We start from the raw sequence: 111612 nt of genomic DNA on the forward strand, positions 1-111612 counted from the left end.
GGCCGAACAGGTGGGCTGATAGCGGCAGCCATGGCCGACCCAAGGCGAAAGCAGCAGCCGATAGGCACGCACGGGCAGCGAGACGACAAAGGCGAGCGGGCTCATTTGCCCCGTCTCCGCCCCTTCGGCACCTCGCCCAGCGGGCGGGGCTTCAGGCTGCGCCCGGCGTGGAGGTCGGCGATGGCGCGGGCAAGATCGGCCTGAAGGGCCGCGAAGTCACGGGCGGCGGTGGCCTCTGGGCGGCCGACAAGGACATAGTCCCAGCCCGGCAGGCCAAGGCTCGGCAGGCCCAGCCGCGCCACTTCGCGCAGCCGCCGCTTCGCGCGATTGCGCGCGACGGCATTGCCGAGTTTCTTCGAACAGGTGAAACCGACGCGGATCACGTCGGCGGGCGCGCCGTCACTGTCGCCGCGCTTGCGCGCCTGCACCAGAAAGCCGGGCGCGCTCATCCGCTGCGCCGAGGCGGCGCGCAGGAAATCGGCGCGTTTGCGCAGGACCGTGATGACAGGTTTGGCGACGCCGGGCGCCGGACAAACGGAAACCGCCGGGGCAGTTCCCGGGTCCCGACCCTCTGGGCCAGTCGCGGGAGCCTCCGGCGGTGTCATGCGGTCTGGCCGTCAGCCTTACGCCGACAGAACCTTGCGGCCGCGGGCGCGACGAGCATTGAGGACCTTGCGGCCGCCTTTGGTCGCCATGCGGGCGCGGAAGCCGTGACGGCGGGCGCGAACGAGGTTCGACGGCTGGAAAGTGCGTTTCATCGCGGATACTCCGGTTGTCTTGTCGGGGGGGCAGCTGGATTCCTGCCGGATTCGGCCGCCCTGCAATTGAAGCCCGGTCTTTAGGGGCATCCTTTGCACAAGTCAATTCACCCGTGCGGGTTTTTTGCGCATCCACCCCCGGCGCGGCGTTTGCGCCCTTCCGCTACCGCCAACAGCCCCCTATGTAGGTGCAAAAGGCTTTGGTATTCCATAAAAATGCTGAAGACATGAGGAGGGGGTGAAAGGACCCCCGGGCGGATCGACGCCGATCGGGACAGGATGAAGGTCAACACGCTTTCCGGGCGGTTTCTTGTGCTCACGACGGTCTTCGTCGTGTTGGCTGAAGTGCTGATCCTGTTGCCGGGCCTTGCCAACTTCCGCGAAGATTATCTGCAGACCCGGCTCGAGCGCGCCCAGATCGCCTCGCTGGCGCTTCTGACCACCGATACGATGATCGAACCCGACCTCGAGCAGGAACTGCTCGACAATGCCGGGGTTTACAACGTCGTTCTGCGCCGCGATGCGGTGCGCCAACTGGTGCTGTCCTCGCCGATCCCGCAGCCGATCTCGGCCACCTATGACCTGCGCGAGGAACCCTTTCTCAATCTCGTCCGCGATGCGCTGGCGGTTCTGGCCGATCCCGAGAATCACGTGATCCGGGTCATCGGCGATCCGGTGCAAAAGGGCGGTCTGGTGATCGAGGTGACGCTGGCCACCCAGCCGATGCGGCTCGCGATGATCGAATCGGGTCTGCGGCTTCTGTCGCTCTCGGCGGTGGTCTCGGTGGTGACGGCGTTCTTGCTGTTCTTCCTTGTGCGACGCCTGATGGTGGTGCCGATCAAGCGCGTCGTCGCGCATATGGCCGCCTATGCCGCCGCGCCCGAGGATGCCCGCACGATCATCCGGCCCGAGGCCCGGATCGAGGAGCTGCGGGTGGCCGAGGATGCGCTGGCCTCGATGCAGCATCAGCTGACGGCGGCGTTGCGGCAAAAGGAGCGGCTGGCGCAGCTTGGTCAGGCGGTGGCGAAGATCAGCCACGATCTGCGCAACATCCTGACCACGGCGCAGCTTTTCGCCGACCGGATGGAGGGATCGGACGATCCGGCGGTGCAGCGGGCGGCGCCGAAGCTGATGGGCTCGATCGGCCGCGCGATCAATCTGTGCGAGACGACGCTCGCCTTTGGCCGCGCCGAGGAGCCGCCGCCGAAGCTCGAACCCTTCGATCTGGCCGGTCTGGTGACCGAGGTGATCGAGGGCGAAGAGGGCCTGACCGCCGAAGTCGAATTCCTGTCCGACGTGCAGCCCGGCTTTGAAATCCATGCCGACCGCGAGCAGCTTTACCGGGTTCTGTCGAACCTCGCCCGCAATGCGCGGCAGGCGATCGAGGCGACGGGCAAGCCCGGCACGATCGAGATCGGCGCGGGCGACGAGCCCGAGGGTTGGTGGATCCGCGTGCAGGACACCGGGCCGGGCCTGCCCCTGAAAGCGCGCGAGCGGCTGTTCCAGCCGTTCTCGGGCGGGGTGAAGAAGGGCGGCACCGGGCTTGGCTTGGCGATTTCGGCCGAACTCGTGCGCGGTCACGGCGGGCGGCTCGACCTGTTGCGCACCGACGAGACCGGCACCGAATTCCGCCTGCATCTGCCGCGTCCGCTGCTTCTGGCGGGCGACGAGACCGCCGTCTGAGCGGCGCCCCTGAAATCCGGGCAAAATCCGGGGGCGAAAAGAAATCTTTCGATCTCCTCGTTTTCGGGCTTGCAAAGGTTTTCCTGCGGGGCTACATCGCCCCCCACGACGGACCCGTAGCTCAGCTGGATAGAGCATCAGACTACGAATCTGAGGGTCGGGCGTTCGAATCGCTCCGGGTCCGCCACTTCCTCAAAAACTTTCTGATTTGTCAGCCGCTTGCGAGGCGGTTTGTCAAACTTGTCAGCCGAGTTTGACAGTTTCAGTTGCGCTTGTGTTCTTGTCGAGAGCGAGAATTGCCCGCTCTGCGAGGTTTTTTCGGCTGGCCGCGACAGTGTAGCGTGTCACTTCGGCCAGCGACTTGTGACCAGAGATAGCCATGATCTCGTGGGCGGTGCAGCCTGCTTCCGCAAGACGGCGGCACGTCGCCTTCCGCAGCCCGTGGGGTGAAAGACTGTCAGGCAGTTTAGCTTCCCGCACCATCGCGCGAAACCAGTTGGTGAAGCCCGCCGGGGTGAAGGGCTTCCCTTGCGCCGTCACAAGGAAGGCAAGGTTATTGAGCGGCAGTCGATCGAGGGTCGCCTTAAGCTCAGGGTGCAAGGGGATATGCACGTCCTGCCCGGTCTTCTGTTGGACGATCGACAGAACCCCGTTGCGGACATGCTGCCGCCCCATCCTCACCACGTCCGAACGCCGCTGGCCCGTATATAGCAAGAGCGACAAGGCAAGATGCGCGCGGGTGCCGGGTTTGTGCTGCGCGATGAAGGCTTCGATATGCTCTTCTTCCCAGGTCAGGAAGCCGCCCGTTTTTTCTTTGGCCTTGCGCACATCGCGAGTCGGATCGTCGCCCCGCCAGCCAAGTTCCACCGCATGTCGCATCAGAAGGTGAATCATGCGCAGCATATTATTGGCAGCCGATGGCGTCTCGGTTTTGGCGGCAACGATGCTCTGCACATGCCGCCTTTCCATGTGCGCAACGCGCTTGTCACCATGTTCGGCGCGGAAGCGTTCGATGATCCCGCGATAGGTGGCCTTCGTGGAGTCGCTCAGGCCCTTGAAGTCTGAGGTGCGATAGTAGCTCGCCACCAGTGCAGAGACGGTGCCCGGTTTGCTGCGGTCCTTGCCTATTTCGACACGTTCGCCGACCGACGCCTTTTCATAGGCTGCCATGAACTCGGGCGACCACGGCAGGCCGGGCAAGGCGAGACGCGGAAAGCCGGGGCGGCGGTAATACCAGCGCACCTTGCCGTGTCGGTCCTCGAAGCCTTGGCAGTATTTGGGAGGTTTTCGAAGTTGTTTCATGTTTCAGTCCCAATCGTTCGTTTCGGGGGCTGAATCTTCACCCGGAAGGGCGTCAAACGCCAAGTCCAAAGCGCGACAGTCCCAGATTCGCCGGGTTCCGATGCGCTTGGGGCTGGGCATTTCGCCAGCGGCAACCAGCTTGTCAAAGGTTGTGGGGCTTACACCGATGTAGCCCGCCGCCTCGACACGCGACAGCCCGCGCCGAGTCGGCGGGGCAATCGGGGAAGAGGGGCGGGCTTGAGTCTGCATCTGCGGGCGAGCCTCAGAACCCCGACAGACGCACGCGCACGGATGCCGTGTCGGCGGGGGCGGCTTCGACAGCAACGCCCAGTTTCGTGTTGCCGCTGGCCGTGGAGGTGGCGAGCTTCGACGTTGCGTTCCAATACACGACAGCGCCCAGCGTGAAGGCATTGGCCGCGACTTTCGGCAGATCAAAGACGCCCGTAACCACTACGTCCACCAGATCGCCCGCACCCGCGCCACCCGCCGCAATGCCGACGATATTACCCGCGATCACCACTTCATCAGACGAGACAGCGGCGGGGGCGGGAATTGTCAGGTTCGAGCCTGCTTGCATGAAGGATTTCATCTTAGAGTCCTTTCGAGGTTTGAAGTCGGACAAGCGCCAGCCGCCCGCGTTGAAGCCGCGCGATTTCCGAGTCGAGCGCGGCGATTGCCCGTTCGATCTCGCCTTGCGAGCGGTAAGTGATTTCCTCGCCGTTTTGGTCGCGCAGGGTGCGGAGGCCCGAAAACCGGGCTTCCTGCAGTTTGTCGCGATATTCGCGGAGGGTTTCGACGGTCGCCACGATCAAGCTCCCGTGCCGTGATAGGCGCCGCGCCAATCGAGCCAACCGCAACCGAAGTCGAGCCAAGCACGGTATTTGAGTCCCAGCGTGTCCCAAGCCTCTTGGCGCTGGATCTGCACACCCTGCGCGCTGGCAAGATAACCGTATTGGAGCGAAGGCACCGAAGCCGGATCGGCCAGCACATACCAGCCGAGTCCGGTGATGCGCGGTTCGACAACAATTTCGAGCTTCCCGGCCATCGGGTTCACGTCGCCCGAAGTCGCGGCATAGATCGCCGTAAGCGCGCGTTCCGCACCCGCTTCAAGTTCCGGCCCCACAACAAGGTATTTCGGCTTCACGGCCAGAATGGTCTTGCCGTCCAGCCCTTTGACGGTGCGCATGGCCTGCCGCGCCGCAAGAAGAGCGGAAATCGCGGCGTCAATGTCGCGAAGGTCCGTATTCGAACCCGTCACGAGGTTGCCCCGCGTGGCATGGAAGACCGCTTTGGCATCGCTCAGTTTCGGATTGCCGGTAAGCAACTTCACCAGTTCTTCGGCTTCCGTCTGGGCGGCGGCTTGCCCCATTGCGGCGGTCATGTCCCCCAAGAGCCCCAGATCGTCGTCGATCAACAGCTTCCGCGAAACATTGATCGCCCGCCCGAAGGTCTTCAGGCTCATGCTTTCGCCCGCTTCGGCGCGGCTCGTGTGCTTGAACTCGCCGTGTTCGGTCATTTCTTCAAGTCGCCCCATCTCGCCAAGACGAATGGCCGTCGACTCTTTGAAGTTCGGAAGCACCCGTTGCCGCGCGAGCGCCTTCAGCGGCGACTCCGCGGCTTGATATGCCTGCGCCGCAACCTTGTTCATGGCATTCGAGACGAGAGAGGGGAAATCACTCGTCCCCATCGCGCTACGTTGCAGGATTTCATCTTGCGTCATGCCGCGCACCGACACGCCAGCCCGCGCAAGGGCTTCCCGCGCGTGATCAAGAAGCGACATGCCGACAAACTCACGCGCGGCGGCGGGCAGTTCGCCCCCGGCCATGCGGAATGCCAGCGCATCGGCGGCGCGGGTCTGCACTTGCGCCGGGTCGTCGTGCGAACGGGTGACACGGATTCGCGGGGCCTGGCGCTTCAGCAACTCTTCGCGCGCAGCGGCGCGAATGGCGTCTTCATCCAGATCGGTTGCGGCCATGCCTTCGGCCCATTCTTCGGTAAGGCCGCACGCGGAGCGGATCGCTTCCACGAAATCGGGCCGGGTTTCGGTATCGAGGGGCATCGTTGCGCTTCTCCTTTGAATAATGGCGCGATGATCGGCGGGGATGGGAGTCAGGCTGACTTCGAGAAGCCGCCACCTTGTTGCGGTCTTGGTGCGTTGCCGCGTGTCGGGGTCGAAGGACTCGGCCCATTCGAGAACCTGATAGCCCGCGCTCACATGGCGCAGCACGCCATCCCGCACGCGCTCGAAAAGCGGTTCAATGTCGGTTGCCATGCCCAGCCGCAGCGATGCCGTCACGGCGCTGCCATCGACGGCGATTCCGAAAGCGCGCCCGACAGTTTCCCGCGCGCTGGCCCGGTGATCGGTCAGAAGCGGCAGATCGGTTGCGGCGTCGAATTGCAGCCCTGCGGGGTCAAGCACTTCGAGAAACGGCCCTTTGGAGTCCTTGCGGGTGACGGGCGTGTTGGTGGCGATCACGGCGCGAAAGGTGCGATCCTCTTCCATGTCACCGACACGCGGCGCAGTGCGGGTCAGAAAGTCCCCGGACGTGGCATCAGCGGGGGCAAGGCGGGGGTTCGGGGTGATCTTGGAAGCCCGCGCAGGGTTTCCGGTGAGTCGAATGTTCATGCTTTGATGCCCTTTTGTTCAACTGAATGTTGAGTAAGGTTGAGCCCCAGAGCGGACTCGCGCGCCCGATCGGCCGCAATATCGGCGTCGATCGCGGCAACGTCATAACCAAGCTGCGCAACGGCCATGCGGCGGCTGATGAGCCCCATATTAAGCATTTCCCGCGTTGCCTTGGCGTCAGACTCCGGGTCCACCCATTGCGGCTTCGGAAAATGCCACTCGGCCCCGCAGGTTGTTTCGGTTGCGCCCCGAAGGGTTTCGAGGGCTTGCCAGCGCGCCCAGATCCGGTTGAGAGCGGGGACAAGAAGCGTGTGCTGAATGGCTTCGATACGGGCGCGGAACTGCACCAGTGCGGTTCGGGCGCTCGAATAGTTCACACCCCGCATGTCGCCAGAAAGCAGGAACTCGGGGATTTGCAGCCCCGCCGCGATCTGCCGCAAGCTGACAGCCACCAGTTCAACGGCCTGCGCCATCTGCTGCGGTGTCGAGAACCGCACGTCATAGCCCGCAGGCAGGAAGCGCATCACGCCCGGCTCAAGGCTCACGTCCAGCGGGTCGTTGCTGTCGAACGGCGCAGCGCCGCCCGTGCCGTTTTGGTCAATGACGAAGCCGCAGAGCATAGACTGAATCTTCGCATTCACCTGCAGCGCGTCAATGAGCTGACAAAGCTCGTTCAGCGGCAGGATCACGGGCGCGAACCACGACAAACCGCGAGTCTGCCCCGCGCCAAGGCGGCGGAAGAGGTGAATAAGGTCTGCAGCTTCCACGCGGACGGGCGCGCGAAACCCGGTAAAGGCATCGGTCGGACGGCTGGGGCGGAAGTGGTAAGCAACAGGCTCGTCTTCGGCGGAATATTCGATCCCTGCCGCAATATAGCGCCCGTCATGCAGTTCTACGCTATAGGACTCGTCCAACTGTTCGGCGGGAACATGCTGCAACCGCAATGTACCGTCTTCGTTGGCTCGCATGACCAGCAGGGCTTCGCCATCCGTCACAAGCGCATCGGCAACTTCGGTCAGAAGCGCCGCGAAATCGACGCGCGCCGCCCAATCGGCAAAGGCGGCATCACAGGCGGCACGGCTGGCCTCGTCTTCGCTCGTGCTGGCCGCGGTGACGCCATAGCCCACCAGCGCGGTTTTAAGGATCTCAGCAGCATTCCCGGCAGTCGGATCGTTGAAGCGCAAGTGACGCGCGCGGCCCCGAACCTGCGAAGCCCCTGCCAGCACCTCCGCCCCGGTCGTGCCGAAGGCGGGCGTGTTATTCCAGCGTTTGCCCGAAGCCCCTTCGAGCATCCGAAGGGCGGGTGCAACGGGCTTTTCGCGGGTGAAGAGACGAGGCCAGCGCAAAGCGTTCACTCCTGCCCGAAGAGGGCCGAGAAGATCGGCTGCACAAGGGTCGTGACGGGGAACAAGTTTGTCTGAGTGATAACAAACAGGTTGTTTTCCGCGTCGAAAGTGGCGAACTGCGGGTTGATATTCAGATCAACCCATTTACCCATTTTTGCGCAGGTCTGTTCCCAAGGGTGGGAAAGAATGTCGAAGCGGATAAATACGCCTTCCCCCGCCATAATGGCATTGAGGTGTGCTTCAAACGCCGGATAGCCTTGAGTTTTACTGAATCCAATCCCAATGTCCCGCAAGTCTCGGTTGATCGCCTCAATCTGCCCGGTGGAGCCGCCATTAAGGCTAATCGTAATGGCAACAACTGCCGCAGCGATGTCCGCGGCGGAATACTGGATTTCTCGGCCTTGCGAACGATGAGAGGCGGTAAGGATCAACCCACGGTCGCGCATGGTGCGCGCTCGGGAATAGAGCCGGTCGCGTTCTTCGTCGTCCTTCCCTCGGAGGGTGGCGATGGCATCCGTGATCTGGCGCAATGTGGCGGTGTGGTCGGTCATCGAAGGTTGTCCCAGGGTGATGATTTCGAATGACTGGAAGGTAGCACCTGCGTCGAGAGGACGCAAGAAGAACTTGCTTCCGTTTGACGCAGGTGCTACCTTCCAGTCACCAAAGTTCACTTGTCATCGTTGGGGGCGAGCAATCGCCCCGATCAAAGAACACGGGGAAGACAGGCCCCGCCCCGATTGGGGGAAGCCCCGGCTGCGTCCTCCACCGCTGCCGGGGCTTTTGTTTTAGGAGTCATCGCGTGCCGACAGAAATCATCATCGAACCGCATTTTAGATGGAACACGCGCCGCTTGCCCCCACCGCCGCCCGGCCTTGAGGGCCGCAAGCTGGCCGAATGGGCGCGCGGCTGGCGCAGCCTGCACAAATGGTTCCGATACCAAGTATCAGAGGACGAACGCTACTGGCTGTCTGTCTGCGAGGTTATCGGGCTGGCTGCCACGGAAGCCTTGCTTGGCGAGAGGGATGAGTTCAGAATCGACTCGCTTGGCAACTGGCCCGATCTGTGAGATAATCAACAGGACTTATTTATATTCACTGTGAGCAATAAGCCGTCAATAGGTGCCGAATGATCGAGCCGAAAATAACCTATCGAGTCGATGGACACGAATATGTGGTCGTGGAACAGGAAAGAGGAAATTATCTCTGCCGCAAGGTTGGGGAAGAGGGTGGAAAGGTGTATTATTTCAATAGTTCCACTCACGAAGGGCCCTTTGACGATCCGCCCGTTAATATCGGTGATTGGCTTTAGTCTAATAGTTATTGCTTAATAATTGAGAAAATTGAAGGCGTGTGGAGGGAAATGGACGAATCAGACTATAGCAATGCAGCAGATAGATTGCTTGGGGAAACGCAAGCTCGAATGGATTTCGAAGAGTTCATACGGCATGTCCGTTTGACCACTGATGATGAGGTTAGCCTTTCTGGACGACTTCTTGACATGATCGGTGATGCATTTTATCGACCCCCATATGAAAATTACACGAATGAGTTTTTGCGTCAAATTGCTCTTGCTGTCGTGCGCGCTAATGTCAGATAAATTACCCACCCAACCACTTTGATTTAACCACGGTCGGCGCCTTTCGGGGCGCCGCTGCACTTGCAAGCTCTGCCGCCCGCAGGTCTTCACGTTGCCCGATGATCTGTCGCACGGCGAGCGCGTAAACGGTGGCGTCGAGCGTTTCGGCGCGCTTGCCTTTGATACGCTCGAACCGGGCTTCGGGCTTGCCGCGAACATAACGCACAACGCGCCGCTCCGAGGTCAGTTGCTCGAAATAGATCGGTTGCAGGGCTTCTCCGAACCGAATCCCCTGCGTTCTTGCGAGCCGCGCAAACAGAGCGGATTTCGCGGCGTCGACTCCCACAAGCCAAAGGTGTTGCCCCTTGGTTCCCGAACGCTGGAAGACCGGGCGCGAGAAGCCCGGAACGCCCTTGATCGGCACGACACGGCGCCCGAAGCGGGGTTTGCAATATGCCATGACGTGTTGCAGGTGCCCGCCGTCCGAGGAGTCGACGGCGCAAGCGTCAATGCGGATCGTGCCGCCGTTCGGGTGCTGCCAGCTTTCCTTCAGCAGCGAGTCGAGGTCCTGCCAGACGCTTTCGCCGTCGATCGGCCCCCAGAAGACTCGATGATCGAGCACCAGCCAATCGGAATCGGTGTGCCCAGCCAGCACAACTTCAAGCCGATCGTCCTGGCAATCGACGCCCGCCGTGATCCAAAGCACGTCGGGCGGCAGGCTGTCGAGGTGGAAGGGCTCGCGCCGCGCGAATAGCTCGTGCTCGTCCAGATCCTCGCCTTCGGACTTCCAAGCCTGACCCAGAATGGTGTTGGTGAACACCTGCAGCGTTTCGGGCGCACGTTTGGCCGAAAGGAACTCGGCTGCCAGTTTCCCCCAGCGCGCGTTGTGGTGCGGGCTGACAAGGCAGTTGATCCGAAACCCGGCATGGCCCGTAACCTCTGGCGCTGTCACCCGCCAGCGGCCTTGCGCGACCATCTGTGGCTTGAACCGTTCGTCGATCAGGCAACCGCATTGCGGGCAGGCCCAAGCCGCCTTGTCGAGCTGGCCTTCCGGCCATGTGATCTGTGCCCACTCAATTTCTGAGAAGCCGCCGCACTCCGGGCATAGGCATTCGTAAATGCGGCGATCGGACTCGGCATATAGGCGTGTGATCGGGCCGAAATCAAAGATTGGCGTCGATCCGGCCAGAATCTTGCGGTCTCGAAAGGTCATGGTGCGCATTTCGGCCAGCTTGATCGGGTCGCCCTCTTGCGAAACCTCGTAACCGTCGGTTTCGTCCATCGCGAGAAACCGGGTTGTGTGTCGGCGCAGGTTGCGGGGCGATTTCGCCGCAAGGAATTTTAGGCTGCCACCCGGAAAGCGGCGGGCAAGCATGGTGCTGCGCCCGGATTCGTCCGCATCGTCGGACAGAAGCCCGCGCAGGGTGGGGGATGCCTCGAAAAGCGATTCAAGCTCAACGCTGAAGTCGCGCGCATCGTCGGCGGTTGGTTGCAATGCGATGATCGGGGCGGGGGCATTGGCGACGAAATGCGCGAGCGTTGCAGAAAGCCATTGCGTGTAACCGATTCGCGCGCCTTTTAGAATCGTGACGCGCTCGATTTCCGGGGATTCGAGGGCTTCGCACCAGCCGCGTTGAAACGGCCAGAGGTGCATCAGGCCCGGCAATGCGCTGGCACTTGCTGGAATGTGGACGCTCGACTCGATCCAATCTGCCAGCGGGACGTTCGGCGGCGGCAAAAGCGATTGCAGGGCTTTGCGGCGAATGGCTTCAATGGTCATGGGCAAGGCCCTCCAAGGCGGTGCGGATCTCGCGTTCCAGCGTGGCAATGTCGGTTGCGGTGAGGTGGGGCAGCGCCGCGCCGCAGCGCGAAGGAACGGCCAGCAAAGCGTTGCGCAGATCGCGCAGGATCGAAGCCCATTCGCGGGTCACGGCATCGGCTTCGACAAGCTCGCCCCGTGCGGCGGCATTGGCGATTGCCAGCTTGTCGGCTTGCTCGCGCGCCAGCCGTAGCTTTTCGGCTTTCAGATCGTTCGAGGGCGCATCGCGATTGGCGGCGATCTTGCGCAGGTGCTCGATATACCGCCCGACACTTTCGGCCACATCATAGCGGGCACGGGCGCTGCGCAGAAAGATTCCTTCTCGGGCTTTGGTTCTAACCTGCGAGAGCGACAACCGCGTGAGGGCGGCAAGCTCGCGTTCGTCCATTTGCGCGGGCAGCGTGGAGAAGCCGGATTCAGCGCCGCTGGCAGGCGACTCTTTCGGCAGGGCTGCAGGGTCAGGCAAAGCCGGACTCTGGGCTCCCTGCGCGCTCTGCGGGGCGTGAGTTGCGTTTTGCGCCGACCCGCTTGCCGCAGCTTTAACCGATTTCGGGCTGACGCTGTGCGGGCAGGGCTGGATATTTTCACCCATCAGGTCGCCAAAGATGTCTTCATCTCTCAACCGCATTTTCAGGATTCCCTGTTCCGAAAAAAATTTGGGAAGTGCGAAGACTCGCGGCTCAGGGTGCCCCGCGTGGCACGTGCCGGGGGAAGGACCCAAAGCCGCGATCTCACAACCGCCTTCGATCTCACAACCGCGATAAGCGGCGGCGCGGCGGTTCGCTTGTTCATTACTTCTGTCTTCATCTGCTTATTCCTTGGTTGCTGCATCGGTTCGGAAATTCGGAAACCCCTAAAGGGGGTTTTCCGGATTTTCCGAGTTCCCGCCGCTTTGCCGCCCGGAAATTTCCGGAAACTTTCCGCCTTTTTCCGGATTTTCCGACAGGTCGTCGAAGTCGCTCAAATCGTCGAAGCTGTCAGGATCGGGCAGCGCGTAGCACCCGCCGCGATAGTCCAGAGCCCCTTTGTCAAGCAACCCTCGCAACGCATTGTCCAATGTGCGCCTGCGACTGTCGGGATTATCTGCGGAAGAAACCTGACGCCCTTCGATGCAGGCTTGCCGCAAGGCGCGCTCTTCAACGTCACAACCGTCTTTCGCGATTTCATGAAAATGCGCCATGACAGCTTTTTCGCTTCGGTTAAGACGAACCTGCGGCGCGGCTTCACCGTTCGCCAGTTCCGCGCAGCGCGGCAAGGTGATTGCATCGCCGTCTTCGTCCTTGCCGCCGTCTTCGGTCGCAATGCGGAACGCAATATCGCGCTCGCAGGTGCCATTGCGGTTTTTGGTGAGTTTGCCGCGGATCACGCCCGCCTCCTCTCGCTTCACATGCAGCGCCACATCAAGCGCGCCATTCAGGATAGAATGCCCGCGCGGGAGTCCTTGCTGCCCGTCCTTCGTATCGTGATGCACCAGCACCACGGCGGCGCCCCATTTGGTGAGCGATCGGGCGACCGACACGACGCGCCCCATAGCTTCCGCGCTGTTCTCTTCGAGGCCGGGAAAAGCCATCGCCAGCGTATCGATGATCACGAGTTGCGGGCGTTGATCTTTCACGGCGCGCTTCAACGCCACCAGATCGGGCGAGTCCTTTGCCAGAAGATCCGAGACGCCTTCCACAAGGACGAAGCCCGACGCGTCACCGTGCGCCATGCGCAACGCTTTCACTCGCCCGCGCATCCCGTGAGGGTCTTCCGCCGCAACGTAAAATGCCTTTCCAGCCTTGCAGCGCATCCCGAAGGCGTTTCGCCCCTGTGCAACGGCATAGGCAAGGAAGGGGGCCAGCAAGGATTTCCCCGCGCCCGGCGCCCCGACGATGCACCCCACATCGCGTTCAGCGATCAGCCCTTTGATCAGGTAGCTGCGCGCTGGCGCAGCTTCGCAATCGGCGGGCGAAAGAAAGGACAGGCGCGCGGGCGTGTCGGTCTTCGGGGCTTGTGCTTCCGGCTCGTCGCCCAGGTCCTCGAACTCGTCGTCGGGAATCGGCTCACTCCAACCGTGTTCGCTGGCCTGCTTGAACAAGAGCCCGCCGCCAATGTTCCCCGCTTGCCCCGCGCGCAGGCTGCGCCAGATCGTCTGGCATTCCCGCAAGCTGAAGCTGGGATTCTGCGCTGCCCATTTCACCAGAGCTTCGAACCCTTCGGGCGAGCCGTTCGACTCCTCATGCACGGCCATGACGATTTCGCAAAAGCGCGGCCAGTTCGGGGCACCGTCATTGGGAATCGCCATCAGCGCCGAAACCACGGTGGCCCAAGGCTTCCCGCACTTGCCTTGCCCCTTCCGTTCGGTGCCGCCCATCAGATCGCCGAACACGTCATCCGCTTTTGGGCGGGCATAGATCGGGCGCAGGTTGGGCACCGTGTCGAGGGCCGCACCGTCAACAAGCAACGTCTGCAACGGGTGAGCCTTGCCGCCGCCTTTCTTTGCATCGCGCATCGCGGCTTCGCCGAAGTAATAAGACTGCGAGGGCTTGAAGGACTCTTCGCTCAGGGTGCCACCCAAGGCACCATTGAGCCGGGCGCAAAGGGCTTCGCGCTCTTGCCGTGTGACTTCGCGTTGCAGGGGACAAATAACGCGCCAGCGGGGGGCGTCGGGCGCGTGGTGCGTCGAGGTGTAGAAGAGCGCCGCAACCCCCGCCGCGCGCAGCATATCGGCGGCGCGTTCCATCGGCACTTCCCCGGCGTCATAATCGCCTTCGATGCCAGAGACGGATTGCAGGTTATCATCCCAGCGCAGGCAGAACCCCGGCTTGCCGTCTTTCGAGGGTTTGGCCCGATCACCGAAGCGCGCCAGCTTCAAGAGCGGCAAGCCGTCCTTGCGCTCTGCCTTGGCGGCTTTGATCCTCCCTTCCAACTCGCGCAGGGTCAACCGCTCGCGGCGCAGGCTCGAAGCCTTCACATCGGGGAAGAACGTCACGGGAAGGGCCAGATCAAGCACCGAAACCCCCGCTTGCGATGCGGGCAAGGTCGGTGTATCTTTCTTGAAAGGGATTATTTCCTTGGAGTTTTTGGAGCCGTTGCGGGTGCGAGCCGCAGCGGCTTCTTCCTTTTCAGGCGGTCCCCAGAGATCCCCGAAAACGTCTGGTGCAGATTGAATGCCCATAGTTGGCTCCGTGGTTGGAGCCTCGCAGGCGGTTTGACAGCACCAGAAAAAAGCCTTTGAAACCAGTGACGGGTTGCGGGCGGGTTTGACAATGGAAGCTGTTATTTGCGTTCGCTTGTCTCATTTGCTCCGGGTCCGCCACTTCCTCTTCGACTGTGAAAGCCACGCCTTCGGGCGTGTTTTTTATTGCCCGGCCGGGCCCTTCGCCCTATGGCGCAGATCAGGCGCGGCTTTGGGAGAGAGCGATGACCCTTCTTCTGATCCATACCGGCGGCACGATCGGCATGGCCCCGGGGCCGCTGGGTCTGGCGCCGAAGCCCGGTCTGGTCGAGGCGGCGCTGGCCGAGCGTCTGCCCGTTGGCGCCGTTCTGCACACCCATGTCTTTCGGCCGCTGCGCGACAGTGCCGATATCGGTCCCGCCGACTGGAACGCGATTCTCGACGCGCTTGATGCCCATCCCGGCGTGCCTGCGCTGGTGATGCATGGCACCGACACGATGGCCTTCACCGGGGCGGCGCTGGCGCAGGCGCTGGCCGGGACCGAGCGTCGGGTGATTCTGTGCGGCTCGATGCTGCCGCTCGGGCAGGGGGGCGATGCCGAGCGCAATCTCGATCTGGCGCTCGCGGCCGCGCATGCACCCGGGATGGGGGTCGATTTGGCCTTCGACGGGCGGCTGATGGCGGCGGCGGGGCTGGTGAAGCACGACAGCCATGCCCGCGATGCCTTTCGCAGCCAGCCGCAGGATCACGCGCCCGCGCCGAAAACCCGCCGCTTCGATCCGGCGCGGCGGTTGGCGGTGCTGACGCTGTCCCCCGGTTTGCCGGGGGCGGCGCTGGCGGCGATGCTCGCGGCGCTCGATGGCGCGGTGCTGCGGGTCTTTGGCGCGGGGACGGTGATGAACGATCCCGCGATCCTCGAGGCCCTGCGCGGCGCCGTGGCGGCGGGCAAGCGGCTGCGCGCGGTCAGCCAATGCGAGGCGGGCGGGCTGGCGCCCGGCGCCTATGCGGCGGGGGCGGGCCTCTGGGCCGCGGGGGTCGAGAATGGCGGCAAGGAAACGCCCGAGGCGGCGCTGATCCGGCTTTGGCTTTCCTGATGCGTCAGGGGCCCCGAAGGGCCCCTGACGCAGGGTCGAACCGCGTTATTGCGCGGCGGCAGGGGCGGTCGCGGTCAAGAGCGCCTCGGCCACGGCTTCGGTCGATTGCGCCGAGGCGGTGCCGACAGCGGCCAGCGTTTCCTCCGGCCCGGTCACTGTCAGCCCGGCCTCGGTCAATTTCGCGGCCAGCGTCGCGCCATCGGTGCCAAAGACCGGCGCCACATCGGCGATCTTCGCGTTCATCACCTGCATCGCCAGCGCGAATTGCGGCGGGCCCGAGCGGCCCTCGCCCGAGGGGATCGCGAAGGGGATCGAGATCACCAGCGACACGACCAGCGCGATCCACATTGGCGCGCGTTTCACGTAATTCGTCACCGAGCGCCAGTTCTTCCAGACGTGCAGCACGAAGGGCAGGATCAGCACCATCGACAGGATTTCATGCATCTCGCGGAAGGTCGCCTGCCCGACATGGAAGAAAAGGGCGACGCCCGAAACAAGCGAGATCAGGAACAGCCCGGTGATGAAGGGCGTGGCGTATTTGTTGAAAAGATCGTTCATCTGACTGTCTTTCTGTGGGACCGGAGCCTGCCCCGGGTGCCTTGGGAGGTTTCAGATTTCAAACGCGAACGGCCGCAACTTCCGTCGCGGCCGTGGAAAAATCCGTGATGTCGAGGCTGCGGCAGGCTGTCACACCGCCTTGGCCGCCATCTGCACCAGCCGCAGGCAGACCTGCGTCGCCTTCTCCATGTCCTGCACCGAGACCCATTCCAAAGGCCCGTGGATGTCCTGCATGCCGGTGAAGATATTCGGGCAGGGCACGCCCATTTCGGTCAGCCGCGAGCCATCGGTGCCACCGCGGATTGGCACGGACAGCGGTTCGATGCCCTCGGCGCGGCAGGCGTCCCGAGCCAGATCGACCGGGGTCATGTCCTTTTCCAGCCAATAGCGCATGTTGCGATACTGCGGGCGGATCGTGCAGGTGATCTCGGCCCGCGGTTCGGTGGCGGCGACAGCGGCGCAGACTTGCTGCAAAAGCGCCCCGCGGGCGGCCAATCCGTCGAGTTCGAAATCGCGCAGGATGATCGAAAACTCCACCTCGGCCGCCGTGCCCGCCATGTTGGTGATGTGCCAGAAGCCCTCGCGGCCGTCGACCACCTCGGGGGTTTGCGTCGCCTGCGGCAGCATCTCGATGATCTTCGCCGCCAGATGCAGCGCGTTCACCATCTTGCCCTTGGCGGTGCCGGGGTGGGTGGACACGCCCTTCACCTTCACCTTGGCGCCATCGGCAGAGAAGCTTTCATATTCGATCTCGCCCACAGCGCCGCCATCGAGCGTATAGGCGAAATCGGCGCCCAAGTCCGCAGGCAGCCGGGCATCGACGCCGCGGCCGATCTCCTCGTCGGGGGTGAAGGCGATGCGCAGCTTGCCATGCGGGATCTGCGGGTTGGCGATCAGATGCTCGGCCATCGTCATCAGGATCGCGACGCCCGCCTTGTCATCGGCACCCAGAAGCGTCAGCCCCGAAGCGGTGATCAGATCATGCCCGACCTTCTCGCCCAGATAAGGGTTGGCAGCGGGCGAATTCACCAGACCGGGCGCATCCGGATAGGTGATCTCGCCGCCATTGTAGCCGCGAATGACCCGCGGTTTCACGCCTTCCGCATGATAGGCGGGGGCGGTGTCCATATGGGCGAGCATCCCGATCACCGGGCCTTCCGCCGTCGCGGGCACCGTGGCCAGAACGGCGCCATAGTCGGTCACTGTCACCTCGGCGGCGCCGATCCGGGTCAGTTCCTCGGCCAGCATCCGGGCCAGGTTCAGCTGAATCGCGGTCGAGGGGGACGACGGGCTTTCCTCGTCGCTTTGCGTATCGACGGCGGCGTAACGGCACAGGCGCTCTTCGAGGCTGGGGCAAAATTCGGTCATGTCGGACTCCTTTGGTGCAATGGGACGCGGCCGGGCGGAAGTGTCAAGACTTGCCCCGTGACGGCGGCGCGGCTACATCACCCTTCCGGTCGAACGGAGGACCCCATGGACACCGCCACCCGCATTGCCCGCACCATTGCCGAGGAAATCGCCGCCACCCCCGCCCAGGTCACCGCCGCGGTGGGGCTGCTGGACGAAGGCGCGACCGTGCCCTTTGTCGCGCGCTACCGCAAGGAAGTGACCGGCGGGCTGGATGATACGCAGCTGCGCAAGCTGGCGGAACGGCTCGATTATCTGCGCGAACGCGAGGCGCGGCGGGCGGCGATTGTCGCCTCGATCACCGAACAGGGCAAGATGACCGACGAGCTGGCGCTGTCGCTCGCCCGGGCCGAGACCAAGGCGGAACTGGAAGACCTGTATCTGCCCTACAAGCCGAAGCGTCGCACGAAGGCGATGATCGCGCGTGAAAACGGCCTTGGCCCGCTGGTCGAGGCGATTCTGGCCGATCGCAAGGCGGTGCCGGAAAAGCTGGCCGAGGGCTACCTTTCTGAAGCCGTCGCGACGGTGAAGGATGCGCTGACCGGCGCGCGGGAAATCGTCGCCGAAGGGCTTGTCGAAAACGCGGCGCTTCTGGGCAGCCTGCGCGAGTTTCTGGCGCGCGAGGCCTACATCACTGCGAAGCTGGTGGACGGTCAGGCCGAGAAGGGCGCGAAGTTTTCCGATTATTTCGATCACCGCGAACGCTGGGCCGATGTGCCCTCGCACCGGGCGCTCGCCATGCTGCGCGGCTCGAATGAAGGCGTGCTGACGCTCGACATTGCCCCCGACGAAGACGGCGTCGCCCGGGCCGAGGCGATGGTGGCGGCGGCGCTTGAGGCGAAGACCCAGGCGCCGGGGGATGTCTGGTTGCGCTCTGTCGCGGGCTGGACCTGGCGGGTGAAGCTGAGCCTGTCGATGATGCTCGATCTGCTGTCCGAAATGCGCGGCCGCGCGCAGGACGAGGCGATCAAGGTCTTTTCGCGCAACCTCAAGGATCTGCTGTTGGCCGCGCCCGCGGGCGCCAAGGCGACGCTGGGGCTGGACCCGGGCATCCGCACCGGCTGCAAGATCGCGGTCGTCGATGCGACGGGCAAGGTGCTGGCGACCGAGACGGTCTATCCCTTCCCGCCGAAATCCGATCTGCGCGGCACGCAGGCGACGCTGATCCGGCTGATCACGGCGCATAAAGTCGATCTGATTGCCATCGGCAACGGCACGGCCAGCCGCGAATCCGAGCGGCTGGTGGCGGAAACGCTGAAGCTTCTGCCCGCTTCGGTGAAGGCGCCGACCAAGGTTGTCGTGTCCGAGGCCGGGGCCTCGGTCTATTCGGCCTCGGAACTCGCGGCGAAGGAATTCCCCGATCTCGACGTGTCCTTGCGGGGCGCGGTCTCGATTGCGCGGCGGCTGCAGGACCCCTTGGCGGAACTCGTGAAGATCGAGCCGAAGTCGATCGGCGTCGGGCAATATCAGCATGACGTCGATCAGTCGAAGCTGGGCCGGGCGCTGGAAGGTGTCGTCGAAGACGCGGTGAACGCGGTCGGCGTCGATCTGAACACCGCCTCGGCGCCGCTGCTCGCCCATATCTCGGGCCTCGGGCCGGGGTTGGCCGAGGCGATCGTGGCGCATCGCGATGCGAATGGCGCCTTCAAGAGCCGCAAGGAACTCCTCAAGGTCAGCCGCCTTGGGCCGCGGGCTTTCGAACAATGCGCGGGCTTCCTGCGCATCACCGCGGGGACCGAGCCACTGGATGCCTCGTCGGTCCACCCCGAGGCCTATGATGTCGCCCGCGCCATCGTGAAGGCCTGCGGGCGGGACATTCGCGCGCTGATGGGCGACACGGGGGCGCTTTCGAAGCTGCGCCCGCAGGAGTTCGTGACCGAGAAATTCGGCCTGCCGACCGTGCGGGACATTCTGGCGGAGCTGGAAAAACCCGGGCGCGACCCGCGGCCGTCCTTCGTCACCGCGACTTTCGCCGAGGGGGTCGAGGACATCAAGGACCTGAAACCCGGGATGCAGCTCGAAGGCACGGTGACCAACGTCGCGGCCTTTGGCGCCTTTGTCGATATCGGCGTGCATCAGGATGGGCTGGTGCATATCTCCCAACTCGCCGACCGCTTCGTCAAAGACCCGCATGAGGTGGTGAAGGCGGGCGATGTGGTGAAGGTGCGGGTGACCGAGGTCGATGTTCCGCGCAAGCGCATCGCGCTCACCATGCGCAAGGATGGGGGCACCTCGGCCCGCGAGGACCGCGCCGCCCGTGGCCCCGAGGCGCCAAAAGGGCCGAAGGGCAAACAGCCGATGTCGGCCAGCCCGAAGACCAGCCAGGCGACCGGCGGCTTTGGCGCGGCGCTGCTGGATGCGATGAAGAAACGCTGAGGGCCCCCGCCCTCAGCTGCCCCCTCAGCTGACCGCCGCGCGGCCGTGGCCGATCGCGGATTGCATCGTGCGCACCACCACGAAAGCATCGCGCAGGTGCGAGCGTTCCAGATCGCTCAGGTCCGAGGGGGCGAGGAAATTGTCCGCCGGCCGCCCGGATTTGATCAAGAGCGCCTGATTTTCCAGCCGCATCGTCGCGATCAGGTCATAGGCCTCGATCAGATCGCGCGCGCCAGCGGCCGAGACCACCCCGGCTTCCTCGGCCGCCTTCAGCCGGGCGCGGGTGTTCGAAGGCACCAGCCGCCCCTGCAGCGCATAGATCCGGGCAAGGTCCACCACCGGCACCACCCCGTTCATCTTCATGTCGATGTGGTTCCTGTGCTCGCCCGAGCGGATCGTGGCGAAGCTGCGAATGAGCCCGAGCGGCGGCGCATGCTTCAGCGCAGCCGCGGTCATGTGCATGACAAAGACCGAATTCTGCGCCGCCATCGCCAGGGTTTCGGCGCGCAGATCCTCGAACATCGCGATGCCGCCGCCGCCGATCGGGCGCAGGTCGAACATGACCGAGGCCAGCATCTGCGCCTCGGGATCGGGTCGCGAAATCCAGCCCGCGAAATAGTCGCGCCAGACCCGCAGCGGCTGACACCAGCGCGGATTGGTCGCCATCATCTCGCCCGGGCAATGCGCATAGCCGCAGGCATGCAGCCCGTCGCAGACGATCTTCGCCAAGGCGCGGAAATAGTCCATGTCCGCGGTCGTCGCGCGATCATCAAGGATCAGGCAGTTGTCCTGATCGGAGACGCTGCTTTGCTCCTGCCGCCCCTGCGAGCCGCAGGCGAGCCACAGATAGGGCACCGGCGGCGCCCCCAGCGTGCGTTCCGCCATCACCAGCAGCCGCCGCGTCACCGCATCGGCAATGTCGGTGATCAGCCGCGTCACCACATCGGGGCCGTGATGGCTGCCGATGAGCTGCACCAGCAACTGCGGGATGCGCGCGGTCACCGCGGTCATCTCGGCCAGCGTCTCGGCCGAGACCACGTCGCGGATCAGCATCGCCGAGGACACGGCCTGAAACCGCGTCAGGTCGGTTTGCGTGATCATGCCGACAAACTTGCCGTTCTCGGTGATCGGCAGATGGCCGATGCGGCGCTCGAGCATGATATGCAGGATGTCGGACCCCAGCGCCGTGGGCGGCAGGCTGACCGGGTTCGATGTCATCACCCGCGCCACCGGAAGATCGAGCGGCTGCGCCTCGGCGAGGATCTTGTTCGACAGATCACGCTGCGTGACGATGCCGAGCAGTTTCTCGCCCGGCTCGACGACGCCCAGCGAAGACACATGCGCATCGCGCATCATCCGCGCGGCGTCCAGAACCGTCGTCTCGGGCGTGCAGGCGAGCGGCTTGCGCGCCACCAGATCGGCCACCTTCTGCGTCGCGATATCGGTCGAGACCTTCTCGCCGCGCTTCCTGTTGAAAAACCGCTCGAACGCCGGATAGGTCTCGATCAGCCGCTTGAAGGTCGGCGTGGGCAGCACCAGACAGATCGTCTGCTCGCTGGCCTTCGCCTGCGTCGCAGCCAGCCCGTCGCGCAGGATGCCGCGTTCGCCGAACGAATTGCGCGGACCCAGCAGCGAGACCAGCCCGCCATTGCCATCGGTGATTTCCACGGCACCCTGTTTCACCAGATAGAGCCCGCCGATCGGGGTCTGATAGACATAGATCAGCGAGCCCGGGCGGAACTCCATCCGGCGAAAGGCGGCGGCAACGGTTTCGAGTTCCTCGCGCGGCAGGGTGTCGTAGGGGTGGACCGTCTCCAGAAAGGCGATATGTGCCTCGCGATCGGTTTCCATGACGTCTTCCTTGACTGAGAGACAGCCTTTGCGGAACGGCGGGTGAGGGGCGGCCGTCCCCGGCGCAGCGGCACCTGCCGCCACGTCATCCATCCTGCGCAAAGATCCCGCCCTTCGCCAGAGCGATTCCGGGGCCGGGCCAATTCGCCGCGTCTTCTCAGTCCCTTGCGAGCGCCTCGACAGGGTCGAGCCGGGCTGCCGCGCGGGCGGGCAGGAAGCCGAAGCTGACCCCGATCAGCGAGGAGCAGAGGAACGCCAGCGCCGCCACCGGGGCCGAGAATGAGAGTTTCATCGCGGTCTGGAAGGCGTTGAAGGTCGAGCCTGCTACCAGTGCAAGGGCAACGCCCAGCAGCCCGCCCAGAAGGCAGATCAGCACCGCCTCGATCAGGAATTGCGCGACGATATCGGACCGCCTTGCGCCGACCGCGACCCGCACGCCGATTTCCGCCGTGCGTTCGGTGACCGAAACCAGCATGATGTTCATCACCCCGATGCCGCCGACCACGAGGGAAATCAGTGCGATGGCGGCGACAAGGATCGTCATCGTCTGCGTCGTCTGGGTGATCGTGTTGCGGATCGTGTCGGCGTTTTGCAGGAAGAAATCCTTCTTGCCGTGGCGTTGCTGGATCAGCGCCGAAATCTGTCCCTCGGCATCGGCCATCGTCGCGGTATCGGCCACTTTCACCGCGATCGAGTTGATCGTGTTCGAGCCGGTGATCCGAACCGCCGCCGTGCTGAAGGGGGTGAAGACGCGCACCTGCGTCGGCCCGAAACCGGAGCTTGTCGCCTCGACCCGGCCGATGATGCGCAATGGCACCTTGCCGATCAGGATCGTTTTGCCCAGCACCGGGCCGCCTTGCGGGAAGAAGGCTTTATATGCCTCGGCATCGAGCACGGCGACCTGGGCGCGGGCGTCGATCATCGCCTGATCGATCAGCATGCCCTCGCGCAGGGTCAGACCGCCGACGTCGAAATAGCCCGCCGAAACCCCGCGCAGCGAGACCGAGGTGGTGGTCGCGCCCAAGGTGGCGGATTTTTGCGTGCTGATCTCGGGCGAGACCGAGGCGGCAAAGGGTTGCGCCGCCAAGGCCACCGCATCGGCCACGACCAGCGTGCGGATGCGGCTGGCCATGCGGTCGCCAAAGCCGGTGCCGGGGCGGATGGTGATGGTGTTGGTGCCAAGCGCGGAAATGCCCGAGAGCACCTTTTCCTGGCTGCCCTTGCCAAGCGCCACCACCGAGACGACCGAGGCGATGCCGATGATGATGCCGAGCATGGTCAGGAAGCTGCGCAGCCGGTGCGCGGCCAAGGCCCGCACCGCCATCCGCGCGGCCTCGACGATGCGCCCGGCGAAGGCGGCGCTGCCGCCGCGGGCGGTCTCGGGGCGCTCAAGGGCCGCGGTCGGGGTCTCGGGCGGGCCGGGGCGGCTGTCCGACAGGATCGCGCCGTCACGGATCTGGATGATCCGACTGGCGCGGGCCGCGACATCTGGATCGTGGGTGATCACCACGATCGTATGGCCGCGCGCATGCAGGTCGTCGAAAAGATGCAGCAGTTCCGTGCCCGACACGCTGTCGAGCGCGCCGGTGGGCTCGTCGGCGAGGATCACCTCGCCACCGTTCATCAGCGCGCGCGCGACCGAGACCCGCTGCTGCTGCCCGCCCGACAGCTGCGAGGGGCGATTGTGCAGCCGGTTGCCAAGGCCGAGCCGGGTCAGCAGCGCCTCGGCCCGGGTGGCGCGGCGCTCGCCCTCGGTGCCGGCATAGATCGCCGGGATTTCCACGTTGCCGAGGGCCGAAAGCGAGCCCAGCAGTTGATAGCGCTGGAAGATGAAGCCGAAATGCTCGCGCCGGAGCTTGGCGAGCGCGTCACCGTCGAGCCCGCTCACGTCCTGCCCGTCGTAGGCGTAAGTCCCGCGGGTCGGATGGTCGAGACAGCCGATCAGGTTCATCAGCGTCGACTTGCCCGAGCCCGAGGCGCCGACGATGGCGACGTAATCGCCGCGCCAGATATCCAGATCGATGCCCTTGAGCACCGAGACCGCCTCGTCGCCGATCACGTAATCCTTGCCGATGCCGCGCAGGCGGATGATCGGCTCGCCGCGCGCGCCCATCTCAGAACCCCATCATCGGCGGCCGATTGCGGCGGCCCGTGTCGGAATTCGCCGCCGAGATCGAGGGCAGCACGACCTCGTCCCCCTCGTTCAACCCGGTCACCTCGGCCAGCGTGTCGGTCATCATGCCAACGCCGATCTTGCGCGTCTCGCTGCGCCCGGTCGCGGGATCGTAGACCTCCACCTCGGCCTTGCCGCCCGCGACGCGCGGGATCGTCGTCACCGGCACCGTCAGCACGTTCTTGCGCGCATCAAGGGTGATCGTCACCTCGGCCGACATGCCGATGCGCAGGATGCCCTCGGGGTTATCCACGTCCAGAAGCGCGTTGTAATAGATCGCCTCGTCGGTATCGATCGTGTCCGAGGTCTCGATGCTGGCGGGCGCGGGTTCCAGCGCCCGGAGCCGCGCCTCGAACGGCTGGGTGAGCGACGAGTTCAGGGTGAATGCCGCCGCCTGACCCGGTTTCACCGCCACCACATCGGCCTCGGAAATCTCGGCCTTCACCACCATCCGGTCGAGCTGCGCCAGCTTCACGATCGTCGGGCTGGAGGTGTTGGCGTTCAGCGTCGTGCCTTCCTCGGAGACGATCGCCACCACCGTCCCCGAAATCGGCGCCGCAATCCGCGTCCGTTCCAGTTCCGTCTCGGCCGAGCTCAGCGTCACCTGCGCCTCGTCGAGCTGCGCCCGAAGCCCCTCGAGCTCGGCCTTGGCGACATCCAGCGTCGCCTCGGCGGTCTCGCGGGTCTCGTCCGAGCTCAGCGCCTTCGAGTTCAGCGTCTTCTGCCGCGTCAGCGACAGTTCCGCCACCCGGATCGAGGCTTCCTTGGCCTTGATCTGCGCCTGCAACTGCTTCAGCGCCGCTTCTGCCCGGGCGACATCGGCGCGCTGATCGGAGCTGTCGATCTCGGCGATCAGATCACCCTTTTGCACCCGGTCGCCCAGCGCCACGGCCAGTGTCCGCAACTGCCCCGAGACCTGCGCGCCGACCGAAACGAGCTGCGCCGCCTCGATCGTGCCGCTGGCCAGAACCGTTTTCGACAGATCCGCGCGCGTCACCGTGGCGGTCGAAGGCGCCTGCGGTTCCTCGGCCGAGCCAAGCTTCCAGGCCGTGCCCCCTGCCGCCGCCAGCAGCACCACGAGGGAAAGGGCAATCAGGTTTTTCTTTCGCATCGGTCCCGGTCCAATCGACGCCATCGCGGCAGTCCTGTGTTCCTTACGCACGAGATAGGGGTTTCCGGCGTTTGTCATCGCCCCGAAAGCACTGCCGGATCCCCGATCACGGGATCGTGTGCCATCAAGCTGACGCGAAGGGCCGCGCTCTCTCCCTTCTTGAGTCACGCTTTGGCCGCAAAGCGGGAGCAGATCGGGCAGACAAACGGACTGGAGACCAAAATGGCACGCAAGCTCATGGCCCTGATCGCGAAACTGCGCGGTTCCGAAGATACGGTGTTCGCGCATCGTGTGTCGATGCTGGCCGAAGCCGTCACGCCCGGCCGCCTGCACGGTCCGCTTTCGCCGTTCCGCTTCGTGGCGCAGCGTCGCGCAGTCTGATCAGAAATCCACCGTCACGCCGGGCAGGTTGAGGTCGCGCACCAGATCGCGCAGCTCCTGCCGGGCGGCGATGTTCGAGATGTTCAGGTTCTCGACGCCGAGATCGCGCAGATCGAGCAGCGTCATGCCGCGCGGGAACAGCTCGCGGAAGATCACCCGCTCCGAAAACCCGGGCGCGACGCGAAAGCCGATGCGCTTCGACAGCTGTTCCAGCGCTTCCCCCACCTTGCGCTTGTTGTGCGCCTGCTGCGAGCTCATCCGGTTGCGCAGCACCAGCCAGTCGATCGGCTTCAACCCCGCGCGGGCGCGCAGCTGCCGTGCCGACCAGACCATTTCCGAATAGATCGACGGCCCGGTGACCTTGGAGGTCTCGGGATCGATCCGGGCGAGCAGGTCGAAGTCGATGAAGCTGTCGTTGAGCGGCGTGATCAGCGTGTCGGCCAGAGAATGCGCCACCTGGCTGAGACGCGTATGCGAGCCGGGGCAGTCGATCACCACGAAATCGCAGATCGGGTCCAGCTCGGCCACGACCGAGGATAGCCGGTGGTCATAGGGGTTCTCGCCGGGGGCGAGCGTCGCCGCATCGGCCTCGGGCAGTTCTCGGTATTCGGGCGAGGGCAGATCGAGCCCTTCGCGCGCCATGTAGGCCAGGCGATTCTCGACATAGCGGCCGAAGGAGCGTTGTCGCAGGTCAAGGTCGAGCGCGCCGACCTTCTTGCCCATGCGCGCCAGCGCGGTCGCCACATGCATGCAGGTGGTGGATTTGCCCGAGCCGCCCTTTTCATTGCCGACAACGATGATATGCGCCACGTCAACACCCCGTTCAGCGGCCCTGTCTCGGGGCCTTCGCGTTTATAGGACGCTCCGGCTACCGAAGGAAGCGCGCAGGCGCAAGGGGGGAGGCGCAAAGGGTTTGAACGGTCGTGGGTGTGTTTCGCCTCGGCTGGCGCCGAGGCGACCCGCGGGGGGCTGCGCCCCCCGCACCCCCGCGCGTATTTTGCCAAGGAAAACCGGGGCTCTTGGCACGGCCCCGGCGGGGGATGCAGGCGAAAAGCAAAAGGGCGCCCGAGGGCGCCCTTTCGGAACGATCACGCGGCAGCTCAGAAGCCGAGGCCAGCGTATTTGTTCTTGAACTTCGACACGCGGCCGCCGGTGTCCATCAGCTTGGCCGAGCCACCGGTCCAGGCCGGGTGCGCCAGCGGATCGATGTCGAGCGCCATCGTATCGCCTTCCTTGCCCCAGGTGGACTTGGTCAGATACTCGGAGCCGTCGGTCATCTTGACGGTGATGAAGTGGTAATTCGGGTGGGTATCGGCTTTCATCGTCCCGCTCCTTATTCGGCTTTGGCTTTGTAGTTGGTGACTTCGGCGATACGAGCCGATTTGCCGCGACGCGAACGCAGGTAGTAGAGTTTCGCACGACGGACGCGACCGCGACGCACCACTTCGATGCTGTCGATGTTGGTCGAGTAGAGCGGGAACACGCGTTCCACGCCTTCGCCGAACGAGATCTTGCGCACGGTGAACGAGGCCGCGATGGTGGCGCCGCCCTTGCGAGCGATGCAGACGCCTTCGTACATCTGCACGCGCGAGCGGGTGCCTTCGGTCACTTTGTAGCCGACGCGCACGGTGTCACCGGCCTTGAAGTCGGGGATGGTCTTGCCGAGGGCGGCGATCTGTTCCGCCTCGAGTTGTGCGATCAGGTTCATCGCAAATCCTTTCGTTGCTTGCGGTTATGTCCGCAAAGGTGTCGCCGCCCGAGAGCTCCGGTCTTCGCTCGGGTCCGCGCCTGCTCTCGCAGGGGCGCCCGCCGGAGGATCGTTCGTCCTGTTCAAGCCCCGTCCTGAACCCCATGCTGCAACCGAAGCAGGCCGCCGCAGGCAAAGGAAAAGGGTCCGAGAGCCGATTCCGGTCCGGACCCGCGCGGCATACGGGGAAAAGGGCAAGGGATCAAGGGGGAAGTGGGGGGGGCCCGCCTCAGCCTTGCAGCGCGAGGAAAAGATGGCGTTGCGGATCGAAAATCGCGACATGCGCCGCGTGGTCAAAGGCATTCATCAGCTTTGCGCGCTCAAGATAGCTGAAAGGATCGGGGGCCCGCGTCGCCGCCTTGATCTCGTCGCCCCAGCATTCCATCGCATTGGACAGCACGCGTCCTTCGATCGCCATTTCATCCACCCGCTGCTCGATCTGGGTCCGGCTCCACGGTTCGAAGTGGGCCAGCAGGGTCGGAGGTTCAAGGCCGGGCCTGGTTTGATAGACCGTCACGACGCAGACGGCAAATTCCCTACCGCTTGCCAACATCGTCATCTCATGCGCATCGCGCCCCGAGACGAACTGCGGGGCAATATCCTTTCGCAAGCACTCGGACAGCAGAAGCAGCGACAAAGTCGCCAGACATCGCAAAATCACCGTGCCCCTTTCATCTTGCCCAAAATACCTCGGGGTGAGATGGGGTCGCGCCACCTTCCGGTGGAAGGTGGCCCCATCGAACGGGCTGCCCGTGGCAGCCCTGGGGGGCAGCGCCCCCGGCGGGTCGCCTCGGCGAAGCCGAGGCGAAATCACTTGCCGAACTTCTCCCACAAATCCGGCCGTCGTTCCCGTGTCAGGGCCTCACTCATCTCCCGGCGCCAGTCGGCGATCTTCTTGTGGTTGCCCGACATCAGCACCTCGGGAATCGCGCGGCCCCGCCATTCTGCGGGGCGCGTATATTGCGGATGCTCCAGAAGCCCGTTCGAATGGCTTTCCTCGGTCGCGCTCTCAGAGTTGCCCAGCACCCCCTCGCGCAGCCGCACCGTGGCGTCGATCACCACCTGCGCCGCGATCTCGCCGCCCGTCAGCACGAAATCCCCGATCGAGACCTCTTCGACGCCATAGGCTTCCAGAACCCGCTCATCGACGCCTTCGAACCGCCCGCAGAGAATCGTCACGCCCTGTGCCGCGGCCAGACGCCGCGCGTGGCCTTGCGTGAAGGGCTTGCCGCGGGGCGACATGTAGATCACCGGCCAGTCGGCGCGATCGGCGGGCGTGCCCGCCGCGGCATGGTCAAGCGCCGCCGCCACCACATCGGCGCGCAGCACCATCCCGGCGCCGCCGCCCGCGGGCGTGTCGTCGACGTTGCGGTGCTTGCCAAGACCGAAGGGCCGCAGGTCGATGGTTTCCAGCCGCCACAGCCCGGCGTCATGGGCCTTGCCGGTCAGGCTCAGCCCCAGAACGCCCGGAAAGGCCTCGGGGAAGAGCGTCACGATCTTCGCCGTCCAGACGCCCGCGACGGTCTCGACCTCGGCCATCAGATCGCGCGGCGTCACCTTGCCCGACAGCGAGGTCACCACCGCCCGCCGCCCATGCGAGCGCGCAGGCGCGACCTCGGGCGTTTCCGCCTCGACCAGTTCCGCCGTCGTCAGCTTCATCGCGCCCTTGCGCGGCGGCGGCGGGGTGTCGTCGGTGTCACTCATGCCTCGTCCTCTTCGCTCATCGTCTCGGCGCCCGCCTCGGCCAGAAGCGCCCGTTTCGCCGCGGCCAGCTCCGCCTCGCCCAGGCCCTGACGGTTCAGGGCCAGAAGCGCCTCGGTCACCGCGCGGGGGGGCGAGACATTGCGGCGAAAGACCGGTTGAAACGCCGCGCGCTGCTCGGGTGTCAGCGCCAGAAAGTCGAGAAACGGCTGCCCGGCGCCAAAGGGCAAGCCGTCAAAGCCCGACAGGTCCTGCGTCACCAGCTTCACCCCCGCCAGATTGCGGCGCAGGATGTCGAGCTGTTCCCCCTGCGAGACCCGGTTCATCCGCGCCCGGAAACTCTCCAGATCCTCGGTGAAAGGGATGGGCTGATCCTTGCGGACCTGATGCGCCCAAAGGCTGTCGACCCAGGGCCCCTGCGCCCGGGTGGAGAGATAGAGCGTCACCTGCACCGGCCAGTCGAAATGGGCAAACCCGGCAATCAGCGCACGCAGGATCGCCGCCGCATCGGGGTAGGGGGCGGGGGTCACGCCGCGCGGCATCGGGCCGAGCAGGTTCTCGGACGAGATCAGGATCCGCCGATTCGGCCCCAAAGTCATCGTGCCGAGAAACGCCCGCATCGCGGCGGTGATCGCCGCAAGCGACGTGGCATCGCGGTCATAGTGATGCGCGAAGACCGCATGGGCGACCTCGCGGATGCGGCCCGGAAGCACCAGCGCCGCCCGCGGCCAGATCAGTTCGCGGTTTTCGTGCAGGAACATCTGGGCCGAGGAGGTCCCGGTCTTGTGAAACCCCAGATGCAGGAAGACCTGCATCACTCGAGGTCCTCGGGCGGGTCGGCGATGATGCGCCCCGCGGTCAGATCGACGGTGGGCACGACGGCGCGGGTAAAGGGCAGCATCAGCGTCGTCTTGCGCCCCGGCGCGTGGATTTCCAGAATGTCGCCCGCGCCGAAATCGAGCACGGCGCGGACCGTGCCGATCAGCGCCCCGCCGGTGTCATGGACCGGCAGGCCGATCAGATCGGCGTGGTAAAACTCGTCATCGGGCAGATGCGGCAGGCGCGCGCGATCGGCCCAGAGCGTCGCGCCTTTCAGCGCGTCGGCCTCTTCCTTGGTGGCGATGCCTGACAGCCGCGCCCCCAGACCGCCGGTGACCGGACGGGTCAGCTTGACGGTGAAGCTGCGGGCACCGTCTTCGGAATAAAGCGGCCCATAGGCGGCGATGTCCTCGGGCGTCGCGCAGAAGCTTTTCAGCCGCACCTCGCCCTTGACGCCAAAGCCCCCGGCGATGGCACCGACGCAGACACGATCCGTTTTCGACATGATCCCCCTCCAGACGACGGCAGGCCGGACATCGCTGCCCGGCCCGCATGAGAGCCCGAACCCGGGACTCCGAAGATTATTCTTCGGTTTTGGCGGCTTTGGCAGCCTTTTCTTCAGCGCGTTTCTTCGCTTTCGCGCCCGGCTCGGCTTTCTTCATGTTGGCGCGCTCGGCTTTCGGCATCGCGCCGGCGGCTTCGAGGAAGCGGGCCACGCGGTCGGTCGGCTGCGCGCCCTGGGCGAGCCAGTATTGCACGCGCTCCATGTTCATCTTGACGCGGTCTTCGCTGTCCTTGGCGAGCAGCGGGTTGTAGGTGCCCAGCTTTTCAAGGAAGCGGCCGTCGCGCGGCATGCGCGAGTCCGAGGCAACGATCGCATAGTGCGGGCGCTTTTTCGAACCACCACGGGCGAGACGGATTTTCATGGCCATGCTATTTCTCCTTCAGATGGCTGTGAGCGGGCCTTGCGGGCCCATCATTTCTGGAACGACGTGTGATGCCGGATCACTTCCGAGATCACGAAAGACAGGAATTTGCGGGCGAATTCGGGGTCGAGATCGGCCTCTTTCGCCAGTTGTTGCAGACGTTCGATCTGCTGGGCCTCCCGCGCGGGGTCCGAGGGCGGCAGGTCGTGTTCGGCCTTGAGCTTGCCCACCGCCTGCGTGCGCTTGAAGCGCTCGGCCAGCGTGAAGACGATGATCGCGTCCAGCCGATCGATCGAGGCGCGATGTTCGCGCAGCAGTTCCGCGGCGCGGGCGGTTGCATCGCTCATGCCAGATCCTCCGGTTTGCGGTGACGGTAGACCAGCACCGGCTTGTCCTCGACGCGGCGGGCCTCGGGGTCGAGTTCGGCGCCCAGACGTTCGGCGAGCCGGATCGACCGGGCGTTTTGCGGGTCGATATAGCTGACCGCGGTCGACCATTTCAGGGTGCGGAAGGCGTGATCGAGCGTGGCTTTCGCCGCCTCGGTCATCAGGCCCTTGCCCTCGTGCTCGTCCGACCAGAGCGTCCAGCCGATTTCATATTCCGGCCAGTTGATCGGCGCCCAGGGGCCGGTCATGCCGATGGCGGCGTCGCTGTCATGGGTGGTGACGACGAAGCTGCCCCAGCCGCGCATCACCCAATGGCCGATCACGCCCGACCAGGCGCGCCAGGCGAGCGCCTCGTCGGCCTCGGAGGGGCGGATGAACCGGCTGCGATCGGACAGGAAAAACTTCCGCCACGCGGCGAAATCCCGCCCGCCCGGCGCGCGCAGCACCAGACGAGAGGTCTCGATCACCGGCGTGGGGGACAGCGCGACCATGTTACTTCTTCTTGCCCATGCCAAGGCCAGCCAGCCCCGGCGGCAGCTTCAGACCGCCCAGACCCGGCAGCGCGCCCGGCAGGCCCTTCATCTCGGCCATCGCCTTGGCGGCTTCTTCCATCTTCGCCGGGTCCATCTCGTCCTTGCCCGGAAGGCCGCCGAACTTGCCCTGCATCGCGGCCATCGCCTGTTTCAGCATGCCGCCCTTCATGTTGCCGAGCTTCTTCATCGTGTCGGCCATCTGCCGGTGCATCTTCAGAAGCTTGTTCAGCTCGGCCACATCGACGCCCGCGCCCGCGGCAACGCGGCGCTTGCGGCTGGCTTGCAGCAATTCGGGATGCGCCCGTTCCTTTTTCGTCATCGAGCTGATCATGGCGATCTGACGGCGGATGGTGCGATCGTCGAACCCGGCCTCTTCGGCCTGTTTCGCCATCTTGCCCATGCCGGGCATCATGCCCATCACGCCCTGCATCCCGCCCATCTTCATCATCTGTTCAAGCTGGGACTTCATGTCGTTGAGGTTGAACAGGCCCTTCTGGAACCGGCGCATCATGCGCTCGGCCTGTTCTTTCTCGAAGACTTCCTGCGCGCGCTCCACAAGGGCAACGATGTCGCCCATGCCAAGGATGCGGCCCGCGATCCGCGACGCCTCGAAGGTTTCCAGCGCGTCCATCTTTTCGCCAAGGCCGACGAAGCGGATCGGCTTGCCGGTGGTGGCGCGCATCGAAAGCGCCGCACCGCCGCGGCCGTCGCCGTCCATCCGCGTCAGCACGACGCCGGTGATGCCGATCTTGTCGTCGAATTCCTGCGCCACTTCGACCGCGACCTGACCGGTCAGGCCATCGACGACCAGAAGCGTCTCGCGGGGCGAGACCGCATCGCGGACCTGCTGGACTTCGCCCATCAGCACTTCGTCGATATGCAGTCGGCCCGCGGTATCGAGCAGGTAAACGTCATAGCCGCCCATCGCGGCCTGAGTCTTCGCCCGCTTGGCGATCTGCACCGCGGTTTCGCCCGGAACGATCGGCAGCGTGTCGACGCCGATCTGCGTGCCGAGAATCGCCAGCTGCTCCATCGCGGCCGGGCGGTAGATGTCGAGGGAGGCCATCAGCACGCGCTTCTTTTCCCGCTCTTTCAGACGGCGGGCGAGTTTCGCGGTGGTGGTGGTTTTGCCGCCGCCCTGCAGGCCGACCATCAGGATCGGCGCGGGCGGGTTGTCGATCTTCAGCGCATCGGCGGCCTCTTCGCCCGAGAGCATCGCGACGATCTCGTCATGGACGATCTTCACGACCTGCTGACCGGGGGTGATCGATTTCGTCACCTGCGCGCCGGTCGCCTTGGCCTCGACCTTCTTCACGAACTCGCGCACCACGGGCAGCGAGACGTCAGCTTCCAGAAGGGCGGTGCGCACTTCGCGCATCGCCACCTTGACGTCTTCGGCCGTCAGCGCGCCCTGTTTCGTCAGCCGCTCGAACACCCCGCCAAGGCGTTCGGAAAGAGACTCGAACATGTTGCCCTCCTGCGCCGCGATTGCGGCCGATCAACGACAAGCGCACCAGTGGGCGCAACGCGCTGACTGGTGGCGATCCTTGCACCCGCAAGGACCGGAGGAACCGAACCTCCGGGGAATCTGGGGTGCACTACGCGAAAAGGCCCGGGGAGTCAACGTCCTCTCCTTGGGCTTGCTCCCCCGCGGCGATCTGCGTACTTGCACAAGATAACAAAATACACATGCTGGGGGCATGTTCGTTCATGGGTGCACAAATGCGCTTCGAGAACTGGGACGAAATCCGGACCGCCTATCAGGTCGCCCGGATGGGGACTGTGTCAGGGGCTGCGGAGGTTCTGGGCGTTCACCACGCCACGGTGATCCGCCATGTCGATGCGCTTGAGACGCGCCTTGGCACGAAATTGTTTCAACGCCATCCACGAGGATACACGCCGACCGAGGCGGGGCAGCAATTGCTGGCCGTCGGTCAGGCGACCGAGGATCAGTTCGCGCAACTCGCCGCCCGGATTGCCGGGGCGGGCGAGGAGATGCGCGGCGAGCTGATCATCACCTCATTGCCTGCGCTGGCCGCGCTGGTGATGCCGGCGATGGCGGAATTGATGCGGGCGCATCCGGCGCTGGTTTTGCGCTACATCACCGATCCACGGGTGTTCCGTCTGGAATATGGCGAGGCGCATGTGGCGATCCGCGCCGGGGCGCGGCCGACCGAGCCCGACAATGTGGTCAGCCAACTGGGCGTGAACCGCACCGCGCTTTATGCGGCGCCGGAATATCTGGAACGGCACGGGCGTCCGAAGGGGGCGCAGGATCTGGCGGGGCATCGCTTCGTCGGTCCTGACAGTCGTGAAAGCCGGGCGCCGTTCTTCCGGTGGCTCGCGGGGCAGGTGCCGCCCGAGGCGATGGTCTTCATGGCCAACGAGATGGCCTCGCAGCAGGCGGCGATCGAGGCGGGGCTGGGGCTTGGCTTCCTGCCGGTGCTGCAGGGCCGCGCGATCCCGCGTCTGGTCGAGGTGGTGGCGCCGATGGCGGAATGGGACAGCCCGTTCTGGCTGGTGACCCATGTCGATCTGCATCGCACGCCAAAGGTGCAGGCGGCGCTGAAAGCCCTGCGCTCGGCCGCCGTGCGGCTGGATCCGGGGGTTTAGCGAAACAGCCGGACGGAAAACGCATGGCATTCTCCGTCCGGCTTCGGTTTCAGTCGTTCGCGGCCTTCGGCGCCGTCGGATGCGGCTTGATATATTCCCGCACGGCGGCAAAGGCCCATTGCACGGTCAGCCCGCCGAGGATCAGCACGCTGTCCTGCCAGAAGCCGGCCGGATGCGAGGCCTTCACCGCTTGGCTGAAGATCGCCAGCACGGTTCCCAGCGCAAAGACCTGCAGCCCCTGCTTGCCCATCGTGCGGATCGGTTTCACCCAGCGCGACGCCGCGATTGCCGGGATCAGCCACGGCAGCGACAGCATGTAGCCAAGCGCGAGGAAGTGGCTCAGACGCGGGCCGGAGACATAGGTCTTGTCGAAATCGACGATGAAGCGCGGCACGCCATATTGCAGGATCTGCCAGATCACATGGCCGAACTTCGCCTGCAGATCGGGCGATTGTGCCCAGAAGGCGCTGAAGGCCAGCCAGATCACCGCGGGCACCATCATCCACTTCCACACCGGCACGAAGCGCTCGCCCCGGCGCAGGAACAGCCCGGTCAGGATGCCCAGCGAAAACAGAAGCTGCCACGAGAACGGGTTGAAGAACCAGCCGCCGTCGAACGGGTAATTCGGCAGATCGAGCCCGGACCAGCCCGCAAAGGCCCAAAGCCCGACGGTAAAGGCCAAAAGCCCCATCGGTTTCTTTTGTCCCAATCGGATCAGGAACGGCGCCCAGAGCAGCAGCACCGCATACATCGGCAGGATGTTCACATAGCCCAGCTGATGGCCCAGCGTCGCGATGCCGACAAGGAAGGCGAGGGGGGTCTCGGTCAACGGCGCGAAGGCATTGTGCTTGAGCATCTCGCCGCCGCCGAACCACAGCGTCGCGCCCGAGGCGATCGCGATCGCCCAGGCCGAGATGAAGATATGCACCAGATAGAGAAGCCAGGCCCGGCCCCAGCATTTGCGGATGCCGGGCCAGTTCAGCCCGTCCTTGATCTTCGGCCCGTAAGCCAGCGCCGCCGCGCAGCCCGACATGAAGACGAAGCCCTCGGCCGCGTCCGACAGACCATAATTGCGCGAGGTGAAGTTCTCGTAGATCGTCCCCGGCACGTGGTTCATGTAGATCATCACGAGGCTGACGCCCCGGAAGAAATCCAGCCGGGGGTCGCGGGCGCCGCTTGGAAGCGGTGCGTGGGTGTGATCAGCCATGATGCGCGGACAACTCTTTCTTCGGTTGTCGCGCGTCTTGTTCCTGTTCGGCCTCTACGTCAAGTGCCCAACGATTGAGCACTTCGTCATGCAGCTTCACCACGGCCGGCTTCGCATATTCGCTCGGCACGCCCATCAGCCGCGATCGCGACGGCCGCGAGGACCACGACAGGATCACCGGCGAGAAGACCATCGGCAAGCCGACGGGCAGCAGCCACAGCAGCAGGCCGGGGGCGAAGAACCAGGTCGTCAGCAAGCCGACAAGGCCGATCGTGACGATCCAGTGCGAGGCGGCAAAGCTGTCCTTGAGGCTCAGCGTGCCGTCGCCGCGGTTGTTGGTGGGCCAGCCACCGTCGCGGCCCATCACCACCTGCATCACCGAGCGGGTCGAATACATCAGCAGAACCGGGGCGGTGATGGACGACAGCGCAAGTTCCGACAGCGTCGAGGCGAAGGCGAGGATCGGTCCCCCGAAACCTTTTGCCGCACCCGTCACCGACATCCGCAGGGCAATAAGAACCTTCGGCAGGAACAGCAGACCGAAGATGCCGATGGCAAGGCTGATCGCTTTCGAGGCCTCGGACGGCGGGAAATAGGGAATCGGCCAGTAGGGCGTCGGGAAGTAATCCGGCGGCGGCGCCATCAGCGGCGCGGCGATCGAGGCGAGGATGAAACCGACCCAGAACAGCGGCGCGATATAGGCCATGATCCCTTGCGAGAAGACGAAGCGCGACCACATCCGCAGGCCGGGGGCGCCGATGATCCGGCTGTGCTGCAGGTTGCCCTGACACCAGCGACGGTCGCGCTTGGCGTGATCGACGATGTTTTCCGGGCCTTCCTCGTAGCTGCCGCCCAGATCGTCATCAAGCCGCACGATCCAGCCTCCACGGGCGAGCAGGGCGGCTTCGACGTAGTCGTGGCTCATCACGTGACCGCCGAACGGCGGCTTGCCTTTGAGTGCGGGCAGGCCGCAGCTTTCGGCAAAGGCGCGGGTGCGCACGATGGCATTATGGCCCCAGAACGGGCCGGTTTCGCCCTGCACCATGGCCAGACCACGGGCGAAGACGGGCGAGAAGAAGGCGGCGGCAAATTGCATCGCCCGGCCAAAGCGCGAGCGGGCGCGGATCACCTTGGGCAGGGTCTGCAACAGACCAAGACGCGGCTCGGCCTCCATTCGGCGGACCATCTGCAGGATCGTCTCGCCTTCCATCAGACTGTCGGCGTCCAGGATCACCGCATAATCGTAGGCCCCACCCGAACGGGTGATGAAATCCTCGATGTTGCCCGCCTTCTTGCCGGTATTCAGCTCGCGCCGCCGGTAGAAGAAGCGGCCGATCGCATTCCGTTCCGCCACCAGACGCGCGAAGATCAGCTTCTCGCGCGCGGCGATCAGATCGTTGCGGGTGTCGGAGAGAACGGCGAAATGAACCTCGGCCGTGTCGCCCGTCGCGGCCAGCGAGGCATCCATCGCGGCGATGCGGGCAAAGGTCACCAGCGGGTCTTCGTTATAGACCGGGACCAGCACGACGGTGCGGCCCTTGATCGGCGCTTTCGGATCGTATTTCGGCGGCCGGGCGCGGCTGGGCAGGCCGATCATCGCCACGGTTGCCCCCAGCGCCAGCCATTGCGTCGAGATCAGGATCAGCACCGCTCGCGTCACATCCAGCGCGTCGATCCCGTCGACCGAGCCGAACTGCAGGAACAGGATGAAGGCGCCGATCCCCGCCAGCAAGCTGAAGGCGATGGCAAGAAAACGCAGGGCATAAAGCCCTGCGCGTGAGGCGAGCGAGAGCGCCATGATCTCAGTGGCCGGTGCCGGCAGGCGCCGCCTGCAGATGCAGGCCGGTCAGCAGGCGGCGGATCAGGCCACTTTGCTGCTCGATCACCTGATGCGGCATCGCCATCGGCGCCACCGGAAGGGCGCAGGGGCCTGCGATCAGCGCATCGGGCGACAGCACGGCTTCGGACGCGAGCGCAGAGAGGGAGGAGGTATGCGCGGTCATGCGTGGATCCATTGATAGAGCCAGGTTTCGGTCAGTTTGCGACCATATCCAGCGATATGGGCAGCCAGTTCGACAGTGTCACCCCCGGTCGGCTTCACATCCATGACAAGACGCCAGATTCCGTCGGTGGTGTTGCGGGAAAGCACTTTCGTCACGATTTCGCCGTTCCAGGCGTTGGCAACGATGGTCAGGTTCTCGGCCTCGTCATGGCCGAGGCTGTCCATCAGCCCGCCGACGAAGTCGATCACGAACTTGCGGGTGCCATCGGTATTCTGCACGCCGGAAACGCCACCCTCGCCGGTGCGGGTTTCCTTGACATGGGCGCGGTCGTCGAAATCTTCGAATTCGATGTCGCCCCAGCGCAGCCGATAGCTGAATTCGCGGCTTTCGCCCGCCTTCGCCTCGGCATCGGGGATCCAGAACGCCACGATGTTGTCGTTCACTTCGAGATCCGAGGGGATCTCGACCAGACGGATCACGCCCTTGCCCCAGTCGCCCACGGGTTCGACCACGCAGGAGGGACGCTTTTCGTAATGCGCCGCGTCGTCCTGATAATGGTCGAATTCGCGGTCGCGCTGATAAAGACCGAAGGACTTCGGCGCGGTTTCCGAGAAATAGGACGAGGCCAGCCGCGGCGGGTTCGCCAGCGGACGCCACAGGATGTCGCCATCGGCGCGCACGATGCCCAGACCGTCGCTGTCATGCACGTTCGGCCGGTAATCGTCGAATTTCGCCCGGTTGCGTTCGGCAAAGAGGAACATCGAGGTCAAGGGCGCAATGCCCAGCTGTTCGATATCGGCGCGGAAGAACAGACGCGCGGTCACATCCATCACCGTCTCGAAGCCCGGACGGATCACGAATTGATAGGCGCCGGTCAGCGAGGCGCTTTCGAGCGCGGCCCAGACCGTGATCGTCTCGCCGCCCGGCTCGGGGCGCTGGATCCAGAAACGGGTGAAGCGCGGGAATTCCTCGGCCACCGACAGGCCGGTGTTCACCGCCAGCCCGCGCGACGACAGGCCATAGGCCGAGTTGCGGCCAAGCGCGCGGAAATAGGACGCGCCCTGGAAGGCCACGAGTTCGTCGAAGACATCGGGGCGGTTGAGCGGCGTGTGCAGGCGGAAGCCCGCAACGCCCGGCAGCGCGACGTGCAGCGGAACCTTGTCGCGGCTTTCGCGCTCGTAGATGAAATCGTCGGTGTCAAAGCCCATCGGCAGCGTCTGACCACCCACGACTTCGTTCAGCAGCACGGGTTCCTTGAACAGCCAGCCCATATGGAAGGCATGCAGCTGGAAATGCGTCCGCTCGACATCGGCAAACCGGGCTTTCGCCGGGTTGAAGCGGATCAGCCGATAGAGGTCATAGGTGAGCTGGTTCAGGAAGCTGTCGGGCAGCGTCAGCGGCGCATCGGGACCGGCGGCAGCAAGGGCGCGCATCTCTTCGGCGAGCGTGTCGAAGCTGAACGGTTTCTGCGGCGCGGCAGCAGGCGCGTCGATCGGCGCCGGGGGCGTCGTTTCCTGCGCATAGGCGCTGCGCGGCACCGCCCCCGTGCCCGCCAGAATGGCAGCCGAGGAGAGCGTCACCAGAAGGTGGCGGCGAGTCATCATGATGGAGGCTTCGTTACGGCTGGAGGGCATCTGTTTTCTATGCAAAGTCAGATAGTTCCAAAGGCCGCGCAAGGGCGTCCCTATTTGCCGTTTCTATAGTCACAGTGCTGAAAAACTGGCAAGAGAGTTTGCGTAACAGATGTGTCAAATGGGCGCCGTTATGCCGGTTTTGGCGCAAAGTTGCGCAACTCGGGCCGCATCCGGCATGAAGTTGCGCATTCTGCGCAAAACTCGCGGTTTTTCCCGGTTTCGATACATCTTTTATCGCGATCCGGCCCCGCTTTCGGCAGGTGCAAAGGCGCCTTTCTCGCGTCTGCAGCGGGGTGAGTCGCGGCCAGTGGCACGCCGGTTGCGCGGCCTCGTGCAGCCACCATGCCAACGCCCGGGATTTCCGGCCGCCAATCGGGCAGGAGCCTTGCCGCATTCTCCCCCGCTCGGTAAACGAAATCAAACAGCCGGAGGGACGCATGGAACAACTCGATCTGACCGGAAGCATCTTCGGCATTCTGTCGGTGGTGATCTTCCTTGGCGCCTATGCGCTTGTGGTGATGGAAGAGACCACCCACATGCGCAAATCGAAGCCGGTGATGCTGGCGGCGGGGTTGATCTGGACGCTGATCGGCCTCGCCTATGCCAGCCACGGCCTGTCCGAGGTCGCGCATGAAAAGGCCGTGCATGTGGTCGAGGAATATGGCGAGCTGCTGTTGTTCCTGCTTGTCGCGATCACCTACGTCAACACGATGGAAGAACGCCGCGTCTTCGACGCGCTCCGCGCGAAGCTGGTGGGGCTTGGTCTGAGCTATCGCAAGCTCTTCTTCCTGACGGGCTTTTTGTCCTTCCTGCTCTCGGGCGTGCTCGACAACCTGACGACGGCGCTGGTGATGGGGGCGGTGGTGATGGCCGTGGGCCGGAGCGCGCCGAAATTCGTCACCCTGTCCTGCATCTCGACCGTTGTCGCGGCGAATGCGGGTGGCGCCTTCACTCCCTTTGGCGACATCACCACGCTGATGGTCTGGCAAAAGGGCAAGATCGAGTTCTTTGAATTCTTCGTGCTCTTCATCCCCTCGCTGCTGAACTGGCTGGTTCCGGCAGTGATCATGTCCTTTGCGATCCCGCACGAATCCCCTGCCGCCACCGATGACAAGGGGGCGATGAAGCCGGGCGGCGCCGGGGTGGTCTGGCTCTTTGCCGCCACCATCGTCACCGCGGTCAGCTTCAAGAACTTCCTGGCGCTGCCGCCCGCGATGGGGATGATGCTTGGCCTTGGCTATCTGCAGATCTTTTCCTACTTCCTCACCATGACGGGCCACAAGCGCCGCGATGAAGAGCTGGTTCTGGACAGCTTCAAGCAGTTCGAGCGGGTGGAATGGGACACGCTGCTGTTCTTCTTCGGGATCATCTTCGCGGTCGGCGGCCTGGGCGTCCTTGGCTACCTCGACATGGTTTCTGTCGCGCTTTATCAAGGGCTTGGCCCGACTGCGGCGAATACGATCCTGGGTCTTCTCTCGGCCGTGGTCGACAATATTCCGCTGATGTTCGCGGTGCTGACCATGGACCCGGTGATGAGCCACGGGGAATGGCTTCTGATCACGCTGACCTGCGGCGTCGGGGGCTCGATCCTGTCGATCGGCTCGGCGGCAGGCGTCGCGCTGATGGGACAGGCGCGCGGGCAATACACCTTCTCCGGCCATCTGAAATGGGCCTGGGCGATTGCGCTGGGCTATTTCGCCGCGATCGGCGCGCATCTGCTGATCAACGCGCAGCACTTCTGATCCTGACCGACAGGCGAAAGGCCCGGGGCACCTGTCCCGGGCCTTTTCTTTGCCCGAAGCGGTGGCAGCATATGCGCTCCATGCATCGATCTGCGCCGAAATGGCCATGCCTCGGGCGTTGCCTTGGCGGCGCGGGCATGGTCAGGTGAACCCGGAGGGAGCCATGTCCGAAACCCAGATCGGCGGCGTTGCCGCAACCCGTATCGCCGCCTTCGCGGCCCGCGAAGCCGAGGTCTATGCCGCGGCCCGCACGCGCACGCGCGCGGCGCTTCAGGCGGGGGCCAGCCCGTGGCTGGCGGGCGTGCCGATGCACTGGATGCGCGACTGGCCGCAGCCCTTTCCGATGCTGGTCGCTGCCGCGAAAGGTGCGGTGATCGAGGATCTCGACGGTCACCGGATCGACGATTTCTGTCTGGGCGACACCGGCTCGATGTTCGGGCATTCGCCCGCGCCCGTCGCCCGGGCGATCCGCGCGCAAGCAGGCGCAGGGCTGACCTACATGCTGCCGACCGAGACGGCGTTGCAGGCGGGTCAGCTGCTCTGTGATGTCTTCGGCCCGATGCGCTGGCAGGTGGCAACAACCGCGACCGATGCCAACCGCTTTGCGCTGCGCGTCGCCCGCGCGGTGACCGGACGGCCCAAGGTTCTGGTCTTCGACGGCTGCTATCACGGCACGGTCGATGATGCGATGGTCTGCCTCGAGGGCGGCAAAACCATCGCCCGTCCGGGCCTCGTCGGTCAGGTCGAGGATCTGTCGCTCGTTGCTGTCGCCGTTCCCTTCAACGATCTCGCCGCCGTCGAACGGGCGTTGGCGGCGGGCGATGTCGCCGCGATCCTGACCGAGCCGGTGATGACAAATTCCTGCATGGTCCTGCCCGCGCCGGGTTTTCATGACGGGCTGCGCGATCTGGCCAGCCGTCACGGCGCGGTGCTGATCATCGATGAAACCCACACGATTTCTTCGGGCCTTGGCGGCTATACCCGCGTGCACGGGCTGAAACCCGATATCTTCGTGGTCGGCAAATGCGTGGCGGGCGGCGTGCCCACCGCGGTCTGGGGCCTGACCCCCGAGCTGGCCACCCGCTTCGCCGCCTATGACGCGACGCGGCCTTCGGGGCATTCCGGCATGGGTACGACGCTTTCCGCCAATCCGCTGCAATTCGCGGCCCTTGTCGCCACCCTCTCGCAGGTGATGACGCCCACCAATTACGCCCGGATGGAGGCGGGCGCAGCGCGGCTATGCGCTGGCCTTTCGAAGGTGGTGAAACGCCGCAAGCTGCCGTGGCATGTCGTCCGCGTCGGCGCCCGGGTCGAGTTCATCTGCGCCCCCGGACCGCTGCGCAGCGGCTCCGACGCCGCCACGGCCCATGCCCCGGCACTGGAAGCCGCGTTGCACATCGGCCTGCTGAACCGGGGCTGCCTGATCGCGCCTTTCCACAACATGATGCTGATCTCGCCCGCCACCAACCGCGCGCAGATCGACCGCCTGATCGCCGCCTTCGACGCCGTGACGGCCCAATTGTTCGAGACCTGACATGACCCAATCGCCGACCGGCTCCACCCCGCAAGAAGCCGAAGATTTCCTCGCCCTGCACCCCTCGATCGAGGCCTTCGACATCGTGCTGCACGATGCGAATGGCATCGGCCGCGGCAAGATCATCCGCCGCCACGAGCTGATGGGGCTTTACAAGGGCGGCCGCCACCTGCCGATTTCGATCCTTGGCCTTGATATCGTGGGTGAGGACGTGCACGAAACCGGCCTGATCTGGGATCAGGGCGATGGCGATCTGCGCGCTTGGCCCATTCCCGGCACGCTGAAGGCGCTGCACGGCACCAACCCGCCGCGCGGCGAGGTGCTGATGAGCATGTATCATCTCGATGGCGCGCTGATGACCTCGGACCCGCGGCATGCGCTGGCCCGGCAGGTGCAGGCGATGGCCGACGAGGGGCTTTATCCCGCCGGGGCGTTTGAGCTTGAATTCTTCCTTCTGGATCCTGACACCACGCAGGGCGTTCGGCCCGCGGCGGCGGTGCTCGACGGGCGGCGCTCGGATTGGACCGAGGTCTATTCGGTCGATCACCTGCACGGGATGGAGCCGTTGTTCAGCGACATCTACCGCGCCGCCGAGGCGATGGGGATCAAGGCCGAAACGGTGATTTCCGAATATGCGCCCGGGCAATACGAGCTGACGCTGCATTACCGGACCGATGTGATGCAGGCCGCTGACGATCTGGTGCGATTGAAACGCATCGTCCGGCTGCAGGCGCGGCGGCACGGCGTTACCGCCTGTTTCATGGCGAAACCGATCGAGAAATACGCAGGCTCGGGGATGCATTTCCACGTCAGCCTGTGCGACGCGACGGGCCGGAACATCTTCGCCGAGGAGGTCGAGGGGATCTGGACCGACACCATTCGCCACGCCATCGGCGGCCTGCGCCAGACGATGGGCGAAGCGATGCTGGTCTTTGCCCCGCATGGCAATTCCTGGCGCCGCTTCGTCGGCCAAAGCTACGCGCCGGTCTCGCCGAGCTGGGGGGTGAACAACCGCTCGGTGGCGCTGCGCATTCCGGCGGGCGACATCAAGGCGCGGCGGATCGAACATCGGCCGTCAGGCGTGGACGCGAACCCCTATCTGGTCGCGGCGACGGTTCTGGCGGGGATCCGCCACGGGCTGAAGCATCGCATCGACCCCGGCCCCGAAACCACCGGCAACGGCTATGCGGGCGATGACGCGCTGCAAATCCCGCGCGACTGGCGCGAAGCGATCGAGGCCGCGACGGCCTCCGAATTCCTGAAAGACGCGCTGGGCGAGGACATGCACCGCACCTTCACCGCGATCAAGGCGGCGGAACATGGCCGCGTCGCCCGCTGGATCGCGGATGTGGATTACGCGCTTTATCTGCACAACGTTTGAAAGGCTGGGGGCTCTGCCCCCAGACCCCCGAGGTATTTATGGCAAGATGAAACAAGCCCCTTTCATCTTGCCATAAATACCTCGGGGGGAGGCTTGCTGAAAGCAAGACGGGGGGCAGAGCCCCCCGCGTCGGTCGTCCTCAAGGCAAAGCTCAGATCAACCCGGCGTGCTTCATCGCCGCGTCCAGCGCCGCCTTGGTCCCGTCCGTCAGTTCGGTCAGCGGCAGCCGCACCTCGGGGCTGCAGAGCCCGAGCTTCGACATCGCATACTTCGCCCCGGCCACGCCCGGCTCCAGGAAGATCGCGATATGCAGTGGAAGCAGCAGATCCTGATATTCCAGTGCTTTCGCGTAATCGCCGCGCAGGGTGGCTTCCTGCATTTCCGCGCAAAGCTTCGGCGCGACGTTCGCCGTCACCGAAATGCAGCCGACGCCGCCCATCGCGTTGAAGCCGACCGCCGTCGCATCTTCGCCGGAGAGCTGCAGAAACTCGGCACCGCAGGTCATGCGCTGCTTCGCCACGCGGCTCAGATCGCCCGTCGCATCCTTGACGCCGACGATCCGCGGCAGCTTCGCCAGTTGCCCCATCGTCTCGGGCATCATGTCCACGACCGAGCGGCCGGGGATGTTGTAGATGATGATCGGCAGGGCGCAGGCATCATGCATCGAGGTGAAATGCGCCACCATGCCCCGCTGCGTCGGCTTGTTGTAATAGGGCGTCACCACCAGCGCCGCATCGGCGCCGTTCGCCTCGGCGTGGCGGATCAGCTCGATCCCCTCGGCCGTTGCATTCGATCCCGCGCCGGCGATCACCGGCACCCGTTTCGCCACGGTTTCCACCACGACGCGCACGACTTCGTTATGTTCGTCATGGCTCAGCGTCGGGCTTTCGCCGGTCGTGCCCACCGGCACGATGCCGTGGCTGCCCTGCGCGATATGCCAGTCCACAAGTTTCTTGAGCGTGTCCCAATCGACTGCGCCGTTCTTGAACGGCGTGACGAGTGCGGGGAAGGACCCTTTGAACATGACACGCTCCTGAGGTTTGGGCGGATTCGCCCGGGTGAAAGTCGCGCGGACCATAGGCGAGGCTTTCGGTCTTGCCAACTTGTGAATTGCAACGATTACGCCTTGCGGGCAGGCTGCCCAAAACGCATGCACAGGCCCATGACCAGACCCCGATCCCTCGCCGCTTTGCTGGCCGTTTGTCTTGTGCTCCTGCCCCATGCGGGGCGGGCCGATGATCCTGAAGCCCTGACCCGCGCGCTGAAAGTGGCGGCGAAGAATGACTGGGATCAGGCCGAGGCCGAGGCCCGGCTGTCGGGGCCTTTGGCCTTCGACATCATCGAATGGCAGCGCCTGCGGGCGGGCGAGGGCAGTTTCGCCGATTACGCCGATTTCTCGGCCCGCCGGTCGGATTGGCCGGGGCTGGAGCTTCTGCGCAAGAAGGGCGAGGCACAGCTTGCAAGCGCCAATCCGATCGAGATCGTGGCCTATTTCGGCGATACCCCGCCGCAGACCGGAACGGGTGCGCTGGCGCTGATCGCGGCGCGGCTGGCCCTTGGACAAAAGGACAAGGCCGCCGCGGTGGCCGAGGCGGCCTGGCGCAGACTTGACCTTTCCCCGGAAGAGCAGGCGGGGTTCCTTGCCCGTTACGCCGATCTGGTGGCGCCGTTCCACGGCGGGCGGATGCAGGCGGCGCTGGACGAGGGACGGCTGTCGCAGGCGCGCGCGATGCTGCCCCTTGTCAGCGCGGGCACGAAGGCCGTGGCCGAGGCGCGGATCGCGTTGCAATCGCGGGCCGAGGGGGTGGATGCCTTGGTGAAAGCGGTGCCGGAACGGCTGGCGGGGTCGATCGGGCTGGCGCGCGATCGGGCGGTCTGGCGCTGGCGCAACGACATGGAAGATGGCGCGGCCGAGATCGTGCTGCAGTTTTCAAAGAACGCCGAAAGCCTTGGCGATCCGAAACTCTGGTCCGATCTGCGCGGGCAGCTGGCGCGGTTCTTCCTGCGCAAGGGCGATGCGGCGCTTGCCTACAAGATCGCGGCGCGGCATCGGCTGCCCTCGGACGATCCCGATTGGGGCGATCTGGAATGGCTCGCGGGCTTTGCGGCGCTGAAGCTTGGTGATGCGCCGACGGCGCTCGAGCATTTCGAGGCGCTCGATGCCGGGGTCAGCACGCCGATCTCGAAATCTCGCGCCGCCTATTGGCGTGGCCGGACGCTGGAGGTGATCGGCCGGGTGGCCGATGCCGATCAGGCCTATGTCGAAGGCGCGCAGTGGCAGACCGCCTTTTACGGGCTTCTCTGTGCCGAACGCATCGGCGCGCCGATGGACCCGGCCTTTGCGGCCCCGCCCGCGCTGCCCGACTGGAAATCTGCGCCCTTCGTGAGCGAGCCGGTCTTCGAGGCGGCGCAGTTGCTTCATGCGGCAGGCGCGCGCGATCTGGCCGAGCGCTTCCTGCTGCATCTGGAGGAAAGCCTGCCGCCCGAGCAGATCGCGCCGCTGGCGCGATTGGCCGAAGACTGGCACGACGCGCATCTGATGCTGCTTCTGGCCAAGCGCGCGGCGAATGAGGGGGTGGTGCTGACGCGCGCCTATTACCCGTTGCCCGATCTGAACCCCAAGGGATTGGTGGTGCCCGAGGAGCTGGCCCTGTCGATCGCGCGGCGCGAAAGCGAATTCGATCCGGCCGTGGTCAGTCCTGTCGGCGCGCGCGGCATGATGCAGCTGATGCCCGAGACGGCGAAGATGATGGCGAAGAAACTGGGCGAGCCCTACGATCTGAAACGGCTGACCACGGACCCGTCTTACAACGTGCGGCTGGGCAGCGAATATCTGGCGAAGCTCGAAGAGGAATTCGGCACTTCGCCCGTGCTGATCGCGGCGGGCTACAATGCCGGTCCGGGTCGGCCGCGGCGCTGGATCACCGAGCGCGGCGATCCGCGCTCGCCCACGGTCGATGTGGTGGAATGGGTCGAGATGATCCCCTTTGCCGAGACCCGGACCTATGTGATGCGGGTGGCGGAAAGCCTGCCCGTCTACCGCGCGCGGCTGGGGCGCCCCGATGCGGGCGCGGTGCGGTTCACCGACGAATTGCGCGGCAACTGGTGAGGCAAGGGCGTATTTGCGCCAAGAAGAAGCTCAGGGCGTTTCGGCTTTGGCGCGGGCGCGCCAGAGCGTGAACAGCCCCGCGCAGACGACGACCCCGGCGCCAAGGGCGACGTTGGGGCGCAGGATGTCGCCAAAGGCCCAGATGCCGATGCCGGAAACCCAGACGAGTTGCAGATAGGCAAAGGGCTGGATCGCCGAGGCCTCGGCGATTTCATAGGCGCGGATCAAGAGGAAATGCGCCGTGACCGCGGTCAGGCACAGCGCCGCCATCCAGAGCCAGTCGGTCGCGATCATCGGTTGCCAGAAGATCAGACCAAGCGGCGTCATCACGAGGGCTCCGATCAGGCCCGTCCAGTAGAACGAGACCGAGGCCGCGTCCTTGCGGGCGGCAAAGCGCGTCAGCAACGAGTAAAGCGCAAACAGGAAGGCACCGAAAAGCGGGATCACCGCTTCCGGGCGGAAGACGCCATAGCCCGGTTGCAGGATGATCAGGATGCCGACAAAGCCGATGCCGATCGCGACCCAGCGTCGCCAGCCGACCTTTTCGCCCAGAACCGGCCCCGAAAGCGCCGCGACGAGCAGCGGATAGGCGGCAAAGACGGCATGGGTCTCGATCAGGCCGAGGCTGACGAAGGCTTGAATGAGGATCACGATTTCGGCGATCAGCAGCAGGGCCCGGACGGTTTGCAAGAGCGGCTGTTTCGTGGCGAGCGCCTGCCGCAACCCGCCCTCGGACCGCGCGGCCACCGTCAGGGTGAAAAGGGCGAAGAACCAGTAGCGGATCGTCACCACCATGTAGACGTTGTAAGCGCCCGAGAGATGGCGGGAGATCCCGTCCTGCACAGCGAAGATGAGGGTGACGATCACCATCAGCCAGATGCCGCGGCCGATGTTCTGCGCAGCTCTCATGCTTTCACTCCGCGGCTCATGTGACGTTTGCCGGCGTGGCCGGGGGCGCGGGAGACGGTGAAGCCCGCCTCTGCCAGGCCGCGACGCACGAAGCCCGCGGCGGTATAGGTGGCGAAGGTGCCGCCGGGCGCGGTGTGGCGGCCGACCTCGGCCATCAGATCCTCGCCCCACATCTCGGGGTTCTTGGCGGGGGAAAAGCCGTCAAGGAACCAGGCGTCGGCCTGATCGGCCCAATTGGGCAGGGTGTCGCGGACATCGCCGAGGATCAGCGTCACGGAAATGCTGCGCAGCGAAAACTGCGTTTCGCCGTGCTGCATTGCAGCAATCAGCGGTTCGGCAATGGGTTCCACCTCGGGGAAGGCGGTATGGGCGCGGGCCATTTCCGCGGCCGACATCGGGAAGGCCTCGAAACTGGTGAAGCGGATCGGCTGGTCGGTGGCAAGGGCAAGGGCCAGAAGGTTCAGCCCGGTGCCAAAGCCCAGTTCCGCGACGTGAAAGCCGGGGCAAAGGCGGGCGGGCAGGTCGTTGCCCGCCAGAAAGACATGGCGGGTTTCGTTCAGCCCCCCGGCAAGGCTGAAATACGGGTCATCGAAACGGGTCGAAACGGGCGTCGATCCGTCGCGCCACGCAAGCGCGGCCGGGCTCTGGTCTGGGGAGGTCATCGGGGGTAGTGCCTGTGGGGATTTGACGCGGAGAGTGGCGAAAGGGGATGGCGATGGCAAGAGCAGATCGGGTGACGGTGCGCGGTGGCGGGGTTTTCGGTCTTGCCTGTGCCTATGAGCTGGCCCGTCGCGGCGCGAAAGTGCGGCTGATCGAGCGGGAACGCATCGGGGCGGGCTCTTCGGGGGGCACGGTGGGGATGCTCTCGCCGCATGTGCCTGATCAGTGGAACCCGAAGAAGCAGTTCCAGTTTGACAGCCTGGTGATGTCGGAGGCGTTCTGGGCGGGCGTCAAGGCGGCGGGCGGCAAGGATCCGGGCTTTGCGCGGATCGGGCGGCTGCAGCCCTTGGCCGATGCGGCGGCGGTGACGCTGGCCGAACTGCGCGGCAAGGATGCGGCGGCGAACTGGGGCGTGGACTATCTGTGGCGCATTGCCCAGGTGACCGAGTTCGGCGCCTTCGCGCCGGTGACGCCGACGGGTCTGGTCATTCACGACACTTTGTCAGGTCGGGCCTCGCCGCGGGGGGCTGCGGCGGCTCTGGCGGCGGCGATCGAGGCTTTGGGCGGCGAGATCGTGATCGGCGAGGCGGCCGACGAGGGCATCGTGCTGCATGCGACCGGGCTTGCGGGGCTTGTTGAATTGTCCGAGGCCTTCGGCAAGGAGGTCGGCAACGGCGTCAAGGGGCAGTCGGCGATCCTGAAGCACGATCCCGGCCCGGTGCCGCAGATCTTTGCCGATGGCGTGCTGGTGGTGCCGCATGCGAATGGCACCGTGGGTGTCGGCTCGACCGCCGAGCGCAGCTACACCGATCCGACCTCGACCGATGACCAGCTGGAGGCGGTGCTCACCCGCGCCCGGGCGCTGGTGCCCGCGCTTGAGGGCGCCGAGGTGATCGAGCGCTGGGCGAATGTGCGGCCGCGCTCGGTCTCGCGCTCGCCAATGCTGGGCGCCTGGCCGGGGCGCGAGGGGCATTTCATCGTCAATGGCGGGTTCAAGATCGGCTTCGGCATGGCGCCGAAAGTGGCGCAGGTGATGGCCGATCTGGTGCTTGAGGGTGTTGATGCGATCCCGGCGGGGTTCCGGGTCGAGGACAACCTTTGACATCAAGATGTCCCGGCCGCGAGGTCGGGACATCGGTTTGAAGAAGGGCGTATTTGCGCCAAGAAGAAGCGGGCGTTCAGTAGCTGTATTCGCCGTAGATGCGCGAGAGATCGCCCTTCCACGCGCCGTGGTATTTTTCCAGAAGCTCATCGGCAGGCACATGGCCGGTGTCGATGCTTTCTTCGAGCGCGTTGAGGAAATAGGTCTCGTCCGGGATCAGGCCACCGGCGCCGGGGATCTTGCGCGCGGCAAGACCGGCTTTCGAGATCGCCACCACCTCGCGCGCCAGATCATGCATCTTCACGCCGCCCGCCTCGGCTTGCAGGGCGTGCTTGGCGGCAGAGACGCGCAACCCGTCGCGGGTCTCGGCGTCCCAAGACTTGACCAGATCCCAGGCGGCATCGAGCGCGCCCTGATCATACATCAGCCCGACCCAGAACGCGGGCAGGGCGCAAAGACGCCGCCACGGGCCGCCATCGGCGCCGCGCATCTCGATGTATTTCTTCACCCGGGCTTCCGGGAAGACGGTGGTCAGATGGTCGGCCCAGTCCGAGAGCGTCGGTTTCTCGCCGGGCAGGGCGGGCAATTCGCCCTTCAGGAAATCGCGGAACGATTGCCCGAGCGCGTTGATATACTGGCCGTCGCGATAGACGAAATACATCGGCACATCGAGGACGTAATCGACATAGCGTTCATAGCCCATGCCGTCCTCGAAGAAGAAAGGCAGCATGCCGGTCCGCGCCGGATCGAGGTTTTGCCAGATGTTCGCGCGCCAGGATTTCATCCCGTTCGGCTTGCCATCCAGGAAGGGCGAGTTGGCGAACAAGGCGGTCGCCACCGGCTGCAGCGCCAACGCCACCCGCATCTTCTTCACCATGTCGGCCTCGGACGCGAAGTCGAGGTTCACCTGCACGGTGCAGGTCCGGTACATCATCGTCTTGCCCATGGTTCCGACGGAATCCATGTAGCTGTTCATCAGCCGATAGCGCCCCTTCGGCATCATCGGCATTTCCTCGGCCGACCATTCCGGCGCCGCGCCCAGCCCGATGAACTTCGCGCCGATGCGGTCGGCGATCCGGTGCACCTCGGTCAGGTGTTCGTTCACTTCCTCGCAGGTCTGGTGCAGGGTTTCGAGCGGCGCGCCCGACAGTTCCAGCTGCCCGCCGGGTTCAAGGCTGACATTCGCGCCATTGCGGGTCAGGCCGATGATATTGCCGCCCTCCAGCACCGGTTCCCAGCCGAAGACCTGTTGCAGACCTTCCAGCATCGCCCGGATCGAGCGCGGGCCGTCATAGGGCAGGGGTTTCAGCGCATCCTTGCAATAGCCGAATTTCTCGTGCTCGGTGCCGATGCGCCAATCCGATTTCGGCTTCTCGCCCGAGGCCAGATATTCGGCCAGTTGGGCAAAATCTTCGATCGGGCCGCCGCCCTGCTGGGGAATGGACATCGGACCCTCTCTTTCCGTTGGGACACCACAGGTGGTTCTTCACCGCGCGCAAGTCAAGCGCTCTCACGCGGGGCGGCGCCACAGGCTCTGTGCGGTGATGCGCGTATCCAGGGCGGCGGTCATTGCCCCCATGTCGATGCCGGGCAGCCCGGCGAAGGCATCAAAGAGCTTTTCCGAGCCGACCGCGGCCACGGGCACCAGAAGCGCCTGCCCGTCGCGGCTTTTCAGCCGCCAGAACTGGCTGTCTTTCAGGATCAGCAGGCGAATCTCGCTCAGATCGTCAAGTGCCATGTAGCCGCCCAGCACCAGACCGCCGGTGCCGTAATAGCCGATCCGGCCTTCATCGAGATCGACGACGCCCGGATCGGAGACCGGCCGGGCAAAGCGGGCGCGGCGCAGGGCCAGCACCACCCAGCCCGCGGTCAGCGCGGCCAGGCAAAGCCCGACCGCCGCCAGAAACCAACCGCCGCGCGTCGCGATCCAGAGCGAGGCGGCGAGCGAAAGCCCTGCGACATAAGCTTCGCGCTGCCGGATCAGATGCGCGCGCAGCTCGGGTCGGATCACCGCCAGTCCCCCAGGGCCGATTGCCAAAGCGTGATCGCCGCACAGGCGGCGGTATCGGCGCGCAGGATGCGTGGCCCGAGCGACACCGGCGTGACAAACGGGAGCGCCCGCAGTTGCCGCCGCTCGGTCTCGGAGAAGCCGCCCTCGGGGCCGACGAGAATCGCCCAAGGCCCCGGAGTGACGCCGGCCAAGGTCTGCGCCGGGCCGACAAGCGATTCGTCGCCCCAGAGAATGCGCCGCTCCGGGTTCCAGTCTTTCAGAACTTTCTGCAACGGCTGCAAGTCGCTGACTTCGGGGACATAAGTGCCCAGACATTGCTCGGCCGCTTCCAAAGCATGGGCCTGCAGGCGGTCCTGCTTGATCCGTGCGGCATTGGTAAATTCGGTCTGCACCGGCAGGATCTTCGCACAGCCCAGTTCCGCCGCCTTTTCGACGATGAAATCGGTGCGTTCCTTCTTGATCGGGGCAAAAAGAAGCCACAGATCGGGCGGGTTCAACTGCGGCGCGGCAAGGCCGAGACAGCGCAGCACACCGCCGCGTTTCGAGCCCTCGACCACCTCTGCGGTCCATTCGCCATCCTGCCCGTTGAACAGCGCAACCCGGTCCCCCGGGCCCAGCCGCATCACCGCAAAGAGATAATTCGCCTGATCGGCGGTCAGGGGCACGGCTTGCTCCGGCCCGAGCGGGTGAGTAACACAGAGTCGTATCTTGGCGCGTTCCATGAGGCGAAACTTATGATCGGCAAATCCGAAATGCCAGAGGCTCAGGTGACGGGACAGGTGGCCGACGCCTATCGCGGCAACTGGGTGGACCATACCGCCCCCGCTTTCAGCCGCCCCTATCTGCGGCTGAGCCGCGCCGACCGGCCGATCGGAACCTGGCTGTTGCTGCTGCCCTGCTGGTGGTCGATTGCCTTGGCCGCCGCGACCGACAGCCTGCGCGCGTTCGATCTGTGGCTGGCGCTCGGCTGTGCGATTGGCGCCTTTCTGATGCGCGGCGCGGGCTGCACCTGGAACGACATCACCGACCGCGATTTCGACGGGCAGGTGGCGCGGACCCGCTCGCGCCCGATTCCCTCCGGTCAGGTGAGCGTGAAACAGGCCGCGGGCTGGATGGTGGCGCAGACCGCCATCGCGGCGCTGATCCTCTTTACCTTCAACTGGGCCGCCATCGGCATGGGGGTGCTGGCGCTCGTGCCGGTCGCCGTCTATCCTTTTGCGAAACGCTTCACCTGGTGGCCGCAGGCCTTCCTCGGCGTCGCCTTCAACTGGGGCGCGCTTCTGGGCTGGGTCGCGCACAAGGGCAGCCTCGGGCTGGCGCCGGTCGCGCTTTACGCCGCGGGGATCATCTGGACCCTCTTTTACGACACGATCTACGCGCATCAGGACAAGGAAGATGACGCGCTGATCGGGGTGAAATCGACGGCGCGGCTCTTTGGCGCGAACACGCAGCGCTGGCTGACGCTGTTCCTGATCCTGACCGTGGTGCTGATGACGGCGGCGGTGCTGCTGGCGCTTTTGCCGCTGGGCAATCCGCTGGTTCTGGCGCTGGGCCTTTGCGCGCCCTGGGCGATGGGCTGGCACATGGCTTGGCAGATGCGCAGGCTGGATATCGATGATGCCGACACCTGCCTGATGCTCTTTCGCAAGAGCCGCGATACCGGGCTTTTCGCTGCGCTGTTTCTTGCCGGCGCCGCAATCCTTTGATTGATCGCCAAGGGGGCGCCCCTTAAGACGGTTCGGACCCAAGTCGAGGAAGCAAAATCCCATGCGTGGCCGCATCACAGTCCTGACGACGACGGCTTTCGTCGGCGCCCTCGTGCTTTCGGCGTTCATCGCGGGCGGCTCGGCCACGATCATCGAACAGCGCTCGCGCAAGGCGGTGAAGCTGGCGCTGGAAGCCGCCAGCCATTCCTGGGTGCAGGTCGAAACCGACGGTCTGCAGGTGATCTTGCTGGGCACCGCCCCGTCTGAGGCCGAGCGCTTCCGTGCCGTCACCCTAGTCTCGACCGTGGTCGACAGCTCGCGCATCGTCGACAACACCGATGCCGAGGTGGAAAAGGCGATCGCGCCGCCGGATTTCTCGCTGCAGATGCTGCGCAATGACGAGGGCATCTCGCTGATCGGCCTTGTGCCCGCGGGCACCGACCGCAAGGCGCTGCTGGGGCGGTTGACCCAGCTGGCGGGCGATGGCACCGTCACCGACATGCTGGAAAGCGCCGATTACCCGGTGCCGGGCGGCTGGAAATCGGCGCTCGATTTCGGGATTACTGCGCTGTCGGAACTGCCGCGGGCCAAGGTCTCGATCCTGCCCGGCAAGGTGGGCGTCGAGGCGATCACCGACAGCCCCGAGGAAAAGGCCGATGCCGAGACCTTCCTGAACCGGCGCCGCCCGACCGAGATCAAGCTCGAGGCGAAGATTTCCGCCCCCCGCCCGGTGATCACGCCCTTCACGCTGCGCTTCCTGATCGATATCGACGGGCCGCGCTTCGACGCCTGTTCGGCCGATACCGAGCGCGCCTCGGGGCGGATCATGGCGGCGGCGCGCAAGGTGGGCGCCAAGGGCGATCTGGATTGCACCGTCGGCATGGGCGTGCCCTCGCCGCAATGGGGCGCGGCGGTGGAAATGGCGATCGCCGCGCTGGGGCAGCTCGGCGGCGGCACGGTGACCTTCTCGGATGCCGATATCGCGCTGGTGGCGGCCGATACCACCGATCCCGTGGTCTATGACCGCGTTGTCGGCGATCTCGAATCGAATCTGCCCGAGGTCTTCTCGCTGAAGGCCGAACTGGCGAAGAAGGCCGAGGCCAAGGATACCGTGCCCGAATTCTCGGCGCTCTTGCGCGAGGACGGGCAGGTGGAGCTGCGCGGCCGTGTGACCTCGGATCGCTCGCGCGCGGCGCTCGAAAGCTTTGCCCATGCGCAGTTCGGCGCGAAGTCGGTCTATGCGGCGACCCGCGTCGATACCGGCCTGCCCGAGGGTTGGCCGCTGCGCACGCTGACCGCGCTCGAGGCGCTGAAGCTGATGCATGATGGCACGGTGACGGTGACGCCCGACGTGATCCGGTTGTCGGGCGTGACCGGCGACCGGCAGGCCTCGGACAAGGCGGCGGGGCTCTTTGCGCGCCGTCTGGGCGAGACGGCGCCGATCGCGCTGTCGGTGAAATACGACCGCAGGCTGGATGCGATGCTGTCGCTGCCCGATGGCAATGAATGTGTGGCGCGGCTGAACGGGGCGCTGGCGAAGCACAAGCTGGCTTTCGAGCCGAGTGCCGCGCGGATCAAGGCCGAGGACGCGGAACAGCTCGATGCCCTCGCCAAGGTCATGGCGCAGTGCCAGGATTACCGCATGGAGGTCGCGGGACACACCGACAGCCAGGGCAGCGACGAGGGCAACCGCAAGCTCAGTCAGGCCCGGGCCGAGGCGGTGATCACCGCGCTCGAGGCGCGCGGGGTGCAGACGCGCAACCTGACGCCGAAGGGCTATGGCGAAAGCCAGCCGATTGCCGACAACGACACCGACAAGGGCCGCGAGTCGAACCGGCGCATCGAATTCGTTTTGCTCGACGCCAAGCCCGTGGGCGGCGAGGGGCAGGTCGATCTGCCGGTGACACCGCCCGAACCGCCTGTGTCCGCGCCTCCGGCCCCGCCGAAGCCGTCACCCGTCGCACCGATAGAGGCGATGCCGGATCTCGTGCTGGATGAAAGCGCCGTCGAAGGGGCCGCCCCGATGGAAGACGCGCATGGCGAGCCGATGCCCGAGTCGTCTGACGCGCCAGCGGCCGACGCTTCGGCTGCGGATGTCCCGGCGGACACCCCCCCGGCCGCGGATGCTGCGACGACAGCCCCCGAGGCAGTCGCGCCCGACGCCGCGGCGCCCGACGCGGCTTTGCCCGCCGCCGAAGCTGCCATCGAAATTCAGGTCAACCCCGCCGCGCAGTCGCCCGGCCACCCGAAGCCGCGCCCGAAAAAGCTCGGCGGGCTGAACAACTGAGGAAAGCCGCAGATGAACAGAACCGAATTCGTCATCGCCACGGCGATCATCCTGTTCCTCGCCTTCTGTCTGGGCTGGTTCGCCTCGTGGCTGCTGCACCGCCTGACCCGGGTCACCGCGGCCGACATGGGCGAGCTTGAGCAGATGGCGCAGGCGCTGCACGAGGCTGAAGAGGTCCGCGATCAGGCGATGGCCTATCTCGAAAGCCGCGAGGCGGAGCTCGTCAACCAGATCAACCAGACCGAAGCCGAGCTGCGCGCGGCGATGGATGGTCTGCGCGATGCCCGCCACGAAGCCGAGGAGCTGCGTGCCTATATCGAGCGGATGCAGGCCGCGCGGTAAGCCGGTTTTCGCCGCCGCCCGCTTGCTTGCCGGGCGCGAGGCGCCTACATCGGGGGCATGGACATCACCCGCCTCCTCCCCGCCCGAGTCTTCCGCCGTCCGCCCCGCGTTTCGGTCGTGCGGTTGCAGGGCGCGATCGGCATCAGCCGCCCCGGGGCGCAGGGCCTGTCGGATGCGGCGCTGGCGGACACGCTGGAACGCGCCTTCCGCCGCGGCAAACCGGTGGCCGTGGCGCTGATCCTGAATTCTCCGGGCGGCTCGCCGGTGCAATCCTCGCTCATTGCCGCGCGCATCCGGGCGCTGGCCGAGGAAACCGGCCTGCCCGTGCATGCTTTCGTCGAGGATGTGGCGGCCTCGGGCGGCTATTGGCTGGCCTGTGCCGCCGATGACATCTGGGCCGATGCGACCTCGATCGTCGGCTCGATCGGGGTGATCTCGGCGGGCTTCGGCTTTTCCGATCTGATCGGCCGCTACGGGGTCGAGCGGCGCGTGCATACGGCGGGCGGCTCGAAGAGCTTTCTCGACCCGTTCCGCCCCGAAAAGCCCGAGGATGTGGCACGGCTCACCCGGCTTCTCGAGGACATGCACCGCTCGTTCAAGGCCTGGGTGATCGAGCGGCGCGGCGCGAAGCTGGCCGCGGGGGCGGATCTTTTCACCGGCGAGATCTGGACCGGGTCGCAGGCGCTGGAGACCGGGCTGATCGACGGGCTTTCGCATCCGGTGCCGAAGCTGCGCGCGCTTTACGGCGAGACGGTGAAGCTGGTCCCCTATGGCCAGCGCCGCTCGTGGCTGCGTCGGTTCGGGGCCAGCATGGCCGCCGAGGCCGCGGTCTCGGTGCTGGACGCCGCCGAGGAGCGGGCGATGTGGGCGCGGTTCGGGCTTTGAGATCATGATCAAGGTAATGACCCTGTTTCTGCTCGTCATGGTGGGCCTCGCCTTTTTCGGGCGGTTGCGCTTTCCCACCCGCAAGCCGCGGCTGACCCGGCGGGCCTGTCCGCGCTGCGGGCGGCCGCAGGTCGGGCCGGGCCGTTGCCCCTGCGAAAAGGTGTGACGATGCAGGTCGTGCAGACCGATATCCCCGCCGCTCAGGCGTCCGCTGTGGCCGAGACTCTTGCGCTGTGCGAGCTCGCGCCGACCGAGACCGAGGCTGGGCTGCTGTTGATTGGCAGCGCGGATCCGGCGCAGGCGCTGGCACAGATCGCGGCGTTTGCCGCGCAGCGCCCCGCGCCGGCTCGGGCCGGGGCCGATACGATCGCGAGCGGTCAGGTGATCTGGCTGATGCCCGAGGGCACCGCCGCCCGGCTGAAGGGGGCCTTGCAGGAGGCCGCACGGAGCCATGCGCCGCAGCTGCGGGTCAATGCGATCCACCTTGGGACCCTGCGCCCGCGCCCCGCGCCGTGGCAGTCCGCCTGGGGTGCTGCGCAGCCGCATCCGGGGTCGAAACCGCTGCCGGAGGCGCTTGCCGAGGCAATAAAATTTCTCTTGCAGGTGCCTTCCGTGACGGGCCAAGTGGTTAACGTTAACCCTTTGGTTTAACGGTTTGGTAACCTTTCCCCTGCCCAGGCAAGGCTTTTGCGGCCAGACTCAGCGGCAAGTTGTCCACCCGTCGCAAGCTTGTAAATAAAGGGTTACAATTCTTCCAATGCTTTCAGGGGCTTGATCCAGATCAAAAAATATTTTAAGCAAATTCAATGACTTGAAATGCTGCCTGTTTTTTGAGCAACCCTGTGAAAGGGGCCGGATTCAAGGGAAATCTGCAGATCGGCAAATCTTTCCAACAAAGTTATCCACAGAAACGGTGGAAAGCTTTTCCCTTGAATTCGGCGAAGCATGGTTACAACCCATACAGAGAATCAGGGGGGCAAAATGACCGACGAAACCGAGCTCTCAGGCGACGCTGCGATGCAGCAGCCCTCCCGGTTGCGGGGGCATGAGCTTATCGCAGATTACGTCAGCCGTCTTGACGGGTCTCCGGGCGTGTATCGCATGCTCAATGCGGCGCAGGAGGTGCTGTACGTCGGCAAGGCGCGCAACCTGAAGGCGCGTGTGTCGAACTATGCGCGCACCACCGGCCACTCCGGCCGGATCGCGCGGATGATCTCCGAGACCACGCACATGATGTTCCTGACCACGCGCACCGAGACCGAGGCGCTGCTTCTGGAGCAAAACCTGATCAAGCAACTGAAGCCGCGCTACAACGTGCTGTTGCGCGACGACAAGAGCTTTCCCTACATCCTGATCGCCGAGGATCACCCGTTTCCGATGATCCGCAAGCACCGGGGCGCGCGCAATGTGAAGGGGGCCTATTTCGGGCCGTTTGCCTCGGCCGCGGCGGTGAACCGGACGCTCAACCATCTGGAACGGGCGTTCCAGCTGCGCAACTGCTCGGATGCGATGTTTTCCTCGCGCACGAGGGCCTGTCTGCAATATCAGATCAAGCGTTGCTCCGGCCCCTGTGTGGGCAAGATCGGCGAGGACGAGTACCGCCGCACCGTCGCCGATGCGCAGCGCTTCCTTGAAGGCAAATCGTCGAGCATCCAGCAGGAGCTGGCGGCCGAGATGAGCGCGGCTTCGGAGGCGATGGAATACGAACGCGCGGCGGCGCTGCGTGACCGGATCGGGGCGCTGACGACGGTGCAGCAAAGTCAGGGCATCAACCCGCGCTCGGTCGCCGAGGCCGATGTGGTGGCGGTGCATCTGGAAGGCGGGCAGGCCTGCGTGCAGGTCTTCTTCATCCGCGCGCATCAAAGCTGGGGCAACCACGATTTCTATCCCCGCACCGGGGCAGGGGCCGAGGAGGCCGAGGTGCTGGAGGCCTTTCTGGCGCAGTTCTACGACGCCAAGGAACTGCCGAAGACGATCCTGCTCAGCCACGAGATCGAGGATGCCGATCTGATGGTCGACCTGCTCTCGACCCGCGCCGGGCGCAAGGTCGAACTGGCGGTGCCGAAGCGCGGTGAAAAGGCCGAGCTGGTCGAAAACGCCCTGCGCAATGCGCGCGAAAGCCTTGGCCGCAAGATGTCGGAATCGGCGGCGCAGGCGAAGTTGCTGCAGGGGGTGGCGCAGGCGTTTGGCCTGCCCAAGCCCCCCGAGCGGATCGAGGTCTATGACAACTCGCATATTCAGGGCGCCCATGCGGTCGGCGGCATGATCGTCGCCGGGCCGGACGGGCTGATGAAGTCGTCTTATCGCAAGTTCAACATCAAGGGCGAGGATCTGACCCCGGGCGATGATTTCGGCATGATGAAGGAGGTTCTGACCCGTCGCTTCGAGCGGCTCTTGCGCGAGGACCCCGAGCGCAAGACCGACCTCTGGCCCGATCTTCTGCTGATCGACGGCGGCGCGGGGCAGGTTTCGGCGGTGCATGAGATCATGGTTTCGCTGGGCGTGCAGGACATCGCGATGGTGGGCGTGGCCAAGGGCATCGACCGCGATCTGGGCAAGGAGGAATTCCACCGCATCGGGCACCGCCCGATGGCGCTGCCGCGGCAGGACCCGGTGCTGTACTACATCCAGCGCCTGCGCGACGAGGCCCACCGCTGGGCCATCGGCGCGCATCGGGCGAAGCGGGCCAAGGCGACGATGGCCAATCCGCTCGACGAAATCCCCGGCATTGGCGCGACGCGCAAACGGGCGCTGCTCGCGCATTTCGGTTCGGCCAAGGCGGTCTCGCGCGCCGGGCAGAACGATCTGATGGAGGTTCCGGGGATTTCGGCCGCCACCGCCGAGACGATCTGGAACTTCTTCAACGATCGGGGTTGACGGACAAGCGGCCTCGTCGTAGCGCCCGCCCATGACCGCGCCCGTGAAAACCGCCCTGACCTGTCCTGAAGACCTTCTGGCCGAAGGTCTGATCGCGCCCGCAGACATGCCCGCGCTGGAACAGGTGGCGCAGGACTTCCGCATCCGCGTGACGCCTGCGATGCGCGCGGCGATCACGGCGCCGCAAGACCCGGTGGCGGCGCAATTCGTGCCCACCGCGGCAGAGTTGATCACCCGGCCCGAGGAACGTGCCGATCCGATCGGCGATGCCGTGCATTCGCCCGCGCCCGGCCTGACGCATCGCTACCCCGACCGGGCCATCCTGCACATCACCAAGACCTGCGATGTCTACTGCCGCTTCTGCTTTCGCCGCGAGACGGTGGGCGAGACCGGCCCGCTGCCCGAAGCCGATCTGGCGCAGGCCCTCGCGTACATCGCTGCGACCCGCGGCTTGCGCGAGATCATCCTGACCGGGGGCGATCCGCTGACGCTCTCGCCGCGCAGGCTGGAAGACGTGCTGACCCGGCTTTCGGCCATTCCCCACATCACCACGCTGCGCGTTCATTCGCGCGTGCCGGTGGTGGCGCCCGAGCGGATCACGCCCGCGCTTGTCGACCTGCTGCGCGGCCAGCGTCCCGCGGTCTGGGTGGTGGTGCACACGAACCACGCGCAGGAACTGACCGCGCCCGCTCGCGCCGCGCTTGCGCGGTTGGTCGAGGCGGGCGTGCCGCTGCTCTCGCAATCTGTGCTGCTGCGGGGGGTGAACGACAGCCATCAGGCGCTGGTCGATCTCTTCCGCGCGCTGCAGGATTGCCGGGTGAAGCCCTATTACCTGCACCATTGCGACCTTGCCCCCGGCACGTCGCAGTTCCGCACCACCATTGCAGCCGGGCGGGCGCTCGTTGCCGGTCTGCGCGGGCATCTGAGCGGGGCGGCGATCCCGACCTATGTGCTCGACATTCCGGGGGGCTTCGGCAAGGTGCCGATCACCGCCGACCATTTCAGCCCCGGGCCGCGCCCCGGCACCTGGCGGGTCACCGACTGGCAGGGCGGCCTTCACGATTACGCCGACCCCGCAAGCTGAGTGTCGCACCCCCTTTTCCTTGAGCACGCCCGGGTCTAGGGTGCTGCCATGAAATGGACCCTGCCCAATACGCTGACCGTTTTGCGCCTTGTCGCCGCCCCCGGCGTCGCGGTGATGTTCCTCTATTTCGCCCGCCCTTGGGCCGATTGGTTCGCGCTGACGCTGTTCATCGGCGCCGCGATCACCGACTGGTTCGACGGCTATCTGGCGCGGGCCTGGAAGCAGGAAAGCAAATTCGGCGCGATGCTGGACCCGATTGCCGACAAGGCGATGGTGGTGATCGCGCTCGTCGTCATCACCGGCTATTCCGGCATGAACCCGTGGCTCATCCTTCCCGCGACGGTGATCCTGTTCCGCGAGGTCTTCGTCTCGGGCCTGCGTGAATTCATCGGCGCCGATGCGGGCAAGCTCAAGGTCACGAAACTGGCGAAGTGGAAGACCACGGCGCAGATGGTGGCGATCGCGATCCTGTTTCTGGGCACCGGGCTCGATTTTCTGGAAAAGGGCCGCGCGCCGCGCGCGGGCGAGGGCAACCTGCCCAATTTCGTCAGCCTTGCCGATCTGGCCAACCATGTCGGTCTGGCGCTGATCTGGGTGGCCGCGATCCTGACCGCGATCACCGGCTGGGATTATTTCCGCAAGGCGATGCCGTTCCTGCGTGATCACAAGGACGGCTGAAGGCGCTTACGCCTTCTTGCCGATCTTCGGTTCGGTGCCTGCCAGGATCCGCTCGATATTGGCGCGGTGGCGCACGAAAATCAGCACCGCCATCAGCGCCGTGACCGGCATGTAGGCCTGATCGCCCAAAAGGAAGGCGAGCGGAACCGCCCCCGCCGCCGCGACCAGCGCCGACAGCGAGGAAATCCGCCCGACCGCCGCCGCGACAAGCCAGGTTGCGCAGGCCGCAAGACCCAGCGCCCAATGCAGCGCGATCAGCGTGCCCAGGAAGGTCGCAACCCCCTTGCCGCCCTTGAACTTCAGCCAGACCGGGTAAAGGTGCCCGATGAAGGCCGCCCCCCCCGCGACCACGGCCGCGGTGTCGTTGCCCTCGAGCAGCGCACGGGCGATCAGCACCGCCACGGCACCCTTGGCCCCGTCGAGGATCAGCGTCGCCGCTGCCGCCGCCTTGTTGCCGGTGCGCAGCACGTTCGTCGCGCCAATATTGCCCGAGCCGATCTTGCGCAGATCGCCCAGACCAAACGCCTTGGTGATCACGACGCCGAAAGGCACCGAGCCCAGCAGGTAGCCAAGCCCCGCCACCGCCAGAAGCAGCATTGCTCCCGCATGCAGATCCGCCATCCTTGCCCCCGTCCGTTCTTATTCTGCCTGACCGTGAACCTGCACCCCGCCGACGAAAGTGGCAAGCACCTTGCCCGTCATCTTCGCGCCGTCAAACGGGGTGTTCTTCGATTTCGACGCAAGTTTGAAACGGTCCAGCACAAAAGGGGCGTCCGGGTCGAAAAGCACGAGATCGGCCGGGCTTCCCTCGGAAAGACGGCCCTGCGGCAGCCCCATCAGCCGCGCCGGGTTGAGCGAGAGCGCCGCAAAGAGGCCGGGCAGGTCAAGGTTTCCTGCGTGATAAAGCCGCAGCGCCGCGGGCAGCAGGGTTTCAAGCCCCACCGCGCCCGCCGCCGCTTCCTCGAAGGGCAGGCGTTTTGATTCCTCGTCGGCGGGGGTGTGCATCGAACAGAGGATGTCGATCACGCCCTCGGCCAGCGCCTGCACCATCGCCTGACGGTCATCTTCCGATCGAAGCGGCGGCGTCAGCTTGAAGAAGGTGCGGTAATTGCCGACGTCGAATTCGTTCAGCGTCAGGTGATGCACCGAGACCCCCGCGGTCACCGGCAGCCCGGCCGCCTTGGCGCGCGCGAGCGCGGGCAGGGCGCGGGCGGTGGTGATCTGATCGGCGTGATAGCGCACCCCGGTCATCTCGACCAAGGCCAGATCGCGGTCGAGCCCCATCCGCTCGGCCATCGGGCTGACGGCGGGCAGACCGCGCAAGGACGCGAACTTGCCCGAGGTCGCGGCGGCGCCCTTCGACAGACCCGGTTCCTGCGGATGGCACAGCACCAGCGCGCCAAGCGCGCGGGCATAGGTGAAGGCGCGGCTCAGCACCTTGGTATCGGCGCAGACGTGATCGGTGTCGGTGAAGGCGATGGCGCCCGCATCCATCAGAAAGCCGATCTCGGTCATCTCGCGGCCCTCGCGGCCCTTGGTCAGCGCCGCCATGTGACGGATGCGGACCGGGGCTTCCAGCGCGCGGCGGGTGACGAATTCGAGCGTCTCGGGCGTGTCGATGGCGGGGCTCGTGTCGGGACGGGCGATGATCGTCGTCACGCCGCCGCGCGCGGCGGCCAGCCCCGCGGTGCGGAAGCTTTCCTTGTGACGCTCGCCGGGTTCGCCGATCTTCACGCCGATATCGACGATCCCCGGCGCAAGACATTTGCCACCGCAGTCGATCACCTGCGCATCGGCGGGCGCCTGCATCTGTCCGATGGCCGCGATGATGCCGCCATCGACCACCAGATTGCCCCGTGTCTCGGTGCCCGCTTCGGGGTCGATCAGTCGGGCGTTTTCGAAGAAAAGGGTCATCGCAGCGCCTCCCGCGCGTTTCTCAGGATCGCGAACACCTCGGGCGCGCCGGTGATGTCGAGAAAGCCCACTTCCACGGCGCGCAGGCCGCTGATCGTCCAGCGCGACCGGGTGCCGAACACCACGTCGCCCGCCTTGTCGCCGCCGCGCAGGCCAAGCTCAAGCGCGGCAGTGATCGGATAGGTGTCGAGCCTGCGCCCCTTCAGCAGCGTCCGGCTTGCGACATAGGCGGCGCGGTCGCTCAGCGTGTAGAAGGTGTCTTGCAGCCGCATCCGCTCTTCGAGGATGCTGACCACGGCAAGGCCAAGGCCGACGCTGAAATGGATCAGCCCGAAGGCCCAGAACCAGTCGCCGGAGCGCGCGGCCATCACCATCCAGAAAACCGCAAAGCCCGCAAAGGCCAGACCGAAGGCGGCCATGATCCCGACGCGCAGCCATCTGACCCGCGCGATGGGGCGGCCGCGCCACAAGATCCGTTCGCCCGGAACCATGATCCCCTCCCAGCCCTCGGGGACCGAGGTCGGGTCATGCGGGGTTTCGCTCAGGGCCCGCGGTCCGGTCGGGCGGGGGGCCGCTTCGGTTCCGCGCGGGGTCGCGCGCGGCGGTCTCATCGGACCTCCCGGGCCCGGCGTGCCTTGGCCGACTCGATCGCCGTCACCACAGGCGCCGCCTCGGCCAGATGCCGGATCAGATGCTTGTCGCCCGTTTTCGTCACGATCTGCACATCGCCCATCAGCGCGCGCACCATCTCGATCTCCAGCAGCATCGCCTGCTTGCCCTGCGGCCCGATCAGGCGCCGGTCGGTCAGCTGCCAGCGCCGCGCGAAGGCTTCCGACCGAAACCACGCCGCCCGGGCCGCCATGCCGATCAGGATCGCGAGAATCGCCACCGGAATCTGGTCGAAACGGCCCATCCAGACCAGCACGGCGGACACCGCGACCGCGCCGAGCCCGCCCAGCACCATGTGGTCGAGCCAGTAGCGGCGCAGATCGGGCAGGAACACCTGCGAGACCTTTTCGCCCGGTTCCAGCGGCAATTCGCTGTCGACGCCGGGGCGGTAATTGAGAACGGAATCGCGTTTCATCTCAGACATTCGCAGCCTCCAGCGCGGCCCGGCCGCGTTCGGCGCGCAGGTTCTGCGCCAGAAGATCCATCACCGCCATCCGCACGGCGACGCCCATCTCGACCTGCTCCTGAATGACCGAGCGGTTGATGTCGTCGGCAATCGTGCCGTCGATTTCCACACCGCGGTTCATCGGCCCGGGGTGCATCACGATCGCATCGGGTTTCGCATAGGCCAGCTTTTCCGCATCAAGCCCGTAGCGGTGGAAATATTCGCGCTCGGACGGGATGAAGCCGCCGTCCATGCGCTCGCGCTGCAGCCGCAACATCATCACCACATCGGCGTCGCGCAGCCCTTCGCGCATGTCGTCGCAGATCTCGGCGCCAATGTCGCCAAAGCCCGCGGGCATCAGCGTCGGCGGCCCGACCAGACGCACCCGGTTTTCCATCTTGCCGAGCAGCAGCAGGTTCGACCGCGCCACCCGGCTGTGCGCGACGTCGCCGCAAATCGCCACCGTCAGACGCTGGATCCGCCCCTTGGCGCGGCGGATCGTCAGCGCATCCAGCAGCGCCTGCGTCGGGTGTTCGTGCCGCCCGTCGCCCGCGTTGATCACCGCGCAATTCACCTTCTGCGCCAGCAGATCGACCGCGCCCGAGGACGGATGCCGCACCACGAGCAGATCGGGGTGCATCGCGTTCAAGGTCAGCGCGGTGTCGATCAGGGTCTCGCCCTTCTTCACGCTCGAAGTCTGCATCGACATGTTCATCACGTCGGCGCCAAGCCGCTTTCCGGCCAGCTCGAAGCTCGATTGCGTCCGCGTCGAATTCTCGAAGAACATGTTGATCTGGGTGAGCCCCGCCAGCGCATCGGTGCGCTTCACGGTGCGGCGGTTCAGATCGACGTAGCTGTCTGCAAGATCGAGGACGGAACGGATGTCTTCCGGGGAGAGATGCTCGATCCCCAGAAGATGGCGGGCGCGAAATGCCATGACTTCCTCCGATGTTGTCGCGCTGCTTATGGCAAATGGGGGGGGCTGCGTCCAGCGGCTTTACCCCTCGGGCCCGGCATGCGATGGAAAGCCATGGAGACTCGCCCCGGCCCCGATCTGAGCTATGACGCCGCGCTGGCCGCTTTCGAGTGGCTGATCGAGCTTGGCGCCACCGATCCGGTGGGCGATGCGCCGGTCAACCGCTACGAGCTTGTGACCCCCGACCCCATCGCCGCGGCCCCGCCGCCGCCGGTGGCCGAGACCCGGCCGCAGCGGCCGGTGCCGGTTCTGGTGCCGGTCGACACCGTCGATCCGGTCGCGGTGGCGCGGGCGCTCGCAGCGCGGGCAAAGACGCTGGAAGACCTGCGCGAGGCGATCCTCGGGTTCGAGCATTGCCCGCTGAAACTTGGTGCCCGCAATACGGTCTTTTGCGATGGCAATCCGAAGGCGCGGGTGATGCTGATCGGCGAGGCCCCGGGCAAGGATGAAGATGCACAGGGCAAGCCCTTCGTTGGCCGCGCCGGGCAGTTGCTCGACCGGATGCTGGCGGCGGTGGGGCTTGACCGCGCCTCGCCCGATCCGGCGACGGCGGTCTATATCACCAATGTCATGCCGTGGCGGCCGCCCGGCAACCGAGAGCCGGAGACCTCCGAAATCGCGATGATGGGACCGTTTCTGGCCCGGCATGTCGAGCTGGTCGATCCCGATCTGATCGTGCTCATGGGCAATACCGCCTGCGCGGCGGCGCTGAATGCGCGCGGCATCACCCGGCTGCGCGGCAGCTGGGCGCAGGCCTTTGGTCGCCCGGCGATGCCGACGCTGCATCCGGCGAACCTGTTGCGCACGCCGATCAACAAGCGGCTGGTCTGGGCCGATCTGCTGGAATTGCGCGCGAAGCTGAACGCGCTCTAGGGGCCAACCCGGTCAAGGGGTCGGGCAGCCGTCGATCTCGACCGCATCGCCGTGGCTGACCACCGTGATGCGCAGATCGGCGGGATCGAGATCGAAGGGCCGCGCATCCTCGGGCACGAAATCGACGCTGGCGAGCAATTGATCGCCCTGCCGGGAAATCTCGGGTTCCGACACCCACATCGGCCGCGAGCGCAGCTCGAACAGCGCGGTTTCGCCCGCGGCTTGCGGCATGTCGATCCGCGCCGCGACGCGCATGCCATCGCGAATGGGCGTGACGGTGCAGCGGGCCAGACCGGGGCCGGGGCGCGGCGCGGCCGCCATCGCCGCGACGATCTCGGGATTCTCGGCGCCGGGGCCGGACAGATCCTTCGTCAGCGCGACGCTGACGGGCACGCAGACCTCGTCGCAGATGCCGAACTCCAGCTCGGCGGTCAGCGTAACCGGGGCCTTTGGCGCCTTCGGGGTGATCCGCAAGGGCAGCACCAGCGTGTCGTGATAGCCGACGGTCTCGGTCTCGCCCGCCTCGAAGACCTCGGGGGCGGGCCAGATCACCTGCAGCGCCGCCACATTGGTCGAGGCGTTGAAATCGAACTGCGGCGGCACGCCGACATCGCCCGGCACACGCCAATAGGTCTTCCAGCCCGGCGCCAGCGCGATGCGGATCGCGGCGACGCGGCTGCCGTCCTTTTCCTGCCAGCCCGGCAAAAGCTCGGCCGACAAGAGCCCCGGAGACATGGGCTGCACCTCCTCGGCCGCGAGGGGCGCGGCAAGGGCAAGGCAGAGCGAAAAGGCAAGGAAGCGAGCAAGCATGGATCTGCGATAGCCGCGCCCCCCGAACCGGCCAAGTCACAAACGCGACAGGAGCCGATGGACAGGGTGTCGCCGGGGCTTGATTGCAACGCTGGCCGGGTCCACCTTTGAGACAGGCAGAGCGACCGAAGGAGGGCAGCATGGATCTGAGCGGCAAACTTCTGATCGCGATGCCGGGCATGGGCGATCCGCGCTTCGAGCATTCGGTGGTGGCGATGTGCTCGCATTCGGCCGAGGGCGCGATGGGGATCATCGTCAACAAGCCGCTGCCGAAACCGCCGCTGGATGACCTTCTGGGCCAGCTTGGCATTCCGGTGACCGCCTCCGACCGCATCTCGGCGCCGCTGTTCTTTGGCGGCCCGGTCGAGACCGGGCGCGGCTTCGTGCTGCATTCGGCGGACTGGTTCGCCGCGACGATGCCGGTGGGCGAGGGGCTGGCGATGACCGCGACGCGCGACATTCTGGAAGAGATCGCCGCCGGGCGCGGCCCGTCGCGGGCGATCCTTGCGCTCGGCTATTCCGGCTGGGGGCCGGGGCAGCTCGAACAGGAAATCCTCGACAACGGCTGGCTGGTGGCCGAGGGCAATGCGGCGCTGACGCTTGACGAGGATCACGCGACGAAATGGACCCGGGCGCTGGGCACGATGGGGATCGACCCGCGCACGCTCTCGGCGGCGGCCGGCCATGCCTGAGGCCGGGCAGGGGGCGCTGCCCCCCGCTTCGCTCCCCCCGAGGTATTTGAGGCAAGATGAAAGCCGATCCGGGCTTCGTTTCATCTTGCCGCAAATACCTCGGGGGTGAATTTTGGCGCAGCCAAAAGAGGGGGCAGCGCCCCCTATCCTCGCGGCGCGGCGGCGCGGCGCAGCCGGTCGTTGATCGCGCGGCCAAGGCCGGTTTCGGGGATCGGCGCGATCGCGATCGTGGTGGCGCCGCGCGCGCTGGCAAGCTTGTCGGCGACCCGCAGCATGGCAAACAGTTTCGTCGCCGCCTCTATCAGATTGCCCTGTGCCGAAAGCGTCAGATCGGCCTCGGGGCCGGGGCCGAAGCCCAGATAGATCTCGCCCGGGCGCTTGTCGGTGGCCTCAAGCCGCACCGCCGCGCCGGGCGCGTAATGCGAGACAAGCTGGCCCGGCGCGTTCGGTTTCACCGCGTCCCCGCCAAAGGCGAGCGGCAGGCCAAGCGCCTCCTCCAGCGTTTCGACATCGACCCCGCCCGGACGCAGCAGCATCGGCGGATCAAGGCTCAGGATCGTCGATTCGACGCCAACTTGGCAGGCGCCGCCATCGACCACCGCGGCGATCCGCCCCGAAAGTCCTTCCAGCACATGATCCGCCTCGGTCGGGCTGACCTTGCCCGAGGGGTTCGCGGAAGGCGCGGCAAGCGGTCCGCCAAAGGCTGCGAGCAGCGCGCGCGCCACCGGATGCGCGGGCATCCGCACCGCCACCGTCGGCAGCCCCGCGGTGACCAGATCGGAAATCCCGGCTTCCGGCCGCGCAGGCAGCACCAGCGTCAGCGGCCCGGGCCAGAACCGCGCCGCCAGCACCCGCGCCCGATCGGAAAAGACTGCCACCTGTTCAGCCATCGCCATGTCGGCCACATGAACGATCAGCGGGTTGAACTGCGGACGGCCCTTCGCGGCATAGATCCCCGCGACGGCCGCGCCCTGCCGGGCATCGCCGCCCAAGCCGTAGACCGTCTCGGTCGGGAAGGCGACAAGCTGACCTGCGCGCAACAGATCGGCGGCGCGGGCAAGCCCCGGGGCCCCTGCCTCCAGACGTTCGGTCATTTCCTGCATCCCACCCTCGTGACGCTGCGTTGCGGTGGACGGGGGCTTCCCTTGCGGTAACCTGCCCCCGAGAACCGACCCCGAATTTGCCCAACGCATACGCGCCCCGGCCCCATTTGCCAAGCGCAGCTCAGGAGACCGTCATGGCCTATCGCTCGCCCGTCGCCGACATCCGCTTCATCCTTGAGAAGGTGGTGCCCTTGGCCCCGGTGGCGGCGACCGAGCGCTTTGCCGAGGCGACGCCCGAGACGGTGGAAGCGGTGCTGACCGAGGCGGGCAAGCTCTGTGACGAGGTGATGGCGCCGCTTTTGCGCAACGGCGATCTGCATCCGGCGCGGCTGGAAAACGGCGTCGTGCGGACCTCGCCCGGCTTCAAGGAGGCCTATCAGCAGATCGCCGAGGGCGGTTGGGTCGCCGTGGCCGCACCGCAAGAGTTCGGCGGCATGGGCCTGCCGCAGACGATCTGCGTGGCGGTGAACGACATGATGTCGGGGGCCAATCTGGCGCTGCAGCTCAATCCGCTGCTGACGCAGGGCCAGATCGAGGCGCTCGAACATCACGCCAGCGACGAGATCAAGGCGCTTTACATTCCGAAGCTGATTTCCGGCGAATGGTCGGGCACGATGAACCTGACCGAGCCGCAGGCGGGATCGGACGTCGGCGCCCTGCGGTCAAAGGCCGAGCCGCTGGGCGATGGCACCTATGCGATCACCGGGCAGAAGATCTTCATTTCCTGGGGTGATTCCGATGTGACCGAGAACATCTGTCACCTCGTGCTGGCGCGGCTGCCCGATGCGGCGGCTGGCACGAAGGGGATCAGCCTCTTCATGGTGCCGAAATATCTCCCCGATGCTTCGGGCAAGCCCGGCGTGGCGAATACGCTCGGCGTCGTGTCGTTGGAACACAAGATGGGTCTGCATGGCTCGCCCACTTGCGTGATGAGTTTCGACGCGGCCAAGGGCTGGATGGTGGGCGAGCCCGGAAAAGGCATGGCCGCGATGTTCACGATGATGAACAACGCCCGGCTTGCCGTCGGGGTGCAGGGGATCGGCGTCGCCGAGGCGGCGTTCCAGCAGGCGCTGAGCTATGCGCAGGAGCGGGTGCAGTTTTCGCAGATCATCCAGCACGCCGATGTGCGCCGGATGCTGGCCGAGATGCGGGCCGAGATCTTTGCCGCGCGCGCGATTGCGCTGGCTTGTGCCGTCGCGCTCGATCTGGGGCGGGCGACGGGCGAGGAGCATTGGCTGGCCCGCGCGGCGCTGCTGACGCCGATCGCCAAGGCCTACGGCACCGATACCGGGATCTGGGTGGCCGAACAGGGCGTGCAGGTGCATGGCGGCATGGGCTTCATCGAACAGACGGGTGCTGCGCAATATTGCCGCGACGTGCGGGTGACAGCGATCTACGAGGGCACGAACGGCATTCAGGCGATGGACCTTGTGGGGCGCAAGATGGCCGATGACGGCCGTGCCGCCTTCCGTCTGCTGCAGGAAATCGAGGATGCCGCGAAAGCCGCGCGCGAGGCGCTGCCCGATCTCGCCGAAGCGGTCTGGCAATCGGCCGAGACGCTGCGTGAACATACCGAAGGCATGATCGCACAAGGCACGCAGGATCGCTTCGCCGGGGCCGTGCCTTACCTGCGTGCCTTTGCCCGGGTGCTTGGCGCGCATTACCATCTGCGCGCGGCGCTTGAAGGCGGCGCGCATGAAAAGCTGGCTGCGATCTACATCCGTCGTCTTCTGCCGCAGGCCGAGGCGGCCTTGGCGGCGGCCAGTGCCGGGGCGGTTGACCTTTTCGCGCTTTCCCCCGAAGACCTCGGGGCATGAAACAACGGTCCGGTCTGAGCTTCCCCTTTGAAACTGCCCCCGCCTTCGGCGAGACCCTCGAGGTCGCCGAGGGCGTGCTTTGGTTGCGCCTGCCGCTGCCGATGGCGCTCGATCACGTCAATGCCTATGCGCTGGATGACGGTGATGGCTGGACGCTGGTCGATCCGGGCATCGACAGCCGGGCCTGCCGCGCGGCCTTGCAACAGGCGCTCGATGGCCCGCTGGCGGGCAAGCCGGTCACGCGGGTCATCGTCACCCATTACCACCCCGATCACATCGGTCTGGCGGGCTGGCTGCAGGCCCGCGGCGCCGAGCTGTGGACGACCCGGACAAGCTGGCTTTTTGCCCGGATGCTGATGCTTGACGAGCATCCCCTGCCGGTGCCGGAAACGCTCGCCTTCTGGAAAGCCGCCGGGATGGACCCGGATCTGCTGGCGCGGCGGGCACAGGAACGGCCCTTCAACTTCGCCGATTGCGTGCATCCGCTGCCTTTGGGCTTTCGCAACATGGTCGAGGGCGATCTGATCCGCTCCGCCGGGCGGCGCTGGCGGGTGCGGATCGGGCAGGGCCATGCGCCCGATCACGCCACGCTCTGGAGCGAAGATGACGCGCTGATCCTTGGCGGCGATCAGCTCTTGCCGGGGATTTCCGCCAATCTGGGCACCTATGCCAGCGAGCCGCTCGCCGATCCGGTGGCGGATTGGCTGTCCGCCTGCCGCAGCTTCCAGCCGCTCGCGCGCGAAGATCAGCTGATTCTGCCCGGCCACAAGCTGCCCTTCCTCGGCCTGCCGCTGCGGCTGCATCAGATGATCGAAAACCACGAGGGCGCCCTCGCCCGTCTGCGCGAGGTTCTGGCCGAGGCCCCGCGCAGCGCGACCGCGTGTTTCCCGGTGCTGTTCAAGCGCCCGGTCGGCGAGGCGGAATACGGCATGGCGCTGGTCGAGGCGGTGGCGCATCTGAACCACCTTTTCCTGCGCGGCGAGATCCGCCGCGACACCCGCGACGGCGTCTGGCTCTGGTCCGCCTGAGGCCGAGTGGCACCGAATAGACACTTGCCGGGAAAACTCAGGCAAAGGGGCTGGCGCCCGTTGCCGCGGCCTGCGGGCCATGCTTAACCGCCCGCGACACTGACACTTTTGCCCGAGGTTCTCCGGATGCGTGCGCTTCTTCTTTGTCTGGCCCTGCCGCTCACGCTCGCCGCCTGTGCCGAACCGAAATGGGCCCCCGACGAGGCGGTGAAGGCCGCGCGCTACTCGACCGGCAATGCGCCCTCGCTGACGCTGTTCACCGTGATCTCGACCCGGACCGGTGCCGGGGGCCATTCGGCGCTGATGATCGACGGGCGCGAGCGGGTGATCTTTGACCCCGCCGGGACCTGGTATCACCCCTCGGTGCCGGAGCGGAACGACGTCGATTTCGGCATCACCGAGCGGATGTACAAGTTCTACATCGACTATCATGCCCGCGAATCCTGGTATGTGCGCGAACAGCGCGTGCCGATCAGCCCGGCGCAGGCCGATGCCCTGCTGGCCCGGGTCGAGTCGAACGGTGCGGTGGCCAAGATGATGTGCGCGAACGACACCTCGTCCGTGCTGCGCGCGATCCCCGGGTTCGAGAGCATCCCGGGCACGACCTCGCCCTTGAAACTGTCGAAGGCCTTCGGGCAGCTGCCCGGCGTCGTGACCGAGGATCACTACGACAACGATCCCGACGACAATTCGGGCGTGCTGATGATCCAGCAGGCGCCGCCGCAGCACGGCACCGCGTTTGGCAAGACCGAGTGATCGGTCTCAGCCAAGTGCCCAGAGCGCCAGATACAGCGTGACGAGCCCGCCAAGGATCGCGGCCAGCGTGTTGCGGCTGGCCAGTCCGACGGCGAGTGTTGCCCCGGCGGCGAGCAGCCGCGCCGGATCGGGATGCCCGCCAGTGGCCGCGGGCCACAGCACGAGCGGCGCCACAAGCCCCGGAAGCACTGCGACGGCCGTATAGCGCAGGTGCCGCAGCGCCCATTCCGGCAGCGGCCGGTTGCCGATCCAGCCAAGGAAGGAATAGCGCAGCACGAAGGTGCCGATCCCCAGCGCGGTGATGATCAGCCAGATCTTCGGATGGCCGTAAAGCTCTGCCGGGGTCATCGCGCGGCCCTCCTGCGGATCAGCCAGAGTTCGGTTTGCGCCCCGGCGGCCATGGCGATCAGCGCGGCAAGGATCAGTCCCGTGCCCGAGGGCAGGAAAGACAGCACCAGCGCCATCGTGATCGAGACGGCGGCGGCGACCAGATGCGGCAGCGAACGCAGCATCGGCGCGATCATCGCGAGGAACGTCACCGGCACCGCGAAATCGAGCGCGAAGGCGGGCGGGATCGCCTTGCCGAGCCATGCCCCCGCGAGGGTGGAGACATACCACTGCGGGCAGACCGGCGTGCAGGCCCCGGCGTAATAGGCCAGCTTCTCGGCGAGACTCTGTTTCGGGGCGCGCTCGTAATCGGCGTTTGACAGCGCGAAGACCTGATCGACCATGAAATAGGCCACGAGCGCGCGGGCCCAGCTGGGCGCCGCGCCCAGATGTGGCGCCAGCGACGCGGAATACATCGCCATGCGCAGGTTCACCGCGAGCGAGGCGAGGATCACCATCACCGTGCTCGCATGATCGGTCATCAGTTGCACCGCGGTGAATTGCGAGGCGCCCGCGATCACCAGGACGGAAAAGCCCATCACCTCGGTCAGGCTCAACCCGGCTTCGGACCCCGCGACGCCGAAGAGGACGCCAAAGGGCACGATCACCAGGATGAAGGGCAGACCTTGGCGGCAGCCGCGCCAATAGGCGGAGGACAGGGAGGTTCGGGCGGTCATGGGGCTTGTCTCGAGGGAAGGGATGGGAGAGTTCTAGGGACAGCACGGCACGGCGCCAAGCGGGTGATTGTATCGGGCGCAATTCGCGACGACATGGGGGCGAGGATGAAGGTGCTCTTGCACCAAGGCCTGACGGACGGGCAGCGCCGCGAGGCGGCGGCGCTCTACTGGCGTGCCTTCGGGGCGAAGCTTGGCCGGGTGATGGGGCCCGAGGCGAAGGCGCTTGCCTTCATCGAGCGGGTGATCGATCCCGGCCATGTGATCGCGGCGGTGGATGCGCGCGGCCATGTTCTGGGCGTGATCGGCTTTCGCACCCGCGAGGGCGCCTTTGTCGGCGGCGATCGCCGCGACCTGCGGGCGGTCTATGGCCGCATCGGCGCGCTCTGGCGCGGCCTTGCGCTGCAGGCCCTGGCACAGGATCTGGAACAGGAAACGCTCTGCGTCGATGGCTTCGCCGTGGCCGAGAGCGTGCGCGGCATGGGGCTTGGCGAGGCGCTGATCGAAGCGCTCTGCGCCGAGGCGCAGAGGCGCGGCTACCGGGCGGTGCGGCTGGATGTGGTCGACGAGAACCTGCGCGCAAAGGCGCTTTACGACCGGCTCGGCTTTGCGGTGACCGGCCGGGTGGATCGCTGGCTGACCGCGGTCGTCTTCGGCTATCGCACCGCGGTGGCGATGGAGCGGTCTTTGTAAACTGTCGCGTCTCAGGAGTATTTCGCCTCGGCTGGCGCCGAGGCGACCCGCCGGGTGCTCCGCCCCGCCGAGGCAATGCCTCGGCCCCGAGATATTTGCAGCAAGGCAAACAGGGGGCAAAAACAAGGACACCGGCCGAGCGATCGCCGCTCTGCCGGTGCCTGCTTCTTCTTGGCGAAACTACGCTGGGGGGTGCGGGGGGCAAAGCCCCCCGGCGGGTCGTCCCGCGTCAGCGGGACGAAATCTGCCCCCGCTCAGATCGACAGGCAGACGTATTTCAGTTCGAGATAATCCTCGACGCCATGATGGCTGCCCTCGCGGCCCAGACCCGACTGCTTGACGCCGCCGAAGGGCGCCACCTCGGTCGAGATGATCCCGGTGTTCACGCCGACGATGCCGTATTCCAGACCCTCCTGCACCCGGGTGATCCGGCCCACGTCGCGGGCGTAGAAATAGGAGGCCAGACCGAAGATCGTGGCATTGGCCTTTTCGATCACCTCGGCTTCGGTCTCGAACTTGAACAAGGGCGCGACCGGGCCGAAGGTCTCCTCGGTCGCCACTTTCATCGCTTGCGTGACACCGGTCACCACGGTCGGCTGGAAGAAGGTGCCGCCCAGTTCATGCCGCGCCCCGCCGGTGACGATGGTGCCGCCGCCCGCCACCACATCGGCGATGTGTTCCTCGACCTTCTCGACCGCATCGGCCGAGATCAGCGGCCCGGTGGTCACGCCGTCCTTCAGCCCGTCGCCCACATTGAGCTTGCGCACCGCGGCGGCCAGCTTCTCGGCGAAAGTGTCATAGACGCCCGCCTGCACGTAGATCCGGTTCGCGCAGACGCAGGTCTGGCCGTTGTTGCGGAACTTCGACATCATCGCGCCCTCGACCGCCGCATCCAGATCGGCGTCGTCAAAGACGATGAAGGGCGCGTTGCCGCCGAGTTCCATCGAGCATTTCATCACCTGATCCGCCGCCTGACGCAGCAGGATGCGCCCGACCTCGGTCGAGCCGGTGAAGGTCAGTTTCCGCACCGCATGGTTTTCGCAGAATTCCTTGCCGATATCCGAAGCGCGCGACGAGGTGATCACCGACAGGATCCCCTTCGGCAGACCGGCACGTTCGCCCAGAAGCCCCATCGCCAGCGCCGAGAGCGGCGTTTCGGACGCCGGACGGCAGACGAAGCCGCAGCCCACCGCGATCGCGGGGCCAGCCTTGCGCGCGATCATCGCATTCGGGAAGTTCCAGGGCGTGATACTGCCCACGACCCCGATCGGTTGTTTCAGCACGGTGATGCGCTTGTCGCGCATGTGGCCCGGGATCGTCTCGCCGTAGATGCGCTTGGCTTCCTCGCCGAACCATTCGATGAAGGAGGCGCCATAGGCGATCTCGCCCCGCGCTTCCGCCAGCGGCTTGCCCATTTCGGCGGTAAGGATCAGCGCCAGATCCTCCTGGTTCGCCATCATCAGCTCGAACCATTTGCGCATCACCGCGGCGCGTTCCTTGCCGGTGCGGGCAGCCCAGTCCTTCATCGCGACTTCCGCGGCCTTGATGGCGCGGGCGGTATCGGCGCGGGTCAGATCGGGCACGGTGCAGATCACGTCGCCGCGGGCCGGGTTCATCACCGCGAAGGTCTTGCCGTCTTCGGCATCGACCCATTCGCCGGCGACAAGCGCCTTCGTGCAGAGCAGGCTGGGATCCTTGAGCAGCGATTTCAGATTGGTCACGGTGTCGAGCATGGCGCATCTCATGGTTTGAGGGATATGAGAGGGAAGCACGGGGCGGCGCGGATGTAAATTGGCCGCCGTGGAAAGAAAGGGTGAGGAAGTGACCGATCTGGACGATGCCTATGCCAATATGCCTTACATCCCCGGGGGCGCGGACTATCCCGCGCGCTGGGCCAAGGCCGCGGCCGACTATCGCGACGAGGCGATGATGGTGCAGGTGGGCTATGGTCCCGGGGTGCGGCGGCAGATCGATCTCTTCCTGCCGATGGGCAGCCAGAAGGGGCTGATCATCTTCGTGCATGGCGGTTACTGGATGAAATTCTGCCCGCAGGATTTCTCGCATCTGGCCAGGGGCGCGGTCGAGGCGGGCTGGGTCGTGGCGATGCCCGGCTATGATCTGGCGCCCGACATGCGCATCGAGCAGATCACCGGGCTGATCGCGATCGCGGTGGCCGAGCTGGCACGCCGTTTCACCGGGCCGATCCGGCTCGTTGGCCATTCGGCGGGCGGGCATCTGGTGGCGCGGATGCTGGAACCCGGGCTTTTGCCCGAGGCCGTCGCCGCGCGGATCGAGCGGGTGGTGCCGATCTCGCCGGTCTCGGACCTTGCGCCGCTGTTGCGAACTTCGATGAACGAGACGCTGCGGCTCGACGCCGCCGAGGCCACCCGCGAAAGTCCGGTGCATCAGCCGGTGCCCAAGGTTCCGGTCCATGTCTGGGTCGGCGCCGACGAGCGTCCGGCCTTCCTCGATCAGGCCCGCGGTCTGGCCGAGGCCTGGTCCTGCCCGCTGACCGTCGAACCGGGGCGGCACCATTTCGACGTGATCGACGGGCTCGAGGCGGAAAGCCCGTTGCTGTCGGCGGTGATCGCGTAAAAGGGGGGCTCTGCCCCCCTGACCCCTCGAGATATTTGGGGCAAGATGAAGGGGATCAGCGCAGGTCTTGCCAGCTCGGTTGCAGATCGCTCGGAAGGGGCGTGGCGGCAAAGACCGCGCGGGCAATGGCGCGGGCAAGGCAGGCGCTGGCGGCATGGCCCAGCTGGAACGGATCGGTGATCGGGTCCCCCAGCGGCCTCGCACCCGTGGCCGCGGCAAAGACCAGATCGCCATCAAGCGGCGTGTGGCTGGGCACCAGCGCCCGGGCCATGCCGTCATGCGCGGCCACGGCCAGCCGATGCGCCTGCGCCTTTGTGAGCGCCGCGTCGGTGGCGACGATGGCGATGGTCGTGGCCTCGCCCATCCGCTTCATCGGCAGGGGTTCCGCATGGGCCGGGTAACAGGGGGCAGGGCCGAGCCCGCCGAATTCCGCCGCCATTTCCCAGGGCGCCGCCCAGAAATGCCGGGTCTCGCCCACGGTTGCTGATCCGAGCGCATTCACCGCGACCAGCGCGCCGACGGTGAAGCCGCTCTCCAGCACCGCCGAGGCCGAGCCGAGCCCGCCCTTGAGCCTGCCCGTCAGCGCCCCGAAGCCCGCGCCCGCGCTGCCGATCTCGAAGCGTTCCGCGGCCACCGCCAGCGCCGCCCGGCCAAGCCCTGCATAGGGGTTTTCCGCCCAGCCCTTGGCGCCGCCGTTCAACAGATCGAAGAGGATCGCGGCAGGTACGATCGGCACCCGCACCGGGCCGACCGGAAAGCCGCGCCCCATCGCATGCAGCCCGGCCATCACCCCCGAGGCGGCCTCAAGACCAAAGGCCGAGCCGCCCGACAGCACCAGCGCATCGACGCTTTCGACCAGCTTGTCGGGGGCCAGAAGGTCGGTCTCGCGCGTGCCGGGGGCGCCGCCCATCACATGCACGGCGGCGGTGAAGGGGCGGTCCGCCGTCAGCACGGTCACGCCAGAGCGCAGCGCGGTGTCATGCGCATTGCCGACGCGCAGCCCGGCAACATCGGTGATCAGATTGCGCGGTCCGGGTTTCATTGTTTGGCATCCTCCAGCAGCATCCGTGCGGCCTTTTCCGCGATCATCATCACCGGCGCGTTGGTATTGCCAGAGGTGATCACCGGCATCACCGAGGCATCGGCGATGCGCAGCCCGGCAAGTCCGCGCAGCCGCAGCCGCGGATCGACCACCGCCCCCGCATCCGGCCCCATCCGGCAGGTGCCGACCGGGTGAAAGATCGTCGTGCCGATATCGCCCGCGGCTTTCACCAGATCGGCCTCGGACTGCACCGCCGCGCCCGGCAGATATTCGCCGCAGGCAAACCGCGCGAAAGCCGGTTGCGCCGCGATCTGGCGAGTCAGGCGGATGCCCTGGGCCGCCACGCGCCGGTCGGTCTCGGTCGCGAGGTAATTCGGCGCGATCACCGGGGCGGCGCGGAAATCCGGCCCGCGCAGATGGCTTTCGCCACGGCTCTCGGGGCGCAGGTTGCACACGCTCGCCGTCATCGCCGGAAACGGATGCAGCGGATCACCGAATTTGTCGAGGCTCACGGGCTGCAGATGCCATTCCAGATCGGGCGTCTCCCGGTCGGGGAAGGACCGCGCAAAGATCCCCGCCTGAGACGGCGCCATCGACATCGGACCCGAGCGGAAGGCGGCATATTGCGCCGCGATCTTCGCCTTGCCCCACAGCGTCGCGGCCATCGTGTTGAGCGTCTTCACCCCCGCCACCTTGAAGATCAGCCGCAGTTGCAGATGGTCTTGCAGGTTCTTGCCGACGCCGGGCAGATTGAGCTGCGGGATGATGCCATTGGCGCGCAAGATCGCCGGATCGCCGATTCCGGAAAGTTCAAGAATTTGCGGCGTCCCGATCGCGCCCGCGGCCATCACCACCTCGCCCGCCGCGACCTGATGCACCGCGCCGCCGAGATGATAGCGCAACCCGGTCACCCGCCCCTCGGAGATCTCCAGCCGTTCCACCTGCGCCCCGGTCAACACGCGCAGGTTCGGCCGCCCCCGCACCGGCTTGAGAAAGGCCGAGGCCGCCGACCAGCGCCAGCCGTTCCGTTGCGTGACATGGAAATAGCCCGCGCCCTCGTTGGTGCCGCGGTTGAAATCCTCGGTCCGGGGAATGCGGGCCTGTTCGGCGGCCTGCAGAAAAGCGTCCAGAACGTCCCAGCGCACCCGGGCCTGTTCGACCCGCAAGGGGCCGCCCGCCCCGTGCAGGTCCGAGGCGCCGCGGTAGAAATCTTCATGATCGCGAAAGAGCGGCAGCACGTCCTCCCAGCCCCAGCCGGTGCAGCCCATCTGTGCCCAGATGTCGTAATCGCGGGCCTGACCGCGCATGTAGATCATCCCGTTGATCGCCGAGCAGCCGCCCAAAATCCGCCCGCGCGGATACAGCAGGCTGCGCCCGTTCAGCCCCGCCTCGGCCTCGGTGCGAAACCCCCAGTCGGTGCGCGGATTGCCGATGCAGTACAGATAGCCGACCGGGATATGCACCCAGGGGTAGGTGTCGCGCCCGCCCGCCTCGAGCAGAAGCACCCGGTTGCGGGGATCGGCGCTCAGCCGGTTGGCCAGAACGCAGCCCGCGCTGCCCGCGCCCACAATGACGTAATCGTATCTTTCCATGCGAAATTCCCCCCCCGGTTGATCTTCTCAGCCGCGCCCCATCCGCGCAAGGGCGCTTGCAATTTGCGGGCCAAGCCTGTCAGATGGGGCCTTCGAAACGGGCCTGACGATGATCCGCTACACCCTCAAATGCGACAAGGAGCACAGCTTCGACAGCTGGTTCGCCTCGGCTGCGGCCTTTGATGCGCTGCTGGCCAAGGGGATGGTGTCCTGCACGATCTGCGGCTCCCCGACCGTCGAAAAGGCGCTGATGGCGCCTGCCGTGCGGCCCGCGCGCAAGGCCGCAGCAGTCGAGCCTGCAAAGCCGGAAACCCCGCTCGGCACACCGCAAACCGGAATCGAGGAGGCCTTTGCCGCGATGCGTCAGGCGGTGGAGGCGAATTCGGATTATGTCGGCGTCAATTTCGTCTCGCAGGCGCGGGCGATGCACGAAGGCACGGTGCCCGAACGCGCCATTCACGGCGAGGCCCGGCTCGACGAGGCCAAGGCGCTGCTCGACGATGGTATCCCCGTGATGCCGCTGCCCTTTTTGCCCAAAAGGTCGCGGAATTGATTCAGGTCCTTGCGCTTGCCTGAACGCTGGCCAAGATGGCGGCACAGGAGGCGACCATGACAGTTCTCATCACCGGAGCGAACCGCGGCATCGGCGCTGCGCTTCTGGCTCATTACCGCCACACGGACACCGCGGCCTTCGGCACCGCGCGCAATCCCGAGGGCGATCTTCTGCCGCTTGACGTCACCCAGCCCGACAGCGTCAAGGCGCTGGCCCGGCGGCTGAATGGTCTGCCGATCGGGCTTCTGGTCTGCAATGCCGGGGTCTATGCCGATCTGGGCCAGTCGCTGGAAAACGGCTATGCGCCGATGCTCTGGGCGCGCAGTTTCTCGACCAACGTCATGGGCGTGTTCCTGACGATTCAGGCGCTGTTGCCGAACCTGCGCGCGGCGCATGGCAAGGTGGCGATCCTGTCGTCGGCGATGGGCTCGGATGCGCGGGCGCCGGGGGGCAGCTACATCTATCGGGCATCGAAGGCCGCGGTGCTGAACCTTGGCCGCAACCTTGCCGCCGATCTGCGCCCCGAGGGGATCGCGGTCGGCGTCTATCACCCCGGCTGGGTGAAGACCGACATGGGCGGGCCGCAGGCCGAGATCACCGTGGCACAATCGGTGGCGGGTCTGACGACGCGGTTCGACGCGCTCAACCTGACCAATTCGGGCTGTTTCGAAAGCTATGACGGGGCGGTGATTCCGTTTTGATCCACTGGCGGCTCAGCCCGCCAGCACCAGCCGGCCAACGCGGCTGATTTCGGTCTCGATCTCGGCCACCAGCGTATCCAGCGCCGCGTTCCGCACCCTGCGGGCGCGGCGCACGACATAGGTCAGCCCGGGCGGCGGCGGCAGGGGGGCGCCCACGATCTCCATCTCGGGGCGCAGATGCCGTGTGGAGAGGAGCGCGACACCAAGCCCCGCACTGACCCCCGCGATGATCCCCGCCGCACTCGCGCATTCGAAGACGGTTTCCAGCGTCACCCCGCCATCCTGCCCGATATCGAGCGCCCATTGCCGGTAAAAGCACTCCTCGTGAAAGGACAGGAACGGAATCGGCCCCGCGGCGGGCAGGGTCAGATCGCGGTGACGCACCCACAACAGGTCTTCGCGCATCAGCACGACATCGGTCGGTCGCACCTCGTGATCGAAGATCTGCAAGATCGCCGCGTCGATCTCGCCGCGCTCCAGCAGTGCGCGCAGCACAAGGCTCATCCGCACCTGCGTGCGCACGCTGACCTGCGGATGCAGGCGGCGGAACCGGCCCAGGATGCGGGCCAGATCGGTGCAGGTCGTGTCCTCGGTCAGGCCAAGCGCAATCCGCCCCGCGAGCGGCGTTTTCGACAGGCTGAGCAACGCCTCGTCATGCAAGCCAAGGATGCGGGCGGCGTAATCCAGCAATTCCTCGCCCGCGGGGGTGAACAGCGGCCCGCCAGCGCGGCGGGACAGAAGATCGCTGCCAAGGCTGACCTCCAGCCGCCGGATCTTGTGGCTGACCGCCGATTGCGACAGGCCCAAAGCCTCGGCGGCGCGGGTGACGCCGCCATGATGGGCGATGGCCCGCAGCGCACGCAGGGCGTCGATATCCAGACGGCGGGTGGAAAGATCGGTCATGGGCAGCCTCATGCAACTGCGCCGATCCTGCGCCGATTGGCGGCATATGGCAAAGACTCATTCATCATTCGGCACGAAAGTCATGCCCCCATCGAAATTTGTCATGTGCGTTTTGGCTTCGCTTCGCCGAGGAAGGGGCAGCCGACACGAGGACATGATGACCGCGACCGCCCTTTCCCTGCCCCGCCCCCTGCTTTGGCCGCTGATGGCTGTGGCGCTGGTTTTGAGCTGGAGTTCCGGCTTCGTCGGCATCCGCTATGCCAGCGAAAGCGCCGGGGTGGGGTTGGTGCTGTTCTGGCGCACGCTGATTGCCGGGCTGATCCTTCTGCCCTTCGCGCTGCTCATCGGGCCGCGCATGACCCTGCGCGGGGGGATCGAGCAATGTCTGTTCGGGGTGATGTCGGTCTTTCTTTATCTTGGCGGCTTTGCGCTGGCGATTGGCGAAAGGGTGCCGACGGGGACGGTGGCGCTGATTTCGGATCTCTTGCCGCTGGCCATTGCGGCACTGTCGCAGCCGGTGCTGGGGGAGCGGTTGTCGGTGGCGCAATGGGCGGGAACGGCGGTGGCGGTGCTGGGCGTGCTGATCGTCTCGGCGGACAGCCTGTCAGTGGGGACGGCGCCGCTTTGGGCCTATGGGTTGACGGTGGCCTCGATGCTGGTCTTTGCGCTGGCCTCGGTCCTGCTGAAGAAACGGCCCGGGCTGCGGATGCCGCTGCATCAAAGCCTGTGCCTGCATTCGTTGACCGGGGCGGTGCTGTTCGGGCTCTGCACCGGCTGGCAGGGCGCGCTGATGCCGCCGATGACGGCGCATTTCGCGCTGGGCATCGGTTGGCTGGTCGTCTTTGCCACCTTTGCCGCCTATGGGATCTATTACAGCAGCCTGCGGCTCTTCCCGGTCGCGCGGGTGTCGGCGGTGATCTATCTCAGCCCGCCGGTGACGATGCTTTGGGGCTGGGCCCTGTTCGGCGAACCGCTGACGGCGACGATGTTCGCAGGGCTTGCGGTGACGCTGGTGGGCGTGATGCTGACGGTGCGGGGGTAGGAGAGGCCGGTTTCGGGCGGATCAGGAAAGGCATCGCCTTTCCCCGCCCGCCGGAGCCGCCTTGTCACGGGACTGGTTGCCCCGCGCGCTGCGGGAGGCCGACGCCTGACCCGGCGGGCGAGAAGCGCCCGCCGAGGGCGGGGCGGGCGCTGGCCGGGGGCCTTTGAGGCCCCCGCCGGTCTTTGCCGCACTGTTTCGCGGGACCTCGGCAATGGCCTCGGTCATTGTGGCCAGCAAAGACAGGCCTTACCCGCCCGCGCGCAGCCCGGCTTCGAACCGCGCCAGCTCCGCGGCGCTGGGCAGCTTGCCGGTGTAGACCTCGACATAATGCGCGATCCGCGCCAGCCTTGTGTCGAGGCTTTCGCGCGTCTGCATCGAGATATAGCCGATCTGCACAAGGTAAATCGTCCGCGCCCGCACATCGGCATCCTCGGGCGCATGGCCCCAGCGCATCAGCATCGCCGCCAGCGCCGCCAGCCGCTCGGCATCGGCCGCATGCAGATCCGCCGCCACCGAGGGATCGGCAAAGCCCCAGCTGCGCAGCGCGAATTCGAAGCGCGGATCGAATCGGTCCGACAGGAACACAGCCAGAAGGTTCAGCATCGCCTCGGTCTCGGTCGCGGCGTAAGCGGTCGTCGCGGCAAGCAAAACCTCGGTCGTCACCGTCCGCCAACGCGCCCGCAGCGCCGCCAGCAGATCCTCGCGGTCGGTGAAGAACCAGTAGAACGAGGTCCGTGACAGGCCGAGTTTCTTCGCCAGCGGCAGGATTTTCACCGCCTCGACCCCGCCCGCGATCAAGGCGTCGCAGGCGGCTTCAAGCCACCCCTCGCGCGAGCCGCGCCAACCGCTGTCCTTTGTCTCTGTCATCCATCGACCCTAGCCCGGACCGCGGCCGGGCTCAAGAAAATGTTCATGAGTGAATGCAAACTTGACATGTGTGCACAATTCGCAAATCCTGCCCGCAGGAACCCCGGAGGCCCCCATGTCGAACGACCCGCTTTTGCAGCCCTATCAGTTGCGCCACCTGACCCTGCGCAACCGCATCCTGATCACCGCGCATGAACCCGCCTATGCCGAGGACGGCATGCCGAAAGAGCGCTACCGCGCCTATCACGTCGAACGCGCGCGGGCCGGGGTGGCGCTGACGATGACGGCAGGTTCGGCCTCGATTTCCCGCGACAGCCCGCCGGTCTTCAACAACATCCTGGCGTGGAAGGACGAGGTGGTGGGCTGGATGCGCCAGCTGGTCGATGAATGCCACGACCACGGCGCGGCGGTGATGATCCAGCTTTCGCACCTTGGACGTCGCACCCGCTGGGACAAGGCCGACTGGCTGCCGGTCGTGGCCCCCAGCCATGAACGCGAGGCGGCGCACCGGGCCTTTCCGAAGCGGGCGGAGGAGTGGGATCTCGACCGGATCAAGGGCGATTTCGCCGATGCGGCCGAGCGGATGAAGGCCGCGGGCGTCGACGGGATCGAGCTGGAGGCTTATGGCCATCTGCTCGAACAATTCTGGTCGCCGCTGACGAATGATCTCGACGCCCCCTATGGCGGCTCGTTGGAAAACCGGCTGCGCTTCACGATGGAGGTTCTGGGGGCGATCCGGCAGCGCTGCGGGTCGGATTTCATTCTGGGCCTGCGCTATACCGGCGATCAGGGCCTGCCCGGCGGCATGGACAAGGCCGAGGGCATGACGCTGTCGAAAAAGTTGCGCGATTCGGGGCTCGTGGATTTCCTGAACGTCGTGCGCGGCCATATCGACACCGATCCGGGGCTGACCGATCTCATTCCGATTCAGGGCATGCGCAACGCCCCGCATCTGGATTTCGCGGGCGAGATCCGGGCCGAGACCGGGTTCCCGACTTTCCACGCCGCGAAGATCCCCGATATCGCGACGGCGCGGCATGCGATCGCCAGCGGCAAGCTCGACATGGTCGGCATGACCCGCGCGCATCTGGCCGATCCGCATCTGGTGGCGAAGCTGATCGCGGGGCGTGAAGACGACATTCGCCCCTGCGTTGGCGCGAACTATTGCCTTGACCGGATCTATCAGGGCGGCATGGCGCTTTGCCTGCACAACCCGGCGACGGGCCGCGAATTGACCGAGCCGCAGACGATCACGCCTGCGGTGACGAAGAAGCGCGTCACCATCGTCGGTGCGGGGCCGGGGGGGCTCGAGGCTGCCCGCGTCGCGGCCGAGCGGGGCCATGCGGTCACCGTTTTCGAAGCCGCCGATCAGCCCGGCGGGCAGGTGCGGCTGACCGCGCTCGACCCGCGGCGGCGCGAGATGGCGGCGATCACCGACTGGCGCTATCAGCAATGCCTCAAACACGGCGTTACCTTCAACTTCAACAGCTTCGCCGAGGCCTCGGACGTGCTGGCGACCAACCCGGACGAGGTGGTGATTGCGACGGGTGGCCTGCCGCATACCGAGGTCTTGAGCGCGGGCAATGATCTGGTGGTGTCGACCTGGGACATTCTTTCCGGCGCGGTGAAGCCCGGCCGCGAGGTGCTGGTCTTTGACGATGCGGGCGATCATGCCGGGCTGATGGCGGCCGATCTGATCTCGGCCAGCGGCGCGAAAGTGGAAATCGTCACCCCCGACCGCGCCTTTGCGCCCGAGGTGATGGCGATGAACCTTGTGCCCTACATGCGGTCGCTGCAGGGGCGGGACACGACCTTCACCGTGACCTGGCGGCTGATGTCGGTCAGCCGTGCGGGCAACCGGTTGCAGGCGGTTCTGGGCAGCGATTACGGCCCGGTGACGCGGATGCGCGAGGTCGATCAGGTGGTGGTGAACCACGGCACAAGGCCGCTTGACGAGCTTTACTTCGCGCTGAAGCCGCTGTCGTCGAACCTTGGCATCGTCGATTACGAGGCCTTGGCGACGGGCAAGCCGCAAACCGTCGTGGCGAACGCAGAGGGCCGGTTCCGGCTGGTGCGGATCGGCGATGCGGTGGCCGCGCGCAACACCCATGCGGCGATCTATGATGCGCTGCGGTTGATGAAGGACGTGTGAGGGGGACTTGGCCTCGGCCATTGCCGAGGCCATGCGCAACAGAGGTCCCGTGACCGCCGGGGGCCCCCCAGCCGCGCCACGGGCGCGGCGTTCTTCGGGGAAACGCGCCACTGGCGCGTTTCTTATCCCTCATCACCCTCGGCCTGCGCCCGCCCCGCCCATGGCGGGCGCATTCGCGCCGCCGGGGCGGAGCGCAGGCCTCTGTCACGCCCGGGTCAAGCGGTCGTGCCGCAGCGCTGCGCCTTCGAGCTGGGAAAGGCGGCGCCTTTCCTCTTCCGCCCGATCACAGGTCGTGCCAAAGCCCCAGCGCCCCCAGCCGGGGCGATTTCTTCGACGTGTGCCGGTCCATCCGCATCAACACATCGCGGAGGAACGTCACCGCCTGCACAAGATGTGGACCCTTGTTCAGCATCACGCATTCCGCGCGCTGGCTCATCGCGGCGTCGGTCATCTCGGCCCGGCTGGCCTGACCTTCCTTGACCATGCCTTCCAGCACCTGCGTCGCCCAGACCACCGGAACCTCGGCCGCCTCGCAGAGCCACAGCACCTCTTCCTGAATCTCGCTCAGCCGCTCGAAGCCGATCTCCACCGCCAGATCGCCGCGCGCGATCATCACGCCGACGGGCACGCGCCCGCCCGCCTCGACGATGAGCCCCGGCAGATTGCGCAGCGAAAGCGGCGTCTCGATCTTCAGCATCAGCGCGGGCCAATCGCGCGAGGTGCCGCCATCGGACCGCGCATCCAGTTCCGCAAAGAGCGCGCGCAGATCGCCCCCCGTCTGCACGAAGGAAAAGCCCAGAATATCGGCGTGACCCAGAACGAAATCGAGATGGCCCAGATCGACCTCGGTCAGCGCGGGCACGCGCAGATCGACGCCGGGCAGGTTCACCCCTTTCTCGACCTTGATCTTCGCGCCCTTCGAGGGCGTCGAGGTCACCTCGGCCAGCACCTTGCCGGGCCGGACCTTGAGGATCTTCGCGCGCAGCTTGCCGTCGTTGATCCAGATCGCGCCGCCCTCGACCATCGCCTCCATCAGCGCCGGATGGCTGAGACGAATTTGTGGCAGATCGGCATCATGGGCGAGGGTTTCGACCACTTCGAACCGGTCGCCCTCGAACAGACGCCCGGTCTCCTCGACGCTTTCCGACAACGCCTCGACCCGCAGCTTCGGCCCTTCGATATCCATCTGCACCGGCACGCGCCGCCCGGCCTTCATCGCCGCCTGCCGGACCTGACCGATCATCGCCGCCCAGACATCTGGGTTGTCATGCGCGCAGTTGATCCGCATGCAATCCGCCCCGGCCGCGATCAGCGCGGCGACCAGATCGGGGCTGAAGGCGGCCTCGGTCGGCAAGGTCACCATCACGCGCGAGCGCGGCGCCTCGCGACGGGCGCCAAACAAGGCATCGCGCCGGGCGGCCAGACGCGCAGGTCCGGCGGCAAAGGTTTCGACGGTGGGGTAACTTGCGATCCCCTCGCCACCGATCATCGCCAGCGAGGCCAGCACCGCATCGATCGAGGGGCGCACATGCGCCTCGGCCCGGCCGAGCGACGAGAGGCCAAGCGAGGCCAAGGGCGCCTGAAACGGCACCAGATCGCCGCGCCGCAGCGCCAGATAATCCGCCAGATTGCGCGCCGAGGGCAGGAACTCCGGCCGCCGCACCAGACCCTCCCAGCCTTCCATCGTCGCATCCGAGCGCCGCACCAGATCATCGCGCAGCGCCTCGAGCGCCCGTTGCAGGCCACGCGCCTGCGCCCGCCTTTCGCGGTATTCGACCTCATCGAGACTCATCACATCCTCCTGCCCTGTTCGGGCATAATTCTGCCGGGCCAGCATGACAGGGGAATGACGGGCACATGACGGCCCCAAAGGCGTTTCGCCGCAGGCAAACCCTTGCAAGCTTCGCCCCCTTCCGATAGCAGAAGCGCGACGCCGGGCACAGGGTCCGGGACAGGATTGGGGGGGGAAGATGCCGCTTCTCGTGATGAAATTCGGCGGCACCTCGGTGGCGGACCTCGACCGCATCGCGAATGCGGCGGCGAAGGTCAAGCGCGAGGTCGACCGTGGCTACGATGTCATCGTGATCGTCTCGGCCATGTCGGGCAAGACCAACGAGCTTGTCGGCTGGGTCGAGGGCACGTCGCCCCTGTATGATGCCCGCGAATATGACGCCGTCGTCGCCTCTGGTGAAAACGTCACCGCCGGTCTGATGGCCCTGCGCCTGCAGGAAATGGGGATCCCCGCGCGCAGCTGGCAAGGCTGGCAGGTGCCGATCAACACCACCTCGGCGCATGGCTCGGCCCGGTTCAAGTCGATCCCGCGCGAGAATATCGACACGAAATTCGCCGAGGGCATGAAGGTCGCGGTCGTCGCGGGCTTCCAGGGCCTGTCGGCCGAAAACCGCATCACCACGCTCGGCCGCGGTGGCTCGGACACGACGGCGGTGGCCTTTGCCGCCGCTTTCGACGCGGAGCGCTGCGATATCTACACCGACGTGGACGGGGTCTACACCACCGATCCCCGGATCAGCTCGAAAGCGCGCAAGCTTGACAAGATCGCGTTCGAGGAAATGCTCGAACTCGCCTCGCTTGGCGCCAAGGTGCTGCAAACGCGCTCGGTCGAGCTGGCGATGCGTTTTGGCGTGCGGCTGCGGGTGCTGTCCTCCTTCGAGGAAACCGACGAAACTTCAGGAACCCTTGTCTGCGGGGAGGATGAAATCATGGAATCGAAAGTCGTCTCGGGGGTCGCCTATTCGCGCGACGAGGCCAAGATCACCCTCTTCACCATCGAAGACCGCCCCGGCGTCGCGCAGGCGATCTTCGGGCCGCTGTCCGAAGCCGGCGTGAACGTCGACATGATCGTGCAGAACATCTCGGAAAAGGACTATGACGACAACCATCCGGGTGCCGTCACCGACATGACCTTCTCCTGCCCGATCAATCAGGTCGCGCGGGCGCAAAAGGCGCTCGAGGATGCCAAGGCTGCGGGCAAGATCAAATATGACGAGCTGATCATCGACACCGACGTCGCCAAGGTCTCGGTCGTCGGCATCGGCATGCGGTCGCAAGTGGGCGTCGCGGCGCGCACCTTCGAGGCGCTGGCCGCCGAAAACATCAACATCAAGGTCATCTCGACCTCGGAGATCAAGATTTCCGTGCTGATCGATCGGAAATATATGGAACTGGCCGTTCAGGCCCTCCATGATGCATTTGAACTGGAAAAGGCCTGACGCGCAGTTCAGGCCTCTAAAACGGGGGCGGCTAGGCCATGGTGGATCGCAGCGAAAGTGACAGCCGCACGCTGTTGCGCCGGTTGCGCGATACTCTGGCCACCCCCGGCGACGGACAGGACCGGCTTGACCGGATCACCCATCTGATCGCCCATTCGATGCGGACGCAGGTCTGCTCGATCTATCTGTTCCGCGATCCGGAAACGCTGGAGCTTTGCGCCACCGAGGGTCTCAACCCCGAGGCCGTGCACAAGACCCGGATGCGGCTGGGCGAGGGTCTGGTGGGCCGCGTCGCCCGCACCGGCCAGCCCGCCAATACCGCCAATGCGCCTGCCGAGCCCGGTTTCCGCTACATGCCGGAAACCGGCGAAGAGATTTATTCGAGCTTCCTCGGCGTGCCGATCCAGCGCGTCGGCGAGAAACTGGGTGTGCTGGTCGTGCAATCGCGGGAAGCGCGGCTCTTCTCGGATGACGAGGTCTACGGGCTGGAAGTCGTCGCGATGGTGCTGGCGGAAATGACCGAACTGGGCGCCTTTACCGGCGATCAGGGCGGCATTGGCGCGGCGCATCGGTTCCCCGTCATGTTCCGCGGCTCGACCGGGCAGGAAGGCGCGGCCGAGGGGCGGGTCTGGCTGCACGAGCCGCGCGTTGTGGTGACGAATCCGGTCGGCGATGACCCGGATGCCGAAAAGGCCCGGCTCGATGCTGCGGTCTCGACGCTGCAGGCGCAGATCGACGACATGCTGATCGGCTCGGCCAGCATGGACAAGGAACAGCGTCAGGTTCTGGAAGCCTACAAGATGCTCGCCCATTCGCGCGGCTGGGTCCGGCGGATGAGCGAGGACATCGACCTTGGCCTGTCGGCCGAGGCGGCGGTGGAAAAGGAACAATCGACGGCGCGGGCGCGGCTCGAGCAATCGACCGACGCTTACCTGCGCGAGCGGCTGCACGATCTGGACGACCTCTCGAACCGTCTGCTGCGGCTGCTGACCGGGCAGGGCAAGGATACGGGCGCCGAACTGCCCGACAATCCGGTGCTGGTCGCGCGCAACATCGGCCCGGCGGAGTTGCTGGACTATGGCCGCAGGCTCAAGGGGGTCGTGCTGGAAGAGGGCTCGGTGGGCAGCCATGCCGCGATCGTGGCTCGGGCGCTGGCGATTCCGCTGGTGATCCATGCGACGCGAATCACCAACGAGGCGCTGAACGGCGATCCGATTCTGGTCGATGGCGATCAGGGCATCGTCCACCTGCGCCCCGAAGATACCGTGGCTGCCGCCTTCCGCGACAAGATCGCGATGCAGGCCGAGGCGCAGAAACGCTATGCCGATCTGCGCACGAAACCGGCGGTGGACCGGGCGGGCAATGGCGTCAGCCTGATGATGAACGCAGGGCTGATGGCGGATCTGCCCTCGCTCAAGGGCTCGGGTGCTGATGGCGTCGGGCTGTTCCGCACCGAATTGCAATTCCTGATCCGCTCGCGCGTGCCGCGTCGCGGCGAATTGGCGGCGCTTTACAAGCGGGTGATCGACGCCGCCAAGGGCGCCAAGGTGCAGTTCCGCACCCTCGACATCGGCTCGGACAAGGTGCTGCCCTACATGAAGCCGCAGGAGGAACCGAACCCGGCGATGGGCTGGCGGGCGATCCGGCTCGGCCTCGACAAGCCCGGCGTGCTGCGGATGCAGTTGCAGGCGCTGATCCGCGCGTCAGAGGGGCGGCCGCTCTCGGTCATGTTCCCCTTTGTCGCCACGCCCGACGAATTCAACGCGGCGAAAGCCACGCTTCTGCGCGAGATCGACCGCGAGGCGACGCTGGGTCGGCCCGTGCCGTCCGATCTGCGCGTGGGGGCGATGCTCGAAACGCCGTCACTGGCCTTTGCCGCCGACAGCTTCTTTGCCAGTTGCGATTTCATCTCGATCGGCGGCAACGACCTCAAGCAGTTCTTCTTCGCGGCGGACCGCGAAAACGAACGCGTCCGGCGGCGCTATGACACGCTCGACACCAGTTTCCTGACCTTCATCGAAAAGATCATCGCGCGCTGCGCGGCGAATGAAACCGCGCTCAGCTTCTGCGGCGAGGATGCCGGACGTCCGATCGAGGCGCTGACCTTCGCCGCGCTTGGCATTCGCACGCTTTCGATGCGCCCGGCCTCGATCGGGCCGGTCAAGCATCTGCTGCGCCGCGCCGATCTGACCGAGCTGAAAGCGGTGATCGATGACGCCCGCGCGCGGGGGATGCAAAGCGTCCGGCCAGCGGTGACCTCCTATCTGGCCGGGTTGCAGGGCTGAGACGCCGCGGCGAGGGGCTCAGACCATCTCGCCGATTTCGCGCAGCACATTGCCGTTCGCGCACCAGTCCGGCGCCGATCCGCGTTCTTCGGAATGTTCCGAAAGATAGGCAAGGCAGCCTTCCGAGCCTGCGCACAGGCGGCAGTGATTGATCATCTGTGCGAAATCCGCCTGCGAGAGCAATCCGTCATGCATGGCCTCGGTGAGGTTGACCCCCATCCGGCGGCCCATGCCGCGGGCGATCCAGAAATACAGATCGATGTTGCCCTGAATGCCCATCACTTCCCTCCATCGGCGTTAGCAAGAACTTGATCCTTCGCCAGCGTCTCGCGCAGGCGGGCCATCATGTCACGATTGGCGCAATAGCCCGGGGCCTCGGCTTCCGGCTTCGCGCGACCGTTGTCGTCGTCATGCGCAGAGAGCCAGTCCAAGCATTCGGTCGGCTCCGGACATCCGGCACAGCGCACGACCGCTTCGCGCCAGTCGTCACCGCCAAGCTTCCCTTGCAACATCATCTCGGTGAGATTGATGCCAAGAGCCTGCGCCATGCGGTTCATCAGGGCAGCGTGCCGATTGAGGGTCTTCCGTCCGTGCATAAGCAATTCCTTGTTCCGGGCAGGGTCGCATAAATCATCTGCCGCGGGTGTCGAATTGCCATGATTCAGATCAATCTTTGCGCGAGGCGCACGGTGTTACCGCTCGCGCAATTGGATATGCCAAGGAATTGGGCAGAGTGCGGATCAGAAGCCGCGGAAGCTGCCCTTGCGCAGCGCCGAAGTGACTCGGTGCACGACGGCGATGCGCTCGCCATTCGCCGGATGGGTGCCAAGGAAGCTGTGTCCGGGATCGGGCAGACGGGTGAAGAACATCGCCCCGCGTTCGGGGTTGTAGCCCGCGTTCCATGCAATGACCGTTCCCAGCGCATCGGCCTGCAATTCGTAATCCTTGGAATAGGCGCGCGCGCCCATTTCCGCGCCGAAGTCGCGCGCCTGTGCCACACCATCGGCATCCGCCCCCGAGGCCGCCGCCAGCGCCCCCAGAATCAAGGCTCCCCGCGTCGCATCCGAGGTTTTCTGTTCCAGATGGCCGAGGATGTAATGCGCCGCCTCATGCCCCATGACGAAGGCCAGTTCGTCGCGATTGCGGGCCTCGGCGATCAGCGCAAGGTTGAAGGCGACGATCGGGCGGCCGCGCGCGTCCAGCGTCTGAAACGCATTCGGCTGCGGATCGGAGCGTTCGTCGACCATCACCTGATAGTCGCAATTCATCCGCCCATGCGTCCGCGACAGGCATTCGCTTTCGATCCGCGGTTCCATGTCCCGCGCGACGGCCAGAAAATTCGCTGCCGCCGTATGGGCGTCGGGCCCGGTCTCGACCGTCACCACCGGCGCTTTTGGCCGCGGCAGGGATGCGCCGTCCAACCCCGGTTGCGGGGCCTCGCAGGCGGCCAGCACCAGCGGCAGGGCAAGAACAGCAAGGAGACGGCGCGGCATGGATCGTAAGGACCGGAAAGAATTTCGGCGATACTAGCGGCGCGGCGTCCGGGCGCAATCGCCTTCGGTCCGATCACCGAAATGTTTGCCCTTTTCGTGTCCGCCCATGCGCGTTAGCATCAGGCCATGTTCACCATCGAGCACGAATTCGACGCCACCGTGATCACCCTCGTCGACGAGGGAGATGATCCGCGCGACTATCTGCAGGAAGACATCACCATACAGTCCTTCGAGGATTGCGTGGTGGTCGAGCAACTCGACGAAACCACCGAGACGGTGGTGCGGGTGGTCTTTTCGCATGCCCAGTTGCGCGAACTGGCCGCCGCCCTCGACCTGCCCGAGGGCGTCTATCGGTTGCAATCCAGAACCAAGGCCTGAGCAAGGCCCGCCCGCGCAAGGGCGTATTTGGACCAGGAAAAGTCATGGTCTTTTTCTTGGCTGAAATACGCCGGGGGTCCGGGGGCAGCGCCCCCGGCGCTTGTCACACGGCGATATTGTCGATCAGCCGCACATCGCCCAGATAAACCGCCGCCAGCATCCGCGCCGGTTCCGAAAGCTCGGTCATCGGCCGCAGACCGTCGGCGGTGCGCAATTCGAGATAATCCCAGTCTCCGAACCCGGCCGCGCTGATCGCGGTCTTTGCCGCCGCAAGCGTCTCGGCCACCGGCGCGCCTGCCCGGATCGCCTCGGCCGCCGCCTGCATCTCGGCGTAAAGCTTCGGGGCCAGCGCACGCTCCTCGGGGCTCAGCCGCACATTGCGCGAGGACATCGCGAGCCCGTCATCTTCGCGGATCGTGGGGCAGGGGATGACGCGGATCGGCACGTTCAGGTCTTCGACCATGCGCTTGACGACCTGCACCTGTTGCCAGTCCTTCTCGCCGAAGAAGGCACGGCCCGCCTGCGTCATGCCGAAGAGCTTGCTCACGACGGTGGCCACGCCCTCGAAATGGCCGGGGCGGAAGGCGCCTTCGAGCGGCTCCGACACGCCCGAGACCGAGACGACGGTGGCAAAGCCGTCCGGATAGACCTCGTGCACGCCGGGCGCGAAAAGCACATCGACGCCCTCGGCTTCAAGCAGCGCCAGATCGTGATCCTCGTTGCGCGGATATTTCGCCAGATCGTCCTTGTTGTTGAACTGCATCGGGTTGACGAAGATCGTCACGATCACCCGGTCCGATTGCTTGCGGGCCTCGCGCACCAGCGACATGTGCCCGTCATGCAGCGCGCCCATCGTCGGCACGACGCCCACCAGCATCCCCGAGCGCTTCCAGGTCGCCACCTTCTCGCGCAGCTCGGCCGAGGTGCGGATCACTTGCGTCATTTCTTCACCTCGTCGAAGAAGGAATATTCCGGCGCGGGGAAGGCGCGGCTGCGGACCTCGGCGGCATAGCTTGCGACGGCCTCGGCGGCGCTGCGGCCAAGCTCGGCATAGCGCTTGACGAATTTCGGCCGGAAATCGGTGAAAAGGCCGAGCATGTCGTCGATCACCAGCACCTGACCATCGCAATCGACCCCGGCGCCGATGCCGATCGTCGGAATGGCGAGCATCGCGGAAATCTCGCCCGCAAGTTCGGCGGGCACCTTTTCCAGCACCACCGAAAACGCCCCGGCCTCGGCCACGGCCAGCGCATCGGCCTTGAGCCGGTCGCCATCGGCGCCGCGGCCCTGCACCTTGTAGCCGCCAAGCGTGTTCACCGATTGCGGCGTGAGGCCGATATGCGCCATCACCGGAATGCCGCGCGCCACCAGAAAGGCGATCGTCTGCGCCATATGCACGCCGCCCTCGAGCTTCACCGCGCCCGCGCCGGTTTCCGCCATGATCCGCACGGCATTGCGGAAGGCCTGTTCCGGCCCTTCCTCGTAGCTGCCAAAGGGCATGTCGATCACGACCAGCGCCCGATCCGAGCCACGCATCACCGCGCGACCATGCAGGATCATCATCTCCATCGTCACGCCCAGCGTCGAGGGCAGGCCATGCAGCACCATGCCGACCGAATCGCCGACCAGCAGCACGTCGCAGGCCGGATCGGCCAGCCGCGCGACCGGCGTCGTATAGGCGGTCAGCACCACCACCGGCACCTTGCCCTTCAGGGCCAGAATGTCCGACGGCATCAGCCGTTTCTGGCTTGCGGTTGCGCTCATGGAATCCTCCCTCTCCCGTGCGCGCTTCCTACTCTTTCCAATCCGTAAATGCAAAGTGACACCGCCGCGACGCAGCATTCGCCGCGACGTCTTTCGTCGCAGTGCGACTTCTGCTTTCATCTTGCCACAAATATCCTGGGGTCCGGGGCAAAGCCCCGGTCCTGTCCTTGAACCCCGAAGGTCCCGCCATGCTGATCGAACGTCTGACGCCTCAGGGCGATCCGGAAATCTCCCGCCCCGACCCCGAGCGCCTGATCGAAGGTGACCCCGTTCACCGCGCCTGGAATGCCGAGGAGGACGACGGCCTTTACTGCGGCATCTGGGAAAGCACGCCGGGGGCGTGGCGGGTGCGTTACGAGGAATGGGAATATTGCCGCATTCTGTCTGGCCGCTCGGTGATCGAGGGCGAAGAGGGCGAGCGGCTGGAGGTCGGTCCGGGGGATGCGTTCTTCATCCGCCCGGGCTTTCAGGGGATCTGGCGGGTGATCGAAACCACCCGCAAGGATTATGTGATCCTGGTCCGTTAGGGCTCAGTTGCCCGCGCCAGCCCGCCGGGCGGCTTCGACCGCGGCGGCGTGCTGCTGGGCTTCCAGCACCGCCGGATCGGTGATCTGACCGGCGGCCCAGGCGGCGTCATCGGCGGCGATCAGCTCGACCTCGGCCTCGGGCACGACATAGCCGGTATGCAGCTCGTGCATCGGGCCTTCGAGTTCAAGGCTCTCGGCGCGGGTGCGGACCTTGACGCGGGTGCCCATCGGCGCCTCGTCGAACATGTCGATGATGTCCTGGTTGAAGAGCCGGATGCAGCCCGCCGAGGTGGCCTTGCCGATCGAGGACGGGTCCATCGTGCCATGGATGCGGAAATAGGTGTCGTGGCCGTTGCGGTAAAGATACAGCGCCCGCGCACCAAGCGGGTTGTCGAGCCCGCCCTTGAGCCCGCCCGCCAGCGGCCCGTACAGCGCGGGGTCATTGCGCACCATCCGCGAGGTCGGTTGCCAGGACGGGTACATTTCCTTGCGGCCGACGACGGCATTGCCGGAAAAGCCCTTGCCCGCCTTGCCGACGGCAATGCCGAAACGCATCGCCTTGCCCGGCTCGACGACGTGGTAAAGCACGCGCGCATAGGGGTCGATGACGATCGTATCCTTGCCCTCGGGGCCGGTGTATTCGACCCAGCGGCGGCGGTTGCGTTCGTTCAGATAGACGGGGTTCACCGCGGGCACGACGCGCTCGCCATCCGGGCGGGCCTGATATTCCGGCGGCACGCCCCGGAGCGGCGCCTGGGTGGCGGCCTTCGGATCGGCGGCACAGCCTGCCAGAACGGAAAGAACCAGAAGTCCCGCAAGCGGGGCGCGGTAGACAAACGAAAGACGGGACACGGGCAGCACCTGTCGAAGAATGAGCGAATCCCCCCGCAAGCGGGGCATTGGCGGCGATCAGGGGGCGGCGCCGACGCAAGGTCAAGCCCTCGCGCGGTCGTGATCCTGAAAAGTCGTGAAAATTCCGCTGGCTGTGGCGAAAGGGGCGGCCTTTGCCGCCCCTGCCGGTCTTACCCCACGACGTTGAAGCCGGGACCGTAGGGGTATTTGGTGATGTCTTCGGCGCCATCTTCGCCGATCACCAGAATGTCGTGCTCGCGGTAGCCGCCCGCGCCCGGCATGCCTTCGGGCAGGGTCAGCATCGGTTCCATGCTGATGACCATGCCGGGTTCCAGCACGGTGTCGATATCCTCGCGCAACTCGAGCCCCGCCTCGCGGCCGTAGTAATGGGACAGCACGCCGAAGGAATGGCCATAGCCGAAGGTGCGGTATTGCAGCAGCTGCCGTTCCTCGAAGAAGGCGTTGATCTTGTGCGTGACCTCGGAGCAGACGGCGCCCGGCACCAGAAGCGACATGCCGTATTCATGCGCGGCGACGTTCGCCTCCCAGATCTTCAAGCTTGCCGGATCGACCTCGCCGACGAACATCGTGCGTTCGAGCGCGGTGTAATAGCCCGAGATCATCGGGAAGCAGTTCAGGCTGAGGATGTCGCCGCGCTTCAGCACCCGCCCCGTCACCGGGTTGTGGGCGCCGTCGGTGTTCATCCCGGACTGGAACCAGACCCAGGTGTCGCGGTATTCGGCATCGGGGAAGCGTTTGGCGATTTCCGCTTCCATCGCATCGCGGCCCGCCATCGCGACGTCGATCTCGCGAATGCCTTCCTTGATCGTGTCGTGGATCGCATAGCCGCCCACATCGGCCACGGCGGCGCCGTGCTTGATCAGGTCGATTTCGGCAGGCGATTTCACCATCCGCTGCGTCATCGTCGCCGGGGCGATGTCCAACCCGCGCTTCGGTTTCAGGAAGTGATTGAACTTCTCCGCGTTCAGCATCGTCAGGTGATCGGCCTCGCAGCCCACCGCCTTGCCTTGGCCCACGACATGGGCGACCGCGCGCCAGTAATTGTCGCGCGCCCAGTCGGTATAGGTCAGGCTTTCCCCATGCGAGCGCCGCCAGGGTTGGCCCGCGTCGATGCCCGCCGAGATCACCACCGAGCGGTCCTTCGTCACCACCAGCCCGTAGGGACGGCCGAAGCTGCAGTAAAGGAAGCCCGAGTAATAGGCGATGTTGTGCATCGAGGTGAGCAGCACGGCGTCAAGGCTGTGCAGCTCCATGATGTCGCGCAGGCCTGCAAGGCGCGCCTCGTATTCCGCGGCCTCGAAGGGCAGCAGAACCTTGGGGCCATTTTCGCAGGTGTAGAATTCCGGTCTTTGCATGATCTGTCCTTTGGGCCTCTGGGACCCCGAAAGATCCCGGCGTTCAGGACGTAAGCGGGGAAACCCCCGCAAGCATCGGGCAGGGCCCTGTGGCGACGCCATCGCCACGGCTCAACCCCAGAATGCCAAAGGGCAGGGCAGCTGGCAAGGGGGCGACAAGGCTCTTTCCGGTTGCCATGGCCGAGGCCATCGCCGAGGTCACGCGGCACATCCATCCCTGTGACCGCCGAGTGCTTCAGGCACTCGGCCAGCGCCCGCCCCGCCCATGGCGGGCGCTTTCGCGCCGCCGGGGCTGGGCGCTGGCCTCTGCTGTGCCTCGGGCAAACGGTCTTGCGACCTCTGTGGCGCTTTCGGGCGGGGAAAGGCGGTGCCTTTCCTTCTCCGCCCGATCCTGCGGCAGGATTTACCCCGCCGCCAGCCGTTTTTCTTCCGCCGCCTTCATCGCCGCATCGGAGGGCGCGATGAAGGTATAGAACATCGGCACCACGAACAGCGTGAACATCGTCCCGATCAAGAGGCCCGAGAACATCACCATCCCCATCGCCTCACGCGCCGCCGCCCCCGCGCCATCGGCGATGACGAGCGGCACCACCGCCAGCGCCATCGCGGCGGTGGTCATCAGGATCGGCCGCAGTCGGGTCTTCGCCGCCAGCACGATCGCCTCGTTCCGGCTCAGCCCGTGTTTCTCGCGCTGCTGGTTGGCGAATTCCACCATCAGGATGCCGTGCTTGGTGATCAGCCCGATCAGCGTGATCATCCCCACCTGCGAATAGATGTTCAGCGTGCCAAGCCCGAGGTTGAGCGGCAGCACCGCGCCGAAGATCGTCAGCGGCACCGACATCAGAATGATGAACGGGTCGCGCAGGCTCTCGAACTGCGCGGCGAGCACCAGATAGATCACCAGCACGGCAGCCGCGAAGGCGATCATCAGCGTGTTGCCCTGGGTCTGCTCCAGCCGCGACTGCCCGGCGTAATCGAGGAAGAAGCCCTCCGGCATCACCTCGTTCGCGATCTGCACGATCGCCGCCAGACCATCGCCCGAGGATTGCCCCGGGATCGGCAGCGCCGAAATCGTCGCCGAGTTCAGCTGGTTGAACTGCTCGACCTTCGAGGCCATCGAGCCGGTGTCGATCTTCACCACGGAGGACAGCGGCACCATCTCGCCGCTCGCCGCGCGGACGAAGTAGCGGCCCAGATCCTCGGGGTTGCCGCGGTAGTCCTTGGGCACCTGCAGGATGATGTCATAGCTGTTGGAGTCACGGTCGAACTGCGCCACCGAGCCGCCGCCGACCAGCAGGCCGAGCGTCGCGCCGATGTCGGAGACGGGCACGTTCAGCGCCGCCGCCCGGTCGCGGTCGATGGTCACGCGGACCTCGGGCGCGTCAAACGACAGCGAGTTCTGCACGAAGATGAACTTGTGGGTTGCCTGCGCCTTTTGCCGGATCTCCTCGGCCACTTCGGCGACGCGGTCCGGCCCGTAGATCGACTGCACCACGACCGAAATCGGCAGGCTGCCGCCCGCGCCCGGCAGGGTGGGGGGGGCGAAGGCGAAGCCCTCCATCCCGGTCGAGGCATCGATCGACGCCTGAATGTCCTTCTGCACGTCTTCCTGCGAGCGGTCGCGGTCGGCCCATTTCTCCAGCGCCCAGATGTAGATCCCCATGCTGTCCGAGCCACCGAAACCGGCGATCGAAAAGGCGGTGCGGACCTCGGGAATGTCCTTCGTCGCCTGCCCGAGCTGGTCGATGTAATGCGCGGTGTAATCGGCGGTTGCATAGCGCGGCCCCTGCACCATCGCGATCACCGCGCCCTGATCCTCGTCGGGGGCAAGCTCGGTCTGGGTGTGGCGGAACATGAAGCCCATCGTGCCCACCAGCACCACGACGACAAGCAGCGTCACCGGGCGGAATTTCAGCGAGCCCGCCACGCGGCGTTCGTAGAAATTCGCGAACCGCTCGAAGGTACGGTCGACGAAGGCGGCAAAGCCCGTGGCGTGCCCCTCTTTCAGGATCCGCCCCGACATCATCGGCGTGATCGTCAGCGCGATGATCCCCGACAGGATCACCGAGCCCGCCAGGGTGAAAGCGAATTCGCGGAACAGCGCCCCCGTCACGCCGCCGGTAAAGGCCAGCGGCGACAGCACCGCGGCCAGCGTGATCGTCATCGCGACGACGGCGCCGGTGATTTCCTTCATCCCCTGCACGGCGGCGGGGATCGGTTTCATCCCCTCCTCCATGTGGCGATGGATGTTCTCGACCACGACGATCGCGTCATCGACGACGAGCCCGATCGCCAGCACCATGGCGAGCAGCGTCAGCAGGTTGATCGAATACCCAAGCGCCAGCAGCACCGCCATCACGCCGACAAGCGACAACGGGATGGTGACGATCGGCATCAGCACGGATCGGATCGAGCCAAGGAACAACAAGATCACCAGCACCACGATCGCCACCGCTTCCGCGATCGTCTTGAAGACTTCGGTGATCGAGGCCGAGATCTGCTCGGTCGTGTCATAGACAAGCTCGATCGTCATGCCCTCGGGCAGGGTATCGGCGATTTTCGGCAATTCGGCCCGCACCGCCGCAGCGGTGTCGAGCGGGTTGGCCGAGGGCGTCGGCGACAGCCCGATGAACGTCCCCCGGGCGCCGTTGAAGGTGACGATCTCGCCGCTGTCATCCGACGAGAGTTCGACCCGGGCCACGTCGCGCAGCCGCACCACCGCATCGCCCTCGGCGCGGATCGGCAGCGCGCCGAAAGCCTCGGGCGTCTGCAGCGTCGATTTCAGCGTGATCGACTTCGTGACGTATTCGTTTTCCGTCGAGCCCGGCGCGGCCAGATAGTTCGAGGCCCGGATCGCCGCCAGCACCTCGGAGGCGGTCACCCCCCGCGCGGCGAGCTTCATCGGGTCAAGCCAGACCCGCATCGCGTAATTCGCCGCCCCGATCACCTCGATCTCCGCCACGCCCGGAATGGTGGACATCCGCGGCCGCACGACGCGTTCCAGATATTCGGTCAGCTGTTCCGTCGTCATGTTCGGGTTCAGCGCCGCCAGATACATCAGCGCGAAGGTATGCCCGTTGCCCTTGACGATCACCGGGTCCTCGGCGTCCGAGGGCAGCTTGCCCTTGACCTGCTGCACCTTGGACAGAACCTCGGTCAGCGCCGTATCGGGATCGGCGCCAAGCTTCATGTTGACGGACACCTGCGACACCGACGGCATCGAGGAGGAGGTGACGTAATCGATGTTTTCCGTTGTCGCCACCGCCGCCTCGATCGGTGCGGTGATGAAGCCCTGAATCAGGTCGGGCGAGGCGCCCGGATAGGTCGTGGTGATGGTGACGACGGTCTCGTCCACCTTCGGATATTGCCGCACCGGCAGGCTCATGAAGGCCTGAAAGCCCAGCAGAAGCATGAAGGCGCCCAGCACCATCGACAGGACGGGGCGACGGATGAAGAGTTCGGAAAAATGCATCCCCCGGCCCTCAGTTCCCGCCCGCGCCCGTCAGCGCTTGCGAATTGTCGATCTTGACCAGCGCGCCCGAGGACAGCTTGTTCTGCCCCGCATTCACCACCTGATCGCCCGGTTGCAGGCCGGTGCGGATCTCGACCTTGTTGTCGAAATGACGGCCGACCTTGATGAAGACCTGCCGGGCATGCAGCTCGGCCGTGTCGGAGCCTTCGGGTTTTTCCTCGCGCACGACGAAGACGCTGTCGCCATAAAGGCTCGACGAGATCACCGTCTGCGGCAGGGCGATCACGTCCTTCTCGACCGGCAGCGCCACGCGCACGCGCAGGAACTGGCCGGGTGTCAGCGTGTCATGGTCGTTCGGCACGTCGGCGCGCAGCGTCACCAGCCGCGAATTCGGGTCGATCTTCGGCTCGATGCCGGTGATCTTGCCCTCGACCGAGACATCGCCCACTTCCGAGGTGACGGTGACCGGCATGCCGGGCTTGACCAGCGCCGCATCGCTTTCGGTCAGGGTGAAATCGACGCGCATCCGCGAACGGTCCTGCAGCGTCGCAAAGGTGGTGCCCGCGGCGACATAGGAGCCGATCTCGATCTTCGGAATCCCGATCGTGCCGGCAAAGGGCGCTGTCAGCTGTTTCGTCGACAGCGTCGCTTCCAGTTTCGCCACGGTGGCCCGGGCCTCGATCGCGGCGGCTTCCGCCTCATCGAGCGCCGAGGTCGCCGAAACGCCCTTTTGCCGCAGTTCCTTGGCGCGGGTCAGCGCGGTTTCAGCCAGCGTTTCCCCGGCCCGGGCGGCGTCCAGATCGGCGCGCTCCTGCCGGTCGTCGATCTGCACCAGCGCCTGACCCTTGGCGACACGGTCGTTCGCGGTGAAGCGGATTTCGCGCACGATGCCCGCGGCTTCGGTGGCCAGATCGGTCCCCTGTACGGCGGCGGCGGTGCCGATCGCCTCGAGTCCGGGTTGCCAATCCTCTGCCGTCACCTTGGTCACCGAGACGGCGACGGCCGGGGCCTTCATGTTGGCGAAGATGCCGGCGATCATCTTGCCGACGAACAGGTTGTAGCCAATGATCCCCCCCGCCACGATGACGAGAGCGACGATGGCGATGAGCAGGCGTTTGATCATGGGCGGCTCCGCAGACGCGACGTGGATGGGCGCGACGAGCGCCACGCCAAGCCCACCCGTCGCAAGGACCGGGCAGGCGGATTTTCTTGGCAGAACATGTGGTGCGCAAAGCCGAAAGACAAGCCGCAGGGATCTCGCATTTCTGCACAGTGGCCCCGCCGCCCCGATTTCGCGCAAAAGCTGTGGAAATCCTGTGCCAAGGTCGCGAAAGGCGTGACCCAGCGGGTGACTTTAACATTTGCTTAACCATGAACGCGGATGCTGAGGGCGTCGAATGGAGGTTGCCATGCACGCCGATCCGACTGCTCAGACCCCCGCCCTCCTTCTTTCCCGGCGCCGTCTGACCGCGCCGCCCCGCCGCGCGGCCCGGTTGCTGTCGACGCCGCTGCTGTTCGCGCTGGTGCTGGCCGTGCTCCTCTCGGCCTGTGGAGCCTCGGCGGCGCCACCGTTTTTCGGCGCCAGCCGTAACGACGTGACCTTGCAGGGCTATCACTTCGCGGTCTTGCTGAAGGACAATCATGCCGAGGTGATCCGGCTGGGCTATCTGTCCCGGGCCGAGCGCAAGGCGGTGCCAGCGTTGATGATCGCGGCGGCCGAGCAGGCTTCGGGCTGCAAGGTCACCGGACCGGCGACGGGGATTTATCGCTCGCCGTCGCTGCCGGGGGATACGGGCGAAGCGCGGTTCGACCTGCGCTGCGGCTGAGACGCCTCGGCCTGCGGCGTTCCGTCGCGGGCGCTGTGTCGCCCGGTCGTCGCCGATCTGACTCAGATCAAGGCCGGATCACGTGCAAACATATCTTCCTTTGCATGAAACGCGCTCGACCGGAGGAACCCATGACCCGCCTTTTCGGCATCATCTATGCCCTCGTCGGCCCCACCGTGGCTGGCGTCCTCATCATCGTGGCGCTGACCATGAACATGTACGACATGAAAACCATGATCTACGCCGCCATCGTCGGCTTCGTCGCCGCCCTTCCCGTCGCCTGGGTCGTGGCGGGCAAGATCAACGACGCGTGATCGCGGACAGATCGGGCGCGGGGCGGGTTTGGGAAGGAGTTCGCCCCTGCGCTGATCTATCCGCTTGCGGGGCGGGAGGGGCTGTGCAAGCCTTTCCTGCCCCGTTTCAGTTTTGAAACCCGTTCCGGAGGACATCATGCCGATCTCGAAAGGATACAGCCGCACCCAGATCCTGCTCCACTGGGCGGTCGCGGTGCTGATCATCCCGCAATTCCTGTTCAACGACGCCATTGGCGAAGCGTTCGATGCCGGGCTTGAAGGCACGGCCGTGCCGTTCAACGCCGCCGCGCCGTTGCACATTCTGACTGGCCTTCTGATCTGTGCCGCGGTGATCTGGCGCGTCGTGCTGCGCATCACCCATGGCGCCCCGGCGCCCGTGTCGGATCCCAAGGCGCCGATGACGAAAGTCGCCAAGGGCGTGCATCACCTGCTTTATGTGGTGCTGACGCTGATCGTGGTGAGCGGTGCGACCGCGAAATTCGGGGGCATCGAAGCCGCCGGTGACGCGCATGGCATTCTGACCACGGTTCTGCTGGTGTTGCTGGCGCTCCATGTCGCAGGCGCGCTGAAGCAGCAGTTCGTCGAAAAGACGAACGTCATCGCCCGGATGATGAAGGCCGAATAAGCCTCAACGGCCGAGGAAGGTTTCCACGGCCGTTTCCACCTCGCGCGGGCGCTCGGCATGCAGCCAGTGGCCCGCACCTTCGACCGATTGGAAATCCGCGTGCGGGAACAGCGCGCGGATTTTTTCATGGCTCTCGGGGCGGACATAATTCGACGCCGCGCCGTAAAGAAACAGCGCCGGGCCAGTGAAGGGCTTTGCCCCCGCGGGCAGCGGCTCGGGCCAGTCGAGGATCGCGGACAGGTTCGCCGCCAGCGCCGTCAGGTTGAACTTCCAGCGCACCGGCCCGTCGCGCAATTCCAGCGATTGCAGCAGGAATGCCCGCGTGCCGGGGTCTGTCACCATCTCGGCCAGACGCTTGTCGGCCTCGGCGCGCGTCGTCAGATCGTCAAGCTTCATCGCCTGCATCGCCGCGATCAGCCCGCCATGCGCCGCGCCGTGGGAGTAGGGCACGGGGGCCATGTCGGCCACCACCAGCCGCTCGACCAGCCCCGGCCGGGTCAGGGCAAGCATCATCGCCGCCTTGCCGCCCATCGAATGCCCCATCACATCGCAGGCGCGGCCCTCGGCCTCGATCACCGCGGCCAGATCGGCGGCCAGATCGGGGTAGGTATGGCTGTCGGCCCAGAAACTGTCGCCGTGATTGCGCAGATCAAGCGCGAGCACCTTCCGCCCTGCCGACAGCCGCTTCGCGATCACGCCCCAGTTCCGGCCCGAGCCGAAAAGACCCGGGGCAATCAAGAGCGGCGGCAGGGCGGTGTCGGGGCCATGGGCGATGAAACTCAGCATGTGCGGGATCTAGCGTGCAGCCGCCGTTCGGACAATGAAAAAGGCCCCCGAAACCGGGGGCCTTCTCGATCTGGTGAACCGCTCAGAGCGCCGGATAGAGCGGGAATTTCGCGCAGAGCGCCGAGACTTCCGCCCGCACTTCGGCTTCGACGGCGTCATTGCCCTCTTCGCCATTGGCGGCCAGCCCATCGACGACCTTGATGATCAGCCGGGCGATCTGACGGAACTCTTCTTCCTTGAAGCCGCGGGTGGTGCCGGCGGGCGTGCCCAGACGGATGCCCGAGGTCACGGTCGGCTTTTCCGGGTCGAAGGGGATGCCGTTCTTGTTGCAGGTGATATGCGCGCGGCCGAGCGCCTTGTCGGTGGCGTTGCCCTTCACGCCTTTCGGGCGCAGGTCCACCAGCATGACGTGCGTATCGGTGCCGCCGGTGACGATGTCGAGACCGCCCTTCATCAGCTCATCGGCCAGCGCTTGCGCGTTGGAGATGACCTGTTTCGCATAGACCTTGAATTCGGGGCGCAGCGCCTCGCCGAAGGCGACGGCCTTGGCGGCGATGACATGCATCAGCGGCCCGCCCTGAATCCCCGGGAAGATCGCCGAATTGACCTTTTTCGCGATCTCTTCGTTGTTCGTCAGGATCATGCCGCCACGCGGACCGCGGAGCGTCTTGTGCGTGGTGGTCGTCGCCACATCCGCATAGGGGAAGGGCGAGGGATGCGCGCCACCGGCCACGAGACCGGCAAAGTGGGCCATGTCGACCATCAGATACGCGCCGACGCTGTCGGCGATCTCGCGCATTTTCGCGAAGTCGATCTGACGCGGAATGGCCGAGCCACCGGCGATGATCAGCTTCGGATTATGCTCTTTCGCCAGACGGGCGACTTCGTCGTAGTCGATCCGGCAGTCCTGCTGACGCACGCCATATTGCACGGCGTTGAACCATTTGCCCGACTGGTTCGGCGCGGCGCCGTGGGTCAGGTGACCGCCCGAGGCGAGGTTCATGCCAAGGATGGTGTCGCCCGGCTTCAGCAGCGCGTTGAACACGCCCTGGTTCGCTTGGCTCCCCGAGTTCGGTTGCACGTTGGCGAAGGAACAGCCGAAGAGTTCGCAGGCGCGGTCGATCGCCAGTTGCTCGGCCACGTCCACAAACTGGCACCCGCCGTAGTAGCGCTTGCCCGGATAGCCCTCGGCGTATTTGTTCGTCATCACCGAACCCTGCGCTTCCATCACGGCGGCAGAGACGATGTTTTCCGAGGCGATCAGCTCGATTTCGTCGCGCTGACGGCCAAGTTCGCCACGGATGGCGGCGAAAAGCGCGGGGTCACGGCTGGAGAGGCTCTCGGTAAAGAACCCGGCGTCGCGTTGATCGGTCATGGGCAACTCCTGAGGCGAATGTCGTCGTCCGTTTATCGCAGAAAATCGTCACCCGAAAGCACTCAAAGCGACAAACGGGCATTTTGGCGCGTCACGCGGTCGCGACTTCTGCGGGGCAGGAAACGTGCCACGGCGTCGAACGGGCTTGTCATTCGCCCCCCGTCTTGTCACACCAAGAGGAACCGGAGGCCGCCCGTGAACCGACCGAGCAAGATCCATTTCGCGGCCTCGCAGGCCGACAGCGCCCAGGAGGCGCTGGAGGATCTGATCGCGCGCTATGGTCAGGCGTCGCTCGTCGAGGCGGACGTGATCGTGGCCTTGGGCGGCGACGGCATGATGCTGCAATGCCTGCATGCCGGATCGGGGCTGCCGGTCTACGGGATGAACCGCGGCTCGGTCGGCTTCATGATGAACGATTACCGTGTCTTCGACCTGCCCGAGCGGCTCGCCGCGGCGGAAGAAGCGCTGATCAATCCGCTCGCGATGCGGGCGAAGACCGCCGACGGGGTGATCCGCGAGGAGCTGGCGATCAACGAGGTCTCGCTGCTGCGCGCTGGTCCGCAGGCGGCGAAGCTGCGGATTTCCGTGAATGGCAGGGTGCGGATGGAGGAGCTGATCTCGGACGGCGCGATCGTCTCGACCCCCGCCGGTTCGACCGCCTACAACTATTCTGCGCATGGGCCGATCCTGCCGATCGGCTCGGACGTGCTGGCGCTGACGGCGATCGCGCCGTTCCGGCCGCGGCGCTGGCAAGGCGCGATCCTGCCCAGCTCGGCCACGGTGCGCTTTGACGTGCTGGAAGCGGCGAAGCGCCCGGTGATGGCCGATGCCGACAGCCGCTCGGTGAAGCCGGTGCTCTGGGTCGAGATCCGGTCCGAGCCGACGATCACCCACCGCATCCTCTTCGATCCCGGCCACGGGCTGGAAGAACGGCTGATGCGGGAACAATTCGCCTAATCGGTGCGCCAGCTTTCGAGCTTGCGGTAAAGCGTCGAGGCGGCCACGCCCAGATCGGCGGCGGCTTTCGGTACCGCCCCATCGTGGCGATCCAGCGCGGCCTCGATCACCCGGCGCTCGACCTCGGCCAGCGTCAGGCCGGACAGGTCTCCGCTCTCGGTCGAGGGGAGCACCGCGGAGCCGCGCAAGTCGGCGGGCAGCATCGCCGGTGTCAATTCGTCGCCCTCGTGCAGCACGGTGACGGCGCGCAGCACATTCGACAGTTCCCGCACGTTGCCGGGCCAGGAATAGGCCCGCAACAGCGCCATCGCCTCGGGCGAAATCCGGGTGAAACTGCGCCCCTCGATCGCGGCATAGCGGGCGAGGAAGGTCTCGGCGAGCGGCAGGATATCCTCGCCGCGCTGGCGCAGCGGCGGCATCTGCAGGCCCACCACCTGCAGGCGGTAGAACAGATCCTCGCGCAACTGACCCGAGCGCACCGCTTCGGCCAGCGGCATCGTCGAGGCCGAGATGATGCGCAGGTTCACCCGCCGCGCCGCCTCGGCGCCCAAGGGATGCACGAGCCCGCTTTGCAGGAAGCGCAAGAGCCGGGGCTGCAGCGTCGGATGCAATTCGCAGACCTCGTCCAGAAACAGCGTCCCGCCATCGGCCAGTTCGGCCGCGCCAAGCCGGTCCGACAGCGCGCCGACAAAGGCGCCGCGGCGATGGCCGAAGACCTCGGATTCCAGACGGTCGGGCGGGATCGCGCCACAGTCGAGCGTGATGAACGGCCCCTGCGCCCGCGTCGAGAGCCGGTGGATCGCCAGTGCCGCCAGTTCCTTGCCGGTGCCGCTTTCGCCGCTGATGCAGACCGGCGCCATCGAGCGGGCCGCGGCGCGGATGCGGTCGTAGATATCGCGCATGGCCGGGGAATGGCCAATGAAATCGGGCAGGGGCGCACGCGATTCCGTGGAATGCGGCGGATGGGCGATCGTCGCGGCGCGGCGGGCGGCCTCGACCGCCTCCATCAGCCGCGATTCCGTGACCGGCTTCACCAGATAATCCAGCGCCCCCCTGCGGATCGCGGCCACTGTCCGCTCGGTCGAGCGTTCCGCGGCGACCACCACGACCGAGGTTTCGGGGCGCATTTCCAGCAGATCGACGAGAAGATCGAGCCCGTCGCGGTCGGGCAGCATCAGATCGAGCAGCACCACCGAAATCGGGTGCACCCGGAACATCTCCAGCCCCTCGGCGGCTGTGCCCGTCGACACCGTCCGATAGCCCGCGCGTCGCAGATGCGATTCATAGATCGTCCGCATCGAGGCGGTGTCTTCGACCAGCAGGATATCGGGGGCATCAATCGCGGGCAGCGGCAGGTTCATGCACCGACCTCGTCAAAACGTCGCTGTCGGCGCCCGGCATAGGCGATCAGCCGGTCGATCTGCGTCAGCACAGAGCGCCCGATCAGCTGCATCGCGGCGATATCTTCCCTCCGCGCACAGGCGCAAAGCTCTTCGGAGAGTTCCTGCAGCCGCACCGCCCCCACCGCGCCCGAGACCGACAGCAGCACATGGCTGTCCGCCCGCACCAGCGGCAAGTTCGGCTCCGAGAGCCCTGCGACAAGCCCGCGTTCGACCCGGGTCAGATCCGAGATCAGCCGTTGCAGCAGCTCCTGCGAGGCGCCGGGACCGGCCACGGCCAGCAATTCCTCGAAAATGGCCTCGTCGACGACAGGCGGGCAGGGGCGACGCCCGTCGCCCGCGGGATCGGCGCTTTGCCGCTCCATCGCATGGGTGATCGCCTCCGCCAGAGGTTCGATCGCCGTCAGCGGTTTCGAGGCGATCGCATCCGCACCCGCCGCCACGATTGCTTCGCGGTTCGCACGCAAGACATAGGCGGTACAGACCACGATCGGAATCGTGCTGTGCCGCCCGCCACTGGCGCGCAGGGTGCGGATCAGATCGAGCCCGGAGAGCCGGGGCATCTCGGCGTCGATCACCGCCAGATCGTAACTTCCATTGTCGAGCATCTCGAGCGCCTCTACCCCGTCGGGGGCGGTATCACAATGCGCTCCCATGGCGGAGAGCATGTGACCCAGCACCGCCTGATTGAGCGCGCTGTCCTCGGCCACCAGAACCCGCATCCGGCTGAGGTCGGGCAGGGGCATGTCGATCGCCATCTCTGGCGGCATCAACCCCTCGAGCGGCAGCGACAGCGCCACCCGGGCCCCGCCTTCCTCGCGGTTTGAAACCTCGATCCGGCCATCGAGCCTGCGGGCCATGTCGCGCGAGATGAAGAGGCCAAGCCCGTTGCCCGCCTTGCCCGGAACCTCGCCGCGCGCCCCTTGCCGGAACAGTCGCCCGCGCAGCTCCGGGTCGAACCCCGGCCCGTCATCAAGCACGGTGAACAGCAGCCGCGCGTTCGCCTCGACCGTCAGCGCCAGCCGCACAGACCCGCTGTCGGTATATTTCACCGCATTCGAGAGCATGTTCGACAGCACGCGTTCGAGCGCGATCCGGTCGAGCCGCACCAGCACCGGCACGTCGGGGGCCATGGCGACGTGAAAGCCGAGCCCCTTTTCCTGCGCCCGCCCGGTCCAGCGCATCTCGATGTCGTAAAGCAGCCGCGCCAGCTGCACGGTCTGGCGCAAAGGCCCCACGGCCTGATCGGTGACGATCTCGAAGCCTTCCTCGATCAGCCGGGCCATGTCCTCGCCCGCCGCGCGCATCCGTTCGAATTGCAACCGCATCCCGGGGCTCAGATCCTCGTCGGCGAGCAGATGCAGCCCGCCCAGAATATCCGAGACAGCTGCCCTGAGGTCATGCCCGAGGAGCATGATCCGCGCAATCTGTGCCTTGTTTTCCGAGGGTTCGCTGCTGGCGTTTTCGGAGGGAGGACCAATTTCATTCATGACGACACCTTGACCGGTTCATCTTCCAGTCCGGCGTTTGCAAATCAAGTCCCGAGAATGTGGGCGATCGAAAAGTCGAACAGAACTTCGCGCAAAAGGTGCAATAAGACAAGGCCCTGCACGTGCAGGGCCTTGTCGGTGTCGGATCAGGCCGCTTCGGGATAGCCGATCGCCTTCAGCGCCGCGGTGATCTCGTCGAGAATCGCCGGGTCGTCGATCGTCGCGGGCATCTTGTACTCGACGCCATCGGCGATCTTCGCCATCGTGCCGCGCAGGATCTTGCCCGAGCGCGTCTTCGGCAGACGGTCGACGACGACCGCCAGCTTGAACGCCGCAACCGGGCCGATCTGGTCGCGCACCAGACGCACGCATTCCTTGATCACATCGGCCGCCGGGCGGGTGCAGCCCTTGGTCAGGCACAGGAAGCCCATCGGCAACTGGCCCTTGAGCTCGTCCGCGACGCCGATGACGGCGCATTCAGCCACGTCCTTGTGCGAGGCGAGAACCTCTTCCATCGCGCCGGTCGAGAGACGGTGACCCGCGACGTTGATGACGTCGTCGGTCCGGGCCATGATGTAGACATAGCCGTCTTCATCGATGTAGCCCGCGTCGCCGGTCTCGTAATAGCCCGGGAAGTGGCTCAGGTAGCTCTTCTTGAAGCGGTCGTCGGCATTCCACAGCGTCGGCAGCGTGCCGGGCGGCAGCGGCAGCTTGATCGCGATGGCACCCAGCGTGCCCGGGGCCACCGGATGGCCGCCTTCGTCGAGCACCTGCACGTCATAGCCCGGCATCGGCTTCGTCGGCGACCCGACCTTGACCGGCAGAAGTTCGATACCCAGCGGGTTGCCCGCAATCGCCCAGCCGGTTTCGGTCTGCCACCAGTGGTCGATCACCGGCACGCCCAGATGTTCCTGCGCCCATTTCACGGTTTCCGGGTCGGCACGTTCGCCAGCCAGGAACAGCGCCTGCATCTCGTGCAGCTTGTAGCGCTTGATGTAATCGCCGTTCGGGTCTTCGCGACGGATCGCCCGCAGCGCGGTCGGCGCGGTGAAGAACGACTTGATCCGGTGGTTCTGGATGATCCGCCAGAACACGCCCGCATGCGGCGTGCCGACCGGCTTGCCCTCGAACACCACGGTGGTGGCGCCAGCCAGCAGCGGGCCGTAGCAGATGTAGCTGTGACCGACGACCCAACCCACGTCCGAGGCGGCCCAGAAGCGGTCCCCGGCCTCGATGTTGTAGATCGCCTTCATCGACCAATTGAGCGCGACCAGATGGCCCGCGGTCGGACGCACGACGCCCTTCGGCGCCCCGGTGGTGCCCGAGGTATAAAGGATATAGGCGGGGTGGTTGCCCTCGACCGGCACGCATTCGGCCGGTTTCACGCCATACTGGAAGCCGTGCCAGCTGAAGTCGCGGCCCTCGACCAGCTTCGCAACCTCTTGTTCGCGCTGGAAGACGACGCAGAATTCGGGCTTGTGGGTGGCCAGATCGATGGCGGCATCAAGTAGCGGCTTGTAGTGCACGACGCGGCCCGGTTCGAGACCGCACGACGCCGCGATGATCGCTTTCGGCGTGCAGTCGTCGATCCGCACCGCGAGTTCATGCGCGGCAAAGCCGCCGAACACCACCGAGTGAATGGCGCCGATGCGGGCGCAAGCGAGCATCGCTTCCAGCGCTTCCGGGATCATCGGCATGTAGATGATGACGCGGTCACCCTTTTCGACGCCGCGCATGCGCAGCGCGCCCGCAAGGCTCGACACGCGCGCCTGCAGTTCCTTGTAGGTGATGCCCTTCGTCGAATGGGTGATCGGGCTTTCGTGCATGATCGCGATCTGATCGCCGCGACCGGCCAGAACGTGACGGTCCACCGCGTTGAAGCAGGTGTTTACCATGCCGTCGGCAAACCATTCGCCGGCCGGGCCCTGATCGAAATGTGCCTTGGAGGGGCCTTGCACCCAGTCGATGCCCTTGGCCGCATCCATCCAGAACCCTTCGGGGTCCGCCTGCCACGCGGAATAGACTTCCTTGTATCCCATGGTCTCCCTCCTCCAACCTTGCAAGCTTGTTACGAAGGCGGAA

Annotated in this window: 107 protein-coding genes and 1 tRNA gene (1 of these 108 cut by a window edge); 41 read left to right on the forward strand and 67 right to left on the reverse strand. The window is 65.8% G+C overall.

Annotation, left to right across the window (positions count from 1 at the left end; all coding sequences use genetic code 11):
* The 3 genes in view from yidD to rpmH are tightly spaced (at most 18 nt apart) and all read right to left on the reverse strand, a layout consistent with a single transcriptional unit that may run on beyond the window.
* On the reverse strand, nt 1-105 hold the beginning of the coding sequence (yidD, locus tag C8J30_RS05950; RefSeq protein WP_110804804.1) for a membrane protein insertion efficiency factor YidD. Its footprint begins 165 nt before the window's first position; 105 of the gene's 270 nt are visible here — the first part of the coding sequence; it begins with the start codon at nt 103-105; its stop codon lies off the left edge, out of view.
* A complete protein-coding gene (gene rnpA / locus C8J30_RS05955; RefSeq protein WP_110804805.1) occupies nt 102-605 on the reverse strand; it encodes a ribonuclease P protein component in 504 nt (167 codons plus the stop codon). The genes yidD and rnpA overlap by 4 nt, the downstream gene beginning before the upstream one ends.
* Nucleotides 606-623: 18 nt before the next feature.
* Nucleotides 624-758, reverse strand: a complete 135-nt coding sequence (gene rpmH / locus C8J30_RS05960; RefSeq protein WP_013066095.1) for a 50S ribosomal protein L34 — start codon at nt 756-758, stop codon at nt 624-626.
* A gap of 279 nt (nt 759-1037) precedes the next feature.
* On the opposite strand from rpmH, the gene C8J30_RS05965 reads away from it, so the two are divergent.
* Both C8J30_RS05965 and C8J30_RS05970 read left to right on the forward strand, forming a co-directional pair.
* Nucleotides 1038-2441, forward strand: coding sequence for a sensor histidine kinase (locus C8J30_RS05965; protein WP_110804806.1), 1404 nt, complete (start codon nt 1038-1040; stop codon nt 2439-2441).
* 110 nt (nt 2442-2551) lie between these two features.
* Nucleotides 2552-2628 (forward strand) — tRNA-Arg (locus C8J30_RS05970).
* Between the two features lie 56 nt (nt 2629-2684).
* On the opposite strand, the gene C8J30_RS05975 is transcribed toward C8J30_RS05970, so the two are convergent.
* From C8J30_RS05975 to C8J30_RS06005, 6 genes are all read right to left on the reverse strand, one after another.
* Entirely contained in the window at nt 2685-3743 is a 1059-nt protein-coding gene (locus C8J30_RS05975; RefSeq protein WP_110804807.1) for a tyrosine-type recombinase/integrase, read from the reverse strand.
* Between the two features lie 262 nt (nt 3744-4005).
* The gene (locus C8J30_RS05985; RefSeq protein ID WP_110804809.1) at nt 4006-4332 is read right to left on the reverse strand and encodes a DUF2190 family protein; all 327 of its coding nucleotides are present in this window, start codon (nt 4330-4332) and stop codon (nt 4006-4008) included.
* 1 nt (nt 4333) lies between these two features.
* Nucleotides 4334-4549 (reverse strand): phage head-tail joining protein, encoded by a 216-nt coding sequence (locus tag C8J30_RS05990; protein ID WP_245909714.1) that lies wholly within the window; start codon nt 4547-4549, stop codon nt 4334-4336.
* Between the two features lie 2 nt (nt 4550-4551).
* Nucleotides 4552-6369 carry a phage major capsid protein gene (locus C8J30_RS05995; protein ID WP_110804810.1) on the reverse strand — a complete coding sequence of 606 codons (1818 nt, stop codon included), beginning with the start codon at nt 6367-6369 and terminating at the stop codon, nt 4552-4554.
* Nucleotides 6366-7661, reverse strand: a complete 1296-nt coding sequence (locus C8J30_RS06000; protein WP_110804811.1) for a phage portal protein — start codon at nt 7659-7661, stop codon at nt 6366-6368. The genes C8J30_RS05995 and C8J30_RS06000 overlap by 4 nt, the downstream gene beginning before the upstream one ends.
* Nucleotides 7662-7720: 59 nt before the next feature.
* A complete protein-coding gene (locus C8J30_RS06005; RefSeq protein WP_110804812.1) occupies nt 7721-8266 on the reverse strand; it encodes a hypothetical protein in 546 nt (181 codons plus the stop codon).
* A 248-nt stretch (nt 8267-8514) separates the two neighbouring features.
* Here C8J30_RS06005 and C8J30_RS06010 point away from each other — a divergent pair, with 248 nt between their 5' ends.
* On the forward strand, nt 8515-8781 hold the full coding sequence (locus C8J30_RS06010; RefSeq protein ID WP_110804813.1) for a hypothetical protein: 267 nt from the start codon (nt 8515-8517) through the stop codon (nt 8779-8781).
* A gap of 293 nt (nt 8782-9074) precedes the next feature.
* Nucleotides 9075-9311: a hypothetical protein gene (locus C8J30_RS18835; RefSeq protein ID WP_220033700.1), complete on the forward strand. Its 237-nt coding sequence runs from the start codon at nt 9075-9077 to the stop codon at nt 9309-9311.
* A gap of 1 nt (nt 9312) precedes the next feature.
* Here C8J30_RS18835 and C8J30_RS06015 read toward each other — a convergent pair whose 3' ends face one another.
* The 3 genes from C8J30_RS06015 to C8J30_RS06025 all read right to left on the reverse strand — a co-directional run bounded on the left by C8J30_RS06015 (nt 9313) and on the right by C8J30_RS06025 (nt 14269).
* Complete coding sequence (locus C8J30_RS06015) at nt 9313-11070, reverse strand: phage terminase large subunit family protein (protein ID WP_110804814.1); 1758 nt, start codon at nt 11068-11070, stop codon at nt 9313-9315.
* Nucleotides 11060-11830: a hypothetical protein gene (locus tag C8J30_RS18290; RefSeq protein WP_146227867.1), complete on the reverse strand. Its 771-nt coding sequence runs from the start codon at nt 11828-11830 to the stop codon at nt 11060-11062. Before C8J30_RS18290 ends, C8J30_RS06015 begins: the two co-directional genes overlap by 11 nt.
* Before the next feature lie 132 nt (nt 11831-11962).
* Nucleotides 11963-14269 carry an AAA family ATPase gene (locus C8J30_RS06025; RefSeq protein ID WP_110804816.1) on the reverse strand — a complete coding sequence of 769 codons (2307 nt, stop codon included), beginning with the start codon at nt 14267-14269 and terminating at the stop codon, nt 11963-11965.
* A gap of 245 nt (nt 14270-14514) precedes the next feature.
* Between C8J30_RS06025 and C8J30_RS06030 the strand changes: the two genes are divergently transcribed.
* A complete protein-coding gene (locus tag C8J30_RS06030) occupies nt 14515-15363 on the forward strand; it encodes an asparaginase domain-containing protein (RefSeq protein ID WP_110804817.1) in 849 nt (282 codons plus the stop codon).
* A gap of 45 nt (nt 15364-15408) precedes the next feature.
* Here C8J30_RS06030 and C8J30_RS06035 read toward each other — a convergent pair whose 3' ends face one another.
* Both C8J30_RS06035 and pepT read right to left on the reverse strand, forming a co-directional pair.
* Nucleotides 15409-15921 (reverse strand): DUF4405 domain-containing protein, encoded by a 513-nt coding sequence (locus C8J30_RS06035; RefSeq protein WP_110804818.1) that lies wholly within the window; start codon nt 15919-15921, stop codon nt 15409-15411.
* A 129-nt stretch (nt 15922-16050) separates the two neighbouring features.
* Nucleotides 16051-17289 (reverse strand): peptidase T, encoded by a 1239-nt coding sequence (gene pepT, locus C8J30_RS06040; RefSeq protein ID WP_110804819.1) that lies wholly within the window; start codon nt 17287-17289, stop codon nt 16051-16053.
* Between the two features lie 105 nt (nt 17290-17394).
* Between pepT and C8J30_RS06045 the strand changes: the two genes are divergently transcribed.
* Nucleotides 17395-19704 carry a Tex family protein gene (locus tag C8J30_RS06045; protein ID WP_110804820.1) on the forward strand — a complete coding sequence of 770 codons (2310 nt, stop codon included), beginning with the start codon at nt 17395-17397 and terminating at the stop codon, nt 19702-19704.
* 24 nt (nt 19705-19728) lie between these two features.
* Here the strand turns inward: C8J30_RS06045 and C8J30_RS06050 are convergent, their stop codons facing one another.
* The 3 genes from C8J30_RS06050 to C8J30_RS06060 form a co-directional block, all read right to left on the reverse strand.
* Nucleotides 19729-21555 (reverse strand): DUF294 nucleotidyltransferase-like domain-containing protein, encoded by a 1827-nt coding sequence (locus tag C8J30_RS06050; RefSeq protein ID WP_110804821.1) that lies wholly within the window; start codon nt 21553-21555, stop codon nt 19729-19731.
* Between the two features lie 157 nt (nt 21556-21712).
* Nucleotides 21713-23668 (reverse strand): MacB family efflux pump subunit, encoded by a 1956-nt coding sequence (locus C8J30_RS06055; protein WP_110804822.1) that lies wholly within the window; start codon nt 23666-23668, stop codon nt 21713-21715.
* Nucleotide 23669: 1 nt separating this feature from the next.
* Nucleotides 23670-24839 (reverse strand): efflux RND transporter periplasmic adaptor subunit, encoded by a 1170-nt coding sequence (locus C8J30_RS06060; protein WP_181420794.1) that lies wholly within the window; start codon nt 24837-24839, stop codon nt 23670-23672.
* Between the two features lie 222 nt (nt 24840-25061).
* On the opposite strand from C8J30_RS06060, the gene C8J30_RS18565 reads away from it, so the two are divergent.
* The gene (locus C8J30_RS18565) at nt 25062-25220 is read left to right on the forward strand and encodes a hypothetical protein (protein ID WP_181420795.1); all 159 of its coding nucleotides are present in this window, start codon (nt 25062-25064) and stop codon (nt 25218-25220) included.
* Here C8J30_RS18565 and C8J30_RS06065 read toward each other — a convergent pair whose 3' ends face one another.
* From C8J30_RS06065 to ffh, 11 genes are all read right to left on the reverse strand, one after another.
* A complete protein-coding gene (locus tag C8J30_RS06065) occupies nt 25221-26030 on the reverse strand; it encodes a division plane positioning ATPase MipZ (RefSeq protein WP_110804824.1) in 810 nt (269 codons plus the stop codon).
* A 290-nt stretch (nt 26031-26320) separates the two neighbouring features.
* Complete coding sequence (gene rpmE, locus C8J30_RS06070) at nt 26321-26542, reverse strand: 50S ribosomal protein L31 (protein WP_013066106.1); 222 nt, start codon at nt 26540-26542, stop codon at nt 26321-26323.
* Nucleotides 26543-26553: 11 nt separating this feature from the next.
* Nucleotides 26554-26928, reverse strand: coding sequence for a 50S ribosomal protein L19 (gene rplS, locus C8J30_RS06075; protein ID WP_110804825.1), 375 nt, complete (start codon nt 26926-26928; stop codon nt 26554-26556).
* 268 nt (nt 26929-27196) lie between these two features.
* Nucleotides 27197-27682 (reverse strand): hypothetical protein, encoded by a 486-nt coding sequence (locus C8J30_RS06080; RefSeq protein WP_220033701.1) that lies wholly within the window; start codon nt 27680-27682, stop codon nt 27197-27199.
* A 95-nt stretch (nt 27683-27777) separates the two neighbouring features.
* Nucleotides 27778-28626: a tRNA (guanosine(37)-N1)-methyltransferase TrmD gene (trmD, locus tag C8J30_RS06085; protein ID WP_110805020.1), complete on the reverse strand. Its 849-nt coding sequence runs from the start codon at nt 28624-28626 to the stop codon at nt 27778-27780.
* A gap of 41 nt (nt 28627-28667) precedes the next feature.
* The gene (locus C8J30_RS06090) at nt 28668-29483 is read right to left on the reverse strand and encodes a hypothetical protein (protein ID WP_110804827.1); all 816 of its coding nucleotides are present in this window, start codon (nt 29481-29483) and stop codon (nt 28668-28670) included.
* The gene (gene rimM, locus C8J30_RS06095; RefSeq protein ID WP_110804828.1) at nt 29483-29992 is read right to left on the reverse strand and encodes a ribosome maturation factor RimM; all 510 of its coding nucleotides are present in this window, start codon (nt 29990-29992) and stop codon (nt 29483-29485) included. The genes C8J30_RS06090 and rimM overlap by 1 nt, the downstream gene beginning before the upstream one ends.
* 76 nt (nt 29993-30068) lie before the next feature.
* Entirely contained in the window at nt 30069-30419 is a 351-nt protein-coding gene (rpsP, locus tag C8J30_RS06100) for a 30S ribosomal protein S16 (RefSeq protein ID WP_055211875.1), read from the reverse strand.
* A 44-nt stretch (nt 30420-30463) separates the two neighbouring features.
* Nucleotides 30464-30760, reverse strand: a complete 297-nt coding sequence (locus tag C8J30_RS06105; RefSeq protein WP_110804829.1) for a chorismate mutase — start codon at nt 30758-30760, stop codon at nt 30464-30466.
* Nucleotides 30757-31290 (reverse strand): GNAT family N-acetyltransferase, encoded by a 534-nt coding sequence (locus tag C8J30_RS06110; protein ID WP_110804830.1) that lies wholly within the window; start codon nt 31288-31290, stop codon nt 30757-30759. The genes C8J30_RS06105 and C8J30_RS06110 overlap by 4 nt, the downstream gene beginning before the upstream one ends.
* A gap of 1 nt (nt 31291) precedes the next feature.
* Nucleotides 31292-32800 carry a signal recognition particle protein gene (gene ffh, locus C8J30_RS06115; protein WP_110804831.1) on the reverse strand — a complete coding sequence of 503 codons (1509 nt, stop codon included), beginning with the start codon at nt 32798-32800 and terminating at the stop codon, nt 31292-31294.
* Nucleotides 32801-33054: 254 nt separating this feature from the next.
* Between ffh and C8J30_RS06120 the strand changes: the two genes are divergently transcribed.
* Nucleotides 33055-33945, forward strand: a complete 891-nt coding sequence (locus C8J30_RS06120) for a LysR family transcriptional regulator (protein ID WP_110804832.1) — start codon at nt 33055-33057, stop codon at nt 33943-33945.
* Between the two features lie 49 nt (nt 33946-33994).
* Here C8J30_RS06120 and C8J30_RS06125 read toward each other — a convergent pair whose 3' ends face one another.
* From C8J30_RS06125 to C8J30_RS06140, 4 genes are read right to left on the reverse strand one after another with little or no spacing between them, the layout of a single operon-like run.
* Nucleotides 33995-35152: an OpgC family protein gene (locus C8J30_RS06125; RefSeq protein WP_110804833.1), complete on the reverse strand. Its 1158-nt coding sequence runs from the start codon at nt 35150-35152 to the stop codon at nt 33995-33997.
* Complete coding sequence (gene mdoH, locus C8J30_RS06130; RefSeq protein WP_110804834.1) at nt 35145-36950, reverse strand: glucans biosynthesis glucosyltransferase MdoH; 1806 nt, start codon at nt 36948-36950, stop codon at nt 35145-35147. The genes C8J30_RS06125 and mdoH overlap by 8 nt, the downstream gene beginning before the upstream one ends.
* 4 nt (nt 36951-36954) lie before the next feature.
* Entirely contained in the window at nt 36955-37155 is a 201-nt protein-coding gene (locus tag C8J30_RS06135) for a hypothetical protein (protein WP_110804835.1), read from the reverse strand.
* A complete protein-coding gene (locus tag C8J30_RS06140; RefSeq protein WP_394341914.1) occupies nt 37152-38756 on the reverse strand; it encodes a glucan biosynthesis protein in 1605 nt (534 codons plus the stop codon). The genes C8J30_RS06135 and C8J30_RS06140 overlap by 4 nt, the downstream gene beginning before the upstream one ends.
* A gap of 470 nt (nt 38757-39226) precedes the next feature.
* On the opposite strand from C8J30_RS06140, the gene nhaD reads away from it, so the two are divergent.
* The 3 genes from nhaD (at nt 39227) to C8J30_RS06155 (ending at nt 43446) form a co-directional block, all read left to right on the forward strand.
* A complete protein-coding gene (gene nhaD / locus C8J30_RS06145; protein WP_110804837.1) occupies nt 39227-40531 on the forward strand; it encodes a sodium:proton antiporter NhaD in 1305 nt (434 codons plus the stop codon).
* 163 nt (nt 40532-40694) lie between these two features.
* A complete protein-coding gene (locus C8J30_RS06150; protein ID WP_110804838.1) occupies nt 40695-42065 on the forward strand; it encodes an aspartate aminotransferase family protein in 1371 nt (456 codons plus the stop codon).
* Between the two features lies 1 nt (nt 42066).
* Nucleotides 42067-43446 (forward strand): glutamine synthetase family protein, encoded by a 1380-nt coding sequence (locus C8J30_RS06155; protein ID WP_110804839.1) that lies wholly within the window; start codon nt 42067-42069, stop codon nt 43444-43446.
* 151 nt (nt 43447-43597) lie between these two features.
* Here C8J30_RS06155 and dapA read toward each other — a convergent pair whose 3' ends face one another.
* The gene (dapA, locus tag C8J30_RS06160) at nt 43598-44470 is read right to left on the reverse strand and encodes a 4-hydroxy-tetrahydrodipicolinate synthase (protein ID WP_110805021.1); all 873 of its coding nucleotides are present in this window, start codon (nt 44468-44470) and stop codon (nt 43598-43600) included.
* A gap of 138 nt (nt 44471-44608) precedes the next feature.
* On the opposite strand from dapA, the gene C8J30_RS06165 reads away from it, so the two are divergent.
* A complete protein-coding gene (locus tag C8J30_RS06165) occupies nt 44609-46555 on the forward strand; it encodes a lytic transglycosylase domain-containing protein (RefSeq protein WP_110804840.1) in 1947 nt (648 codons plus the stop codon).
* Nucleotides 46556-46585: 30 nt separating this feature from the next.
* On the opposite strand, the gene C8J30_RS06170 is transcribed toward C8J30_RS06165, so the two are convergent.
* Nucleotides 46586-47464 carry a DMT family transporter gene (locus C8J30_RS06170; RefSeq protein ID WP_110804841.1) on the reverse strand — a complete coding sequence of 293 codons (879 nt, stop codon included), beginning with the start codon at nt 47462-47464 and terminating at the stop codon, nt 46586-46588.
* Nucleotides 47461-48126: a tRNA (5-methylaminomethyl-2-thiouridine)(34)-methyltransferase MnmD gene (mnmD, locus tag C8J30_RS06175; RefSeq protein ID WP_110804842.1), complete on the reverse strand. Its 666-nt coding sequence runs from the start codon at nt 48124-48126 to the stop codon at nt 47461-47463. The genes C8J30_RS06170 and mnmD overlap by 4 nt, the downstream gene beginning before the upstream one ends.
* A 53-nt stretch (nt 48127-48179) precedes the next feature.
* Between mnmD and C8J30_RS06180 the strand changes: the two genes are divergently transcribed.
* Entirely contained in the window at nt 48180-49226 is a 1047-nt protein-coding gene (locus tag C8J30_RS06180; protein ID WP_110805022.1) for an NAD(P)/FAD-dependent oxidoreductase, read from the forward strand.
* 76 nt (nt 49227-49302) lie between these two features.
* Here C8J30_RS06180 and C8J30_RS06185 read toward each other — a convergent pair whose 3' ends face one another.
* From C8J30_RS06185 to C8J30_RS06195, 3 genes are all read right to left on the reverse strand, one after another.
* Nucleotides 49303-50673, reverse strand: coding sequence for a glutamate--cysteine ligase (locus tag C8J30_RS06185; protein WP_110804843.1), 1371 nt, complete (start codon nt 50671-50673; stop codon nt 49303-49305).
* A 63-nt stretch (nt 50674-50736) separates the two neighbouring features.
* Nucleotides 50737-51237: a hypothetical protein gene (locus C8J30_RS06190; RefSeq protein ID WP_110804844.1), complete on the reverse strand. Its 501-nt coding sequence runs from the start codon at nt 51235-51237 to the stop codon at nt 50737-50739.
* A complete protein-coding gene (locus C8J30_RS06195) occupies nt 51234-51959 on the reverse strand; it encodes a 16S rRNA (uracil(1498)-N(3))-methyltransferase (protein ID WP_110804845.1) in 726 nt (241 codons plus the stop codon). The genes C8J30_RS06190 and C8J30_RS06195 overlap by 4 nt, the downstream gene beginning before the upstream one ends.
* A 12-nt stretch (nt 51960-51971) precedes the next feature.
* Here C8J30_RS06195 and ubiA point away from each other — a divergent pair, with 12 nt between their 5' ends.
* The 9 genes from ubiA to pgsA all read left to right on the forward strand — a co-directional run bounded on the left by ubiA (nt 51972) and on the right by pgsA (nt 61096).
* Complete coding sequence (gene ubiA, locus C8J30_RS06200; protein ID WP_110804846.1) at nt 51972-52943, forward strand: 4-hydroxybenzoate octaprenyltransferase; 972 nt, start codon at nt 51972-51974, stop codon at nt 52941-52943.
* 61 nt (nt 52944-53004) lie between these two features.
* A complete protein-coding gene (locus C8J30_RS06205; protein WP_110804847.1) occupies nt 53005-55230 on the forward strand; it encodes an OmpA family protein in 2226 nt (741 codons plus the stop codon).
* 12 nt (nt 55231-55242) lie between these two features.
* The gene (locus C8J30_RS06210; RefSeq protein WP_110804848.1) at nt 55243-55572 is read left to right on the forward strand and encodes a cation:proton antiporter; all 330 of its coding nucleotides are present in this window, start codon (nt 55243-55245) and stop codon (nt 55570-55572) included.
* Between the two features lie 57 nt (nt 55573-55629).
* Nucleotides 55630-56457, forward strand: a complete 828-nt coding sequence (locus C8J30_RS06215) for a S49 family peptidase (protein ID WP_110804849.1) — start codon at nt 55630-55632, stop codon at nt 56455-56457.
* A 16-nt stretch (nt 56458-56473) separates the two neighbouring features.
* Nucleotides 56474-56623, forward strand: coding sequence for a hypothetical protein (locus C8J30_RS18570; RefSeq protein ID WP_181420804.1), 150 nt, complete (start codon nt 56474-56476; stop codon nt 56621-56623).
* Complete coding sequence (locus C8J30_RS06220; protein WP_220033702.1) at nt 56620-57108, forward strand: Rossmann-fold NAD(P)-binding domain-containing protein; 489 nt, start codon at nt 56620-56622, stop codon at nt 57106-57108. Before C8J30_RS18570 ends, C8J30_RS06220 begins: the two co-directional genes overlap by 4 nt.
* Nucleotides 57109-57474: 366 nt before the next feature.
* Nucleotides 57475-59334, forward strand: a complete 1860-nt coding sequence (gene uvrC / locus C8J30_RS06225) for an excinuclease ABC subunit UvrC (protein WP_394341915.1) — start codon at nt 57475-57477, stop codon at nt 59332-59334.
* A gap of 31 nt (nt 59335-59365) precedes the next feature.
* The gene (locus C8J30_RS06230; protein ID WP_110804852.1) at nt 59366-60418 is read left to right on the forward strand and encodes a lysine-2,3-aminomutase-like protein; all 1053 of its coding nucleotides are present in this window, start codon (nt 59366-59368) and stop codon (nt 60416-60418) included.
* A 48-nt stretch (nt 60419-60466) separates the two neighbouring features.
* Nucleotides 60467-61096: a CDP-diacylglycerol--glycerol-3-phosphate 3-phosphatidyltransferase gene (pgsA, locus tag C8J30_RS06235; protein ID WP_110804853.1), complete on the forward strand. Its 630-nt coding sequence runs from the start codon at nt 60467-60469 to the stop codon at nt 61094-61096.
* Between the two features lie 6 nt (nt 61097-61102).
* Here the strand turns inward: pgsA and plsY are convergent, their stop codons facing one another.
* From plsY to C8J30_RS06260, 5 genes are read right to left on the reverse strand one after another with little or no spacing between them, the layout of a single operon-like run.
* Nucleotides 61103-61717 carry a glycerol-3-phosphate 1-O-acyltransferase PlsY gene (plsY, locus tag C8J30_RS06240; RefSeq protein WP_110804854.1) on the reverse strand — a complete coding sequence of 205 codons (615 nt, stop codon included), beginning with the start codon at nt 61715-61717 and terminating at the stop codon, nt 61103-61105.
* Between the two features lie 18 nt (nt 61718-61735).
* Nucleotides 61736-63010 carry a dihydroorotase gene (gene pyrC, locus C8J30_RS06245; protein WP_110804855.1) on the reverse strand — a complete coding sequence of 425 codons (1275 nt, stop codon included), beginning with the start codon at nt 63008-63010 and terminating at the stop codon, nt 61736-61738.
* Nucleotides 63007-63621, reverse strand: coding sequence for an aspartate carbamoyltransferase catalytic subunit (locus tag C8J30_RS06250; RefSeq protein ID WP_110804856.1), 615 nt, complete (start codon nt 63619-63621; stop codon nt 63007-63009). The genes pyrC and C8J30_RS06250 overlap by 4 nt, the downstream gene beginning before the upstream one ends.
* Entirely contained in the window at nt 63618-64103 is a 486-nt protein-coding gene (locus tag C8J30_RS06255) for a hypothetical protein (RefSeq protein WP_146227869.1), read from the reverse strand. Before C8J30_RS06255 ends, C8J30_RS06250 begins: the two co-directional genes overlap by 4 nt.
* Complete coding sequence (locus C8J30_RS06260; RefSeq protein WP_110804858.1) at nt 64096-65061, reverse strand: aspartate carbamoyltransferase catalytic subunit; 966 nt, start codon at nt 65059-65061, stop codon at nt 64096-64098. Before C8J30_RS06260 ends, C8J30_RS06255 begins: the two co-directional genes overlap by 8 nt.
* Nucleotides 65062-65154: 93 nt before the next feature.
* Here C8J30_RS06260 and C8J30_RS06265 point away from each other — a divergent pair, with 93 nt between their 5' ends.
* On the forward strand, nt 65155-65973 hold the full coding sequence (locus C8J30_RS06265; RefSeq protein WP_110804859.1) for a uracil-DNA glycosylase: 819 nt from the start codon (nt 65155-65157) through the stop codon (nt 65971-65973).
* Between the two features lie 12 nt (nt 65974-65985).
* On the opposite strand, the gene C8J30_RS06270 is transcribed toward C8J30_RS06265, so the two are convergent.
* Nucleotides 65986-66783 (reverse strand): protein-disulfide reductase DsbD domain-containing protein, encoded by a 798-nt coding sequence (locus tag C8J30_RS06270; protein ID WP_110804860.1) that lies wholly within the window; start codon nt 66781-66783, stop codon nt 65986-65988.
* 140 nt (nt 66784-66923) lie between these two features.
* Between C8J30_RS06270 and C8J30_RS06275 the strand changes: the two genes are divergently transcribed.
* Nucleotides 66924-67475: a YqgE/AlgH family protein gene (locus C8J30_RS06275; RefSeq protein WP_110804861.1), complete on the forward strand. Its 552-nt coding sequence runs from the start codon at nt 66924-66926 to the stop codon at nt 67473-67475.
* A gap of 143 nt (nt 67476-67618) precedes the next feature.
* Here C8J30_RS06275 and C8J30_RS06280 read toward each other — a convergent pair whose 3' ends face one another.
* Nucleotides 67619-68578: an L-threonylcarbamoyladenylate synthase gene (locus C8J30_RS06280; RefSeq protein ID WP_110804862.1), complete on the reverse strand. Its 960-nt coding sequence runs from the start codon at nt 68576-68578 to the stop codon at nt 67619-67621.
* Between the two features lie 134 nt (nt 68579-68712).
* Here C8J30_RS06280 and C8J30_RS06285 point away from each other — a divergent pair, with 134 nt between their 5' ends.
* From C8J30_RS06285 to C8J30_RS06295, 3 genes are all read left to right on the forward strand, one after another.
* Nucleotides 68713-70395, forward strand: coding sequence for an acyl-CoA dehydrogenase (locus tag C8J30_RS06285; protein ID WP_110804863.1), 1683 nt, complete (start codon nt 68713-68715; stop codon nt 70393-70395).
* Nucleotides 70392-71423: an MBL fold metallo-hydrolase gene (locus C8J30_RS06290; protein WP_110804864.1), complete on the forward strand. Its 1032-nt coding sequence runs from the start codon at nt 70392-70394 to the stop codon at nt 71421-71423. The genes C8J30_RS06285 and C8J30_RS06290 overlap by 4 nt, the downstream gene beginning before the upstream one ends.
* Nucleotides 71424-71549: 126 nt before the next feature.
* Nucleotides 71550-72179 (forward strand): hypothetical protein, encoded by a 630-nt coding sequence (locus C8J30_RS06295; protein WP_110804865.1) that lies wholly within the window; start codon nt 71550-71552, stop codon nt 72177-72179.
* Between the two features lie 6 nt (nt 72180-72185).
* Here C8J30_RS06295 and C8J30_RS06300 read toward each other — a convergent pair whose 3' ends face one another.
* Together C8J30_RS06300 and C8J30_RS06305 are read right to left on the reverse strand one after the other, a co-directional pair.
* Entirely contained in the window at nt 72186-72527 is a 342-nt protein-coding gene (locus C8J30_RS06300) for an AzlD domain-containing protein (RefSeq protein WP_110804866.1), read from the reverse strand.
* The gene (locus C8J30_RS06305; RefSeq protein ID WP_110804867.1) at nt 72524-73243 is read right to left on the reverse strand and encodes an AzlC family ABC transporter permease; all 720 of its coding nucleotides are present in this window, start codon (nt 73241-73243) and stop codon (nt 72524-72526) included. The genes C8J30_RS06300 and C8J30_RS06305 overlap by 4 nt, the downstream gene beginning before the upstream one ends.
* A gap of 105 nt (nt 73244-73348) precedes the next feature.
* Here C8J30_RS06305 and C8J30_RS06310 point away from each other — a divergent pair, with 105 nt between their 5' ends.
* On the forward strand, nt 73349-73933 hold the full coding sequence (locus C8J30_RS06310) for a GNAT family N-acetyltransferase (RefSeq protein WP_110804868.1): 585 nt from the start codon (nt 73349-73351) through the stop codon (nt 73931-73933).
* A gap of 254 nt (nt 73934-74187) precedes the next feature.
* On the opposite strand, the gene C8J30_RS06315 is transcribed toward C8J30_RS06310, so the two are convergent.
* Nucleotides 74188-75666, reverse strand: a complete 1479-nt coding sequence (locus C8J30_RS06315; protein ID WP_110804869.1) for an NAD-dependent succinate-semialdehyde dehydrogenase — start codon at nt 75664-75666, stop codon at nt 74188-74190.
* A gap of 88 nt (nt 75667-75754) precedes the next feature.
* Here C8J30_RS06315 and C8J30_RS06320 point away from each other — a divergent pair, with 88 nt between their 5' ends.
* Nucleotides 75755-76528, forward strand: a complete 774-nt coding sequence (locus C8J30_RS06320) for an alpha/beta hydrolase (RefSeq protein ID WP_110805023.1) — start codon at nt 75755-75757, stop codon at nt 76526-76528.
* A gap of 55 nt (nt 76529-76583) precedes the next feature.
* On the opposite strand, the gene C8J30_RS06325 is transcribed toward C8J30_RS06320, so the two are convergent.
* Nucleotides 76584-77570, reverse strand: a complete 987-nt coding sequence (locus C8J30_RS06325; RefSeq protein WP_110804870.1) for a P1 family peptidase — start codon at nt 77568-77570, stop codon at nt 76584-76586.
* On the reverse strand, nt 77567-79162 hold the full coding sequence (locus tag C8J30_RS06330; protein ID WP_110804871.1) for a GMC family oxidoreductase: 1596 nt from the start codon (nt 79160-79162) through the stop codon (nt 77567-77569). Before C8J30_RS06330 ends, C8J30_RS06325 begins: the two co-directional genes overlap by 4 nt.
* Nucleotides 79163-79271: 109 nt before the next feature.
* On the opposite strand from C8J30_RS06330, the gene C8J30_RS06335 reads away from it, so the two are divergent.
* Together C8J30_RS06335 and C8J30_RS06340 are read left to right on the forward strand one after the other, a co-directional pair.
* Nucleotides 79272-79715, forward strand: coding sequence for a DUF1178 family protein (locus C8J30_RS06335; RefSeq protein ID WP_110804872.1), 444 nt, complete (start codon nt 79272-79274; stop codon nt 79713-79715).
* Nucleotides 79716-79771: 56 nt separating this feature from the next.
* Entirely contained in the window at nt 79772-80416 is a 645-nt protein-coding gene (locus C8J30_RS06340; RefSeq protein WP_110805024.1) for an SDR family oxidoreductase, read from the forward strand.
* 12 nt (nt 80417-80428) lie between these two features.
* Here C8J30_RS06340 and C8J30_RS06345 read toward each other — a convergent pair whose 3' ends face one another.
* Entirely contained in the window at nt 80429-81319 is an 891-nt protein-coding gene (locus C8J30_RS06345; RefSeq protein ID WP_110804873.1) for a LysR family transcriptional regulator, read from the reverse strand.
* A gap of 157 nt (nt 81320-81476) precedes the next feature.
* On the opposite strand from C8J30_RS06345, the gene C8J30_RS06350 reads away from it, so the two are divergent.
* Nucleotides 81477-82361 carry a DMT family transporter gene (locus tag C8J30_RS06350; RefSeq protein WP_110805025.1) on the forward strand — a complete coding sequence of 295 codons (885 nt, stop codon included), beginning with the start codon at nt 81477-81479 and terminating at the stop codon, nt 82359-82361.
* A gap of 246 nt (nt 82362-82607) precedes the next feature.
* On the opposite strand, the gene C8J30_RS06355 is transcribed toward C8J30_RS06350, so the two are convergent.
* The gene (locus tag C8J30_RS06355) at nt 82608-83228 is read right to left on the reverse strand and encodes a TetR/AcrR family transcriptional regulator (RefSeq protein WP_110804874.1); all 621 of its coding nucleotides are present in this window, start codon (nt 83226-83228) and stop codon (nt 82608-82610) included.
* Between the two features lie 115 nt (nt 83229-83343).
* On the opposite strand from C8J30_RS06355, the gene hpbA reads away from it, so the two are divergent.
* Nucleotides 83344-85380 carry an N-methyl-L-proline N-demethylase HpbA gene (hpbA, locus tag C8J30_RS06360; protein ID WP_110804875.1) on the forward strand — a complete coding sequence of 679 codons (2037 nt, stop codon included), beginning with the start codon at nt 83344-83346 and terminating at the stop codon, nt 85378-85380.
* 283 nt (nt 85381-85663) lie between these two features.
* Here the strand turns inward: hpbA and C8J30_RS06365 are convergent, their stop codons facing one another.
* On the reverse strand, nt 85664-87172 hold the full coding sequence (locus C8J30_RS06365; RefSeq protein WP_110805026.1) for a pyruvate kinase: 1509 nt from the start codon (nt 87170-87172) through the stop codon (nt 85664-85666).
* Between the two features lie 178 nt (nt 87173-87350).
* Here C8J30_RS06365 and C8J30_RS06370 point away from each other — a divergent pair, with 178 nt between their 5' ends.
* Together C8J30_RS06370 and ptsP are read left to right on the forward strand one after the other, a co-directional pair.
* Nucleotides 87351-88610: an aspartate kinase gene (locus C8J30_RS06370; protein WP_110804876.1), complete on the forward strand. Its 1260-nt coding sequence runs from the start codon at nt 87351-87353 to the stop codon at nt 88608-88610.
* A gap of 38 nt (nt 88611-88648) precedes the next feature.
* A complete protein-coding gene (ptsP, locus tag C8J30_RS06375; RefSeq protein ID WP_110804877.1) occupies nt 88649-90895 on the forward strand; it encodes a phosphoenolpyruvate--protein phosphotransferase in 2247 nt (748 codons plus the stop codon).
* A gap of 18 nt (nt 90896-90913) precedes the next feature.
* On the opposite strand, the gene C8J30_RS06380 is transcribed toward ptsP, so the two are convergent.
* The 3 genes from C8J30_RS06380 to C8J30_RS06390 form a co-directional block, all read right to left on the reverse strand.
* Nucleotides 90914-91174 carry a DUF6455 family protein gene (locus tag C8J30_RS06380; RefSeq protein WP_110804878.1) on the reverse strand — a complete coding sequence of 87 codons (261 nt, stop codon included), beginning with the start codon at nt 91172-91174 and terminating at the stop codon, nt 90914-90916.
* Nucleotides 91174-91491: a DUF6455 family protein gene (locus C8J30_RS06385; RefSeq protein ID WP_146227870.1), complete on the reverse strand. Its 318-nt coding sequence runs from the start codon at nt 91489-91491 to the stop codon at nt 91174-91176. The genes C8J30_RS06380 and C8J30_RS06385 overlap by 1 nt, the downstream gene beginning before the upstream one ends.
* 144 nt (nt 91492-91635) lie before the next feature.
* Nucleotides 91636-92388, reverse strand: coding sequence for a M48 family metallopeptidase (locus C8J30_RS06390; protein ID WP_110804880.1), 753 nt, complete (start codon nt 92386-92388; stop codon nt 91636-91638).
* A 126-nt stretch (nt 92389-92514) separates the two neighbouring features.
* Between C8J30_RS06390 and C8J30_RS06395 the strand changes: the two genes are divergently transcribed.
* Entirely contained in the window at nt 92515-92766 is a 252-nt protein-coding gene (locus C8J30_RS06395) for a hypothetical protein (protein WP_110804881.1), read from the forward strand.
* A gap of 103 nt (nt 92767-92869) precedes the next feature.
* Here the strand turns inward: C8J30_RS06395 and panC are convergent, their stop codons facing one another.
* Both panC and panB read right to left on the reverse strand, forming a co-directional pair.
* Complete coding sequence (panC, locus tag C8J30_RS06400) at nt 92870-93709, reverse strand: pantoate--beta-alanine ligase (protein ID WP_110804882.1); 840 nt, start codon at nt 93707-93709, stop codon at nt 92870-92872.
* Nucleotides 93706-94530 (reverse strand): 3-methyl-2-oxobutanoate hydroxymethyltransferase, encoded by an 825-nt coding sequence (panB, locus tag C8J30_RS06405; protein ID WP_110804883.1) that lies wholly within the window; start codon nt 94528-94530, stop codon nt 93706-93708. The genes panC and panB overlap by 4 nt, the downstream gene beginning before the upstream one ends.
* Before the next feature lie 188 nt (nt 94531-94718).
* Here panB and C8J30_RS06410 point away from each other — a divergent pair, with 188 nt between their 5' ends.
* Entirely contained in the window at nt 94719-95057 is a 339-nt protein-coding gene (locus C8J30_RS06410) for a cupin domain-containing protein (RefSeq protein WP_110804884.1), read from the forward strand.
* 3 nt (nt 95058-95060) lie between these two features.
* Here C8J30_RS06410 and C8J30_RS06415 read toward each other — a convergent pair whose 3' ends face one another.
* The 4 genes from C8J30_RS06415 to C8J30_RS06430 form a co-directional block, all read right to left on the reverse strand.
* Nucleotides 95061-95909 carry a L,D-transpeptidase gene (locus tag C8J30_RS06415; protein WP_110805027.1) on the reverse strand — a complete coding sequence of 283 codons (849 nt, stop codon included), beginning with the start codon at nt 95907-95909 and terminating at the stop codon, nt 95061-95063.
* 170 nt (nt 95910-96079) lie between these two features.
* Nucleotides 96080-97285 (reverse strand): aminopeptidase P family protein, encoded by a 1206-nt coding sequence (locus C8J30_RS06420; protein WP_110804885.1) that lies wholly within the window; start codon nt 97283-97285, stop codon nt 96080-96082.
* Between the two features lie 403 nt (nt 97286-97688).
* Nucleotides 97689-100757 (reverse strand): efflux RND transporter permease subunit, encoded by a 3069-nt coding sequence (locus C8J30_RS06425; protein ID WP_110804886.1) that lies wholly within the window; start codon nt 100755-100757, stop codon nt 97689-97691.
* A gap of 10 nt (nt 100758-100767) precedes the next feature.
* A complete protein-coding gene (locus tag C8J30_RS06430; protein WP_110804887.1) occupies nt 100768-101880 on the reverse strand; it encodes an efflux RND transporter periplasmic adaptor subunit in 1113 nt (370 codons plus the stop codon).
* 286 nt (nt 101881-102166) lie between these two features.
* Between C8J30_RS06430 and C8J30_RS06435 the strand changes: the two genes are divergently transcribed.
* The 3 genes from C8J30_RS06435 (at nt 102167) to C8J30_RS06445 (ending at nt 103522) form a co-directional block, all read left to right on the forward strand.
* Nucleotides 102167-102583 (forward strand): hypothetical protein, encoded by a 417-nt coding sequence (locus C8J30_RS06435; protein ID WP_245909716.1) that lies wholly within the window; start codon nt 102167-102169, stop codon nt 102581-102583.
* Nucleotides 102584-102714: 131 nt separating this feature from the next.
* Nucleotides 102715-102897: a CTP synthetase gene (locus C8J30_RS06440; RefSeq protein ID WP_110804888.1), complete on the forward strand. Its 183-nt coding sequence runs from the start codon at nt 102715-102717 to the stop codon at nt 102895-102897.
* A gap of 136 nt (nt 102898-103033) precedes the next feature.
* Nucleotides 103034-103522 (forward strand): cytochrome b, encoded by a 489-nt coding sequence (locus C8J30_RS06445; RefSeq protein ID WP_110804889.1) that lies wholly within the window; start codon nt 103034-103036, stop codon nt 103520-103522.
* Nucleotides 103523-103525: 3 nt separating this feature from the next.
* Here C8J30_RS06445 and C8J30_RS06450 read toward each other — a convergent pair whose 3' ends face one another.
* The gene (locus C8J30_RS06450; RefSeq protein WP_110804890.1) at nt 103526-104308 is read right to left on the reverse strand and encodes an alpha/beta fold hydrolase; all 783 of its coding nucleotides are present in this window, start codon (nt 104306-104308) and stop codon (nt 103526-103528) included.
* Nucleotides 104309-104390: 82 nt separating this feature from the next.
* Entirely contained in the window at nt 104391-105683 is a 1293-nt protein-coding gene (gene glyA / locus C8J30_RS06455) for a serine hydroxymethyltransferase (protein WP_110804891.1), read from the reverse strand.
* A 195-nt stretch (nt 105684-105878) separates the two neighbouring features.
* Here glyA and C8J30_RS06460 point away from each other — a divergent pair, with 195 nt between their 5' ends.
* Nucleotides 105879-106640: an NAD kinase gene (locus C8J30_RS06460; RefSeq protein WP_110804892.1), complete on the forward strand. Its 762-nt coding sequence runs from the start codon at nt 105879-105881 to the stop codon at nt 106638-106640.
* On the opposite strand, the gene C8J30_RS06465 is transcribed toward C8J30_RS06460, so the two are convergent.
* From C8J30_RS06465 to C8J30_RS06475, 3 genes are all read right to left on the reverse strand, one after another.
* Nucleotides 106637-108001: a sigma-54-dependent transcriptional regulator gene (locus C8J30_RS06465; protein WP_110804893.1), complete on the reverse strand. Its 1365-nt coding sequence runs from the start codon at nt 107999-108001 to the stop codon at nt 106637-106639. The two genes, C8J30_RS06460 and C8J30_RS06465, sit on opposite strands and share 4 nt — an antisense overlap.
* The gene (locus C8J30_RS06470) at nt 107998-109455 is read right to left on the reverse strand and encodes an ATP-binding protein (protein ID WP_220033703.1); all 1458 of its coding nucleotides are present in this window, start codon (nt 109453-109455) and stop codon (nt 107998-108000) included. Before C8J30_RS06470 ends, C8J30_RS06465 begins: the two co-directional genes overlap by 4 nt.
* A gap of 221 nt (nt 109456-109676) precedes the next feature.
* The gene (locus tag C8J30_RS06475) at nt 109677-111569 is read right to left on the reverse strand and encodes a propionyl-CoA synthetase (protein WP_110804895.1); all 1893 of its coding nucleotides are present in this window, start codon (nt 111567-111569) and stop codon (nt 109677-109679) included.
* Nucleotides 111570-111612: the final 43 nt, after the last annotated feature.

The sequence above is a fragment of the Rhodobacter viridis genome (assembly GCF_003217355.1).
Lineage (GTDB): Bacteria > Pseudomonadota > Alphaproteobacteria > Rhodobacterales > Rhodobacteraceae > Rhodobacter > Rhodobacter viridis.

Bases quoted from the DNA above. Each gene is read 5' to 3' on its own strand.
- rnpA (WP_110804805.1), bottom strand. From the start codon at position 605: ATGACACCGCCGGAGGCTCCCGCGACTGGCCCAGAGGGTCGGGACCCG.
- rpmH (WP_013066095.1), bottom strand. From the start codon at position 758: ATGAAACGCACTTTCCAGCCGTCGAACCTCGTTCGCGCCCGCCGTCAC.
- C8J30_RS05965 (WP_110804806.1), top strand. From the start codon at position 1,038: ATGAAGGTCAACACGCTTTCCGGGCGGTTTCTTGTGCTCACGACGGTC.
- C8J30_RS05975 (WP_110804807.1), bottom strand. From the start codon at position 3,743: ATGAAACAACTTCGAAAACCTCCCAAATACTGCCAAGGCTTCGAGGAC.
- C8J30_RS05985 (WP_110804809.1), bottom strand. From the start codon at position 4,332: ATGAAATCCTTCATGCAAGCAGGCTCGAACCTGACAATTCCCGCCCCC.
- C8J30_RS05995 (WP_110804810.1), bottom strand. From the start codon at position 6,369: ATGAACATTCGACTCACCGGAAACCCTGCGCGGGCTTCCAAGATCACC.
- C8J30_RS06000 (WP_110804811.1), bottom strand. From the start codon at position 7,661: ATGCTCGAAGGGGCTTCGGGCAAACGCTGGAATAACACGCCCGCCTTC.
- C8J30_RS06005 (WP_110804812.1), bottom strand. From the start codon at position 8,266: ATGACCGACCACACCGCCACATTGCGCCAGATCACGGATGCCATCGCC.
- C8J30_RS18835 (WP_220033700.1), top strand. From the start codon at position 9,075: ATGGACGAATCAGACTATAGCAATGCAGCAGATAGATTGCTTGGGGAA.
- C8J30_RS06015 (WP_110804814.1), bottom strand. From the start codon at position 11,070: ATGACCATTGAAGCCATTCGCCGCAAAGCCCTGCAATCGCTTTTGCCG.
- C8J30_RS06025 (WP_110804816.1), bottom strand. From the start codon at position 14,269: ATGGGCATTCAATCTGCACCAGACGTTTTCGGGGATCTCTGGGGACCG.
- C8J30_RS06030 (WP_110804817.1), top strand. From the start codon at position 14,515: ATGACCCTTCTTCTGATCCATACCGGCGGCACGATCGGCATGGCCCCG.
- C8J30_RS06035 (WP_110804818.1), bottom strand. From the start codon at position 15,921: ATGAACGATCTTTTCAACAAATACGCCACGCCCTTCATCACCGGGCTG.
- pepT (WP_110804819.1), bottom strand. From the start codon at position 17,289: ATGACCGAATTTTGCCCCAGCCTCGAAGAGCGCCTGTGCCGTTACGCC.
- C8J30_RS06045 (WP_110804820.1), top strand. From the start codon at position 17,395: ATGGACACCGCCACCCGCATTGCCCGCACCATTGCCGAGGAAATCGCC.
- C8J30_RS06050 (WP_110804821.1), bottom strand. From the start codon at position 21,555: ATGGAAACCGATCGCGAGGCACATATCGCCTTTCTGGAGACGGTCCAC.
- C8J30_RS06055 (WP_110804822.1), bottom strand. From the start codon at position 23,668: ATGGGCGCGCGCGGCGAGCCGATCATCCGCCTGCGCGGCATCGGCAAG.
- C8J30_RS06060 (WP_181420794.1), bottom strand. From the start codon at position 24,839: ATGCGAAAGAAAAACCTGATTGCCCTTTCCCTCGTGGTGCTGCTGGCG.
- C8J30_RS18565 (WP_181420795.1), top strand. From the start codon at position 25,062: ATGGCACGCAAGCTCATGGCCCTGATCGCGAAACTGCGCGGTTCCGAA.
- rpmE (WP_013066106.1), bottom strand. From the start codon at position 26,542: ATGAAAGCCGATACCCACCCGAATTACCACTTCATCACCGTCAAGATG.
- rplS (WP_110804825.1), bottom strand. From the start codon at position 26,928: ATGAACCTGATCGCACAACTCGAGGCGGAACAGATCGCCGCCCTCGGC.
- trmD (WP_110805020.1), bottom strand. From the start codon at position 28,626: ATGAAGCTGACGACGGCGGAACTGGTCGAGGCGGAAACGCCCGAGGTC.
- C8J30_RS06090 (WP_110804827.1), bottom strand. From the start codon at position 29,483: ATGCAGGTCTTCCTGCATCTGGGGTTTCACAAGACCGGGACCTCCTCG.
- rimM (WP_110804828.1), bottom strand. From the start codon at position 29,992: ATGTCGAAAACGGATCGTGTCTGCGTCGGTGCCATCGCCGGGGGCTTT.
- rpsP (WP_055211875.1), bottom strand. From the start codon at position 30,419: ATGGCCATGAAAATCCGTCTCGCCCGTGGTGGTTCGAAAAAGCGCCCG.
- C8J30_RS06105 (WP_110804829.1), bottom strand. From the start codon at position 30,760: ATGAGCGATGCAACCGCCCGCGCCGCGGAACTGCTGCGCGAACATCGC.
- C8J30_RS06110 (WP_110804830.1), bottom strand. From the start codon at position 31,290: ATGGTCGCGCTGTCCCCCACGCCGGTGATCGAGACCTCTCGTCTGGTG.
- ffh (WP_110804831.1), bottom strand. From the start codon at position 32,800: ATGTTCGAGTCTCTTTCCGAACGCCTTGGCGGGGTGTTCGAGCGGCTG.
- C8J30_RS06120 (WP_110804832.1), top strand. From the start codon at position 33,055: ATGCGCTTCGAGAACTGGGACGAAATCCGGACCGCCTATCAGGTCGCC.
- C8J30_RS06125 (WP_110804833.1), bottom strand. From the start codon at position 35,152: ATGGCTGATCACACCCACGCACCGCTTCCAAGCGGCGCCCGCGACCCC.
- mdoH (WP_110804834.1), bottom strand. From the start codon at position 36,950: ATGGCGCTCTCGCTCGCCTCACGCGCAGGGCTTTATGCCCTGCGTTTT.
- C8J30_RS06135 (WP_110804835.1), bottom strand. From the start codon at position 37,155: ATGACCGCGCATACCTCCTCCCTCTCTGCGCTCGCGTCCGAAGCCGTG.
- C8J30_RS06140 (WP_394341914.1), bottom strand. From the start codon at position 38,756: ATGACTCGCCGCCACCTTCTGGTGACGCTCTCCTCGGCTGCCATTCTG.
- nhaD (WP_110804837.1), top strand. From the start codon at position 39,227: ATGGAACAACTCGATCTGACCGGAAGCATCTTCGGCATTCTGTCGGTG.
- C8J30_RS06150 (WP_110804838.1), top strand. From the start codon at position 40,695: ATGTCCGAAACCCAGATCGGCGGCGTTGCCGCAACCCGTATCGCCGCC.
- C8J30_RS06155 (WP_110804839.1), top strand. From the start codon at position 42,067: ATGACCCAATCGCCGACCGGCTCCACCCCGCAAGAAGCCGAAGATTTC.
- dapA (WP_110805021.1), bottom strand. From the start codon at position 44,470: ATGTTCAAAGGGTCCTTCCCCGCACTCGTCACGCCGTTCAAGAACGGC.
- C8J30_RS06165 (WP_110804840.1), top strand. From the start codon at position 44,609: ATGACCAGACCCCGATCCCTCGCCGCTTTGCTGGCCGTTTGTCTTGTG.
- C8J30_RS06170 (WP_110804841.1), bottom strand. From the start codon at position 47,464: ATGAGAGCTGCGCAGAACATCGGCCGCGGCATCTGGCTGATGGTGATC.
- mnmD (WP_110804842.1), bottom strand. From the start codon at position 48,126: ATGACCTCCCCAGACCAGAGCCCGGCCGCGCTTGCGTGGCGCGACGGA.
- C8J30_RS06180 (WP_110805022.1), top strand. From the start codon at position 48,180: ATGGCAAGAGCAGATCGGGTGACGGTGCGCGGTGGCGGGGTTTTCGGT.
- C8J30_RS06185 (WP_110804843.1), bottom strand. From the start codon at position 50,673: ATGTCCATTCCCCAGCAGGGCGGCGGCCCGATCGAAGATTTTGCCCAA.
- C8J30_RS06195 (WP_110804845.1), bottom strand. From the start codon at position 51,959: ATGGAACGCGCCAAGATACGACTCTGTGTTACTCACCCGCTCGGGCCG.
- ubiA (WP_110804846.1), top strand. From the start codon at position 51,972: ATGATCGGCAAATCCGAAATGCCAGAGGCTCAGGTGACGGGACAGGTG.
- C8J30_RS06205 (WP_110804847.1), top strand. From the start codon at position 53,005: ATGCGTGGCCGCATCACAGTCCTGACGACGACGGCTTTCGTCGGCGCC.
- C8J30_RS06210 (WP_110804848.1), top strand. From the start codon at position 55,243: ATGAACAGAACCGAATTCGTCATCGCCACGGCGATCATCCTGTTCCTC.
- C8J30_RS06215 (WP_110804849.1), top strand. From the start codon at position 55,630: ATGGACATCACCCGCCTCCTCCCCGCCCGAGTCTTCCGCCGTCCGCCC.
- C8J30_RS18570 (WP_181420804.1), top strand. From the start codon at position 56,474: ATGACCCTGTTTCTGCTCGTCATGGTGGGCCTCGCCTTTTTCGGGCGG.
- uvrC (WP_394341915.1), top strand. From the start codon at position 57,475: ATGCAGCAGCCCTCCCGGTTGCGGGGGCATGAGCTTATCGCAGATTAC.
- C8J30_RS06230 (WP_110804852.1), top strand. From the start codon at position 59,366: ATGACCGCGCCCGTGAAAACCGCCCTGACCTGTCCTGAAGACCTTCTG.
- pgsA (WP_110804853.1), top strand. From the start codon at position 60,467: ATGAAATGGACCCTGCCCAATACGCTGACCGTTTTGCGCCTTGTCGCC.
- plsY (WP_110804854.1), bottom strand. From the start codon at position 61,717: ATGGCGGATCTGCATGCGGGAGCAATGCTGCTTCTGGCGGTGGCGGGG.
- pyrC (WP_110804855.1), bottom strand. From the start codon at position 63,010: ATGACCCTTTTCTTCGAAAACGCCCGACTGATCGACCCCGAAGCGGGC.
- C8J30_RS06250 (WP_110804856.1), bottom strand. From the start codon at position 63,621: ATGAGACCGCCGCGCGCGACCCCGCGCGGAACCGAAGCGGCCCCCCGC.
- C8J30_RS06255 (WP_146227869.1), bottom strand. From the start codon at position 64,103: ATGTCTGAGATGAAACGCGATTCCGTTCTCAATTACCGCCCCGGCGTC.
- C8J30_RS06260 (WP_110804858.1), bottom strand. From the start codon at position 65,061: ATGGCATTTCGCGCCCGCCATCTTCTGGGGATCGAGCATCTCTCCCCG.
- C8J30_RS06265 (WP_110804859.1), top strand. From the start codon at position 65,155: ATGGAGACTCGCCCCGGCCCCGATCTGAGCTATGACGCCGCGCTGGCC.
- C8J30_RS06270 (WP_110804860.1), bottom strand. From the start codon at position 66,783: ATGCTTGCTCGCTTCCTTGCCTTTTCGCTCTGCCTTGCCCTTGCCGCG.
- C8J30_RS06275 (WP_110804861.1), top strand. From the start codon at position 66,924: ATGGATCTGAGCGGCAAACTTCTGATCGCGATGCCGGGCATGGGCGAT.
- C8J30_RS06280 (WP_110804862.1), bottom strand. From the start codon at position 68,578: ATGCAGGAAATGACCGAACGTCTGGAGGCAGGGGCCCCGGGGCTTGCC.
- C8J30_RS06285 (WP_110804863.1), top strand. From the start codon at position 68,713: ATGGCCTATCGCTCGCCCGTCGCCGACATCCGCTTCATCCTTGAGAAG.
- C8J30_RS06290 (WP_110804864.1), top strand. From the start codon at position 70,392: ATGAAACAACGGTCCGGTCTGAGCTTCCCCTTTGAAACTGCCCCCGCC.
- C8J30_RS06295 (WP_110804865.1), top strand. From the start codon at position 71,550: ATGCGTGCGCTTCTTCTTTGTCTGGCCCTGCCGCTCACGCTCGCCGCC.
- C8J30_RS06300 (WP_110804866.1), bottom strand. From the start codon at position 72,527: ATGACCCCGGCAGAGCTTTACGGCCATCCGAAGATCTGGCTGATCATC.
- C8J30_RS06305 (WP_110804867.1), bottom strand. From the start codon at position 73,243: ATGACCGCCCGAACCTCCCTGTCCTCCGCCTATTGGCGCGGCTGCCGC.
- C8J30_RS06310 (WP_110804868.1), top strand. From the start codon at position 73,349: ATGAAGGTGCTCTTGCACCAAGGCCTGACGGACGGGCAGCGCCGCGAG.
- C8J30_RS06315 (WP_110804869.1), bottom strand. From the start codon at position 75,666: ATGCTCGACACCGTGACCAATCTGAAATCGCTGCTCAAGGATCCCAGC.
- C8J30_RS06325 (WP_110804870.1), bottom strand. From the start codon at position 77,570: ATGAAACCCGGACCGCGCAATCTGATCACCGATGTTGCCGGGCTGCGC.
- C8J30_RS06330 (WP_110804871.1), bottom strand. From the start codon at position 79,162: ATGGAAAGATACGATTACGTCATTGTGGGCGCGGGCAGCGCGGGCTGC.
- C8J30_RS06335 (WP_110804872.1), top strand. From the start codon at position 79,272: ATGATCCGCTACACCCTCAAATGCGACAAGGAGCACAGCTTCGACAGC.
- C8J30_RS06340 (WP_110805024.1), top strand. From the start codon at position 79,772: ATGACAGTTCTCATCACCGGAGCGAACCGCGGCATCGGCGCTGCGCTT.
- C8J30_RS06345 (WP_110804873.1), bottom strand. From the start codon at position 81,319: ATGACCGATCTTTCCACCCGCCGTCTGGATATCGACGCCCTGCGTGCG.
- C8J30_RS06350 (WP_110805025.1), top strand. From the start codon at position 81,477: ATGACCGCGACCGCCCTTTCCCTGCCCCGCCCCCTGCTTTGGCCGCTG.
- C8J30_RS06355 (WP_110804874.1), bottom strand. From the start codon at position 83,228: ATGACAGAGACAAAGGACAGCGGTTGGCGCGGCTCGCGCGAGGGGTGG.
- hpbA (WP_110804875.1), top strand. From the start codon at position 83,344: ATGTCGAACGACCCGCTTTTGCAGCCCTATCAGTTGCGCCACCTGACC.
- C8J30_RS06365 (WP_110805026.1), bottom strand. From the start codon at position 87,172: ATGAGTCTCGATGAGGTCGAATACCGCGAAAGGCGGGCGCAGGCGCGT.
- C8J30_RS06370 (WP_110804876.1), top strand. From the start codon at position 87,351: ATGCCGCTTCTCGTGATGAAATTCGGCGGCACCTCGGTGGCGGACCTC.
- ptsP (WP_110804877.1), top strand. From the start codon at position 88,649: ATGGTGGATCGCAGCGAAAGTGACAGCCGCACGCTGTTGCGCCGGTTG.
- C8J30_RS06380 (WP_110804878.1), bottom strand. From the start codon at position 91,174: ATGGGCATTCAGGGCAACATCGATCTGTATTTCTGGATCGCCCGCGGC.
- C8J30_RS06385 (WP_146227870.1), bottom strand. From the start codon at position 91,491: ATGCACGGACGGAAGACCCTCAATCGGCACGCTGCCCTGATGAACCGC.
- C8J30_RS06390 (WP_110804880.1), bottom strand. From the start codon at position 92,388: ATGCCGCGCCGTCTCCTTGCTGTTCTTGCCCTGCCGCTGGTGCTGGCC.
- C8J30_RS06395 (WP_110804881.1), top strand. From the start codon at position 92,515: ATGTTCACCATCGAGCACGAATTCGACGCCACCGTGATCACCCTCGTC.
- panC (WP_110804882.1), bottom strand. From the start codon at position 93,709: ATGACGCAAGTGATCCGCACCTCGGCCGAGCTGCGCGAGAAGGTGGCG.
- panB (WP_110804883.1), bottom strand. From the start codon at position 94,530: ATGAGCGCAACCGCAAGCCAGAAACGGCTGATGCCGTCGGACATTCTG.
- C8J30_RS06410 (WP_110804884.1), top strand. From the start codon at position 94,719: ATGCTGATCGAACGTCTGACGCCTCAGGGCGATCCGGAAATCTCCCGC.
- C8J30_RS06420 (WP_110804885.1), bottom strand. From the start codon at position 97,285: ATGCAAAGACCGGAATTCTACACCTGCGAAAATGGCCCCAAGGTTCTG.
- C8J30_RS06425 (WP_110804886.1), bottom strand. From the start codon at position 100,757: ATGCATTTTTCCGAACTCTTCATCCGTCGCCCCGTCCTGTCGATGGTG.
- C8J30_RS06430 (WP_110804887.1), bottom strand. From the start codon at position 101,880: ATGATCAAACGCCTGCTCATCGCCATCGTCGCTCTCGTCATCGTGGCG.
- C8J30_RS06435 (WP_245909716.1), top strand. From the start codon at position 102,167: ATGCACGCCGATCCGACTGCTCAGACCCCCGCCCTCCTTCTTTCCCGG.
- C8J30_RS06440 (WP_110804888.1), top strand. From the start codon at position 102,715: ATGACCCGCCTTTTCGGCATCATCTATGCCCTCGTCGGCCCCACCGTG.
- C8J30_RS06445 (WP_110804889.1), top strand. From the start codon at position 103,034: ATGCCGATCTCGAAAGGATACAGCCGCACCCAGATCCTGCTCCACTGG.
- C8J30_RS06450 (WP_110804890.1), bottom strand. From the start codon at position 104,308: ATGCTGAGTTTCATCGCCCATGGCCCCGACACCGCCCTGCCGCCGCTC.
- glyA (WP_110804891.1), bottom strand. From the start codon at position 105,683: ATGACCGATCAACGCGACGCCGGGTTCTTTACCGAGAGCCTCTCCAGC.
- C8J30_RS06465 (WP_110804893.1), bottom strand. From the start codon at position 108,001: ATGAACCTGCCGCTGCCCGCGATTGATGCCCCCGATATCCTGCTGGTC.
- C8J30_RS06470 (WP_220033703.1), bottom strand. From the start codon at position 109,455: ATGCTCCTCGGGCATGACCTCAGGGCAGCTGTCTCGGATATTCTGGGC.
- C8J30_RS06475 (WP_110804895.1), bottom strand. From the start codon at position 111,569: ATGGGATACAAGGAAGTCTATTCCGCGTGGCAGGCGGACCCCGAAGGG.